This is a genomic window from Methylobacterium mesophilicum, from assembly GCF_022179445.1.
Classification (GTDB): Bacteria; Pseudomonadota; Alphaproteobacteria; order Rhizobiales; family Beijerinckiaceae; genus Methylobacterium; species Methylobacterium mesophilicum.
Window position 1 is genome coordinate 56,221 of record NZ_BPQU01000013.1, and the last position, 93,389, is coordinate 149,609.

The 93,389-nt window shown below is 70.3% G+C and carries 88 protein-coding genes, 1 other RNA gene and 1 pseudogene (1 of these 90 running past the window's edge); 45 read left to right on the forward strand and 45 right to left on the reverse strand.

Annotated features, from left to right (window positions below; genetic code table 11):
- The 5 genes in view from MFF40_RS14710 to MFF40_RS14730 are tightly spaced (each overlapping or abutting the next) and all read left to right on the forward strand, a layout consistent with a single transcriptional unit that may run on beyond the window.
- Positions 1 to 17, forward strand: partial view of a polysaccharide biosynthesis/export family protein gene (locus tag MFF40_RS14710; RefSeq protein ID WP_238261027.1) — the 3' portion only. It extends 1,021 nt beyond the left edge of the window; the window shows 17 of its 1,038 coding nt (coding positions 1,022-1,038); its start codon lies off the left edge, out of view; it ends in the stop codon at positions 15 to 17.
- Entirely contained in the window at positions 14 to 1,588 is a 1,575-nt protein-coding gene (locus MFF40_RS14715) for a Wzz/FepE/Etk N-terminal domain-containing protein (protein WP_238261029.1), read from the forward strand. Before MFF40_RS14710 ends, MFF40_RS14715 begins: the two co-directional genes overlap by 4 nt.
- On the forward strand, positions 1,585 to 2,223 hold the full coding sequence (locus MFF40_RS14720; protein WP_147896651.1) for a CpsD/CapB family tyrosine-protein kinase: 639 nt from the start codon (positions 1,585 to 1,587) through the stop codon (positions 2,221 to 2,223). The genes MFF40_RS14715 and MFF40_RS14720 overlap by 4 nt, the downstream gene beginning before the upstream one ends.
- Positions 2,220 to 3,833 carry an O-antigen ligase family protein gene (locus MFF40_RS14725; RefSeq protein ID WP_238261031.1) on the forward strand — a complete coding sequence of 538 codons (1,614 nt, stop codon included), beginning with the start codon at positions 2,220 to 2,222 and terminating at the stop codon, positions 3,831 to 3,833. Before MFF40_RS14720 ends, MFF40_RS14725 begins: the two co-directional genes overlap by 4 nt.
- The gene (locus MFF40_RS14730; RefSeq protein WP_147856694.1) at positions 3,830 to 4,762 is read left to right on the forward strand and encodes a glycosyltransferase family 2 protein; all 933 of its coding nucleotides are present in this window, start codon (positions 3,830 to 3,832) and stop codon (positions 4,760 to 4,762) included. Before MFF40_RS14725 ends, MFF40_RS14730 begins: the two co-directional genes overlap by 4 nt.
- A 12-nt stretch (positions 4,763 to 4,774) precedes the next feature.
- Here MFF40_RS14730 and MFF40_RS14735 read toward each other — a convergent pair whose 3' ends face one another.
- Positions 4,775 to 5,512, reverse strand: a complete 738-nt coding sequence (locus MFF40_RS14735) for a class I SAM-dependent methyltransferase (protein ID WP_147856695.1) — start codon at positions 5,510 to 5,512, stop codon at positions 4,775 to 4,777.
- 36 nt (positions 5,513 to 5,548) lie between these two features.
- On the opposite strand from MFF40_RS14735, the gene MFF40_RS14740 reads away from it, so the two are divergent.
- Complete coding sequence (locus MFF40_RS14740) at positions 5,549 to 6,730, forward strand: DUF1972 domain-containing protein (protein WP_238261033.1); 1,182 nt, start codon at positions 5,549 to 5,551, stop codon at positions 6,728 to 6,730.
- A 28-nt stretch (positions 6,731 to 6,758) separates the two neighbouring features.
- On the opposite strand, the gene MFF40_RS14745 is transcribed toward MFF40_RS14740, so the two are convergent.
- Entirely contained in the window at positions 6,759 to 7,376 is a 618-nt protein-coding gene (locus MFF40_RS14745; RefSeq protein ID WP_238261035.1) for a serine O-acetyltransferase, read from the reverse strand.
- The gene (locus MFF40_RS14750) at positions 7,373 to 7,894 is read right to left on the reverse strand and encodes a serine O-acetyltransferase (RefSeq protein WP_238261037.1); all 522 of its coding nucleotides are present in this window, start codon (positions 7,892 to 7,894) and stop codon (positions 7,373 to 7,375) included. Before MFF40_RS14750 ends, MFF40_RS14745 begins: the two co-directional genes overlap by 4 nt.
- 320 nt (positions 7,895 to 8,214) lie before the next feature.
- Between MFF40_RS14750 and MFF40_RS14755 the strand changes: the two genes are divergently transcribed.
- From MFF40_RS14755 to MFF40_RS14770, 4 genes are read left to right on the forward strand one after another with little or no spacing between them, the layout of a single operon-like run.
- The gene (locus MFF40_RS14755; RefSeq protein ID WP_238261039.1) at positions 8,215 to 9,609 is read left to right on the forward strand and encodes a lipopolysaccharide biosynthesis protein; all 1,395 of its coding nucleotides are present in this window, start codon (positions 8,215 to 8,217) and stop codon (positions 9,607 to 9,609) included.
- Entirely contained in the window at positions 9,606 to 10,547 is a 942-nt protein-coding gene (locus MFF40_RS14760) for a glycosyltransferase family 2 protein (RefSeq protein ID WP_238261041.1), read from the forward strand. Before MFF40_RS14755 ends, MFF40_RS14760 begins: the two co-directional genes overlap by 4 nt.
- Before the next feature lie 11 nt (positions 10,548 to 10,558).
- A complete protein-coding gene (locus MFF40_RS14765; RefSeq protein WP_238261043.1) occupies positions 10,559 to 11,926 on the forward strand; it encodes a right-handed parallel beta-helix repeat-containing protein in 1,368 nt (455 codons plus the stop codon).
- A 1-nt stretch (position 11,927) separates the two neighbouring features.
- On the forward strand, positions 11,928 to 13,055 hold the full coding sequence (locus MFF40_RS14770; RefSeq protein ID WP_238261045.1) for a glycosyltransferase family 4 protein: 1,128 nt from the start codon (positions 11,928 to 11,930) through the stop codon (positions 13,053 to 13,055).
- A gap of 7 nt (positions 13,056 to 13,062) precedes the next feature.
- Here MFF40_RS14770 and MFF40_RS14775 read toward each other — a convergent pair whose 3' ends face one another.
- Positions 13,063 to 14,376, reverse strand: a complete 1,314-nt coding sequence (locus MFF40_RS14775; protein WP_238261047.1) for an MFS transporter — start codon at positions 14,374 to 14,376, stop codon at positions 13,063 to 13,065.
- A 198-nt stretch (positions 14,377 to 14,574) separates the two neighbouring features.
- On the opposite strand from MFF40_RS14775, the gene MFF40_RS14780 reads away from it, so the two are divergent.
- The gene (locus MFF40_RS14780; protein WP_147896644.1) at positions 14,575 to 15,726 is read left to right on the forward strand and encodes a dimethylmenaquinone methyltransferase; all 1,152 of its coding nucleotides are present in this window, start codon (positions 14,575 to 14,577) and stop codon (positions 15,724 to 15,726) included.
- 66 nt (positions 15,727 to 15,792) lie between these two features.
- On the opposite strand, the gene MFF40_RS14785 is transcribed toward MFF40_RS14780, so the two are convergent.
- Positions 15,793 to 15,990 (reverse strand): DUF2283 domain-containing protein, encoded by a 198-nt coding sequence (locus MFF40_RS14785; protein WP_147857254.1) that lies wholly within the window; start codon positions 15,988 to 15,990, stop codon positions 15,793 to 15,795.
- Positions 15,987 to 16,262, reverse strand: a complete 276-nt coding sequence (locus tag MFF40_RS14790; RefSeq protein ID WP_281406535.1) for a DUF4258 domain-containing protein — start codon at positions 16,260 to 16,262, stop codon at positions 15,987 to 15,989. The genes MFF40_RS14785 and MFF40_RS14790 overlap by 4 nt, the downstream gene beginning before the upstream one ends.
- Positions 16,263 to 16,415: 153 nt before the next feature.
- Here MFF40_RS14790 and MFF40_RS14795 point away from each other — a divergent pair, with 153 nt between their 5' ends.
- Both MFF40_RS14795 and MFF40_RS14800 read left to right on the forward strand, forming a co-directional pair.
- Positions 16,416 to 16,586: a hypothetical protein gene (locus MFF40_RS14795; RefSeq protein WP_187277925.1), complete on the forward strand. Its 171-nt coding sequence runs from the start codon at positions 16,416 to 16,418 to the stop codon at positions 16,584 to 16,586.
- A gap of 5 nt (positions 16,587 to 16,591) precedes the next feature.
- Entirely contained in the window at positions 16,592 to 17,467 is an 876-nt protein-coding gene (locus MFF40_RS14800; protein WP_147857255.1) for an MFS transporter, read from the forward strand.
- Here MFF40_RS14800 and lptB read toward each other — a convergent pair.
- From lptB to MFF40_RS14845, 9 genes are all read right to left on the reverse strand, one after another.
- Complete coding sequence (lptB, locus tag MFF40_RS14805) at positions 17,362 to 18,222, reverse strand: LPS export ABC transporter ATP-binding protein (protein WP_147896642.1); 861 nt, start codon at positions 18,220 to 18,222, stop codon at positions 17,362 to 17,364. The two genes, MFF40_RS14800 and lptB, sit on opposite strands and share 106 nt — an antisense overlap.
- On the reverse strand, positions 18,219 to 18,878 hold the full coding sequence (locus tag MFF40_RS14810) for an LptA/OstA family protein (protein WP_147856059.1): 660 nt from the start codon (positions 18,876 to 18,878) through the stop codon (positions 18,219 to 18,221). Before MFF40_RS14810 ends, lptB begins: the two co-directional genes overlap by 4 nt.
- Positions 18,875 to 19,594 (reverse strand): LPS export ABC transporter periplasmic protein LptC, encoded by a 720-nt coding sequence (gene lptC, locus MFF40_RS14815; RefSeq protein WP_147856058.1) that lies wholly within the window; start codon positions 19,592 to 19,594, stop codon positions 18,875 to 18,877. Before lptC ends, MFF40_RS14810 begins: the two co-directional genes overlap by 4 nt.
- Before the next feature lie 301 nt (positions 19,595 to 19,895).
- Positions 19,896 to 21,734: a molecular chaperone HtpG gene (gene htpG, locus MFF40_RS14820; protein WP_147856057.1), complete on the reverse strand. Its 1,839-nt coding sequence runs from the start codon at positions 21,732 to 21,734 to the stop codon at positions 19,896 to 19,898.
- A 99-nt stretch (positions 21,735 to 21,833) separates the two neighbouring features.
- Positions 21,834 to 23,714 (reverse strand): potassium transporter Kup, encoded by a 1,881-nt coding sequence (locus MFF40_RS14825; protein ID WP_238261051.1) that lies wholly within the window; start codon positions 23,712 to 23,714, stop codon positions 21,834 to 21,836.
- Positions 23,715 to 23,993: 279 nt separating this feature from the next.
- Positions 23,994 to 24,866: a carboxylating nicotinate-nucleotide diphosphorylase gene (gene nadC, locus MFF40_RS14830; RefSeq protein WP_147854738.1), complete on the reverse strand. Its 873-nt coding sequence runs from the start codon at positions 24,864 to 24,866 to the stop codon at positions 23,994 to 23,996.
- Positions 24,863 to 26,386 (reverse strand): L-aspartate oxidase, encoded by a 1,524-nt coding sequence (locus MFF40_RS14835; RefSeq protein WP_147896640.1) that lies wholly within the window; start codon positions 26,384 to 26,386, stop codon positions 24,863 to 24,865. The genes nadC and MFF40_RS14835 overlap by 4 nt, the downstream gene beginning before the upstream one ends.
- Before the next feature lie 2 nt (positions 26,387 to 26,388).
- On the reverse strand, positions 26,389 to 27,399 hold the full coding sequence (nadA, locus tag MFF40_RS14840) for a quinolinate synthase NadA (RefSeq protein ID WP_147854433.1): 1,011 nt from the start codon (positions 27,397 to 27,399) through the stop codon (positions 26,389 to 26,391).
- A 139-nt stretch (positions 27,400 to 27,538) separates the two neighbouring features.
- Positions 27,539 to 28,369: an aldo/keto reductase gene (locus MFF40_RS14845; RefSeq protein ID WP_147854432.1), complete on the reverse strand. Its 831-nt coding sequence runs from the start codon at positions 28,367 to 28,369 to the stop codon at positions 27,539 to 27,541.
- Between the two features lie 204 nt (positions 28,370 to 28,573).
- On the opposite strand from MFF40_RS14845, the gene paoA reads away from it, so the two are divergent.
- The 4 genes from paoA (at position 28,574) to MFF40_RS14865 (ending at position 34,094) form a co-directional block, all read left to right on the forward strand.
- Positions 28,574 to 29,227 carry an aldehyde dehydrogenase iron-sulfur subunit PaoA gene (gene paoA, locus MFF40_RS14850; protein ID WP_147896639.1) on the forward strand — a complete coding sequence of 218 codons (654 nt, stop codon included), beginning with the start codon at positions 28,574 to 28,576 and terminating at the stop codon, positions 29,225 to 29,227.
- Between the two features lie 10 nt (positions 29,228 to 29,237).
- Positions 29,238 to 30,212: an FAD binding domain-containing protein gene (locus MFF40_RS14855; RefSeq protein ID WP_147896638.1), complete on the forward strand. Its 975-nt coding sequence runs from the start codon at positions 29,238 to 29,240 to the stop codon at positions 30,210 to 30,212.
- A gap of 23 nt (positions 30,213 to 30,235) precedes the next feature.
- Entirely contained in the window at positions 30,236 to 32,458 is a 2,223-nt protein-coding gene (locus MFF40_RS14860; protein WP_147896637.1) for a xanthine dehydrogenase family protein molybdopterin-binding subunit, read from the forward strand.
- Positions 32,459 to 32,552: 94 nt separating this feature from the next.
- Complete coding sequence (locus MFF40_RS14865; protein WP_238261053.1) at positions 32,553 to 34,094, forward strand: acetate--CoA ligase; 1,542 nt, start codon at positions 32,553 to 32,555, stop codon at positions 34,092 to 34,094.
- A gap of 197 nt (positions 34,095 to 34,291) precedes the next feature.
- Here MFF40_RS14865 and mgtE read toward each other — a convergent pair whose 3' ends face one another.
- Positions 34,292 to 35,662 (reverse strand): magnesium transporter, encoded by a 1,371-nt coding sequence (gene mgtE / locus MFF40_RS14870; RefSeq protein ID WP_147854659.1) that lies wholly within the window; start codon positions 35,660 to 35,662, stop codon positions 34,292 to 34,294.
- A 433-nt stretch (positions 35,663 to 36,095) separates the two neighbouring features.
- On the opposite strand from mgtE, the gene pqqA (MFF40_RS14875) reads away from it, so the two are divergent.
- Positions 36,096 to 36,185, forward strand: coding sequence for a pyrroloquinoline quinone precursor peptide PqqA (gene pqqA / locus MFF40_RS14875; RefSeq protein WP_007559223.1), 90 nt, complete (start codon positions 36,096 to 36,098; stop codon positions 36,183 to 36,185).
- Between the two features lie 80 nt (positions 36,186 to 36,265).
- Complete coding sequence (gene pqqA, locus MFF40_RS14880; protein ID WP_007559223.1) at positions 36,266 to 36,355, forward strand: pyrroloquinoline quinone precursor peptide PqqA; 90 nt, start codon at positions 36,266 to 36,268, stop codon at positions 36,353 to 36,355.
- Positions 36,356 to 36,805: 450 nt separating this feature from the next.
- On the opposite strand, the gene MFF40_RS14885 is transcribed toward pqqA (MFF40_RS14880), so the two are convergent.
- The 4 genes from MFF40_RS14885 to MFF40_RS14900 all read right to left on the reverse strand — a co-directional run bounded on the left by MFF40_RS14885 (position 36,806) and on the right by MFF40_RS14900 (position 38,734).
- On the reverse strand, positions 36,806 to 36,946 hold the full coding sequence (locus tag MFF40_RS14885) for a hypothetical protein (RefSeq protein WP_187277700.1): 141 nt from the start codon (positions 36,944 to 36,946) through the stop codon (positions 36,806 to 36,808).
- 88 nt (positions 36,947 to 37,034) lie between these two features.
- Complete coding sequence (locus tag MFF40_RS14890) at positions 37,035 to 37,325, reverse strand: hypothetical protein (protein ID WP_238261095.1); 291 nt, start codon at positions 37,323 to 37,325, stop codon at positions 37,035 to 37,037.
- 195 nt (positions 37,326 to 37,520) lie between these two features.
- Positions 37,521 to 38,030 (reverse strand): metallophosphoesterase, encoded by a 510-nt coding sequence (locus tag MFF40_RS14895; protein ID WP_238261055.1) that lies wholly within the window; start codon positions 38,028 to 38,030, stop codon positions 37,521 to 37,523.
- A 125-nt stretch (positions 38,031 to 38,155) separates the two neighbouring features.
- Entirely contained in the window at positions 38,156 to 38,734 is a 579-nt protein-coding gene (locus MFF40_RS14900) for a type 1 glutamine amidotransferase domain-containing protein (RefSeq protein ID WP_147896634.1), read from the reverse strand.
- A 144-nt stretch (positions 38,735 to 38,878) separates the two neighbouring features.
- Here MFF40_RS14900 and MFF40_RS14905 point away from each other — a divergent pair, with 144 nt between their 5' ends.
- Positions 38,879 to 39,082 carry a hypothetical protein gene (locus MFF40_RS14905; protein WP_147854656.1) on the forward strand — a complete coding sequence of 68 codons (204 nt, stop codon included), beginning with the start codon at positions 38,879 to 38,881 and terminating at the stop codon, positions 39,080 to 39,082.
- A 30-nt stretch (positions 39,083 to 39,112) separates the two neighbouring features.
- Here the strand turns inward: MFF40_RS14905 and MFF40_RS14910 are convergent, their stop codons facing one another.
- Positions 39,113 to 39,502, reverse strand: coding sequence for a hypothetical protein (locus MFF40_RS14910; protein ID WP_147854655.1), 390 nt, complete (start codon positions 39,500 to 39,502; stop codon positions 39,113 to 39,115).
- Positions 39,503 to 39,819: 317 nt separating this feature from the next.
- Between MFF40_RS14910 and MFF40_RS14915 the strand changes: the two genes are divergently transcribed.
- Both MFF40_RS14915 and MFF40_RS14920 read left to right on the forward strand, forming a co-directional pair.
- Positions 39,820 to 40,029 carry a cold-shock protein gene (locus tag MFF40_RS14915; RefSeq protein ID WP_007565868.1) on the forward strand — a complete coding sequence of 70 codons (210 nt, stop codon included), beginning with the start codon at positions 39,820 to 39,822 and terminating at the stop codon, positions 40,027 to 40,029.
- 157 nt (positions 40,030 to 40,186) lie between these two features.
- Positions 40,187 to 40,423, forward strand: a complete 237-nt coding sequence (locus tag MFF40_RS14920; protein WP_147854654.1) for an AsnC family transcriptional regulator — start codon at positions 40,187 to 40,189, stop codon at positions 40,421 to 40,423.
- Between the two features lie 323 nt (positions 40,424 to 40,746).
- Here MFF40_RS14920 and MFF40_RS14925 read toward each other — a convergent pair whose 3' ends face one another.
- Positions 40,747 to 41,562 (reverse strand): 3'(2'),5'-bisphosphate nucleotidase CysQ, encoded by an 816-nt coding sequence (locus MFF40_RS14925; RefSeq protein ID WP_238261057.1) that lies wholly within the window; start codon positions 41,560 to 41,562, stop codon positions 40,747 to 40,749.
- A gap of 422 nt (positions 41,563 to 41,984) precedes the next feature.
- Between MFF40_RS14925 and MFF40_RS14930 the strand changes: the two genes are divergently transcribed.
- Positions 41,985 to 42,452 (forward strand): DUF6101 family protein, encoded by a 468-nt coding sequence (locus MFF40_RS14930; protein ID WP_147854652.1) that lies wholly within the window; start codon positions 41,985 to 41,987, stop codon positions 42,450 to 42,452.
- A 15-nt stretch (positions 42,453 to 42,467) separates the two neighbouring features.
- Here the strand turns inward: MFF40_RS14930 and ubiA are convergent, their stop codons facing one another.
- Together ubiA and MFF40_RS14940 are read right to left on the reverse strand one after the other, a co-directional pair.
- Entirely contained in the window at positions 42,468 to 43,415 is a 948-nt protein-coding gene (gene ubiA, locus MFF40_RS14935; protein WP_147854651.1) for a 4-hydroxybenzoate octaprenyltransferase, read from the reverse strand.
- A gap of 84 nt (positions 43,416 to 43,499) precedes the next feature.
- Positions 43,500 to 43,970 (reverse strand): hypothetical protein, encoded by a 471-nt coding sequence (locus MFF40_RS14940; RefSeq protein WP_147854650.1) that lies wholly within the window; start codon positions 43,968 to 43,970, stop codon positions 43,500 to 43,502.
- A 230-nt stretch (positions 43,971 to 44,200) separates the two neighbouring features.
- Here MFF40_RS14940 and MFF40_RS14945 point away from each other — a divergent pair, with 230 nt between their 5' ends.
- The 6 genes from MFF40_RS14945 to MFF40_RS14970 all read left to right on the forward strand — a co-directional run bounded on the left by MFF40_RS14945 (position 44,201) and on the right by MFF40_RS14970 (position 48,568).
- Positions 44,201 to 44,953, forward strand: coding sequence for a 16S rRNA (uracil(1498)-N(3))-methyltransferase (locus tag MFF40_RS14945; RefSeq protein ID WP_238261059.1), 753 nt, complete (start codon positions 44,201 to 44,203; stop codon positions 44,951 to 44,953).
- Between the two features lie 290 nt (positions 44,954 to 45,243).
- Entirely contained in the window at positions 45,244 to 46,611 is a 1,368-nt protein-coding gene (locus tag MFF40_RS14950; protein WP_238261061.1) for a glutamate--cysteine ligase, read from the forward strand.
- Between the two features lie 103 nt (positions 46,612 to 46,714).
- A complete protein-coding gene (locus MFF40_RS14955) occupies positions 46,715 to 47,113 on the forward strand; it encodes a hypothetical protein (RefSeq protein WP_147896627.1) in 399 nt (132 codons plus the stop codon).
- A 213-nt stretch (positions 47,114 to 47,326) separates the two neighbouring features.
- Complete coding sequence (locus MFF40_RS14960) at positions 47,327 to 47,659, forward strand: hypothetical protein (protein ID WP_147855940.1); 333 nt, start codon at positions 47,327 to 47,329, stop codon at positions 47,657 to 47,659.
- A 46-nt stretch (positions 47,660 to 47,705) separates the two neighbouring features.
- Complete coding sequence (locus MFF40_RS14965) at positions 47,706 to 47,963, forward strand: sulfurtransferase TusA family protein (RefSeq protein WP_147855939.1); 258 nt, start codon at positions 47,706 to 47,708, stop codon at positions 47,961 to 47,963.
- 38 nt (positions 47,964 to 48,001) lie between these two features.
- Positions 48,002 to 48,568 carry an NUDIX domain-containing protein gene (locus MFF40_RS14970; protein WP_147896626.1) on the forward strand — a complete coding sequence of 189 codons (567 nt, stop codon included), beginning with the start codon at positions 48,002 to 48,004 and terminating at the stop codon, positions 48,566 to 48,568.
- A gap of 136 nt (positions 48,569 to 48,704) precedes the next feature.
- On the opposite strand, the gene MFF40_RS14975 is transcribed toward MFF40_RS14970, so the two are convergent.
- From MFF40_RS14975 to MFF40_RS14995, 5 genes are all read right to left on the reverse strand, one after another.
- Positions 48,705 to 49,529: a WecB/TagA/CpsF family glycosyltransferase gene (locus tag MFF40_RS14975; protein ID WP_147896625.1), complete on the reverse strand. Its 825-nt coding sequence runs from the start codon at positions 49,527 to 49,529 to the stop codon at positions 48,705 to 48,707.
- The gene (locus tag MFF40_RS14980) at positions 49,522 to 50,997 is read right to left on the reverse strand and encodes a GumC family protein (protein WP_147896624.1); all 1,476 of its coding nucleotides are present in this window, start codon (positions 50,995 to 50,997) and stop codon (positions 49,522 to 49,524) included. Before MFF40_RS14980 ends, MFF40_RS14975 begins: the two co-directional genes overlap by 8 nt.
- Before the next feature lie 282 nt (positions 50,998 to 51,279).
- The gene (locus MFF40_RS14985) at positions 51,280 to 52,374 is read right to left on the reverse strand and encodes a glycosyltransferase (protein ID WP_238261064.1); all 1,095 of its coding nucleotides are present in this window, start codon (positions 52,372 to 52,374) and stop codon (positions 51,280 to 51,282) included.
- Complete coding sequence (locus MFF40_RS14990) at positions 52,371 to 54,356, reverse strand: glycosyltransferase (protein WP_238261066.1); 1,986 nt, start codon at positions 54,354 to 54,356, stop codon at positions 52,371 to 52,373. Before MFF40_RS14990 ends, MFF40_RS14985 begins: the two co-directional genes overlap by 4 nt.
- A 194-nt stretch (positions 54,357 to 54,550) precedes the next feature.
- Positions 54,551 to 55,270: a cytochrome c biogenesis CcdA family protein gene (locus tag MFF40_RS14995; RefSeq protein WP_147853521.1), complete on the reverse strand. Its 720-nt coding sequence runs from the start codon at positions 55,268 to 55,270 to the stop codon at positions 54,551 to 54,553.
- Between the two features lie 244 nt (positions 55,271 to 55,514).
- On the opposite strand from MFF40_RS14995, the gene MFF40_RS15000 reads away from it, so the two are divergent.
- Complete coding sequence (locus MFF40_RS15000) at positions 55,515 to 58,202, forward strand: hybrid sensor histidine kinase/response regulator (protein WP_238261069.1); 2,688 nt, start codon at positions 55,515 to 55,517, stop codon at positions 58,200 to 58,202.
- 316 nt (positions 58,203 to 58,518) lie between these two features.
- Positions 58,519 to 59,544 carry a heparan-alpha-glucosaminide N-acetyltransferase domain-containing protein gene (locus MFF40_RS15005; RefSeq protein ID WP_187278044.1) on the forward strand — a complete coding sequence of 342 codons (1,026 nt, stop codon included), beginning with the start codon at positions 58,519 to 58,521 and terminating at the stop codon, positions 59,542 to 59,544.
- Positions 59,545 to 59,548: 4 nt separating this feature from the next.
- Here the strand turns inward: MFF40_RS15005 and MFF40_RS15010 are convergent, their stop codons facing one another.
- Both MFF40_RS15010 and MFF40_RS15015 read right to left on the reverse strand, forming a co-directional pair.
- Complete coding sequence (locus MFF40_RS15010; RefSeq protein WP_147853518.1) at positions 59,549 to 61,207, reverse strand: calcineurin-like phosphoesterase C-terminal domain-containing protein; 1,659 nt, start codon at positions 61,205 to 61,207, stop codon at positions 59,549 to 59,551.
- Positions 61,208 to 61,347: 140 nt separating this feature from the next.
- A complete protein-coding gene (locus MFF40_RS15015; RefSeq protein ID WP_147896619.1) occupies positions 61,348 to 62,646 on the reverse strand; it encodes a L,D-transpeptidase family protein in 1,299 nt (432 codons plus the stop codon).
- A 349-nt stretch (positions 62,647 to 62,995) separates the two neighbouring features.
- On the opposite strand from MFF40_RS15015, the pseudogene MFF40_RS15020 reads away from it, so the two are divergent.
- A pseudogene (locus tag MFF40_RS15020) lies at positions 62,996 to 63,427 on the forward strand (copper chaperone PCu(A)C); the annotation flags it as partial.
- Positions 63,428 to 63,886: 459 nt separating this feature from the next.
- Positions 63,887 to 64,417, forward strand: a complete 531-nt coding sequence (rcdA, locus tag MFF40_RS15025) for a protease adaptor protein RcdA (RefSeq protein ID WP_147853515.1) — start codon at positions 63,887 to 63,889, stop codon at positions 64,415 to 64,417.
- A gap of 46 nt (positions 64,418 to 64,463) precedes the next feature.
- Here the strand turns inward: rcdA and MFF40_RS15030 are convergent, their stop codons facing one another.
- Positions 64,464 to 65,243 (reverse strand): MetQ/NlpA family ABC transporter substrate-binding protein, encoded by a 780-nt coding sequence (locus MFF40_RS15030; RefSeq protein ID WP_147896618.1) that lies wholly within the window; start codon positions 65,241 to 65,243, stop codon positions 64,464 to 64,466.
- Between the two features lie 450 nt (positions 65,244 to 65,693).
- Positions 65,694 to 65,942, reverse strand: a complete 249-nt coding sequence (gene rpmE / locus MFF40_RS15035) for a 50S ribosomal protein L31 (protein WP_007565880.1) — start codon at positions 65,940 to 65,942, stop codon at positions 65,694 to 65,696.
- 242 nt (positions 65,943 to 66,184) lie between these two features.
- Between rpmE and MFF40_RS15040 the strand changes: the two genes are divergently transcribed.
- Positions 66,185 to 68,032: an ABC transporter transmembrane domain-containing protein gene (locus MFF40_RS15040; RefSeq protein WP_238261071.1), complete on the forward strand. Its 1,848-nt coding sequence runs from the start codon at positions 66,185 to 66,187 to the stop codon at positions 68,030 to 68,032.
- Between the two features lie 390 nt (positions 68,033 to 68,422).
- Here MFF40_RS15040 and MFF40_RS15045 read toward each other — a convergent pair whose 3' ends face one another.
- From MFF40_RS15045 to MFF40_RS15075, 7 genes are all read right to left on the reverse strand, one after another.
- Positions 68,423 to 69,436, reverse strand: a complete 1,014-nt coding sequence (locus MFF40_RS15045) for a peptidoglycan -binding protein (protein ID WP_147853513.1) — start codon at positions 69,434 to 69,436, stop codon at positions 68,423 to 68,425.
- A complete protein-coding gene (locus tag MFF40_RS15050) occupies positions 69,436 to 70,416 on the reverse strand; it encodes a MotA/TolQ/ExbB proton channel family protein (RefSeq protein ID WP_238261073.1) in 981 nt (326 codons plus the stop codon). The genes MFF40_RS15045 and MFF40_RS15050 overlap by 1 nt, the downstream gene beginning before the upstream one ends.
- Positions 70,417 to 70,828: 412 nt before the next feature.
- The gene (locus MFF40_RS15055; protein ID WP_147853511.1) at positions 70,829 to 71,647 is read right to left on the reverse strand and encodes a TIGR00282 family metallophosphoesterase; all 819 of its coding nucleotides are present in this window, start codon (positions 71,645 to 71,647) and stop codon (positions 70,829 to 70,831) included.
- Positions 71,648 to 71,650: 3 nt separating this feature from the next.
- Positions 71,651 to 72,268, reverse strand: a complete 618-nt coding sequence (locus tag MFF40_RS15060) for a 5-formyltetrahydrofolate cyclo-ligase (protein WP_147896616.1) — start codon at positions 72,266 to 72,268, stop codon at positions 71,651 to 71,653.
- Positions 72,258 to 72,414, reverse strand: a non-coding RNA gene (ssrS, locus tag MFF40_RS15065) — 6S RNA. Before ssrS ends, MFF40_RS15060 begins: the two co-directional genes overlap by 11 nt.
- A 131-nt stretch (positions 72,415 to 72,545) precedes the next feature.
- Entirely contained in the window at positions 72,546 to 72,764 is a 219-nt protein-coding gene (locus MFF40_RS15070; protein WP_238261075.1) for a hypothetical protein, read from the reverse strand.
- Positions 72,765 to 73,020: 256 nt separating this feature from the next.
- Positions 73,021 to 74,541, reverse strand: a complete 1,521-nt coding sequence (locus MFF40_RS15075; protein WP_238261077.1) for a glucosamine inositolphosphorylceramide transferase family protein — start codon at positions 74,539 to 74,541, stop codon at positions 73,021 to 73,023.
- A 256-nt stretch (positions 74,542 to 74,797) separates the two neighbouring features.
- Between MFF40_RS15075 and MFF40_RS15080 the strand changes: the two genes are divergently transcribed.
- Both MFF40_RS15080 and MFF40_RS15085 read left to right on the forward strand, forming a co-directional pair.
- On the forward strand, positions 74,798 to 76,903 hold the full coding sequence (locus tag MFF40_RS15080; protein ID WP_147853507.1) for a GumC family protein: 2,106 nt from the start codon (positions 74,798 to 74,800) through the stop codon (positions 76,901 to 76,903).
- Positions 76,900 to 78,204 carry a VpsF family polysaccharide biosynthesis protein gene (locus MFF40_RS15085; RefSeq protein ID WP_238261079.1) on the forward strand — a complete coding sequence of 435 codons (1,305 nt, stop codon included), beginning with the start codon at positions 76,900 to 76,902 and terminating at the stop codon, positions 78,202 to 78,204. The genes MFF40_RS15080 and MFF40_RS15085 overlap by 4 nt, the downstream gene beginning before the upstream one ends.
- 7 nt (positions 78,205 to 78,211) lie before the next feature.
- Here the strand turns inward: MFF40_RS15085 and MFF40_RS15090 are convergent, their stop codons facing one another.
- Positions 78,212 to 79,456, reverse strand: a complete 1,245-nt coding sequence (locus tag MFF40_RS15090; protein ID WP_238261081.1) for a glycoside hydrolase family 5 protein — start codon at positions 79,454 to 79,456, stop codon at positions 78,212 to 78,214.
- The gene (locus MFF40_RS15095) at positions 79,453 to 80,634 is read right to left on the reverse strand and encodes a DUF1972 domain-containing protein (RefSeq protein WP_238261083.1); all 1,182 of its coding nucleotides are present in this window, start codon (positions 80,632 to 80,634) and stop codon (positions 79,453 to 79,455) included. The genes MFF40_RS15090 and MFF40_RS15095 overlap by 4 nt, the downstream gene beginning before the upstream one ends.
- 174 nt (positions 80,635 to 80,808) lie before the next feature.
- Here MFF40_RS15095 and MFF40_RS15100 point away from each other — a divergent pair, with 174 nt between their 5' ends.
- The 3 genes from MFF40_RS15100 to MFF40_RS15110 all read left to right on the forward strand — a co-directional run bounded on the left by MFF40_RS15100 (position 80,809) and on the right by MFF40_RS15110 (position 84,484).
- Positions 80,809 to 82,089: a glycosyltransferase family 4 protein gene (locus tag MFF40_RS15100; protein WP_147896611.1), complete on the forward strand. Its 1,281-nt coding sequence runs from the start codon at positions 80,809 to 80,811 to the stop codon at positions 82,087 to 82,089.
- A 278-nt stretch (positions 82,090 to 82,367) separates the two neighbouring features.
- Entirely contained in the window at positions 82,368 to 83,357 is a 990-nt protein-coding gene (locus MFF40_RS15105) for a sterol desaturase family protein (protein ID WP_147896610.1), read from the forward strand.
- A gap of 2 nt (positions 83,358 to 83,359) precedes the next feature.
- Entirely contained in the window at positions 83,360 to 84,484 is a 1,125-nt protein-coding gene (locus MFF40_RS15110) for a GNAT family N-acetyltransferase (protein ID WP_147896609.1), read from the forward strand.
- Between the two features lie 51 nt (positions 84,485 to 84,535).
- On the opposite strand, the gene MFF40_RS15115 is transcribed toward MFF40_RS15110, so the two are convergent.
- Both MFF40_RS15115 and MFF40_RS15120 read right to left on the reverse strand, forming a co-directional pair.
- Entirely contained in the window at positions 84,536 to 85,939 is a 1,404-nt protein-coding gene (locus MFF40_RS15115; protein WP_238261086.1) for a lipopolysaccharide biosynthesis protein, read from the reverse strand.
- A gap of 34 nt (positions 85,940 to 85,973) precedes the next feature.
- On the reverse strand, positions 85,974 to 87,131 hold the full coding sequence (locus MFF40_RS15120; protein ID WP_147896608.1) for an aminotransferase class V-fold PLP-dependent enzyme: 1,158 nt from the start codon (positions 87,129 to 87,131) through the stop codon (positions 85,974 to 85,976).
- A gap of 146 nt (positions 87,132 to 87,277) precedes the next feature.
- Between MFF40_RS15120 and MFF40_RS15125 the strand changes: the two genes are divergently transcribed.
- From MFF40_RS15125 to MFF40_RS15140, 4 genes are all read left to right on the forward strand, one after another.
- Entirely contained in the window at positions 87,278 to 88,516 is a 1,239-nt protein-coding gene (locus tag MFF40_RS15125) for a molybdopterin molybdotransferase MoeA (protein WP_147896607.1), read from the forward strand.
- Between the two features lie 111 nt (positions 88,517 to 88,627).
- Positions 88,628 to 88,840, forward strand: coding sequence for an antitoxin (locus MFF40_RS15130; RefSeq protein WP_378994836.1), 213 nt, complete (start codon positions 88,628 to 88,630; stop codon positions 88,838 to 88,840).
- Complete coding sequence (locus tag MFF40_RS15135; RefSeq protein WP_147855773.1) at positions 88,837 to 89,277, forward strand: type II toxin-antitoxin system VapC family toxin; 441 nt, start codon at positions 88,837 to 88,839, stop codon at positions 89,275 to 89,277. Before MFF40_RS15130 ends, MFF40_RS15135 begins: the two co-directional genes overlap by 4 nt.
- 127 nt (positions 89,278 to 89,404) lie before the next feature.
- Positions 89,405 to 90,280, forward strand: coding sequence for a 4-(cytidine 5'-diphospho)-2-C-methyl-D-erythritol kinase (locus MFF40_RS15140; RefSeq protein WP_147855774.1), 876 nt, complete (start codon positions 89,405 to 89,407; stop codon positions 90,278 to 90,280).
- Positions 90,281 to 90,321: 41 nt separating this feature from the next.
- On the opposite strand, the gene MFF40_RS15145 is transcribed toward MFF40_RS15140, so the two are convergent.
- The gene (locus MFF40_RS15145) at positions 90,322 to 92,136 is read right to left on the reverse strand and encodes a chloride channel protein (RefSeq protein ID WP_147899574.1); all 1,815 of its coding nucleotides are present in this window, start codon (positions 92,134 to 92,136) and stop codon (positions 90,322 to 90,324) included.
- A gap of 151 nt (positions 92,137 to 92,287) precedes the next feature.
- On the opposite strand from MFF40_RS15145, the gene MFF40_RS15150 reads away from it, so the two are divergent.
- Positions 92,288 to 92,716 (forward strand): MarR family winged helix-turn-helix transcriptional regulator, encoded by a 429-nt coding sequence (locus MFF40_RS15150; protein ID WP_147855776.1) that lies wholly within the window; start codon positions 92,288 to 92,290, stop codon positions 92,714 to 92,716.
- Between the two features lie 46 nt (positions 92,717 to 92,762).
- Positions 92,763 to 93,368, forward strand: coding sequence for a protein-L-isoaspartate O-methyltransferase family protein (locus MFF40_RS15155; protein ID WP_238261088.1), 606 nt, complete (start codon positions 92,763 to 92,765; stop codon positions 93,366 to 93,368).
- Positions 93,369 to 93,389: the final 21 nt, after the last annotated feature.

Sequence of the window (93,389 nt, forward strand, 5' to 3'; positions counted from 1 at the left end):
TGAGGTCCGGGACGTGACGAAGTCCGACATGTCCCGGCCCGACCGGGCCGCCCCCGAGGACGTCGAAGGCCCCGCCTTCGATCTCCGCGACGCCCTGGCGGCCCTGTTCCGGCACATCCGGCCGGCCCTGCTGATCCTGGCCGCCGCGATCCTGGGCGCCGGCATCTACCTGCTGCTGACGCCCGCCGAGTACACCGCCGACGCCAAGCTGATCATCCGCCTCGGTCGCGAGAAGTCGGCCGCCCCGGTCCAGGGCGGCGCCAACCAGAACTACATGTTCTCCGAGCGCGCGCAGAACGTGAACAACGAGGTCGAGATCCTGCGCGACCCGAGCATCGTGCGCGACGAGTTCGCGGCGCTGAAGGCGATCACCCCGACCGGCGACCTCGGCCCGCCCCCCGCGGACTGGATGGATTGGCTGATCTACCAGGGCCGGGTCGCCATGCGCGGGGCCAAGGCGGTCAAGAACTGGGTCGTGGACACGGCCCGCATCCCGTTCGAGACGCTGGGCCTGCTGCGCCACCTCAGCCCCGACGAGAAGCTCTACGAGGCCTATCTGGCCTCCTTCAAGGTCGTGTTCGTCAAGGAGACGGACGTGATCCTGACCGGCTTCACCTGGACAGACCCGAACTTCGCCGCCCAGGCGCTGAACCGGCTGCTCGATGCCTATAAGCGCCGTCACGTCGAGGTCTACGCCGACGAGACGCCCGCCACCTTCTACCAGGGCAAGCTGGAGCGGGCGCGCGCCGACCTCGCCGCCATCGACGCGCAGCTGGCGACCTCCCTGAAGGGCAACAACACCGCCAGCTTCGAGATCGAGCAGCAGAACGATCTCGGTACGCTGTCGGACCTCGCCCGGCAGAAGTCGGCCGCCCAGATCGAGCGCGAAGGCGTCGAGTCCCGGCTCAAGCGAACCCGCGAGACCGGGCCCGACCGCTGGCAGCCGACGCCGCCCGACGCCGACCCGACGGTGGCGGCCTTCGACACGCGCTGGGCCGATCTCAGGACCAAGCGGGCGGAGATCGCCGTCCGATTCAGGCCGACCGCCCCCGAATTCATCAGCCTCGACCGGGACCTCATCGCCCTGACGCGGCAGAAGTACCAGGCGCTGATCGCCGCCGACACGGCGCGGCTCGCGGTGCTCGCGGAGAAGATCCAGACCATCACGGGGATCGAAGCGAGCCGCCGCAAGGCCGCCATCGGCCAGAGCGACGCGGCCCTGGCCTACGGCCGGCTCACGCAGCAGAAATCCCTGCTCAGCGACGAGATCAACGACACCCAGAAGCGCATCGATGCGTTGCGCACCGGCACCGGGCTGGACGCGCAATCCGTGACCTCCTCCGCCCTGGTGGCGCGCGCCGTGCCGCCGCGGCTGCCCTCCGGCCCGAACCGGCCGCTGATCCTCGGCCTCGCGGCCGGGCTCGGGCTGCTCGCCGCCCTGGCCTACGTCGCCCTGGCGGAGATCCTCGCCCAGACCTACCGCAGCGCCGCCGAGGTCGCCCGCTCCCTGCGCGTGCCTGTCCTTGCCGCCGTTCCGCTGCGCTCCGGCGCCGAGCGGCGGCCGCGCTTCGGAGGAGCCGCCGCATGATCGCCGCCAACGCCCCGATGATCGACCCGGCCGTGCTCGAGCCGGCCCTTGTCCAGCTCAGCCGTTACGAGACCCGGCTGCGACGGGTCGGGATCACCGCGGTCCAACCCGGTGAGGGGGTGAGCACGCTCGCGCGCGAACTCGCCGGCGCCTATGCCCGCCGCGGCCGCACCGCTGCGCTGATCGAGACCAACTGGTCCCGGCCGTCCCTGGCCGCGGCCTACGGGCTGGAGGGCCGGCCGGGCTTCGCCGACATCGTCGCCGGGGACGTGGCGCCGAGCCTCGGGGTCCACCCGGTCGCCGACGGCCTGAGCGTCGTGCCGGCGGGGAGCGCCGCGGCGATCCGGAAGGCGACCCTGGACGACGGCCGCGTCGAGGACTTCCTGGCGCTGGTCGACGACCGCTTCGACCTCGCCATCCTGGATTGCGAACCGATCACCGAGATCGGCGACGCGGCGGCGCTTTCGCCCTTCGTGGACGGGTTCGTCGTGGTGATCGGCGCCGAGCGCACGCGCCGGGCCGTGGCGCAGCGGGCGCTGGCCGACCTCAAGGCCGCGGGCGGCGCGCCGCTCGGCATCGTCCTCAACGGGACCCGGCGGCCGATCCCGAAATGGCTGTACCGGTGGCTCGGATGAGCGGCGCCCCGGTTCGCGCACTCCGCGCCCTGCCGGTGGCCGGCCTCGGCCTCGCGGCGGCGGCCGGTGCCGTGGCGCTGAGCGCCGCGCCCCTGAAATTCGCCGTGGTCGGGTTGGCCGCGGCCTTCGGCGGGGTCGGCGCCCTGATCGCCGGGCAGCGCTACCGCCTGACGCCCCTGCTGCTGGTCGCCCTCGCGGTCGGGCTGACCGTGAAGCTCGATGTCAGCTTCTTCCAGCATTTCGAGGCCGTCGGCCAATACCTGCCGAGCATCGGCGGCGGCGCCGGACTGACCGTCAGCGTGGCGCTCCTGGTGGCGCTGACGCTGATCCTGTCCAAGCTGACCGGCATCGGCGAGCGGGTCTCGGGGCTGCGCCTCGACCGGCCGCTCGTGCTCACGCAGCTGGGCTTCCTGACCGCCGGCCTGCTCTCGCTGGCCAACGCCCCCGACACCGCCTACCTGTGGTTCGATGCCTGGCGGTTCCTCGGGCTGCTCCTCGTCTCGGTCGCCGTCTCGAACCTGTCCGGCGCCGATATCCGCACCCTGGCGCTGGCGATCTGCGCGCTGTGCCTGGTGCAGACCGCGGTGGCGGGGCTGCAATACGTCTCCGGCTCCGAACTCGGCCTCTCCGTGCTCGGCGAGGAGCAGATCGTCGAGGAGAACATCAACTTCTCCGCCCAGCGCCGCGCCGGAGGCCTGAAGGTCCACCCGAATATTCTCGGGTACTATTACGAGTTCGTTTGGCCGCTGGCACTGGCGCTAGCCCTCTCTCGGGGCCCGAAACTCCTGCGCCTGATCGGCGCCGCCGGGGCCGGTTCGGCCGTCGTCGGCGTGGTGCTGACCCTGTCGCGCGCCTCCTGGCTGACCTATCCGCTCTCGGCGACCCTGGTGATCCTGCTGGTCTACAGGGACCGGCTGTTCTCTCGGGCGAGCCTGATGGTGTTCGCCCTGCTGGTCGTCGTGGCCGGGATCGGGGCGATCTATGCCGGGCCGCTGGTCTGGGAGCGCCTGACCGCGGATGACGGCGGCTCGGCGGCGCAGCGTGGGCCGCTCAACGCAGCCGCCCTGGCGCTGTTCGCGCAGTTCCCGTTCTTCGGCGTCGGGCTGAACAATTTCGGCAACCAGTTCGCGGTGCTCGATCAGACCGGCCTGTCCCGCCTCGCCGGATTGTTCGACCGCTCGAACCACGTCGTGCACAACCTGCACATCCTGATCCTCACCGAGGTCGGGATCGTCGGCTACACCGCCTTCGCGCTGGTCTTTTCGGTCGGGATCTACCGCGGCTTCCGGGCGGCTTGGCGCGCACCGGTGGGCGATCCGCTGGCGGCCATCGCGGCCGCCTGCGCGGTCGGACTCATCGCCCACCTGCTGCACGGGCTCGTCGATCCGGGTTTCCGCCTGAACCTCGGCATCGCCGAATTGCTCTACACCGGCCTCGGGCTGATCGCGGGCGTGCGGGCCGCGCAGCGCCGTGCCGCCGCGGAGGTCGGCGGCGCGACGCGCGCGCTCTCCGTGCCGGATCATGGATCCGCGACTTCGCCGGGCAACCGTCCGAGGCCGCCCGCGACCCCGAACCGTCCTGCCCTCGGATCGCGGAGAGTTCGACCATGAGCGGCATCGGCCTCAGTGTCCTGATCGTCACCTACAACACCGGCGCCGACATCGAGACCTGCCTGCGCCTCCTCGCGGCCAGCCGGATCGACCGGTCCTACGAGGTGATCGTCGTCGACAACGCCTCGTCGGACGGCACGCCGGAGCGGATCGCCGGCGCCTTCCCGTGGGTGCGGCTGATCGCCGAGCGGACCAACCACGGCTTCGCGGGGGGCAACGCCGTCGCGCTCGCTGCGGCGCAGGGCGACACGATCCTGCTTCTGAACCCCGACGCGTTCCTGCGCGACCCGGAGGCGCTAGCCGGAGCGCTGGCCCATCTCGACGCGCATCCCGATGTCGGCGCGGTCGGGCCGCGCCTGATCTTCCCGGACGGCCGCCATCAGGTCGGCGATGCCGGCTACGAGCCGCGCCCGCTTTCGACCCTGGTCCACGCTGCCGGGCTGTCCGGGCGCTTCGGCCTGCGCGGCCTCTACCTCGCGAGCCGGCAGGCCCGGGGGCGCGAGGCCCTGGACGTGGACTGGGTCTGCGGCGCGTTCGTCCTGATGCGCCGGAAGGCGGTCGAGGCGATCGGTGGCCTGGAAAGCACGCTGTTCCTCTACGGCGAGGACGTCGATTGGGGCTGTCGCCTGCGCGATGCCGGCTGGCGGGTCGCCTACCTGCCGGGGATCGCGGTCGTCCATCTCCAGGGCGGCTCGGCCGGCACGCGCTCGGCCCGCTGGCTCGACGGGCTGGCGGGGATCTACCGCCTGCGCAACGCCGGCCGGCTCCTGTCCTCGCCGGCCTTCTTCGTAGCCCCGCTGCGCCTCGGCTTCACCCTGCGGGCGCTGGCCTACAGCCTCGCCGGCCGCCTCGGACGGCAGCCGGAACTCGCCCGCAAGGCCGAGGACATGCGCAGGTTTTCCAACCATCTGCGCAGTCTTCGAGGCTGATCGGCCCGATCCTCACGCCTTCTTCCGGATGAAAACCATGTGGTAGCCTTTCAACGGACCCGGCGTGAGCCGGAACAGCAGCTCCCAGAACTTGCCCAGGACGATGTTCTCGCCATGATAGAACGGCTGCCCGTCAAAACTGTAGGTGAAGTGCTCGAACCGATCAGTTGGGAAAAGCCGCTTCCGCGCCGCCTCCGTGTTCATCGTGTAGAGCGGCACGAACGAGTCGATCTCGACCCGCCGCGGCTCGACCCAGCGCAGGACCTGCGCGTGCAGCCGCTTCGGGATCAGCCGCGCGCCGACCCCGACATAGCCCCAGCGGTTGGGCGTCCAGGCGCAGAGCCACCCCCCCGGGGCGAGGACCCGGCCGAGCTCGGCCGCGGTGACCTCGGCATGCTCGATATGTTCGAGGACCGAGAACGCCGAGATCAGGTCGAAGCTTCCGTCCGGGAATGGAAGGACCCCGTCGTGGCCGATCAGACGGACCTCGTCGGCCGACTTGTTCTCGAGGACCGCCTCGTCCACGTCGCAGGCCATGACGTGGGCGCAGCGTCCGCGGAAGTCGCCGAGGTGCCGGCGCAGTGGAACCGGGTCATCGGTCCACTTGCCGCGCCCGGCCCCGAACTCCATCACCCGCATATCCGGCCGGAGCAGCGCGTTGACACGCACGATGTACTCCATCCGGTGGTCCTGCCGGGAGTAACCCCCGGCCCCCATCTCCCGGAACAGGCGCTGTTCGACGGTGACCATACTTCAGGCTCCCTTGAGGACGCGACGCGCGCCGGAGTGGTGAATCGGGACGGGCCGGACGGGCGCCCGGCGGTGGCGATCCTCGGCACCCGCGGGGTGCCGGCCGCGCATGGGGGCTTCGAGACCCTGGCCGAGCGCCTGGCGCTGGATCTCGTCGAGCGGGGCTGGCGGGTCGAGGTCTATTGCCAGGTCAGCACGCCGACCCCGCCGAGCGTCTGGCGCGGCGTGGCGCTGATCCCGGTCGCGGTGCGGGGCGACGGCGCCTTCGCGACGATCGTGTTCGACCTCAAATGCACCCTGCGGGCGGCGTTCCGGCCGGCCCTGCCGCTGGTGCTCGGCTACAACACGGCCCTGTTCTCGATCTTGTACCGCCTCACCGGCAAGCGCAGCGTCATGAACATGGACGGGATCGAGTGGAAGCGCGACCGGTGGTCGAAGCTCGCCAAGGCATGGTTCTGGCTGAACGAGCGTCTCGGCAGCCTGTTCTCGACGCATCTGGTCGCGGACCATCCGGAGATCGCCCGCCACCTCGCCCGCAACACCGCGGCGAAGCGGATCACCACGATCGCGTACGGCGCCGACCCGGTGCTGGAGGCGCCGACGACGCCGCTGTCTGCGTTCGGCGTGCGCCCCCGCGATTACGGGCTGCTGATCGCCCGGGTCGTGCCCGAGAACCTCGTGCTCCAGATCGTCCGCGCCTGGAGCGAGATCCGCCCCGGCCTGCCCCTCGTCGTGCTCGGCAAGCTGATGGACTCGGATTCCTACCACCGCGCCGTGAAGGCCGCGGGCGGCCCGGACGTGATCTTCGCGGGCGCGATCTACGAGGCCGACCGGGTGTCGGCCCTCCGGCTCCATGCCCGCTTCCACATCCACGGCCACACGGTCGGCGGCACCAATCCGTCCCTGGTCGAGGCCCTCGGCGCCGGCTCGCCGATCCTGGCCCACGACAATCCGTTCAACCGCTGGGTGGCGGGCGACGGCGCCGTGTTCTTCGGCGACGAGACCGAGCTGCGCCGGGGCATCCTGAACCTCGTGCGCGCCGCGCCGAGCCGGCTCGACGCGATGTCGGCGGCCTCCCGCGACCGGCATGCGGACGCGTTCGGCTGGCGTGGCATCGTCGATGCCTACGAAGGCGTGCTCCGCCGCCAGCTCCCGTCCCGGCGCGCCGCCCGCGGAGGCCGGGAAGCCATCCGCCGCCACGAGCACGGGCCGGCCTGACCGGCGGGCCGACGTTGCAGGGTTGGTCCTAAACTGCATCGCCGCCCTCCGGAACATCGCAGCGGCTGCGGATCTGCCGCTGCGCGACCATCGTCACGGTGCCGGCGGGCACGTCCCGCAGGCTGCACACGCCGATCCCGATCGTCGCCCCGGCCCCGACCGTGACGGCACCCTGGACGGCCGCGTGGGCGCCGACCACGGCATTGTCGCCGAGGCGCGGCGCGTCCGCGGGGAACGGCGCGCCGGGGAAGACCCAATCCCGCGGCCCCACGAGCGTCCCGGGAAGCAGCACCAGATCGATCCCCGCGCTGCCGCAGAACACGATGCGGGCCGGGTGGGGCACGAACAGGCCGGGCCCGATCGGCGAGCCTGGGTGCAGGCTCGCGCCGGTCAGCCGCAACGACAGGTCCGAGACGGCGGCCGCGCATCGCCGCCAGCCGTGTCCGTGGATCAGATGCGCCACGCGGTGGAAGATCGCCACCTGCATGGCGGGCAGCGTCAGGTGCATCAGGCGTCGCAGCCGGGAGGTCGGCTTGCCGCCCGTGGTCTGGCGCAGGACGCGGGCGAAGTCGGCCGACAGCAGCCGGCGCACCTCCGCGTAGCCGGTCGGACCGCGCTGATCGGCGTTCACGAGGGCGCCGGTCATGCCGCGGCTCCGCGGCCCGGCAAGGCCCGCCAGGGCTGGGGCATCACCGTCTCCCCGGGTTCGACGTCCTTGAGGATGGTCGTGCGGGGGCCGAGCCGGGCCCGATCGCCGATCCGCACCGCGCCGAGCACGATCGCGCCGGCCTCCAGCACCACGCCGTCACCCAGCACCGGCAAGCCGGGGCCGCCGCCGATATCCTGATCGGGCTCCTTCAACAGGCCGCCGATCGAGGCCTGCACGCCGAAGGCGGCGTCACGCCCGACGGCGCCCGCGATGACCGCGCCGAACGGATACGGGAGGAACAATCCCCCGGCGATCCGGCTCGAGGGCGGGATATCGGAGCCGGTCCACCAGCCGTTGACCAGCCACAGCAGCCAGGCCGCCATGCGCCAGCCGCGCTCGTGGCTATAGCGGGAGAGCCGGTAGAGCCAGACCGCGTGATAGCCCCTGTACAGTCGCGCCGAACCGTGGCCCCGGCGGTGCCAGTGGGCGCGGTCGGCCGCGAGCGCCGTACGCATCTGCACCCAGCGTTGTCGCCGCCCCTCTGCAGATTTCGTCGCGCCCGCGAGGGGGATCCCTCGGGCGGCGTCAGTCTCGGCGCGCTCGGACATACGCAGTCCTCCGGTTTCCTCAGACGCTTTATCTCTGCAACCATAAATTGAAGATACGGTTGCAAGCCATACGCACCCTGCCACGATGCAATCGTAGGTCGCGGTTTTCAGTAAGGCTCCACCGAGAGATGGTCCGCTTGGTAAATCGATTGCGCGGACGTGGCCGCCCGGGCGGCATGCGGTACGGCGCGAATCTGCTTGGACAGGCCGCGGGCCGCGGGGTTTACTTGGCCGCCGGCTTCGCCGCCTTCGTGATGGTCGGCCACGGCGTCGGCCCGGCGGCGCTCGGCCGCTACGGCCTGGCCCTCGCGGTGCTGGCGGTGGCGCTTATTGCGGCCGATTTCGGCACCACGCTGACGTTCGGGGCGCGCCTCGGCGCCGGCGCGCCGGAGATGCGGGCGGCGGAGTTCGGTCGCATGATCTCGGCGCGGCTGCTCCTCGGCGGCGCCACCGGATTGCTGCTGCTCTGCGCCCTGCCGCTGCTGCCCGAGGAGATCCGGCCGGCGCTGGCCCTCGCCGCTCTGCTGATGCCGCTCGCGGCGGCGCGCTTCCAGGATTCCCTGTTCCAGGTCTGCGGGAAGCCGGGCTGGTCGGTCTGGCCGTCGCTGGCCAACGCCGTGACCTTGGTCGGCGGAACGGCACTCGCGCTCTGGTTGCAGCTCCCCGAGGCGGCCCTGAGCGTCGTCGCGGTGGCCTCGGGCATCGTCTACGGCGTGGTCGGGTTGCTCCTGGCCGCGAGGCTTCTCCCCTTGCGCCCCGCCTCCCTGGCGCATGGCTGGGCGACGATCCGGGCCGCGGCCGGCGTGGGGATCTCGAACGCCCTCGGCTCGCTCAACGGCCGCATCAGCTTGATCATGCTGGCGGCGCTGGCGGGAGCGGCCGAACTCGGCCAGTTCACCGCGGGCTTCCGGTTCTTCGAGCTCGGCGCCGCGGTGGCGATCACCCTGTGCGCGCCACTCGTGCCGGTCTTCGGCCGGGCCGTCGGCGCCCTCAATGCCGGCCGCACGCGATCCGGCACCGACCGCCTGCGCGCCAGCGTGCGCCCGGCGCTGATCGTGATCCTGGCGGCCGCGGGGGCCGGAACCGTGGCGGCCTGCGCGGTCGCCGACCCCCTGGTGCGGTTGATCTTCGGGCCGGATTTCGCTGCGGCGGCGCCGGTCCTGCGGATCGCAGCCGCGATGAGCGCCCTGTTGATCACCGCCACAGTGCTGTTCGCCGGCCTCGTTCCCCTCGGCCGGACCGGCTTCGCGGTGCGCGGCAGCGCGGCCGCCTGCGCCACGAACCTGGCCGCGTGCGCGGTGCTGATTCCCCTCGATCCGCTGCTCGGCGCGGCCTGGGCCGCCCTGCTGGCCGAGGTCGCGATGCTGGCGGTCGTCGCCCACGCCTTCTGGCGGGAGGCCGGCGCACCGCTGGCGCCCGGCGATGCACCGACCGTGCTGGGCCCCGGCCTCGTCAGCGCCCTCGTCTGGGCCGCCGGCCCGGCAACGCTCGCGCCGATCACGGTGCCGGCCGCCGCCGGCCTCTCCGCCGCGGTGGCGGCCTGGCTATGCCTGCGCCGCCGCTCCCCCGCCGCCCCGCCCACCGATCCCCTTGCCCTCTCGATCCCGGAAGCTTCGTCATGAGCGACGTCCCCGTGCTCTCGGTCATCATCCCGACCTACAACCGCGCCGACACGCTGCGCCTGTGCCTGCGGGCCTTCGACCGGCAGACCACCGATCGGCCGTTCGAGATCGTCGTCTGCGACGACGGCTCCGCCGACGCCACCGGCACGGTGATCAGCCACGCGGTCGCCACCGGGCGCATCCCGGTCGTGCACCTGCGCCAGGAGAATGCCGGCGCCAACGCGGCCCGGAACCGGGCGATCGCGTCGGCCCGGGGCGAGCGCCTCTTGATCGTCAACGACGACACGATCCCGGCTCCCAGCCTCGTCGACGCGCATCTCGCAGCCCATGCCAGGCGGGGCGGACGCGAGACCGCGATCCTCGGGCGCATGACCATCGACCCGGCCCTGCCGTTCTCGCCGTTCTCCGCCCTGCACCACGACGCGTCGTACGACGCGCTCGCGGGCCGGGTGGAAGTCGGCTGGGACGCCTTCCTGACCTGCAACGTCAGCGTCGACCGACGGCTGCTCGAAGAGGCGGGAGGCTTCGATCCGCGCCTGACCTGGCACGAGGACATCGAACTCGGCGAGCGGCTGGCCCGGCGCGGCATGCACCTGTTCTACGAGCCGGAGGCGCTGGCCTATCACCACCATCTCCTGGACGAGACCGCCTACCTGCGCATCGCCGAGCGCGAGGGGGCGGCCCTGGTGCTGTGGTACCGCAAGCGCCCGGACCTCGCGCCCGACCTCACCCGGCTCGGCCTCGTCGGCCCGCCGCCGCTGGCCGCCGCCCCGCGCCACCGCGTCGCCGACCTGGCGATGCCGACGGCGCTGCTGCCCGGCTGGCAGATGGCGGCACGCGTCCTCACCCGGATCAACCCCGAGGCCGGCCGCACGATCTGGCGCCGCCTGTTCCAGCGCCAGAAGCGCCTCGCCATCGCCCGGGCGCTGGCGGCGTGAGCGGGTCCCGGATGCACGCGCAACACCTCTTCGTCGCCCTGTTGCTGCCGGCGCTCGCCGCCTGCGGCGCGGCCGATGCGCAATCACAGCAGAACATCCTGGTGGATCCCGCGGGTGGCGCGATGGACAACTACCGCACGGTGGCCCGCCTCGCCGACGTGCCGTTCGCGAGTCTCGGCCCCGGATCGCGCGTGCTGGTCCGCGGCGGGAACTACGGCGACGTGGCGGTGATCGGCGCCCGCGGCAGCGCCGAGGCGCCGGTCACCGTGGCGGCCGTCGCCGGGACCAAGCCTGTCCTGTCGAACTCGGTGGTGTTCGAGAACGCCGCCTACGTCACGGTCTCCGGCCTGACCGTGCAGGGCGCGGTCAATTCCGGCTTCATCATCCGCCGCGGCTCGCACCACGTGACGGTGGCGGACTCCACGGTGTCGAAATCCGGTCTCGGCATCTGGATCGGCGACGGCGCCGGGGCCGGCCACCGCATCACCGGCAACACGCTCTCCGACAACAAGACCCACGGGGTCGCCGTCGACGTGATCAACGTGCCGCCGGAGGATCCGAGCTACATCCTGGCCAACACGGTGACCGGCAACGGCATCCACGGGATGGAGATCAACGGGTCGGGCTACGTGGTCGAGGGCAACCGGGTCTCGGGCAACGGCGTCGGGATGTCGGGCACCTCCGGCATCCACGTCTACGCCAAGGACGCCGCCCAGGACGCGGGCGACCGCAACACCATCCGGTACAACATCGTCACCGGCCAGAAGGAAACCACCGGCCAGGACGGCAACGGCATCCAGATCGACCAATGGTGCGACGGCAACACCGTCGCGTTCAACGTCGCCACCGACAACGACGGCGCCGGCCTCAACCTGTTCGACGCCGGCTCGAACACGGTGGTGAACAACACCGTCACCGGAAACATGCGCGATTCCGGCGGCAAGCACGTCTACCGCGGCGAGATCGTGCTGGCCTCGGACTACACCAAGTCGATCGATCGCACCGCGGGCAACCGGGTGCTGAACAACATCGCCTTCGCCACCCGGCCCGGCATCGCGGCCATCGCGGTCGAGGCGACCACCGCCGACAACGGCAACGCGATCGGGCCGAACTTCATCGGCAGCAGCGTCGGGGCCCCGCTCTATCGCTGGGCCGTCACGGCCACCAGCGACGGGGCGAGCCTGCCTCTGAACGGGCAAGGCCCCGATCTCGCCGGCACACCCGCCTTCCGCGACCGCGCGGCCCCGTTCGCGGACGGCCTCGCGCTGACCAAGCCCCCCGCCCGCGCCGGCATCCCGCTCGGCGCGACCCGCGACCTCGCCGGCCACGCCTACGCGGCCGGCGAAGCCCCGACCTTCGGCGCCTACAGGAGCCCGTAACATGTTACGCATCGGCATCGACGCGCACGTGCTCACCGGCAAGCCCCAGGGCAGCCGCACCTGGCTCGTGAACATCATCGGCCGGGCCGCCGCCCGCCATCCGGACGCGACCTACGTGGTCTATTCCGGCGACCCGGAGGCCTGCGCCCGCCTCGTCTCGGGCGCCAACATCGAGCACCAGAGGCTGCCGCGGGTGCCGGCGAGCCTGCGCCTGCTCGCGATCTGGCCGTGGCTGGTCTTCCGCGACCGCCTCGACACCCTGCTGACCACCTACATCGCCCCGCCGCTGGTGCCGGGCAACCGCCAGGTGGTGGTAGTCCACGACATCCTGTTCGAGACCCATCCCGAGTTCTTCACGTGGCGGATGCGCTGGCGGAACCGGATCCTCACGCGGCTCTCCGCCCGGCGCGCCAAGCTGGTCCTGACCATCTCCGATTACAGCCGCGACTCCATCGCGAAGGTCTACGGGATCGACCGCAGCCGGATCGCAGAGGTGCGCTGCGGCTCGACCCCGCCGCGGGCTTCGGCCGAGCGGCATCCGCTCGCGGACGGGCGCCCGTACCTGCTGATGGTCGGCCGCCTGGAGCCGCGCAAGAACCTCGGCCTGGTGCTCGACGCGTTCGCGCGCCTGCCCCAGGGCGCGGCCCGGCTGATCGTGGTCGGCAAGGGCGACGGCGAGCAACCCGAGACCCTCGACCGCCTGACCCGGACCCCGGACGCGGTCCACATCGCCGGCATCGACGACAACGGCCTGTTCGATCTCTACGGCCGGGCCGCCGCGCTCGTCTTCCCGAGCCGCGGCGAGGGCTGGGGCATCCCGGTGCTCGACAGCCTCGCCCGGGGCACGCCGGTGATCGCCTCGAGCCTCACCGCGATCCCGGAGGCGGGGGGCAGCGCGGCGAGCTACTTCGATCCGGACGCCCCGGACCGGGTCGAGCGGCTGGCGGAGCTGATGGGCGCCGCGATCGACGGGCGGCTGCCGTTCGACGCGATCGCCGCCCGGGCGCACGCCGCCCGGCACGACTGGGACGGGCCCGCCGCGACCTTCGTCGACCTGATGCGCCGGAATTTTCCCGCCCGGACGCCGGCGCGCGATCTCCACGCGCCGGTGCCGCACCTGCGCGGCTGACCTGGGCCTAAGCGGCGGGCTTGAGCCCGCCCACGAAGGTCTCCGCGGGCTCCTCGGCGGCGATCGGGTCCTGGATCAGCGTCCAGTATCCCAGCGCCGCCACGACGGCGATCACCGCGCCGGTGATGAAGGCCATGGAGAACTGGCCGGTCCCGCCCACGATGAAGCCGGTGATCATCGGGGCCAGGGCGCCGCCGATGTAGCCGCCGAAATTCTGCATCGCACCGAGCGAAGCGTTGGCGTTGGCCGGCGCCGCCACGGAGGCCATCGCCCAGGCGGCCGACGAACTCACGTATACCAGGAACAGCGACGCCGAGATGCACGCGATGGCGAGCGTGTCGCTCGGCGTCAGCGCCGCCACCACGGTGCAGGCCGCGGTCGCCAGCAGACCCACCACCATCGGGACCTTGCGGCTCCGGATCGGATCGACCCCGCGCCGGATCAGGATGTCGACGATCCGGCCGCCGAGGATGCCGCCCAGCACTCCAAACGCGAACGGGATCGCCCCGACGATCCCGGTCTTCTGCAGGGTGAAGTGGCGCTCGATCTCGAGGTAGCTCGGCAGCCAGGCCGTGTAGAGCCAGGTCATGTAGATGCAGCCGAAATACCCCATGATCATGCCCCAGCTGGTCCGGTAGCGGAACAGCCGCTTCCACGAGCTCCAGGTGACGCGCCGGTCGGTGTTGGGCGCGTCGCCCTCCTCCAGGAAGGCGCGCTCGGCCGGGGTGAGGTTCACCTCGGGAGGATTGCGGAACACGAGGTAGACGATTCCGGCGAGCACCAGCCCGACCGCGCCCATGATGATGAACATCGCCCGCCAGCCGAAGCTCACCATCAGGAAGGTCAGCAGCGGCAGGGCCAGGAAGGTGCCGAGCGAGGACGCGCAGTTCCAGATCCCGGTGGCGGTGCCGCGCTCGCGGATGTTGAACCAGTCGCGCGAGACCCGGGCGCAGGTCGGGAAATGCGGCGCCTCGCCGAGGCCGAGGACGATGCGCGCGCCGACGAACTGCCAGAACGAGGTCACGGCCCCACCGAGCATCTGGCCGAGCGACCAGCAGCTCAAGCCGATGGTCAGCGTCAGCCGCGGACCCAGCCGGTCGGCCAGGGCGCCGGCCGGAAGCTGCGCGAAGGCGTAGGCCCACAGGAATGCAGAGAGCAGCAATCCCATGTCGGGGATCGACAGGCCGAGATCCTGCCGGATCAACGGGTTGGCCACGGCCAGCGTGGCGCGGTCGACGTAGTTGACCACCCCGGCCGTCACCAGCAGGGCGAGCGAGATCCTCTGGATGCGCTTCACGCGCGGCGTTGCGACTGGAACCACTGACTTCCCCCCTTTGGCTGACGCGCACTCTTCAGGGTGCTTCGGGTGCGATCGCTGGTCCGCGACTCACGGCGTCCGGCCGATATTCTGCACCGAATGCCGGCAAGGGGAAGCTGCCGGCTAACAGTGTGGCCCCTCGCGTCGCGGCGCCGGGCGTCGTAGACCGCTCGCACCCGTCACCGACCGAGACCGCCCCGCGTGCGCCTGATCCAGATCACCCACCACGACCTCGACGGCTACGGCGCCGCCACGGTCGCCGCCGCCTGCACGGCGGTCGAGCGCGTCGTCCACGTGCCCCGCTACAGCGATGTCGGCCCGGTCTTCGAGGACGAGACCAAACGCCTGGCCCGGGCGGGCGAGGGCGAGATCCTGCTCATGACCGACCTCGGCCTGGAGGAGCAGACCATCGCGGGGCTGAAGAAGTTCGCAGCCATGAACCGCCGCCGCGAGGACGGCCGGAAGCACAGGCTCGTGGTCCTCGACCACCACGCCTCCTCGCTGGACCAGCTGCGTCGCCAGGGACTGGAGCCCGCAGCCGATCCCGAGCGGCCGGGCCTCAACCGGATCGACCTCGGCGATCCGGACTGCACCCTGCTGATCGACGAAAACGTCTGCGCCACCCGGATGACCTTCGATCACCGGGCCCTGTTCGCGACCCACGAGCCCGCGACCGACCTCTCCGCCCTGGTGGCGGCGATCGACGCGGTGGACCTCTGGCGCAAGGACAGCCCGGCCTTCACGGGGGGCCTGGCGCTGGACGAGCTGTTCTGGGAGAGCGTGTCGAGCTTCGTGCCGGTCGGCCATCCCTGGCATGAGGCCTTCATGTCCGGCCTGCTGCTGGCCGCCGCCGTCGCGCTGCGGGAGGGCGCGAGCCCGGCCGATCTGGAGCGGCGCGCCCTGGCGTTCCGCTCCGGGGTGACCGAGACCCTCCTGCGCGACGCACCCGACGACGACCGGGCGCTGACCACGCGCATGCGCCTCGCCCGGGCGCTCGCCCGCTCGGACGCGCTGTTCCGCCCGCTGAAGGACGGCACGCTCCTGTCCTTCGCCCTGGATTCGGGCACGTTCCAGCGGGTCTCGGACCTGATCATGGATGCCGGCCGGGCCAAGCGCGTCGTCAACGTGCAGCGGATGGGCACCATGTCGTTCCGCTCCAACGACGGCACGGCCCTCGACGGCGCCCGCCTGTTCCGCGGCGGCGGCCATCGCGATGCCGCCGGCGGCCGGCTCCAGAGCGGATCCGTCTTCTCGATGGCGGACGCCGTCGCGCAGGTCGAGCCGGTGCTGAACCCGGACAAGCCCCCGGATGCCGACAGCCCGTTCGCGGCGCTGAAGAACTGGAAGGGGTGAGGCGGGGCGGCGTTCAGCACCCGCTGGACTGTATGCGCATATCCCCGTCGTGAGAGCGGTTCCGCTTTACGCCGCGCGCGGGCGATCGAGTTCGCCCCCGGGAGCGACATGCTTGCTGGCATCCAGGATTTCGACGCCGACGATCCGCCCTTCGGAGTCCAGATCGACGATGAAGCCCGGGCGAAGCTCCTCACTCTCGACGACGCGCGCGTCGGCGAGACGGATGTAGAGGGCGTCGACTGTCGGATCGTACTCGGACGTCATCCGGTTTGTCTCCTCTTGCGGGTGCGGCCCCGATCAAGGAGAGCCGTCACAACCACGATCTCGTCGCCTTCCAAGGGTTCATATACCACGCGCATGATCCGCGCGTCGCGCTCCGGCACGGCAGCAAACACCCGAACCCGGCCAGGTCGAGCAGGATCGGGTTCGATCACCTCCGGCCTGCGGATCGTCCGCTCGACCCAAGCCGGCTCGATGTTGCGCATCCGCATGCGCTCAAGGACATGATCGCTCCATCTGATTCGGGGTGTGCTCACGTCGGCATTCTGTTGTAGCGATTCAGCATTGCAAGGCGCCCCTGCGGGGCTCGGTATGGACGGCCGTTGCGTGATCGATGACGTTCCAGCGTAACCGAAGCCGGCCGGTCGATTCGGCCAAGTCGTTCACGGCCGCGAGGAACATCTTCTCCTATGCACTCGGAACGCGCGCCCCTCGGCGTCCTGATCGCCGTGGCCGCCGCGCAGATCGACGTCTGGGGCAGCGTCAGTTTCACATCCATCGTCGCCACGCGGATCGCCACCGGCCATCCTGATGACCGAACTCGTGCGCGGGGGCGCTGGCCGGGCCGTTTGGGGCGCTGATACTCATGACCGGCCTGTCCAGCAGCCTGTTCTGGCCCACGACGGCGTTCCTGAGCGATCAGGTCGGTTGGCGGGGAACCTGCGCCCTCTACGGCGGTGCGATGTGGCTCGTTTGCGTGCCGCTCTACCGGTACGGCGTACCGCTCCAAGTTCTGGGGAACACCGCGCAGCCGCTGCAGGACGCGGCACCAATCGAGCCGGCGTCGGGTCGCGGGCTCCTCGGATTGATCGCCGGCGCCACCGCGCTCATCGCCTTTGTCGGCTTCGGCCTCAGCAACATCCCGGTCGAATGGCTGGTCGCCGAAGGTCTGAGCCGATCGGAGGCGATCGGCTACGGCGCGGCTCTCGGGGTGATCCAGATCGGCGCCCGGGCGGTGGATTTCCTCGGCGGCGGCCGTTGGGACGGACTGAGCACCGGCTTGATCGCGGCGCTCGCCGTCCTCGCAGCTCTATCGCTGCTGGCAGCCGCCGACGGCGGCCCCACCGCGGCCGGCGCGTTCGTTCATCCTGCTCTACGGCCTCGGGAGCGGTGCGCTCGCGGTGGCGCGGGTGACCATCCCGCTCGTGTTCTACGAGCGGGCGAGCTACGCCCAGGCTGCGTCGCGAATCGCATCGCCGCTCAACCTAGCTTCGGCCCTGTCGCCGCCGACCTTCGCGGCGGTACTGACCCGGTTCGGTGGATCCGCGGCTCTTCTGCTGGCTGCAGGATGCATGGCTGCGGCCACGCTCGCGCTGCTGGCTCTCAGGCGCAGACGACCACGCCGAGAGGTGGCCGTCACAGCCTGAAATCCTCGCCGAGATACAGCCGCCGCGCGTCGGGGTTCGCCACGATCTCCTCCGGGGTCCCCTCCGTGAGGATGCGGCCGGAATGGGCGATGTAGGCGCGGTCGATCAGGCCCAGGGTCTCGCGGACGTTGTGGTCGGTGATCAGCACGCCGATGCCGCGCTGCTTGAGGTGCTTCACCAGATCCTGGATGTCGCCCACCGCGATCGGGTCGATGCCGGCAAACGGCTCGTCGAGCAGCATGAAGGTCGGCGACGAGGCGAGCGCCCGGGCGATCTCGCAGCGCCGCCGCTCGCCGCCCGATAGCGCGATCGAGGGCGACTTGCGCAGCCGCGCGATATCGAACTCCTCGAGCAGGGAATCGAGCTTGCGCGCGCGGGCCTTGCGGTCGGGCTCGGCCACTTCGAGCACCGCGCGGATGTTGTCCTCGACGGTCAGCCCGCGGAAGATCGAGGCTTCCTGCGGCAGGTAGCCGATGCCGAGCCGCGCCCGCTGGTACATGGGCAGGTGGGTGATCGGCAGGCCGTCCAGGGTGATATGGCCGCGATCGGCCACCACCAGCCCAGTGATCATGTAGAAGATCGTGGTCTTGCCGGCGCCGTTCGGCCCGAGCAGCCCGACCGCCTCGCCGGTGCGGACCGTCAGCCCGGCCTCGTGCACCACGGTGCGGGCGCCGTAGCTCTTGCGCAGGCCGCGGACGCTGAGGATGCCGGGGCCGCCCACTTCCGCGGCGGCGACTTCGTCGGCATCCGCGACGGGCGGGCTCGCGCGCCGGCCGAACAGACGGCCGAGCAGCGTAGGGCGGGCCGCCGCGTCCTGCGGCTCCGCCCGGAACGCGACCGCGCCGCTCAATTGACCTGCGCCCGCGGCTTGACCGGCGGCTGCGCGCAGCCCTTCGCCTTGCCATCCTTGGCGTCGGCCTTCTCGCCGGGCACGAACAGGGCCGAGACGCGTCCGCCGGCCACCGGGTCCATGTTCGCGCGCCCGGTGCCCATGTCGTAGACCAGCCGCTGACCGCGGGTGACGTTCTGGCACTGGCTCAGTACGACGTTGCCGGTGAGCACGATGCGCTTGGCGTCCTGGTCGAACACCGCATGATCGCCGGTGGCGACCTGATCCTTCTGGACCACCGTGACCGGGCCGGCGCAATCCACCTTCTGGATGCCGTTCTCGGCCGGATTTTTGGGTGCCGGGGCCTCGGAACCCGCATCCGCCGCCTTCGCGTCGGCCTTGTCGGAGGAATCCTTGCCGCGCTTGTAGTAGACCGTCATGGTCGAGCAGCGGATCGTGCTCTCCCCCTGCACGGCCACGACGTTGCCGACGAACACCGCCCGGTTCTCCCGGTCGAACACGTCGAGGCGGTCGGCGTCGATCTTGATCGGATCCTTGCCGCCGCCGCCGATATTGCCGAAGGGCGAGTCCTTCTTGGCCGGCTTCTCGGCCAGCGCGGGGCCGGCGAGTGCCAGGCAAGCGGCCAGGGCCGCGCAGAGGGTTGCGCGCGCGCTCATCGGCCGGTTTCCGCGGGCTCGGCGTTCGAGGTCAGGATGCGCGAGGGCGCCTTGTCGGCCGGGTCGTCGTTCACGATCACGACGTGGACGCTCCCGACGAACGAGATGCGCTTGCCGTTCTCGACCACGTCGAGGGCATTGGCGTTCACGGTGGCGCGCGGGGTCGAGACGGTGACCGGCTCCTGGGAGCTCACCGCGCCGGTCTTGAACACCACCGCGGCCGAGCGCAGGCGGGCTTCCTCGCCCCGGTCGGTCCAGATGCGGATGTCGTCCTTGAGATCGAGCGCCTCGCGGGCGGTGTCGAACAGGCCGGAGGCCGCCGAGAGCCGGGCGACCCCGCCCTGGTCGTCGGTGGCGAGGTGGCCGCGCATCCGCTCCAGTTCGATCAGGCTCGGCTTGCGCACGTCCTGCAGGGCGGCATCGGCCGTCACCTCGTACCCGCGGTTGCCCTGGCGGAAGCCCGCGAGCCGGGGATTCTCCATGCGGACCTTGGAGCCGGCCACCGTCACGGGGCCGACCGAGACCCCCGGCAGGCTCGTCCCGAACGGATTGAACAGGTAGGCGAGCAACAGCGCCACCGAGCCACCCGCCGCAACCGGGATGAGACGGCGCATCGTGCGCACGCGGCCGCTGTGGCGGTACGCCCGGGCGTGAGCCCGCGTGCGTGCCGCCGCGACCGCCTGTCCGTTGCCGGCTTGAGCCTCGACCGGGTTCATGCAGCGTCCGTGAGGCGCGCAGGCCGCGCGCGAGTGAGGAATCGGCTCAGACGCCTGCGGCCCCCACCGCGCCCGCGCCTCCGGTCGGGACATGGTCCCGACCAGTGGCGAAGTTATGGCTCGCCCGTTTCGGAATGATCAACCGAACTTAGAAACTTTCGACGCCGATGTGCGTGAGCACACACGCATAGTCGCCAGCATCGGGCCCGCGAAGAGCTCGGCCTTGCAGCCAGCGCCGACGTCGCGTCGCAGCCGGCCCCGAACGATTCGGGACCGGCTGCGACGCGTCGGCGCCGGAACGTCAGCGCGAAGCACTCCGAGCCGCGGCCAACGCCGCCGCGACGGTGCGGGCGAAGGCGGCCGGATCACGGGGGCTGTCGCCGTCCTGGATCCGGGCGAGGTCGAGCAACGTGCCGGCTTCCTGGGAGATCTCCGATTCGGGTGCGGTCGCCAGGGCCCGGATCAGCGGATGGCGCGGGTTGATCTCCAGCACCGGCTGCCCGGCACCGCCGCGGCCGGCGCGGCGCATCAGCCGCTGCATCTGCAGGTCGGGGCCGGCGGTACCGGCCGAGAGCACCACGGCCGAATCGACCAGCCGGTCGGTGGTGCGCACGTCCGAGACCTCACCGGCCAGCGCCGCCTTCACAGCCGCCACGAAGGCGTCGATGCCTTCCGGCGTCTCCGGCTGGTCACCCTCGGGTGCGAACTTCGACAGGTCGAGGCCGCCCTTGGTGATCGACTTGAGCGGCTTCTCCTCGAAGTTGCCGAGTTGGTCCGGCCAGAAGGCATCGACGTGGTCGGAGAGCAGCAGCACCTCCAGGCCCCGGGCCCTGAAGCCTTCGAGCTGCGGGGACGATTTCAGCGCCTCCGCGTCGTCGGCCACGAGATAGTAGATCGCGTCCTGGCCGTCCTTCATGCGGGCCACGTAGTCCGGCAGCGAGGTCCAGCCGTCCACGGCAGAGGAGCGGAAGCGCAGCAGGGGCGCGATCTCGCCCCGGCGCTCGAAATCCTCGTAGATGCCCTCCTTGAGCACCGCGCCGAAGTTCTCCCAGAAGGTCTGGTAGCTCTCGGCATCCTTGGCGCGGGTGGTCAGCTCGGACACGACGCGGCCGGTGACGGCCCGGCGGATCCGGGCGAGCGCCGGGGTCGATTGCAGCATCTCGCGGGAGACGTTGAGCGGAAGATCCTCGGTGTCGACGACGCCCTGGACGAAGCGCAGCCACGACGGCAGCAACTCGGCCTCGTCGGTGATGAACATCCGGCGGACGTGGAGGCGGACCTTGCTCTGCCGGTCGTTCTCCAGCGCCTGGAACGGCTTCGCGCCGGGCACGAACAGCAGCGCGGAGAATTCCAGCTGGCCCTCGGCGCGCCAGTGCAGGGTCGCCCACGGCTTGTCGAAGTTCATCCCGAGGGCGTGGTAGAACTCATCGTACTGCTCCTCGCTCACCTCGGATTTCGACTTGCGCCAGAGCGCGGTGCCCTGGTTGGCCGATTCGTCCTTGCCGTCCCGCGCGATGGCGATCGGCACGGTGATGAAGTCGGCCCATTTCCGCACGAGGTGATCGAGGCGGTAGGGTTCGAGGTACTCGTCGGCGTCCGCCTTGAGGTGCAGTACGATGTCGGTGCCGGGCTCAGGCCGGGTCGCGGGCTCCAGGGTGTAGCTGCCCTGGCCCTCCGACGCCCAAGTCCAGGCCTCGTCGCTGCCGGCGCGGCGCGACGTGACCGTGACCCGGTCAGCGACCATGAAGGCCGAGTAGAAGCCGACGCCAAACTGGCCGATCAGGCTCGGACGATCCTCGGCCTTGGCCGCATCCAGCGTCTGCGAGAAGGCCCGCGTCCCGGAGCGGGCGATGGTGCCGAGGTTGGACGCCAGATCCTCCTTGGTCATGCCGATGCCGGCATCCGAGACGGTCAGCGTGCGCGCCTCCTTGTCGGGTACGATCCGGACCTTGGCGTCCGGCGGCAGCGCGCTCGCCGCCGAGGTCAGCGCCTCGAACCGGCGCCGGTCCATGGCGTCGGCGGCGTTGGCGACGAGTTCGCGCAGGAAAATCTCGCGGTCGGAATAGAGCGCGTGCACGACGAGGTCGAGGAGCCGACCCACCTCCGCCCCGAACTCGTGCCGCTCAATCGTCTCGCTCACGGGTAATGCCTCCGCATAGGGGAAAATGCGGTGGCGATATGCCCGCCCGCCCGGCCGTTTTCAATGAGGCGGCGACGGGATCGGCGGGACGTGAGCGGCTCAGATCTCGATTTCTGTTCCAACCTCCACGATCTGCCGGGTCGGCAAGCAGAAATGGGCGCCGGTGCGCTCGGCGTTGCGCTTCAGGAAGGCGAACAGCCCCTGGCGCCATAAGGCCATGCCGGGTTTCTTCGACGGGATGACCACCTCGTGGCCGACGAAGTAGGTCAGATCCTCCAGGTATTCCGGCGGGAGCAGCCCGCTCCTCACGGCGCATTGTAGGCCTTCGGGAATCGAGGCGGTCTGCATGAAGCCGTAGCGCAGCACGACGCGCTCCATCCCGGGGGTGTATTTCGAGATCGCCTTGCGGATACCTTGAGCGACCAGGGTAACCTGCGCCCGCTCCTCAGCGGGGATCACCGGCGCCTCCTCGTAGATCACGGTGATCAGCAGGATGCGCTCATGCAGGCATCGGCTGCGCTCGACCAGCCGGCCCAGGGCCATGGGAATGCCCTCGGTGGCTGCGGTGAGGAAGGCTGCGGTTCCAGGCAGCGTCACCGGCGGGTGCGAGGCGAGGCGGGCCAAGAACGTCGCCTCGGGCTGGCGCATGGTCTCGCGCACCGCCTCGAGGACGTGGTTGCCCTTCATCCAGGTCAGCATCAGGAACGCGACCGCCGCGGCCAGCACCAGGGGAAACCAGCCGCCCTCGAACAGCTTCACGCTGTTGGCGGCGAAGAACAGAGCGTCGATGGCGAGGAAAAAACCGTTGACCGCCACGACCAGGATCGGGTTGTAGCCCCAACGGAGCGCGATCAGCGCGGCGAGCAGGGTGGTGATGCCCATCAGCGCCGAGACCGCGATCCCGTAGGCGCCGGCCAGCGCGTCGGAGGAGCCGAACACCACCACGGCAGTGAGGGTCCCCGCGGCGAGCAGCCAGTTCACCGCCGGCACGTAGATCTGGCCGCGCTCGTCCTGGTCGGTATGGACCACCCGCATCATTGGCATGAAGCCGAGCTGGATCGATTGCTGGGTCAGCGAATACACCCCCGAGATCACAGCCTGCGAGGCGATGACGGTGGCCATCGTGGCCAGCGCCACCAGCGGGTAATGCGCCCAGTCGGGGGCCAGCAGGTAGAACGGGTTCTCGATTGCGCCCGGGTCGGCGATCAGCAGGGCGCCCTGGCCGCAATAGTGGATCAGCAGGGCCGGCAGCACGAGGCCGAACCAAGCCGCGCGAATCGCCGGGGCGCCGAAATGGCCGAGATCGGCGTACATCGCCTCGCCGCCGGTAACCGCCAGGAAGGCCGCGCCCAGCATCATGAAACTCACGTGCCAGCCGGCATGGGCCAGGAAGTCTACGGCCCGCCACGGATTGACCGCCCCCAGGATCTCCGGCGCCCGCAGGATGCTGGGGATCGCCAGGAGGACCAGTACCGTGAACCAGACGAGCATCACTGGACCGAACACCCGGCCGATCACCGCCACGCCCTTGTGCTGGACGGCGAACAGCGCGACCAGGATCACCAGGGTGATCGGCACCACGAACGGTGTCAGCACCGGCGCGTCGACCTTCAGCCCCTCGATGGCCGAGAGCACCGAGATCGCCGGAGTGATCGCACCGTCTCCGTAGAGCAAAGCCGCGCCGACGAGGCCGACCACCAGGAGCACGGCCTTCCACGTGCCGGGCTGCGCCTGCCGGGCGCCCAGCAGCGCCAGCATGGCGACGATGCCGCCCTCGCCCCGATTGTCCGCGCGCAGGATCAGCACCGCGTATTTCAGCGACACGATCAGGATCAGCGACCACAGGATCAGCGACACGGCCCCGAGCGCCGCGGCCGGCACCGCGGCGCCCCCGGCGGTGGCCGCCTTCACGGCCTCCTTGAAGGCGTAGAGCGGGCTGGTGCCGATATCCCCATAGACGACGCCGAGCGCCCCCATCATCAGCGCGGGCCCGGGCCCATGCCGAACGGCACCCGGCTTTCGCGCCACCGGCGCGGCAGGCAGAGGGACCGCAGGACCAGCCGCGGGACTGAAGGCTTGGCGCACGGGCGTATCCAGTCGAGGGCGGCACTGACGTGCGCGACCTTAGCAAGCCGGATGCGTCGCGAAAGACTGGATCCGTCTCCGCCACGACCGCGGCGAAGACTTGTCACCCGAACGTGATGACGGTCGAATGAAGCGCGTTGCTCCCTCCCGCTGGCGGCGAGGGAGCAAGATCTCTCAGGCGGCGTCCAGCCCCAGGTCGATGATCGCCGCCGAGTGGGTGATCCAGCCGCAGGAGATCAGGTCCACGCCCGAGGCCGCGACGGCGCCCACGGTCTCGCGGGTGATGCGGCCGGAGGCTTCCGAGAGGGCGCGGCCGTCGATCATCGCCACGGCGCGGGTCAGCAGGTCGGGGCCCATATTGTCGAGGAGGACCGCATCCACGCCGACCGAGAGGGCTTCCTCGAGCTGCTCCAGGCTGTCGACCTCGCACTCGATCTTCACCAGGTGGCCGGCCCGTGCCCGGGCCCGCTGGATCGCCGGCACGATGCCACCGGCCACCGCCACGTGGTTGTCCTTGATCAGCACGGCATCGTCGAGGCCGAAGCGGTGGTTCGAGCCGCCGCCGGCCCGCACCGCGTGCTTCTCGAGGGCGCGCAGGCCCGGCGTCGTCTTGCGGGTGCAGACGATCGAGGCCTTGCCGTGCGGGCGCGCCGCCTCGACGAGGCCGTTCGTCGCCGTCGCGACCCCCGACATCCGACAGAGCAGGTTCAGGGCGACGCGCTCGGCCGTCAGGATCGCCCGGGCCGGCCCGTCGAGCCGCAACACCACGTCGCCGGGCGCGACCCGGGCCCCGTCGCCGCGCTCGACCGTCACGGTCACGGCCGGGTCGATGAGCGCGAACGCGATCGCGGCGGCGTCGGTGCCGGAGATCACCCCGTCCTGGCGGGACGCGATGACGCCGCGCATCCGCTCGCCGGGCGGCACGATCGCGTCGGTGGTGATGTCGCCGGCCCGGCCGAGATCCTCGACCAGGGCGGCCCGCACCACCGGCTCGACCAGAAGACGCGGCAGGGGCAGGATCTCTTCCGTCAGGACCGATCGCGTCATGATGTCAGCTCCGTCGCGGCGGCCGTGGTCTCGCGGCGCTCGGCGTTCGGCGTAGCGAGCGTCGTATCCGTGTGGGCTGCCGGGGCGATATGCGGGAAATCGCTGCGCCAGTGGGCGCCGCGGCTCTCCCGGCGGGTGAGCGCGCCGCGGGCGATCATCAGCGCCACCAGGGCGGCGTCGCAGGTTTCACTGCGGGGTTCGAGCATGGCGACCGCCTGCTCGAGGCCGGCGGCATCGCGGACCACGCCGACCTGCGCCTCCATCAGCCTGCGGATCGACAACAGATCCGCGACCGAACGGGGGCCCACAGTCTCGGGTATGATCGCGCCGGGAAGCGGCGCATCGAGGGCCTCGGCGATGAAGCCGGCATAGGCGAGCCCTTCCAGCAGGGAATTGCTGGCGAGCCGGTTCGCACCGTGGAGGCCCGTGGACGAGACCTCGCCGCAGGCAAAGAGGCCCGGCACCGACGTGGCGCCGTGCGCGTCCACCTTCACGCCGCCCATGTGGTAGTGGGCTGCCGGGCGGACCGGGATCGGCTGCACGGCCGGGTCGATGCCGGCGGCGGCGCAGAGACCCGCCACCGTCGGGAACCGCTTCGGCATCGCCGCCCCGAGGGCGCCGCGCGCGTCGAGATAGACAATGCGGCCGCGTTGCAGCGCCTGGAAGATGCCCCGGGCGACCACGTCGCGCGGGGCGAGGTCGCCCCCGGTGATCCCGGCCATGACGGCTTCGCCGGTCTCGTCGATCAGCCGGGCCCCCTCCCCGCGCAACGCCTCGGTGGCCAGCGGCATCGGGTCGGCCCCGGCCGCGATCGCGGTCGGGTGGAACTGCACGAACTCCATGTCGAGCATCACCGCCCCGGCCCGGGCGGCCAGCGCGAGACCGCCGCCGAGGGCGCCGGGCGGGTTCGTGGTCGCCGCGTAGAGGGCGCCGACGCCGCCGGTGGCCAGCACCACGGCGCGGGCCGGGATTCGGAAGCGGGCGCCGTCGCGCTCGGCCACGATCCCGGCCACCGCGCCACGCGTATCCCGCAGCAGGTCGCAGGCGCGAGCCTCGACGACTTCGATGGAGGGCGCGGACAGGACCGCCCGCACCAGCCCTTCGAGGACCCGGGCGCCGGTGGCGTCGCCGCCGGAGCGGACGATGCGGCGGCGCCCGTGCGCCGCCTCCAGGCCGAGCGCCAGGGCGCCGTCTTCGGTGCGGTCGAACGGGACGCCGATCCGCACCAGCCAATCGATCAGCCCGGGGCCCGCCCGGGCGACCCGGAGCGCCACATCGGGCTCGGTCAGCCCGGCGCCGGCAGCCTCGGTGTCGGCCGCGTGGAGCGACGGCGCGTCGTCGGCGCCGACCGAGGCGGCGATACCGCCTTGGGCCCAGCCGGTGGCGGTGCCGAGGCCCAGGGCCGCGGCGGTGATCAGAGTCACCGGACGCGGCGCGAGCCGCAGCGCGACGCTGAGGCCGGCGACGCCGCCGCCGACCACGACGACGCGGTCGGCCATGTTGGGAGAGACGGCGTTCATCGTCAGCGCACCAGCAGCATGCGCTCGACCGCCGCCCGGGCGCGGTCGGCCAAGGCGGGATCGACCGTGACCTCGTGGGTCAGCGTCTCCAGCGCGCGGCGGATGTTCTTCAGGCTCATCCGCTTCATGTGCGGGCACATGTTGCAGGGCTTGATGAACTCGATGTCCGGGTTCGCCGCCGCGATGTTGTCGGCCATGGAGCACTCGGTCACCAACACGACCTGGCTCGGGCGCTTCTGCAGCACGAAGTCCATCATCATCGCGGTGGAACCGGAGAAGTCCGATTCGGCCACGACGTCCGGCGGGCATTCCGGGTGCGCGATCACCGTGACGCCGGGATAGCTGTCCCGCACGTCGCGGATGTCGGCGGGCGTGAAGCGCTCGTGCACCTCGCAATGGCCGGCCCAGGTCAGGATCTCGACCTCGGGAACCTCGGCCTGGACGTTCTGGGCCAGGAACTCGTCCGGGATCATCAGGACCCGGGGCGCGTTCAGCGACCGCACCACGGCGACGGCGTTGCCGCTCGTGCAGCACAGGTCCGACTCGGCCTTCACGGCGGCCGAGGTGTTCACGTAGGTCACGATCGGCACGCCCGGGTACTTCGCCCGCAGGCCGCGCACGTCGGCGGCCGTGATCGAATCGGCCAGCGAGCAGCCCGCGCCCATGTCCGGGATCAGTACGGTCTTGCTCGGGTTCAGGAGCTTGGCGGTCTCGGCCATGAAGTGGACGCCCGCCAGCACGATCACTTGCGCCTCGACGTTCACCGCCTCGCGCGCCAGCGCCAAGCTGTCGCCGACGATGTCGGCCACCGTGTGGAAGATCTCCGGCGCCTGGTAATTGTGGGCCAGGATCACGGCGTTGCGCTCGCGCTTCAGCCGCAGGATCGCCTCGATATCGGGGGCGAGCGCCGGCCATTCGATCGCGGGAACGTGGCGGCTGACACGGGCGTAGAGATCCGGCAGCGGCAGGCCCGGAACCGACGTACGGGAGACGGGTGACACGGTCGCCGTCATGGCGTCCTCCATTATGCTCAGTTTGAGCATTGTGCCGTCTAACTTATGGGCGCCGGACCCGTCTGTCTAGATATGCTAGCCTTGAGCATAAATCTTTTGCGGCGCAGTGTCATGCCGCGCCGCACAAGGGCTGGTGCGCTCAGCAGAAGGTGGCGGGATCGGGCCCGATCCGCCCGTCGGGCCGGTCGAGGCCGGCGATCTGGGTCATCTCCTGATCGCTGAGCGCGAAATCGAAGACCGAGACATTCTCGACGATACGCTCGGGTCGGGCGGTCTTCGGGATCGCGACACAGCCGATCTGCACCTGCCAGCGCAGCACCACCTGGGCCGGGCTCCTACCGTGCGCCTGGGCGATGGCGACGATGACCGGGTCGTTCAGCTCCTTGCCCCGGCCGAGCGGGCTCCACGACTCGGTGACGATCGTGTGCCGGGCATCGTCGGCACGGGGCTCCTTCCGCTGGAAATGCGGGTGGAGTTCGATCTGGTTGACGGCTGGCGCGACGCCGGTCTCGCCGATCAACGTGGCGATGTGCTCCGGGGTGAAGTTCGAGACGCCGATCGATTTCGCGCGACCTTCGTCGCGCAGCTGGATCATGGACCGCCAGCTTTCCACGAACAGGCGCCGCTGCGGACAGGGCCAGTGGATCAGGTAGAGGTCGACATGATCCTGGCCCAGGCGCTTGAGGCTCTCGTCGAAGGCCTGCCGCGTCGCATCCCGGCCCTGGCGATCGTTCCAGAGTTTGGTGGTGAGGAACACCTCCTCACGCGGGACCGACGATTCGCGGATACCGCGGCCGACGCCTTCCTCATTGCCGTAGGCGGCGGCGGTGTCGATCAGGCGATACCCCGCGCTGAGTGCGTGGCCGACGAGATCGGGAGCCTGGGACTCCGACAATTGCCAGCATCCGAAGCCGATCTGCGGGATGCGGCGCCCATCGTTGAGGGGCAAGGTCGGGACAGTGACGGCCATACTGAGCACTCCGGACGATGTGTTCCGCCCGTTTCACCTGGATCGGACCAAGGGATCGACCAGGGCAGAGATCATACGCCACGGGGAATGGCCGCGGTGAAGGGGCGCAGTCTGGATCGGATCTAATCCACGGGCGCTGACGTTGGGACATTGAATTCCAGGCTGCGCCTCGCCGTGAGCGTCGCGCATGGGCGGGATAGCAGCATGACAGACGACACTCCGACGAAGCCGTTCGCTCTCACGCGTCGCGCTGTCGTGGAAGGCTGCGCCGCAGCCGGGGCATTCGGCGCCCTCGGGCTCCGGCCGGCGTCCGCCGCGGCCGCGGCACCGGGTGATCCAGCCCCGCAGACGATGCCGGTGCGCCTCACGATCAACGGCCAGGCACGCGACTTGGCCCTGGACACGCGCACGACCCTGCTCGACGCCCTGCGGGAGCACCTTGCCCTCACCGGCACCAAGAAGGGCTGTGACCACGGCCAGTGTGGTGCCTGCACGGTTCTGGTGGATGGCCGGCGGATCAATTCCTGCCTGACGCTGGCAGTGATGCACGACGGCGACGCGATCACGACGATCGAGGGCCTGGCGACCGGAGACACGCTCCACCCGATGCAGGCCGCCTTCATCGAGCATGACGGCTTCCAGTGCGGCTACTGCACGCCCGGCCAGATCTGCTCCTCCGTCGGCATGCTGAGCGAGGCCAAGGCGGGATGGCCCAGCCACGTCACCGAGGATATCGCGTCCACCCCGAGCCTTAGCGACGACGAGATCCGCGAGCGGATGAGCGGCAACATCTGCCGCTGCAGTGCCTACCCGAACATCGTCGCGGCGATCCGCGATACCGCCGCCAGCAACCTCTGAGGGGGCGGACATGAAGGCTTTCACCTACGAGCGTCCGGCCACCGTGCAGGACGCAGCCAAGCTCGCGGCCGAGCGGCCGAATGCGAAGTTCATCGCCGGCGGCACCAACCTGCTCGACCTGATGAAGCTCCAGATCGAGACCCCGGCGACGCTGATCGACGTCAACCGGCTGCCCCTCGACAAGGTCGAAGCGACGCCGGAGGGCGGCCTGCGCATCGGGGCACTGGTGCGCAACTCCGACCTCGCTGCGGACGCGCGGGTGCGCAAGGATTACGCGGTTCTGGCGAAGGCCCTGCTCGCCGGCGCCTCGGGCCAGCTGCGCAACAAGGCGACCACCGCCGGCAACCTGCTCCAGCGGACGCGCTGCTACTACTTCTATGACACCGCGATGCCCTGCAACAAGCGCGAGCCCGGCTCCGGCTGTTCCGCGATCGGCGGCTTCAACCGGATCATGGCGGTGCTCGGGACGAGCGAGGCCTGCATCGCCACCAACCCGTCCGACATGAACGTCGCGATGCGGGCGCTCGACGCCACCGTCGAGACCATGGATCCGGCCGGGCAGGCGCGGACCATTCCGATCGCCGAGTTCCACCGGCTTCCGGGCGACACGCCACAGATCGAGACCGACCTGCGCAAGGGCGAGATCATCACCGCGGTGACCCTGCCGAAGCCGGTGGCCGGCCAGCACATCTACCGCAAGGTCCGCGACCGGGCGTCCTACGCCTTCGCGACCGTGTCGGTGGCCGCAATCATCGCGAATGCCGAGGGGGGCAAGCCGACCATGGCGCGGCTCGCTTTCGGCGGCCTGGCGCACAAGCCCTGGCGCGTGGCCGAGGCCGAGGAGGCGCTGGTGCGGACCGGCTCCGCCGATGCCGCCGCCGACGCGGTGCTGAAGGGCGCCCGCGGCTACGGCGCCAACGACTTCAAGATCCCGCTGACGCGGCGGACCCTGCGCGCCGTCATGGCGCAGGCGACCCGCGCGTAAAGAACCCGGCAAGGACAAGTCCCATGGAGATGAACCAGCCGATCGGCCGGACGCCCCTCGACGACCGTCCCGACGGCCTCGTCGGGAAGCCGCTGGACCGGGTCGACGGGCCGCTGAAGGTCACCGGGCACGCGCCCTACGCCTACGAGACCAAGGCGCTCAAGAACCCGGCCTACGGGTACATCGTCCCGGCGACCATCGCGGCCGGCACGATCCGGGCGATCGACGCGGAGGCCGCGCGCCGGGCCCCGGGGACGATCCTGGTCCTGACCCACGAGAACGTGCCGGAGCAGGGTGAGAAGAAGGAGCAGGTCTGGCCGCAGCTCCAGGGCACCGAGATCAAGTTCTACGGGCAGCCCGTGGCGTTCGTGGTCGCCGAGACCTTCGAGCAGGCCCGGGCCGCCGCCATGCTGGTGAAGGTCCGCTACGACGCGGCCAAGCCCAAGGGCTTGCTCAAGGACAACATGGCGGCAGCCTACGAGCCGAAGCCCGTGAACTCGCCACCGGACTCGAAGCTCGGCGACTTCGATACAGCCTTCGCGGCGGCTCCGGTGAAGCTCGACGTCGAATATACGACGCCGCCGCAGATCCACGCCCAGATGGAGCCGCACGCGACCATCGCGTCCTGGGAGGTCGACGGCGTGGTGCTGCACACCGCCAACCAGATGCCGAACCGCGGCCAGAAGGCGCTGGGCTCGGTGCTCAAGCTGCCCCCTGAGAAGGTGAGGATCGTCAGCCCCTATATCGGCGGCGGCTTCGGCGCGAAGCTGCAGGTGCAGCCGGAGGCGACGCTGGCGATCCTGGCCTCCAAGGTGATCCGGCGTCCCGTGAAGGTCGCGATGACCCGGCAACAGGAATTCCACGTCGCGACCCACCGCACCGACACGATCCAGCGCATTCGCCTGGGGGCCGACAAGGACGGGCGTCTCTCGGCGATCGGGCACGAATCCTGGTCCGACACGGCCGAGGGCGACGGCTTCTTCGAGACGTCCGCCAACGTCACCCGCTCGCTCTACGCGGCGCAGAACCGGGTGACACGCCACCGGCTCGTCAACCTGAACATGCCGATCGCCTCGGCGATGCGCGCGCCGGGCGAGGCCGTGGGGCAGCTCGCCTTCGAGTGCGCCATGGACGAGCTGGCCGAGCGCCTGAAGATCGACCCCGTCGAACTGCGGGTGCGCAACGAGCCCGCCGAGGACCCCGAGAAGAAGGTGCCGTTCTCCACGCGCCAGCTCGTGCCCTGCATGCGCGAGGGCGCACGGCTGTTCGGCTGGGACAAGCGCCAGGCGGCGGGCAGCCGGCGCGAGGGCAACTGGCTCGTCGGCATGGGCATGTCGGCCGCCGCCCGGCTCAACCCGCTGATGCCGTCCTCCGCCAAGGTGCGGCTCGGGCCCGACGGGGTGCTGGTCGTGCGCATGGCCATGACCGATCCCGGCACCGGCACCTACACGATCCTGACCCAGATCGCCGGCGAGATGCTGGGGCTTCCGGTTGAGCGGGTCCGGGTTGAGATGGGCGATACCGACTTCCCCTTCGCGGCCGGATCCGGAGGCTCCTTCGGGGCCGGATCGGCGGGCTCCGCGCTCTACGTCGCCTGCGACAACCTCCGGCAGGCGCTGCTGAAGGCGGGCGACCTGAACCCGGAGGGCGCGACTTTCCGGGACGGCGCCGTGACGTCGGGCAACCGCACGGAATCGCTGAAAGACCTCGCCGGCACCGGTCTGGAAGCCGCCGGAGAGATCAAGCCTGGGGAGATGAAGCAGAAATTCTCGCAGTACTCCTACGGCGCACACTTCGCGGAAGTCGGCGTCGATGCCGATACCGGGGAGATCAGGCTTCGTAGAATGCTGGGTGTCTTCACCGGCGGCCGCATCCTCAACGCGAAGACTGCGCGGAGCCAGGCGATCGGCGGCATGACCTTCGGCGTCGGCGCGGCCTTGATGGAGGATGCGGTGGTCGATCCCCGCTACAGCTTCTTCGTCAACCACGACATGGCCGAGTACCACGTGCCGGTCCATGCCGACGTGCCGGTGATCGACGCGGTGTTCCTGCCCGAGCTCGACGACAAGACGAATCCGCTGAAGAGCAAGGGGCTCGGCGAGCTCGGCATCTGCGGTGCCGGGGCCGCCCTGGCCAACGCGATCCACAACGCCACCGGCATCCGGATCCGCGAATACCCCATGACCCTCGACAAGGTGCTCAAGGGCTTCGAGGAGCAGGAGGGCCAGGCCCAGCGCCGGACCTGACGCGGTCCGCATCGGCGTTCGCCTCACCCACGGTTGACGGGTGGCGCGCCGATGCGGGACACCCGGGCAAAACCCAAGACGCGGGGAACGCCCTTTGTCCGACGCCCTCCGGCCCCATGAGCGCCACCCCCCGGCCCGCTTCAACGCGGCCCGGTACTGTCTGGCCGAGAACGCGCGGCTGCGCCCGGACAAGACCGCGCTGGTGCTGGTCGGCGACGGCACCGTGAGCCGGCTCAGCTTCGGCGAGGTCGACCGGGCGGTGCGCAGCATCGCGGCGGGGCTGCTCGGGCTCGGGTTGACGCCCGGCGACCGGGTGATGATCCGGATGGGCAACGAGGCCGATTACGTCCTGGTCTATTTCGGCGCCCTGGCCGCGGGCTTGGTGGCCCTGCCGTCCTCGCCCCAGCTGACCGAGGGCGAGGCCGCCTTCCTGATGGAGAATTCCGGCGCCCGGGCGGTCGTGGTCGGCGGCGGGTGCACGGTGCCGCCCGAGGCCCTGGGGGGCCGCATCCTGCTCGACGCCGCCGCAATCACCGCCCTGAAGGGCACCGCCCCGCTGCCGGACTACGCCGACACCGCCGCCGACGACCCGGCGATGCTGATCTACACCTCCGGCACGACCAGCCGGCCCAAGGGGGTGCTCCATGCCCACCGGGCGGCCTACGGCCGCTGGCCCATGGTCGCGCACTGGATCGGGCTCGGCGAGTCCGACGTGATGCTGCATGCCGGCACCATGAACTGGACCTACACGCTGGGCGTCGGCCTGAGCGATCCGTGGTCGGTGGGTGCCACCGCGGTGCTCTACAACGGCCCCCGCGACCCGTCGGTCTGGCCGCGCCTGATCGCGGCGTACAGCGCCACCCTGTTCGCCGCGGTCCCGACCCTCTACCGTCAGATCCTGAAGTACGGCGCCCTCGAAAGCCACGACCTGTCGAGCCTGCGCCACGGCTGCACCGCGGGCGAGCCGCTGTCGATCGAGCTGCTCGAGGCCTGGACCCGCGCCACCGGCAAGCCGCTCTACGAGGCGCTCGGGATGAGCGAGATCTCGACCTACATCTCCAGCGGCCCCACCATACCGGTGCGCCCGGGCTCCCCGGGCCGGCCGCAGCCCGGCCGGCGCGTGGCGATCCTGCCGGTGGAGGGGGAGCCCGTGCCGCTGCCGGCCGGTGAGACCGGCCTCCTGGCGGTGCACCGCTCCGAGCCCGCGCTGATGCTCGGGTACTGGAACCGCCCCGACGAGGAGGCCGAGGTGATGCGCGGCGACTGGTTCGTCGGCGGCGACCTCGCCCGGCTCGATGCCGACGGCTACGTCTGGTTCGAGGGCCGCAACAACGACCTGATGAAGGCCGTGGGCTACCGGGTCTCGCCGAACGAGGTCGAAGTCGTGCTCTCGGCTCATCCGTCCGTGGCGGAGGTCGGGGTGGCCGAGCTGCCGGTGCGCGCCGACGTCTCGGTGATCTGCGGCTTCGTGGTGCTCCAGCCCGGCGCCGAGTCCGACGCCGAGGCCCTGCTCGCCTGGTGCGAGGCGCGGCTCGCCGCCTACAAGCGCCCGCGGGAGATCCGCTTTCTCGACGCCCTGCCCCGAACCGCCAACGGCAAGGTGCAGCGCAAGCGGCTGGTTGAGGCGGTGGGGTGAGGTGGCATCCTCCAGCCCCTCTGCAAAATGAGCGATTACTAATCGGACTCGAGGACTTTCAAGACGCGGGTCGTTACTTGCGGCACGCAAACATCCACCCTGTCATCCCGGGGCCGCGAAGCGGAGCCCGGAATGACAGGGCGGCTTATTCTGTCGGATCCGCAGTTGTGGGCCCGCGGGCTTCCGCAATCGCACCCCTACAACAGTGTCCCCCGCAGGATCAGCAGCGCCACGGAGAAATAAATCACCAGCCCGGTCACATCGACCAGCGTGGCCACGAACGGGGCCGAGGCGGTGGCGGGGTCGAAGCCGATCCGTTGCAGGATGAACGGCAGCATCGAGCCGGCGAGCGAACCGAACATCACGATCCCGATCAGCGCCGAACCCACGGTGGCGGCCACCAGCGGCCAATGCTCGCCGTAATCGTACAGGCCGAGCTTCTGCCAGGCCACGATCCGGATCACCGCGATGACCCCCAGGATGCTGCCCAGAACGATCCCGGTGGGCAATTCGCGTAGCGCCACCCGCCACCAGTCGCCGAGGCGGATCTGGTGCAGGGCGAGCGCGCGGATCAGCAGGGAGGTCGCCTGCGAGCCGGAATTGCCGCCCGAACTCATGATCAGCGGGATGAACAGGGTCAGGACGATCGCCTTCTCCAATTCACCCTCAAAACCCTGCATCGCCGAGGCGGTGAGCATCTCGGAGAGGAACAGCGCGCAGAGCCAGCCGGCGCGCTTCCGGATCATCGTGAAGAAGCCGATATCCATGTAGGGCTCGGGCAGCGCCTCCATGCCGCCGAAGCGCTGCACGTCCTGGGTCTGCTTCTCGACCATGGCGTCGATCATGTCGTCCACCGTGACGATGCCGATCAGGTGCCCGACGGCGTCGACCACGGGCAGCGCCAGCAGGTCGTATTTCGAGATCAGCCGGGCCGCCTCCTCGCGGCTCGCCGTCGGCGAGACGGCGAGCGGCCGTCGCCCCGGGGCGACGCTGAGCACGTTGTCGCTCGGGTCGCCCGAGATCAGCCGGCGCAGGGGCACCGCCTTGGTCAGCGCCCGGGTGCGCGGGTCGAGCACGAAGATCGCGTAGATGGTCTCGCGGGTCTTCTCGACGTGGCGGATGTGCTCCAGCGTCTGGCCCACCGTCCAGGTGCCCGGCACCGTGACGAACTCGGTGGTCATCAGCGAGCCGACCGTCTCCTCGCCGTAGGCCGACAGCCGGTCGACGGCGCCGCGGGTCTCGGCGTCGAGGCGGGCGCGCAGGTCGGAGCGCCCGGGCTCCTCGATCTCTCGGAACACGTCCGTGACCCGGTCGGCCGACATGCCCGAGAGGTAGGCCGCCACCCGGTCGCGCGGCAGCATCTCGATGATGTCGGCGGCCATATCGAGTTCGGGCTGGTCCAGCACCTCGATCGCCCGATCCATCGGCAGGCCGAGGATGATCGCCGCGGCGACCTCGGGGGCCTCCTCGTTCAGGGCCTCGACGATGTCGGGGGCGCGCTCGTCCGACAGGCGTGCGGCCAGCACGGACGGGTCGACGCGCGCGTCGATGGGGGCGATCTCGTTCATGGCCTCGCCTCGCGGATGACGAGACGGCGCGCCGCCGGTCTTGCTGGTTGAGGGCCGCGACCGGCGGCCCACGCCGCTCACCCCGCGGCCGGGCCTCTCAGCGGCTCAGGCGGGATGACGGCGCGTCGCCGGACACGGCAGGCACGATCGGTCTGGCACGTCGCTTCGCTGTCGATGCTGAAAGGGAGCGCGGGCCACCCGCATGGCGTCCCGACGCGGCTGCCTCGTGCCCCTACGGGAATAGTCCGTCAAGCCGAAACCAGCGTGTGTTCCCCGTTCGCCGCTTCGATCCCGACGGTGCGTGGCCGGGAAGTCGCGACGGCCCGCGCGCCCTACGCCCTAGCTCCCTATGAGAAATATAAGTGTTGTGCTCGCTTGTATTGCGCCCAAGATATTGCCTATATGGTCCTCAGCAACACCGAGGAGAAACGCCATGGCTTGGTCCGCCCCCATCGTGTCCGAGATCTGCGTCGGCATGGAAGTCACCAGCTACGAGTCGGCTGAGATCGACACCTTCAACTGAGCTGACCCTTCGCCGGGTCTGTTTACGACCCGGTGACTCAGGTCTTCTTCGTCCCAACATTCCTAATCTTGGAGAACATCATGGCTTGGTCCGCCCCCATCGTTTCCGAAATCTGCGTCGGCATGGAAGTCACCAGCTACGAGTCGGCTGAGATCGACACCTTCAACTAAGCCGTCGACCTTCTGAATACAGAAAGGCGCCGCTTCGCAGGAAGCGGCGCCTTTTTCGTGCGCGTCTGAGAGTGAGGAAGCTGGGTATCTGCCTGCCGAGCGTCAGGCGGCGTGATCTTCAGCTTGCCAGGAAACCATACAGACAGGAGCCGGCCTCCGGTGCGGCGGCGAGGCCCTCAGCATGCAAATCAGGCTGGTCCGCGCAGTCCGAATCGCGGACTGGTGCCGCAAATCCTGTCGCTGCCTGAAGCGGTCACACGCAGAGAAACAGGACAGTCGCAGGTCCAGCACGCAGGCCCGGATTGAGGCGCTTGACGGTATACCCTGCCACGTCGATGGATTCGGCGACCGGCCCCGGTGATTTGAGGGGTTTTCCGAACCAGCCCCAAACCCGTCCGCGAAGCCGATGGAGCCGCGTCGTGATGCGGATGCGGCGTACGCCGCCGGGGCTCAGAGCGTTCCGATCAGGACCAGCAGCATCGTCGTGGCGACGGTCGTGCTGATAAAGCCGCAGAGCGCGGCCGCGAAGGACGGGCCGGTGCGGTCGGCGGTGGGCGCCTGGAGGTCGGACGACAGCAGGGCGGTGGTCATCGGCGCATAACCTTGTCGGCGACGTGCGTCGCTCGTGTCGGGATGATGATGCAGGGCCTGAACGTATGCGGTGCGCGGACGCACCCGGTCAGTCGCAGCGGTTGATTTTCTTGGCGATGCGGAGACCGCGCAGCTCGCTGCGCAGATCGATGGCCACCACGCCCTCGCCGCAGCGCTCGAAAGCGTCACGGGCGTCGTCGTAGCGGTCGCCGACCTCGTCCAGCGTGTCGCAGACGAGGTCGTGGTTCCCCAGCCGCGCCTCCTGGCGCGCCTGGAAGCGGAGGGCGCTGGCCTCGTCCACCTTGCGCTGTGCATCGAGGCATGCCGGCAGGGCCAGCGCCGCGTTGCTCAGAGCGAAGAGAGACAGGGCCCCGACCAACGCCGACTTGGCGAGGGCGGATTGGGTGGAGAAGCCGGTCTTGGGAGAGGCCGAACGGATACGCACGGGATCACTCACGGAACGGTCAATCTGGCGATCCCGCAGGCGGGGCGCCGGGGTTTCTCGGGAGCGGATCGAGACCGCCCCCTCTCTGTCCGCTGAAACGGTGAAGCTGCCGTGAAGGTTCCGGCCGGACTACGCCTTCCGATGGAGCCGCGAGGTGAGGATTGCGGAGAGCCCAACCGGGGCCGGACCCATCGGGTCGACGCCGACATCGTACTGCTTCGGCATCGGCTTGAGCTTGCCATGGCTGTGGCCGTGCAGGTTGAGGGCGCCCCGGCCCATCCCGTTCCAGGTCCGGAACGCATAGTGGCACAGCACCACCATCCGGTCGTCGACCACGCGTTCCGCGTAGTGGCGCACCGAGGCCCAGCCGGGGGCCTCAAGGGTGTCGGGACCGTCGTTGTTGCCCACGATCAGGTGCTTCTCGCCGTTGAGCCCGTCGAGGATCTCGCGGATCCGCGCCCCGCTCGGGCCGAGGGCGAAATCCCCGAGGTGCCAGACCGTGTCGCCGGGGGCCACGGCGGCGTTCCAGGCTGCGATCAGGCCGGCATCGTGGGCTTCGAGATCCGGGTAAGGCCTGTGGTCGAAGCGCAGCGCGCGCAGGTCGCCGAAATGGGTATCGCCCGTGAAGAAGGTGGCCACCTGTGCGATTCCTCAAGCGTTCGTCCCGACGTCCATACGACCGACCATGGCGATGGCCACCGGAAACCGCAGAGGGCAGCGCCGATCCCGCGGCTTGACCGCGGGATCGGCGCTTTGCGAAATCCTCAGGCCGCCAACTGCCGGGTGCCGTGGCCGCCTTCCTGGATCTCCTCGACGATCTTCGCGCAGAAGGCGTCGAGGTCGCCCGGGTTGCGGCTGGTGATGACGCCCTGGTCGGTCACCACCTCCCGGTCGTGCCAGCGGCCACCGGCGTTGATCACGTCGGTGCGGATCGACGCGAAAGAGGTCATGTCGCGGCCCTTGGCCGCGCCCGCCTCGATCAACAGCCACGGGGCGTGGCAGATCGCGGCCACGACCTTGCCGGAGGTGAAGAAGCTCCGGATCACCTCCAGGGCCTTGGGCTCGAGCCGGAGCTTGTCCGGATTGATCTGGCCGCCCGGAAGCACCAGGGCGTCGTAGTCGGCGGGATCGACGCGCTCGAGATCGATGTCGACCGCGACCTCCTTGCCCCAATCGGTCTTGTCCCAGCCCCGGATCGTACCCTTGCTCTCGCGGGATTGCGGCGCCGACACCGCGACGGAGGCGCCGGCTTCGGCCAGCCTGGCTTGCGGAACGGTCAGTTCGCTTTCCTCGAAGCCGTCTGTGGCGAGGATCAGGATCTTGGCCTGGCGGATATCGGGCATGGCGAGCCTCCTTCTGGGGGTTTGCCCGGACAACCGAGGTCGATAGGCCGTGTTCCGATGGCGGCGGATCGCGAGGCCGTCGCCTGGAACCCCCGGAGGAGCGGCCCGTTGGTCCGGCATCTCGAAAACCAACAGGAGACCGCCATGGCCAACCCAGGCCTTCCCGAGCCTACGCCCGGCGATCTGCCGCCTCCGCCGCCCACGCCCGACGAGGAGCCGGATATCGGACCGACCGGACCGCGCTCGCCCTATCCCGTGAACGATCCCGGCATCGGCGAGCCGGGCGGGCCGGGCTCGGAGCCCGATGTCTTCCCGGGGGCGCCCACCGACCCGGGCACCCGGATGTGATCCGACCGGATGTGATCCGACCGGATGTGATCAATGGCCGCCGTGCGAGGTGCGTACGTCGCGCGGCGCGCTGAGGATCTCGGAGAGGCTCGTCACCACGTGGCGGGCCTCTTCGTCCGTCAGGCGCAACTGGAACGGCGGCAGCGCGCCCGCCTGAAGTGCGACGACGGCCTGCCCCTCCTCGTCGGTGCCGATCTCGATCGCCGAGGACGTCACGTCCAGCATGGCGATTTCTTCGTCGCCCAGGCCGTCGCCCAGGTCCGGCTCGTCCGTGTCGTCGATGGCCGTGAGGAGTTGGCCGACGGCGCGCACCAGCGCGCGCGCGGCGCGGGCATCCATCACCACCGCCGTCGCCTGATCGTCCTTCTGAAAGGACAGCTGGATGTTCGCACCGTCCAGCGAGACCGAAATGCCTGCCATGTATCGCCCGGGAGCCTCGCGCCTTAACTGCCTGTCCGCGTTCCGTATATGCATCGGGACCGGCGGAAATCCCAGGGGGCGTCACGCCGCCGCGGTGGTCGCGTCGCGGCCCGCGACGCAGAAGTTGTGCCCGAAACGCCTTGTTGCCGCCGCAGCCAGCGCCTAAATGATGCGTCGGGGGGCTTACCCACCGAGACCGGCGCTTTTCAACGCCCAGCGTCTCGCGCCCTGCCACACTGGCCAACCCAGCAAGACCGTGGTGCATCGCGCGGCTTTTTCGCCGTGCGCATGGCCTATGGACGAACGAGGTACCCTACGTGAATACCGGCACTGTGAAGTGGTATAACGAGACCAAGGGCTACGGCTTCATTCAGCCCGACGATGGCGGCAAGGACGTTTTCGTTCACATCTCCGCCGTAGAGCGGGCTGGGATGCGCAACTTGGTCGAGGGCCAGCGGCTCTCGTACGAGATCCTGACGGACAAGCGCAGCGGCAAGGACGCCGCCGGCAACCTTCAGGCGGCCTGAACCCCAGCGGGTTCTTACCGGCCGCGCGGCGGCTCCCCCTTCCGACGCTTCCATCCGGGCGAGACCGTCCGGACGAGGGGGCGTCGGAGGCAACCAGCAGAAACGACGCCGGGCGCGCACAGACGTCCGGTCCAGAAAAGAAAAGACACACACGATAATGATGTTCGAATACACGCGGCGCCGCGGCGTCCGCTCCCCCGTCACCGACGCATCGACCTTCCGGGTCGGTCGGCTGGCCCGGGCCAATTCCGCGACCGAGGCCAAGACCGATCTGAGCAACCTGATCGATCGGTCCTACAATTATCACTCCCCGCGGGAACTGCGTTGGCATCTGGCCGAGCGTCTGGGGCTGGCCCCCAACGCCGTGGTCATCCGCGAGGCGGCGGCGGCCTGAGGGCCGCCGTTCCTTCTGGGATATTCCAGCCGCTCGTGACGTATGGAGCCGTGTTCGATCTCGGATCGAGCGCGGCTCTTGCGCGTCGTCGATCTGGCGTATGGCGCGTATTCCCGCCGCTCCTTTCCCGGGCACATGCAGCGCCAGCGGAATGCGACCCGGGACCCGGCACATAACACCGCGCAGCGGCATCGTCGGCTCTCAGGCCGTGCCGCTGCGCGGCGCTTCCCCCGCTCGGTCCCGGATCATCTTCCACTCGCGTCCCAGGTGTCCCGCCAGCTGTCCGGCAAAGGGGGCGCGTGCGCCTCTTGCGCGGCGGTGCGCTACCGGTCCCAGGCCGCCAACACCCGATCGCGCAGCGCGACTGGCGTCGCCAGCAATTCGCCGTGGACGGGGTCCGGCCGATTGTAGGTGGTCGCCTCGCCCTTGAGGTCGCAGACCGTTCCGCCCGCCTCGCGCAGGATCAGGTCGGCCGCCGCGATGTCCCAGTCCCGGGCATTGCCGGAAATCAGCCCGACATCGACCGAGCCTTCCGCGACCCGGGCGAGCCGCAGGGCAAGCGACGGGATACGGTCGATCCGCTCGAAATCGACGCCGGCGCCGGCCCCGCGCGACAGGCGGTCGAGCATCGGCTTGGGGCCGGTGATGCGCGCCCCCGGAAGCGCCTCCTTCGAATCGACCCGGATCGGCTCGCCGTTGCGGGTCGCGCCGCGTCCGAGCACGGCCTCGTAATCAGCGTTGCCTACCGGGGCGTGGACGAAGCCAATCCGCGGCTGTCCACCCGCCAGCAGGGCGACCGCGATCGACCAGTCGGGATGGCCGGACAGGAACGCCCGGGTGCCGTCGATCGGATCGACGATCCACACCAGGTCGTGGCCGAGCCGCGCCGGATCGTCCGCGGTCTCCTCCGACAGCCACGCCGCCGCGGGCACCAGCGCGCTCAGGCGGATCTTCAGGAAGGTGTCGACCGCGACATCCGCCTCCGTCACCGGAGACCCGCCCGCCTTCGACCAGATCCGTGCGGAGGTCTGTCCGCCCAGCTTGAAGTACGGGCGGGCGATGTCGGCGGCCTCGCGCATGACCGCGCGCAGGTCCGGCATCAGGGCGGAGACGGCCGCGTCGGTGATGGGCTCGGGCATCGCGCTCCGCAGGGCATGCGTCAGGCCCGGGATCGGGCCACGTCTGGGCCTCCGCCCGGCAGGTCGGATGAAGTGAGCCGGCTCGGCAGGCGGTGCTGGGTACCGGAGGGCCGTGCCGCCCGGTTCCGTGCGTTGTAGGGCGCTGCCGGCACGGCCACAAGGATCCGCACTCTGCCCCCGGGATCGATCGAGACCGATCGATCTTCGCAAGGATCTGTTGAGCATTCAAGGAAGCATTGAGCATTCCTCAAATGACATCCCCGTCCAGAATCGCTTAACGACGGTGATTAAGCTGTGCGGAGGAGTTCGGGTGCGATTTTGCTTGGCATAACCGACGGCCCCGAGCGGGCCGCCACTTGCTCCAGGGACCCGGAAAGATGAACACTTCCTCGTTCACGGACGAACGCCGCGAAGGACTTTCGATGGATGCCCGTGGGGCCGCTGCTCTGGCCGATTTCGCTATCGCCGCATCGCCGCTTCCGGTGATCGGCCGCGTCTCCGGCGCCCGCAAGGCCGCCGGAATCGCCCTGGCCTACGCCACCGAGGACGCCGAGATCTGCGGCGCCGACCGGTTCAGCCTGATCCTGGTCGATGCCGAGGGCGAGGAGCTGGATCGCCTCGGCTGCTTCGACGAGGACGACGTGGTCGCCGTCTGGCGCGACATCGCCGCCCGGGCCGGGCTGGTCCGCATGATCGTCCGGGAGGATGGTGTCCTGGTGCCGGTCTCCGAGCAGATCGGCCGGCTGATCCTCGGGCGCGTGCGCATCCGCCGCCGGCATGCCGGGCTCGGCGCCCGCCGTCCGCGCTTCCTCGCCCGCCGCAAGACCGGCCGTCTTCCGGCCCGGCCGCAGATCTTTCGTGGTGAGAACGAGATCATCGCCCGCACCTGAGACCCCGGACGAACCTCAGGACAGGCTGCGCACCACCGCGTCCGCCGCGAGGCCCACGAACAGGATCAGGCCGGCGTCCCGGTTCGAGCGGAACAGCGTGAGCGCCCCGCGCCCGTCACGTTCCCGGAACGACAGGACCTGCCAGGCCAGATGCCCGGCGAAGGCCGCGACCCCGATCCACCCGACCAGTCCCGCCCCCGCATCCCTGGCCGCCAGCGCCACGAAGCCCGCCGCGAGCGCGTAGCACAGGCCTACGGCGCCCCTGACGTGCCGGCCGAACAGCCGGGCCGAGGAGTGGATCCCGGCAATCTCGTCGTCCTCGATGTCCTGGACCGCGTAGATCGTGTCATAGCCCACCACCCAGCAGATCGTGCCCGCGTAGAGCAGCAGCGCCGGGGCATCGAGCCGGGCGAACAGGGCCGCCCAGCCCATCAGCGCGCCCCACGCGAAGGCCAGCCCCAGCACCGCCTGCGGCATCGGCATCACCCGCTTCATGAACGGATAGATCGCCACCGGCAGAAGGGAGCAGAGCCCGACGATCACGGCCTGCTCATTGAACTGGAGCAGCACCGCCAGCCCGACCAGCGCCTGAGCCAGCAGGAACAGGGCCGCGTGGCGCGGCCGGATCTGTCCGGAGGGAAGCGGGCGTTGCCGGGTTCGTTCGACCTGCGCGTCGAGGTCGCGGTCGGCGATGTCGTTGTAGGTCGAGCCCGCCCCGCGCATCGCCACCGCGCCCACCAGGAACAGCAGGCAGTGCCAGGGATCGGGGAAGGACAGGTCCGCCTTGATCGCCGCCAGCGCGGAGGACCACCAGCACGGCAGCAGGAGAAGCCACCACCCGATCGGCCGGTCGATCCGCGCCAGGCGCAGATAGGGCCGCCAGGACCGAGGCGCCGCGCGCTCGACCCAGTGTCCGGTGACCGCGTCGGCCGGACGTCCGTCCCCCGCTGCCGTCCCGCTCATCGGTCGGATCTCCGGTCGTCCCACGTACGCATCCCCCCGTCTCGGAGGGGGGCCGCGCCGGACCCGCAATCCTCTCGGACGGCCTTACAGCGCGCCTTGCGGCAGCTTGAAGCTGCCGGTCAAGCCCGGGCCGCCGAGCAGGCCGCTGCTGGCGCCGTTCTGCGCCTGGGCGCGGGCCTGGGCCTCCATCTTGGTGGCTTGGGCCGCGACGCTGCAGATCTTGGTGCGGATGCCGCTGACCTTCAGGTGATCGGCCTTGAAGCCCTCGGCGAACGAATCCGGGATCGAGCACCATTCCTTGTTGGCGGTGATCCACTTGATGCCTTCGGCGCCGTTGGACTGCAGCTTGCCGAACAGCGCGCAGGCCTCCTGCGGGGTCATCTTCTTCTTGCTGTTCGAGGCCGCGTTCGCGCGGGAGACCAGCGCCTTGCGCTCGGCCAGGGTCTTCTGGATCGTACCGCATTCCGGCGCGGCACCCTGCGCGAAGGCCGCCGTTCCGAACAGCAGACCGCCGACGAGCGCCGCCGCCCCCAGACTCAAGCTCCCGTGTGCCATCCCGCGACTCCCTCGACGCCTGCCGGAACCCGCGTGACGCCGGCTCCACTCCGTTCCCTTGGGTTCGCCATAGGAATGTGGCGTCAATCGAGCGGCAAACCGGCGAGGCGTTGCGCGTGTGGGAGAAGCGCCAAAAAGTCGCCCTCGTAACCTTTCGGCAACATGTCGCTGGTTGCGGGTTGCCGAGGCGGCGCGTTGACAGCCCGGCCGGGCCGCGCGACCACCCGGCCATGCCGGCCTACGACTTCACCGCCCCCCGTCTCCACGTCGAACCGGACCTCGCCGCCGGAACCGTGCTGCCGCTCGACCGCGCCCAGGCGAATTACCTGCTCAACGTCCTGCGCCGGGGGCCGGACGACCCCGTGCTGGTGTTCAACGGGCGGGACGGCGAGTGGCGCGCGCATCTGGTCCAGACCGGCCGGAAGGGTGCGGACCTCCACGTCGCCGCGCGCACCCGCGCGCAGACGCCGCGCCCAGACCTGCACTACCTGTTCGCGCCCCTGAAGAGCGCGCGCCTGGATTACCTGGCCCAGAAGGCGGTGGAGATGGGCGCCGGGACGATCCGCCCGGTCATCACCCGCTACACACAGGGCGAGCGGATCAACATGGACCGCCTGCGCGCCAACGCCGTCGAGGCGGCCGAGCAATGCGGCATCCTGGCGATCCCGGATTGTCCCGATCCGGACAAGCTCGGCCCCGTGCTCGCGGGCCTGGCGCCCGAGCGGCTGGTGGTGTTCTGCGACGAGGACGCCCCGGTGAGCGACCCGGTGCGGGCGCTCCGGGAGGCCGCCGACCCCGCCGCACCGCCGCCGCTGGCCGTCCTGGTCGGGCCGGAGGGCGGTTTCTCCGAGGAGGAGCGGACGGCGATCCGGGCCCGGCCCAACACCGTCGCGCTCTCCCTTGGGCCGCGCATCCTGCGGGCCGACACCGCTGCGGTGGCGGTGCTGACCCTTGTCCAGGCGGTGCTGGGCGACGCGCGCTGATCGGTGAGCCGATTGGAATCATGTGTGCCTGCGCACATCAGGGTGGCAGGCCGCGGGATTGTTCCGCCGAAGCGGGGTGAACCGGGCTCCCGGTTCACGGCGCCGCGTTGTCGGTTCCCGAAGCCTCGATTATGTCCCAGGACGGACGCCAGCCGCGCCGCGCTCTCGGAGCCGGCGCGGATGTCCGTCCGGTCTCCGCTCGCGGGACGGGGTTGAACCGGACGGACACGCTGGAGCAGTCCGGTGCGCTCCCATCCCAGGCATAGTTCACAGGCACGGGCAGGCAGCGCATGGCGCGCGACAGCAACGACAACACGCCGCTCACCACGCGCGCCGAACTGATCGAGTGGTTCGCCGCCGGCGAGAAGCCGCCCGCGCGCTTCGCCATCGGCACGGAGCACGAGAAGATCCCGTTCTACCGGGAGAGCCGCGAGCCAGTGCCGTATGACGGCGAGCGGGGCATCCGCGCCCTGCTGGAAGGGCTCGCCCGCGAGACCGGCTGGGAGCCGATCCTCGACCTCGGCAACATCATCGGCCTGTCGGCCGAGGAGGGCGGGGCGATCTCGATCGAACCGGGCGGGCAGTTCGAGCTGTCCGGCGCGGCGCTACCGGACGTGCACGGCACCGCGGCCGAACTCGCCACGCATCTCGCAGCCACGAAGCGCGCGGCCGACCCCCTCGATATCGGCTTCCTGACGCTGGGCATGAGCCCGCGCTGGCGCCGGGACGAGACGCCGGTCATGCCCAAGAGCCGCTACAAGATCATGGCCGGCTACATGCCGAAGGTCGGCTCGCTCGGCCTCGACATGATGCTGCGCACCGCCACCGTGCAGGTGAATCTCGACTTCGCCTCCGAGGCCGACATGGTGCGCAAGATGCGCGCCTCCCTGGCGCTCCAGCCGGTGGCCACCGCCTTGTTCGCCAACTCACCGTTCACCGACGGGCGGCCCAACGGCTTCCTGTCGCGCCGCTCGGAGATCTGGCGCGACACCGACCCGCACCGCACCGGCATGCTGCCCTTCGCGTTCGAATCCGGCTTCGGATACGAAGCCTATGTCGACTGGCTGCTCGACATGCCGATGTACTTCGTCAAGCGCGGCGACATCTACCACGACGTGTCGGGCGCCTCCTTCCGCGACCTGATGGCCGGCAAGCTGGCGCAGCTCCCGGGCGAGTACGCCACGGTGGCAGACTGGGCGAACCACGCCTCCACGGCCTTCCCGGAAGTCCGGCTCAAGCGCTTCCTGGAGATGCGTGGCGCCGATGTCGGCGATCCTGGCATGATCGCCGCCCAGGCCGCGTTCTGGGCCGGGCTACTCTACGACGAATCGGCCCTCGACGCGGCCCTCGACCTGGTGAAGGGCTGGAGCCCGGCCAACCGGGAGGCCGCGCGAGCGACGGCGCCGCGCCTGGGGCTCGCCACGCCGGTCGCCAACACCACGCTCGGAGCCGTCGCCGCCGAGGCGCTGGCCATCGCGCGCGCGGGTCTTCGCGCACGGGCCCGGCGCGACGCCGAGGGCCGCGACGAGACCGTCTACCTTCAGCCCCTGGAGGCGATCGTCACGGCGGGGCGCACCCGGGCCGACGACCTGCTCGCCGATTACGAGGGCCGCTGGGGTGCCTGCGTGCGCCCGGCCTTCTCGGAATGCGTGTTCTGAACCGCGCGCCATCGAGACCGTGCGGCCGCACACCGTGGCGCGGAACGAAGTGCGATACCTGACGGTTCTCACGCCGATGGTTCAGCGCGTGGAGGAAGTGTCCATGTCCCGCATCACCACATCTCTCGTCGCCGGCGCATCGGCGCTGGCCATGATCGCCGGTTCATTCACCGCCGCCGAGGCGGCCCCTCTGCCGGCGCAAAGTGCCGTGCAGGTCGGCGGCCCCAGCACCCATATCGACACCGTCGGGTGGCGCCGGGGCTATTATGGCGGCGGCTACGGATACCGCCGCGGCTATGGCGGCCGCGTCGCCGGCGCCGTCGCGGCCGGTGCCGCCCTCGGCATCATCGGCGGGGCGCTGGCCGCCAGTGCGGCTCCCCGCTACGGCTATTACGGCGGCTACGGCTACCCGGCCTATGGCTACGGCTACGCGCCGGTCCGCAGCTACGCCTATCCCGCTTATGGCTACCCGGCTTACGGCTACGACGATTACGGCTGGTAAGTCCGTATTCCAATCTGCTCCAACATTCCCGGTCTCATCGAGGCCGGGATTTTTTGTCACCTGTCAGACACGCTGTCCTGGGCCGAGTCCCCGATCCGAATCACCTTCAACGGGAGCCGCAAGCTTCAGCCAAGGCCCGCGAGGCTAGTCTGCCGCAGGCCATGTGATCGGATCCCTCCGAGGCCGAATCGTCCTCGTCAGGAGACCGACGCCATGACTCGCCACACCGTCGCGCTTGCGGCCGGCGTCTTATCCGCCGTGACGGCCGGCGGCGTTTGCTTCGCCGCGGATCTGGGGCCGTATCGCGCCCAACGCGCCGTCCCGGTCGCACGCCCGCCCGTGGGTGCGGGACTCGTCGCAGAGGCACGGGTCCGTCCGGAATACAGCTATTACGGCGAGTACGGCTATCCGGTGCCGTTCGGTTACGGATACGGATACGCGCCGACCCCTGGTCGCAACATGGAATACGGCTATTACGGCCCGACCTACTATGTGTTCGCGCCGGACACGTATCGCGGTCCGGTCTTCGGCTATCACGAGTGGTAGTCGGCCGTCGCGAGCGCGGGTATCGGTGCGGGATGAGGCCGACCCCGTGCAGGACGACGAACCGGATCGTGTCGAACTCGACTTGACCGGGTTGAAATGCCCGCTCCCGGTCCTGCGCACCCGCAAGGCCCTGCGCGCGCTGGGCGCCGGGCGGGTCCTGGTGGTCACCTGCACGGATCCGATGGCGATGATCGACATCCCGAACCTCGTGCGCGAGGAGGGTGCCCGGCTCGATTCGGCCGAGCGGGACGGCGATCGCCTGCGTTTCCGCATGACGGCCTCCGCGAAGCCGCCGCATTCCTGAGCGATCCGTCCGGTTCCCAGGGATATGGCGGAGACGGCATGGCACCACGGATCGGGGGCGTGCGCCTCGTGCACGAGGGATGGGCCCGCTACCTCGTGGCCGAGGTGATGCAGGACGACGGCACGCGCATCACGCGCGAAATGGAGGATCACGGCCGCGCCGTCGCGGTGCTGCCGTACGATCCGGTCCGGCGGGTGGCGACGCTGGTCTCGCAGTTCCGGGCGCCGGTGCTCTATTCCGGCGGTCCGCCGAGCCATGTCGAGGTCCCGGCGGGGCTGCTCGATGACGGCGCGCCGGAGGACGAGGTCCGGCGCGAGGCCGCCGAGGAGACCGGGCTGCGCCTCGGCACCCTCGACCTCGTGGCCAGCGCCTGGACGATGCCGGGCATCTCGACCGAGCGGATGGACCTGTTCCTGGCGGCCTACGGGGAATCCGACCGCACCGGCGCCGGCGGCGGCCTGGCCGCGGAGGGTGAGGCGGTGGCCGTGCATGAGATCCCGCTGCCGGAACTCCTGGCCATGACCCGCCGCGGCGCCCTCACCGACATGAAGTCGCTGCTGCTGCTCTTTGCTCTCCAATTGCGCCGGCCGGAGTTGTTTGCGTAGCCGACTGAAGCTCGCCCGCGACACGTTGGAATGACAGACGACGGTGGGGCGAAGCCGGACGAACGACTGTCCAATCACGCTGACGATCAGGGCGTGGATGGGATGGGGCTTGCGCACCCGGCGCCGGCCCGCCCCCTCAATCCCGCCGCCCCGAAACCCGGTCGCGCACGGCGATGCCGATGAAGCGCCAGGATTCGATGAAGTAGCGGCGGAAGAGACGGCGCGGGGCGCATAGGAAGCGGAACACCCATTCGAGGCCGAGCCGTTGCATCAGCCACGGAGCGCGGGGGAGGCAGCCGGCCGCGACCGAGAGGGCGTCGCCGACGCAGAACACCACCGGGTTGCCCAGCGCCCGACCCTGGCGATCGACCCAGACTTCCGATTTCGGTGCGCCGACGCCCATCACCAGAAGGGTGGTGCCGTGGGCGCGGATCCGCGCGGCCAGGGCGCTGCCGTAAGACGCGTCGTCCTCGAAGCCGAAGGGCGGCACCGCGCTCGCCACCGCGCCGTCCGGCAGGCCGGCGGCCTGGAGGCGCGTGGTCAGCATGTCGGCGACGTCCTGGCGGGCGGCGACGAAGAACACCCGGCGGGCGTAGGGCGGCGGGTCGGCCAGGATGCAGGCCAGGAGGTCGTGGCCGGTGATCCGCTCCGCCGGCCGGCCGCTCGCCACCCGGGCGAGCCAGACCAGCGGCATGCCGTCGAGGGTCCGGGCGGCGGCGCGCGCGTAGGCGCCCCGGAAATCCGCGTCCTCGGCGAGTTGGACGACGTGGTCGACGTTGGCGGTGACGATCGTCCGGGGCCCGTCCGAGCGCCGTGCCGCCACCGCGGTCACAATCGCGGACGCGGTGCCGACGTGGAAGCCGTAGCCGAACAGCGTGACGGTCGTGGGCGGCTCCGGAGCAGCCCGGTCCTGCGACGCCGCCTCCGAGTCTGCCGGGCTCGGAGCCTCGACATCACGCATCGGCGGCCCGGAAGCTGGTCCCGGGGCGTGCGACGGCCCGGCGGAACCGCCGACGATCGCTGTCGGCGCCGAGCGCCAACGCGATGGCGCCGCCGAGCAGCAGGCCGAGCACGAGGGCCACCGGCAGCACGATCTTCGGCGAGGGCGGGAAGGTCCGCTGGCGGGCCGGCGTCGCCACTGAGATGATCCGGACGTTGGTGGTGTTGAGGCGCTCCTGCTCGCTCGCCTCGCGGGCGCGCTTCAGATAGGCCTCGTAGACTCCCCGGCGGGCCTCCAGCGTCCGCTCCAGCTCGCGTAAGCCCACATAGGCGCGGTCGCTGCTCACGGTCTCGGTCTTCACCCGGTCGAGATTGGTCCGGATCGCCGCCTCGCTGGCGGCGGCCCGGTCGTAATCCTTCTGGGTCGTGTCGATGATCCGCTCCTTCTCGCGCTGGATCAGGCGCTGGAGGTCACGCTGCTGGGCGTATTGCTCGGCCATGGCCGGGTGGCGCTCGCCGAGCCGGGTCGCGAGCTCGGCGGTGTTGCGCGAGAGCGTGGCGTATTGCTGCCGCAGCGCCTGCATCTCCAGGGATTGCAGCATCTCCGGCAGGGCGGTGCTCGGGTCCGAGGTGCGCATCTTGCGGGCTTGGTCCAACCGCGACTTCGCCTCAGCGGTCTTGATCGACGCGGTGACGAGCTGCTGGTTGAGGTCGCCGAGCTGCTGGTCGGTCAGCAGGCGGCCACTCGAGGCCACGAGCTTGTGGGCCTCGCGGTAGCGCACCACCTCGCCCTCGGCCTGCTCGACGTCGCGCTTCAGGCTGCCCAGCCGTCCGGTGAGCGCGTCGAAGGCGCGCCGCGCCGTATCGGTGCGGGCGGCGGCCTCCTCGGCGAAGTAGGCGTCGCCGATGGCGTTGGCGATCCGGGCGGCCTTCTCCGGATCGCGCGATTGCACCGAGGCGTCGATCACGAAGGTCCGCTCGGCCCGGCGGACGCTGAGCTTGGTCTGGAGCGTGTCGAGGGCGATGTTGACCGGGTCGCGGCTCGCGGCCGGAGGCAGCATGCCGAGCGCACCCTTGATCCAGGCGATCGTCGGGTTGTTGCCGTCGGGGAGCACGAACTCGTCGTCCTGGTCGAGATGCAGCTTGGCGATCACCCGGCGCAGGACGTTGTCGGACTGGATCACCCGCACCTGGCTCTCGGCGATGGAGACGCCGCTATCGGCCTGGGGCTGGCGGGCGTTCACGTCGTTCTCGACCACCCGTAGGTCGCTGGGATCGACCAGGACCTGAATGGAGGAAGTGTAGCGCGGCGGGATCAGGCCGAGCAGCGCCACGGCGGCCGCCACCATGAACAGGGCGCCCAGCACGATGAAGCCGCTGCCCCGCCACAGGCGGCGCAGGATCACCCGCGCCTCCGGCCGGGATTCGACCTGGGGCAGCACCATGCGGACGGGCTGCTCACCGCTCATGCGTGTCGAGAAGTCGAACATGCGCCTCGCTCCTGACCTGTCGGACGACGACCGGTGCCGTCTTCCACCGCCATCCTGCTCCCGTCCCCTTTCCGGTCACCACCGTGCCGATCCGGGACAGAACCTCCACCGAGGCGGTGTCTTCCTCGACACTCCAGCAACCAGCATACCGAACCAGTACTCTCGCCTTGATGCACACCCTGCAGCAGCAACCGTATAGATATCGCCGCTAGAACGAGAACGGTCTGTCACGATTTTGTGGCCCGATCAGGCCTTTAAATGTTGGGGACTACGTAAACGGACTCATCCGATGCGGGTGGTGCCCGGTTCCGCGTATGCGTCCGGATCCCCCGCCAGGAAGCGCCCGAAGCGCTCCTTGTCCTCGGACGCAGCCGCGTTCCACCGCGCCACGTTCCCACGGCTTTCCGCCGCCGACCGGGTGAGGCCGCCTTCGCCGACCCAGGCGGCGAGCGCTGCCGCAGCGGCCTCTGGATCCTCGGGGCGGATCAGCAGGGCGGAGGCGTCCAGCACCTCGCGGAACACCGGCGCGTCCGGTGCCACCACCGGCAGGCCGCCATGCTGCACCTCCAGCAGGGGCAAGCCGAGCCCCTCGGCTTTCGATGTCGAGAGCAGCAGGTGGCAGGAGCCGGCCAGCGCCCGCAGCTCCGCATCGGCGAGATACCCGTACCGGTGGAGGTAAGGCGGCGGGTCGTCCAGGAAGGCGTGGCGGCCCCAGCCGACCCGGCCGACCAGGTGCAGTTCCGCCGGCATTCCGGCCCGGTTGAGCGCGGCGACCAGCGCCAGGGAGGCCGCATAGTCCTTGCGCGGCTCGATCGTGCCGATCGCCAGCAGGCGCAACGGCATGCCCGGACCATAGGACGCCGGCCCCGGCAGGTCGGCGAGGCCGAAGGCGTCCCGCACGGACGGCCTCAGCAGGGCGACCCGTGCGTGCGGCGGGCTGACGGCCCGGACGGCGTGTCCGGTGGTGCGGCTGTTCACAAACAGGTTCGGGCACCAGCGCAGCGCCCGGGCGAAGCTCGGGCTCATGTAGAGCCGGCTCTTCAGGCTCAGATCCTCCGGCCGGTCGAGCAGGAAGGTGTCGTGGACGTAGAACAGGCAGCGTTCGGCCGCGACGGCACAGAGCGGCCCCGGCGGGAAGCCCGGGAACAGGAAGAGCGCGTCGCGGTCGGCCAGCGTCCGCAGCGGCAGGCCGAACTGTTGCTGCGCGATCATTCCGGGCAGCGAGCCGCTGGTGACCGGCCGGACATCGTGCGGTGCGAGCCGGTCCGGGGCGAACAGGTCGAGGGTGATCCGCTCGATCCCGGTGACGTGGCCGCGCAGATGGGTCCGGTCGAGATAGATCCGCCGGGCGCCCTGCCGTTCGGGAGCCGACCTCACGGAACGCTCCGCCGCAGGGTGCCGGCGAGGTACAGGCAGCGGCGCACGAACAACGGCATGCGCCGGCCGAGCACCATCTGCTTGGCCCGGCGCAGCCGGCGCACCAGGGGCCGGGAGGGCGCCGGCACCGTGCCGGACGCACCCCGCTGCCGGTCCGCCGCGAACGGGAAATGGCCGAGCAGAGCGGGCGTGAAGGTGGGCCGCCCGGAGCCGGTCAGCAGCCCGCGCGCACGGACGATGCGGTCGAGCGACAGGGCGGCGGCCGCCGGGCTATGGCGGCTCTCCAAAGCGATGCGCGCGAAGGCCCCGAGCCGCGCCCGCGCCCCGGCATCGTCCACCAGCTCGGCCAGGGCCTGGGACAGGGCGCCGGGCTCGAGCGGGACGAGGCGGCCGGACACGCCGTCGATCACCGACGAGGTCAGGCCGGAGGTGCGGTAGGCCAGCGTCGGCACCCCACACAGGCCGGCCTCGATCGGCGTCTGTCCCAAGGTCTCGTGGCGGCTCGCGGTGACGTGGAGGTCGCAGGCCCCGTACCAGGCGGCCAGGATCTCCTCGTCCGCGATCAGCCCCGGCGCGAACAGGTTCGGCACGCCGAGCCGGGCCGGATCGTCGAGCCGGCCGATCGCCACGACGCCGACGCCCAGCCGCGCCACGGCCTGGAGCGCGGCGCGCAGATCGGAAAAACCCTTGTCGGGTCCGTCGACGATCACCGCCGAGACCAGGATCAGCACATCGTCCGCGGGCAGGCCGAGCCGGCGGCGCAGGGCCGCGCGGTCGCCGGGCCGGAACGCGGCGGTCGGGAAGGCCAGCCGGATCCGTTCGGCCACGGTGCCGGGCGGTGCCAGGTCCAGCGCGCGCGCCAAGGTCCAGTCGGAATTGGCCAGCAGCCAAGGCCCGGCGACACCGGACAGGACGGCACGCTTGCGCGCGTGCATGCCGGCGATCCGGTTCGGAGCGAGCTGCGGGTACTCGTCCGGGCCGGGACAGGTCGCGTCGCAGCCGGTGACGGCGCGGGTGCAGGCGCGCGGATGGCAGCAGCGGCCGGTGAGCGGGAACAGGTCGTGCAGCACCAGCGCCACCGGGCCGCGCCGGGCGAGGCGCCCGACCACGTCGAGGCTGCGGGTCGCCCCATGCAGGTTGCCGGCGAGGATCAGATCGGGAACGGCATCCGCGACCAGGGCCTCGGCCTTCGGGAAGGTGTCGGTCCATTCGGCGGCTTCGGGCCGGTCGCTCAGGGCGACGTGCGTCACCCGGTGACCCGCGAGCGCCAGCGCCTCGGCGAGCCGTCGCTGAGCCACACCGGCACCGCCCTGGGTACCGGTGCCGGTGAGGGAAACGATCGACAGGGCGTCGGGGGCCTCGGCCGACGCCCTGTCCGCCCGCTGCAGCAGCACCGGGCGGCCGATGGTCCCGCGGGCGGCGTCCGTCAATGCCGACCACGCGGCAGCGGCGTTCAGGCGGCCGTCCGCGTCGAGCATCGTCTGCCCGCCCAGGGCACCGCGCATCCACAGCACCTCGCCGCCGGTGAACGGCACGCCGCCCGGCGCGTCCGAAGCCGCCGTCCCGGGCGTGTCGAGCGCCAGCACCCTGTCGGCGAACAGGACGCGCAGGCCCGCCACCGCGAGCGCGCCGGTCAGCGCGGCCTCCAGAGCCAGCGCGGTGAGCGCCCCGGGGGCGAGCAGTTCGCCGGGGCTAAGCCAGAGCACGGCGTCGCAGGCGGCATCGGCCAACAGCGCCTCGACATGGGCGCGCCCGAGGTGCGCCGGGACGAGGTCGTGCCGCAGCTCCGGATAATCCTGGCGCAGCACCGAGGCGGCGGTGTCGCGCAGGTCCACCCCGGCGGCGGCGACCGTGACGACCCGGATCCGCGGCCACGGGCGTCCATCCGGCAGGGTGGCCGGTCGGCGGATCCCGGGCGCGGCGGCCCCGAACGGCCAGCCGGCGACCCCGTGAGCGGGCGGTGATGCGGGGGCGTCGGTCAAGGTCGGTTCGTGGGTCCGAGGGGGCGTGCACCATGACCCCGAAGGATGAAGATTGCCTCTCGGGCCGGACCATCCAGCGGCCTTCGACGCGGACCCCAGCGGCGCCGGCCGCCATGGGCAAGGCCGACCGGACGGGAGGGTGCGTCGGTCATCACGGGGCTCCGTCTCGGCCGAGGCCGCCGGTGCAGCGCGTGTCAGTAGCGCGTTGTCACCGCGTTCAGCCAATCCGGCGAGGCCGCTACCGCCGCGGCCTCGACGCGCTTGTCGGTGCCGGTCAAGACGAGCAGGCCGAGCACAACCATCACGACCCCCAGGGCTGCCTTGACGCCCTTGCCGGCCGCCGCGAGCCCGCCCCGCCAGCGCATCAGCGCCTCGCGCGAGACGAAGCCCAGCAGCATCAGCGGCGCGGCGGCGCCGATCCCGAAGGCCAGCATGGTGAGGGCGACGCTCCCGAGATGCTCGCCCCTTGCCGCCAGCAGCGACGCGGCGCCCAGAGTCGGCCCGACGCAGGGGCTCCAGGCCGCCCCCAGCAGCAGACCCACACCGAACTGACCGGACAGCCCCCCGGACCCGAACCCGCCGAAGCGTTCTTCCGCCCAGGCGCCGACCGGCCCCGCCGCCGTCGCGACCCGCGCCTGCAGACGCGGCAGCATCAGGACCGCGCCGAGGATGACGAGCAACACGGCGCCGGCGCTGCGGAACACGTCGCCGTCGAGCCCGATCGAGAAGCCGATCGTGGCGACGAACAGCCCGATGGCTGTGAAAGACAGGGCCAGGCCGAGCGCCAGCGCCACGGGCCCCAGACGGTGCTCCGACGCGGCAGTGCCGAGCACGATCGGCACCAGCGGCAGGACGCAGGGCGACAGCACCGACAGCAACCCCGCCAGGAACGCGAACCCCACCGTCCCCAGCATCGTCCCGATCCTCCCACGGCGGTCACCCGTCGCGTCGGCTTCGCGCCGGGCGGGGACGGCGTCAACGGGGATGCCGATCACGGTCCGGTTGATCGCCCCGCGGATGTCCGTCGGACCCGTCGCGCCGGGTACCGGCATGAACATCAATATAGGTTAGGCAAGGTGCCGAGCGGAGCGGTTTATAATGGATGTCGGAGCCTCGGAGCCGACCTAACTTTTGCCGCGGAAGCCGCTAAACGGGGCTATGCCTGAACGCAGCCATCTTCAGCACGTCATCGAGAGCGCGATCGATTTCGCGATCGTCGTCACCGATCTGGATGGCATCGTCACCGACTGGAACGCCGGCGCGGAGAACATCTTCGGCTGGCGAAGCGGCGAGATCCTCGGCGCGTCGAGCGACTGCATCTTCACCGCGCGGGACCGGGCGGCCGGGCGCCCCAGCGAGGAGAGGCGCGTCGCCCTCGCCGAGGGCCGCGCCGCCGACGAGCGGTGGCACGTGCGCAAGGACGGCTCCGAGTTCTGGGCCTCCGGTGAGCTGATGCCTCTGCGCCGCGAGGACGGCACGCGGCACGGCTACGTCAAGATCCTGCGCGACCGCACCGGCCCGCGCGAAGCCGGCGAGCGCCTGCGCAAGACGGAGGATCTGTTCAGGACGCTGCTGGACACGGTGGAGACGGCCTTCGCCATCGTCGAGGTGAAGTTCGATGGCGACCGCCCGGTGAATTACCGCTTCCTCGAGGCCAACCCAGCCTTCGAGCGTCAGGCCGGTGTCAACCTGCGCGGGAAATGGGTCACGGAGTTCGCGCCCGATCTGGAGCGGTTCTGGTTCGAGACCTACGGCCGCGTCGCCTGGACGGGCGAGCCGGCCAACTTCGAGAGCTACGCCAACAATTTCGAGCGCTGGTTCGACGTGCGCGCCATCCGGGTCGGCGAGCCCGCGGACCGGCACATCGCGATCTTCTTCAACGACGTGACCGCGCGCAAGGTCGCCGAGGCGGAGCTCCGGACGCTCAACGACACGCTCGAGCAGCAGGTGCAGGAACGGACCCTGGAGCTGAACACCCTCTGGGACACGTCGCCCGACCTCCTGCTGGTCATCGATTTCGCGGGGGTCTTCCGGCGGGTCAATCCCGCCTGGACGAAGATGCTCGGCTACACACCCGAGGAACTCCTGGGCCGCCACGTCAACGCGTTCGTGGTCCCGGACGACCATGCCGAAACCATCGGCGCCTACACCGCGGCGGCGGAAGGCGCCCAACCGCGGATCGTCAACCGCTACCGGCACAAGGACGGATCGCTGCGCTGGATCTCCTGGGTCGCGGTCCCGGCGGGAGACATGCTCTACGCCACCGGCCGGGACGTCACCGCCGAGAAGGAGCGCGACGCCCTCTTGCGCGACGCCCAGGACTTCGCGCGCCTCGCCCTGTCGGCGGTCGGCGGGGTCGGCGTCTGGACCTACGAGCTGGACAGCGACCGGTTCTTCTACGACGCCGCCATCGCCAAGCTCTACGCGATCGATCCGGAACGGGGATCGGAGGGCATCCCGCGCCCGGACTTCCTCGCCAACGTCCACCCCGACGACCGCCCGGCGCTCAAGACGACGATGGCGGGCGGATTGGCGAATGCCGGCGACCTCGAACTCGAGTATCGCCTGTGCCACCCGGACGGCACCGTCCACTGGGTCCTGTCCCGCGGCCATACCTATCACGATGCCGCGGGGCGGCCGCTCCGGCGCACGGGCGTCGGCATCGACACGACCAGCCAGCGTCAGACCGAAGAGGCTCTGCGCCAGTCGCAGAAGATGGAGGCCGTCGGCCAGCTCACCGGCGGCCTGGCCCACGACTTCAACAACCTGCTGGCCGGCATCTCCGGCGCGCTGGAGCTGATGCAGACCCGGATCAGCCAGGGCCGGTTCGCCGAGCTGGACCGCTACATGACGGTGGCCCAGGGAGCGGCCAAGCGCGCGGCGGCCTTGACCCACCGCCTGCTCGCCTTCTCGCGCCGCCAGACGCTGACCCCCAAGCCGACCAACGTGAACCAGCTCATCCTCGGCATGGAGGAGCTGATCCGGCGCACCATCGGGCCGGAGGTCGGCCTGGATGTGATCGGGGCTCCCGCGCTGTGGCCGGCGCTGATCGATCCGGGCCAGCTCGAGAACGCGCTCCTGAACCTGTGCATCAACGCCCGCGACGCCATGCCGGCGGGCGGGCGCATCACCATCGAGACCGCCAACACCCACCTGGATCGGGCCGCGGCCCTCCGGCACGACCTCCCCGAAGGCCCGTATCTCGTGCTGCGCGTGACCGACACCGGCACCGGCATGCCCCCGGAGGTGATCGCCCGGGTGTTCGAGCCGTTCTTCACCACGAAGCCGATCGGCCAGGGTACCGGCCTCGGGCTCTCGATGATCCACGGCTTCGCGCAGCAATCGGGGGGCCAGGTGCAGATCGAATCGGAGGTCGGCCGGGGCACGACCGTGTGCCTGTACATGCCGCGTCATCGCGGTGAGGCCGAAGGGGGCGATGTCGCCCTTCAGCTCTCCGGCGTGGCGCGGGCCGGCCGTGACGAGACCGTGCTGATCGTGGACGACGAGCCGTCCGTGCGGATGCTGGTCACCGAGGTGCTGGAGGATCTCGGCTACACCGCGATCGAGGCGGCCGACAGCACCGCGGGGCTCAAGGTCCTGCAGTCGGACGTGCATATCGATCTGCTCGTCACCGATGTCGGCCTACCCGGGGGGATGAACGGCCGGCAGATGGCGGATGCCGGCCGCGAGCGGCGGCCCGACCTCAAGGTGCTGTTCATCACCGGCTACGCCGAGACCGCGGTGCTGGGGCACGGCCACCTGGAGCCCGGCATGCAGGTGCTGACCAAGCCCTTCCCGATGGACGCCCTCGCCGCACGGATCAAGGATCTGATCGCCGCCCGCTGATGGTTGTGGCGAGCATGCCAACGTCGCGGAACGCCAAGGCGTCTGGAGCGCCGGATCCACGGCGTTCAGGCGTTCCCGATTGCGACGCAACGATACGCGCCAGCGCGCCTTCAGTGGGCTCAAGTGCAGTCGGCCACGCCGGCTTAGGCCGGCCATGGGGGCATCCTACCGTCTCCCTTATTCTTAAGGTCTTGCGCAGCAGCCTCGAGGGAACTCTGCAGGGATCGCGCGGCTGGCCGGCAGCATGGGATCTTTACCCTTCCCGGCGACCTTCGGGCTGGCGCACCGTATCGATGCCGCAGACCGAGGCCTCGTCTTGTCCACCCGGAACGCCAACCTGGGACGGTGCGTCGAACTCGATGTCTTCAAGACGTTCCTCGTGGTCGGCATGGTGTTCGCCCACGTCGTCCAGATCGTCCAGGCCCCGATCGACGGGTTCACGGCGGGCCTGTCGAACGTCATCAATCTCGTGAGCTTCCCGGGATTCCTGTTCGCATTCGGCTGGGGCACGGCCCTGTCCGCCCGGTCTGGCCGGGTTAGGCCGGTGTGGGAGCGGCTGCAGGGGCCGGCCAAGATCCTGCTGGCCTTCTACCTGTCGGGGATCGGGGCCGTGATCCTGACCGACGGCAACGGGTGGTCGGCGGCGCGGATCCTCGGCGTGGTGACGCTGACGGACCTGCCGGGCCACAGCGAATTCCTCGCCTCGTTCTTCGTCCTGAGCCTCGCGATGGTTTGGCTGGGCCGAGGGCTCGGGCACGTCGTCCGCAGGCCGGCCTGTCTGGTGGCCTGCCTGGCGGCCTCGGCCTCGTTCGGATGCATCCCGTTCGACGGTCCCGATCTGCCGTGGCTGGCGATCGTCCTCCCCGCGCCCGGCAACACGTATTTCCCCCTCGCCCCGTACGCGATGTGGCTGTTCCTGGGGGCCTCTTACGCCGACCGGACGGAGCCTTTCGGCCGCATCGATCTCTGCCTCGCCGCGTCGGCGACCTACACGCTCCTGGCCGTCGCGTTGATCACCGGGAGCCTGCCCTCGCGGTTCCCGCCATCGACCTTGTGGGTGATCGGGCCGGCGCTGTTCTTGCTGCTCTACCGGGCGGCCAGCATGGCGATCGTGCGGCGCATCGCGGTCCCGCGCCTCTGGACCGGTCCCGGGCGGCACGTCCTGGTCCATCTGGTCGCATCGAACCTGAGCCTGTTCGCCATCCAAAGTGTCTGCGGTCCGATCGTTCGAAACCCGTGGGAGGCCGCGGCGCTGACCATCGTCCTGATCGCCGCGATCACGGGCTTTCGCGCGGCGCTGACGCGCGCGATGCAGGCCGCGTTCACGCTCGCGCCGACGTGACCTTCTAACCGCGCGCGCCGTCGCCCGTGACTTCGAGCACGACGCAGGCGCGGATCGGCCGGCCGTACTCGTCTGTGCCCGCGACCGTGACCCGGTGGGCGCCCGGCGCGAGGTCGTCGGGCAGGCCCGCGGTCCAGATGTGGGTCGAGGGCGTCGCCTGCACCCAACTCTTCTTGGTCTCGGGATAGCGGGCGTAGAGTTCGGTCACGAACGGATCGAGCCGGCGCGTCCGCGCCATCGGCGCCGGCGCCCGGTCGCCGATCCGAATCGTGAGGTTCGTGCGCGGGCCGCCGTCGAACACGTTGACCACGAGATTGGTCGCCGACAGCGCGTCCTGCGGGACCGGCGGGCGCAGCCCCTGCATCGGGTGGCTCGCCCGGACGATCTCGGGGGCGGCCGGGCGCAATTCGCTCTCGAAGGCGATCCGCATCGCCGCGTCCGGCTCGCCCTGGGCGGGGACGAAGCGAGTGGTGTAGTCGGTGCCGCGGATCGAGAGCACGTGGAAGCCGTTCGGCGTGCCGTCGCGGCTGTCGGCGGACGGGATGCCGGTGCGGGTGTCGGGGCCGCTCCACCACGAGCCGGACACGGCGGTCATCACGTGGTGGTGGTGCCGCTCCGCAAGGTAATGGTGCTCGGTGGTGTGGGTGTGGCCGGCGAGGCTCAGCACCGTCCGGCCGGCCAACAGGTCGAGGAGCGCGGCCCGGTCGATCGTCGCGCTGCGCGGGTCGTCGCCGGTATCGGTCACCAGCGGGATATGGGTCGCCAGCACGATCAAATCGTCCGGCGGGATCTCGGCCAGAAGGTTCTTCAGGAAGGTGAGCGAGCGCTCTCCGACATGGCCCCGGTAGGTGTTGGCCCCCACGGGGACCGGCGGCCCCATCCACTCGACGTTGTCGATCATCACGAACAGCGCCCGCCCGTGACGGAACGCGTAGGTCGGCGCCCCGAACACGCGCTTCCAGGTCTCGCGGCTGTAGCGGGCGTCCGGCGCCTGCATGTTGAGGTCGTGGTTGCCGGGCAGGCTGTACCACGGCAGGCCGATCCGCCCGACGATGCGGTTGGAGCGGCCGTAGAGCGAAAGGTCGTCGAACAGCACGTCGCCGGTGGTGAGGCCGAAGGCCGCCGGGATCGCCATCGCCCGGGCGACTGCGGTGTCGCGCACGTGGTCGAGCTCGAACCGGCTCTCGGGCTGCGGATCGGTGAACAGGATCACGTCGAAATCCGCCGGCTCGTCGGCCTTCGTCAGGGTGAAGTCGATCGCGGCCGGGAGCGGACCGGTGGGCGCGAGGCCCCTGTAGCGCAGGCCGAGGCCCGCGGGCGTCCCGCCGGGCTGGTGGATATAGGAGTGGCGGGGCACGTTGTCGGCGTCCCGCGGCAGGGCATAGCCCGGCGGCTTGATCACGAACACCGCGCCGTCGCCCGGCATCGGAAGGCGGTAGCGGCCGTCCCTGTCCGTCCGCACCACTTCCCGGCCGTTGGAGACCAGCACGCCCGAAAGCGGCGCGCGCTCGGAACCGGTCGCCTGGATGGCGTAGACGATGCCCGTGGCCTCACCGGATTCCTGCGCGCCCGCGCGGCCGGCCAGGAGCGAGAGGGCGGCGGCGCCTGCCACGGTCTCCCGGCGGGTGAGGCGTCCGGCGGCTGAGATCGAATCGCGCGACATCGGGGGCTCCTGCTCGGCGGCAAAGGCCAAGCAGAGGCGTTTGACCGCCGGATGACAGAGCGGCCCCGAACGCGCGAGGCCCGCACCCCGGGTCGGGGTGCGGGCCTCGGATGAGCCCGTCGGGTCGAAGCGCGGAGCGCTTACTCCTCGTCGCCAGGCTCGAAAGTCTGGGGCAGCGGTTCGGCGCTGGCGACCGGGGTCGGCGCCCCGATGGTCGAGGGCACGTTCACGCCGTCGCGCTTGTAGATGTCGTCACGGAACTGCACGAGGCCGTCCGGGGTCGCCCAGGCGGTGATGTAGGTCCAGTAGACCGGCACGGGCTGAGCGATGTTGGCGTCGACGCGCTTGCCGCTCTCGATCGCCTGCTCGACCTGCTCGCGGCCCCAGCCGGGCGTGTCCTTCAGGAGCCACGTGATGTACTCGCGCACGTTCTGCACGCGCACGCAGCCCGACGAGATGAAGCGGAAATCGTCGCCGAACACGCCCTTGGTGTTCGTGTCGTGCATGAACACGCCGTAGGGGTTCGGGATGTTGATGCGCACGATGCCCATCGAGTTGAAGTCGGCGCCCGATTCCTGCCGGTAGGTGTAGCGCGTGCCCTCGTCCGAGTTCCAGTTGATCGAACGCGGCGAGACCTCGCCGTTGCCCGACAGGATGTGGATCTTGTTGTCGGTGAGGTAGTTCGGATCCTTCTGCATCTTCGGAATCAGGTCCTTCTTCACGATGGAAGCCGGGACCGTCCAGGTCGGGTTGAAGTTGATCTGGGTCGCCTTGGTGTTCATGATCGGCGACTGGCGGTCGATCTTGCCGACGCCGGCGGCGTGCAGCGTGACGACCTGGCCGTTCTCCACGGTCTCCACCAGGGCGGCCGGGATGTTCATGATCACGAAGCGCCGGCCGAGATCGCCCGAATAGGAGCGCAGGCGGACGACGTTGGTCTCGAGCTGGTGCAGCCGCACGTCGGCGGGCACGTTCATCGCCTGCTGGGTGGCGAGGCTCATGGCGCCGGTCTGGCTAAGGCCGTGACGGGCCTGGAACCGCTTCACGCCGGCCGAGACGTAGGAATCGTACACGCCGGAGCCGCCGGCGGCCGGATCGAGGTCGCCGGTGACGATCAGGCGCTGGCGCACCGCGGCCACCGCCGGGCCCTTGGCGCCGACGCGCAGGCGGTCGGCACCGGAGACCGGGCGCCAGCCGCCGCGGTTGACGATGTCCCGATAGCGCTCGACCATCTGCTCGGTGGCCGACACGGTCTGGGGCGACAGGATCGGCACGGTCTCGCGCTGCACCTGCATGCCGGCGGGCGAGGCGTAGTCCTGCGCCCATTCGGCCTGGGCGTAGTTGCCCTGGTCGCGGGCCTCGGCGGCACCGAGGCCGAGCGTGCCGAGCGCGGCGACGCCCAGGATGGCGGTGAACCGGTTTGTTGCCTTGATGCGCATCAGTCGCTGGCTCTTGTCCGGAGTTCGTCAGTTCATGGCGAGAGCGGGTCTACTCGGTCGCCACGGTGTCGGGATGACCTTAAGACTCCCTATCGAAGGGGCCGGATTGTGGCGTCGGCGTGCGCCAGCGCACGTGGCGACTGGATGCGGCACGGCGACAACAGTCCCGGGTCGATCAGTGTGGCAGAGATGTCACCGCACCGCCGGCCAGCGCGGGATTCCGCCTTCCTCGGAAGGACCGGCCGCGCGGCCCCGACGTGTCGTCTCGGTCGATCATCATCCTCAGGACGGAAGCATGCCGATGAAGATCTTTTGCGCGGCCCTCCTCGGCCTCAGCCTGTTCACGGGGGCGGCCCAGGCCGATCCGATCAAGGCCGGCGACCTCACGATAGACACGCCCTGGCTGCGTGCCACGCCGAACGGCGCCAAGGTCGCGGGCGGCTACGTGACGATCCGCAACACCGGCAGCGTCCCGGACACGCTGACGGGCGCCGCGGTGCCGTTCGCGCGCTCGGGCGAGATCCACTCCATGTCGATGGAGGGCGGCGTGATGAAGATGGCCCCGGTCTCCGGCGGCCTGACGGTCAAGCCGGGCGAGACCGTGGAGCTGAAGCCCGGCGGCTATCACCTGATGTTCGAGGGCCTCTCGGGCGCCCCGAAGGCCGGCGACAGCGTATCCGGGACACTCACGTTCCAGCGGGCCGGCACCGTGCCGGTCACCTTCTCGGTCGCACCGATCGGCGCGAGCGCGCCTGGTGGCGGCCACCAGCATCAGCATTAAAGCGTCCACCGCCGGAGTGGATACCGGCTCGGCGCAAGCCAACGTGCCGATCCAAGGCCTTGGAGCCGTTCACGATTGCGCGGCGGTCGGGAACGGCTCGGGCGTCCGACTCTGCCGAGCCCGGACGGCGACACACCTTCCGGGTGTTTCAAGAAGAGTCGTGCAACTGTTCCTCGCGAGGCCCACGCTCCGCTGTTCAAGGCTGCGCGGCCGCGGGGAGCCCGATTTCAAGACCGGTCCAAGGCACCGTATATTCGGCGGTGTCCAGGTCACCTTTTGAATGCTTGCAGCCGGCGGCGTGTGCCATATCTTAACCATCGGCCGGCTCATTAAGGTTAAGAAAGATCTAACCCTGATGCTGCCGCGGTTCGGCGCTAGGATTGCGGCGTCGCCCGAGAGCCATGGCCGGAATGTCCCGGTCCGGGACGGCTTGGCCCGTCGGCGGCACAGGAGAGGCACATGAACGGCTTCGATGTCACGTTCCGGGACGATCGGGACTGGGTCGATTTCGGCAAGACCTACGTCAATTCCGAGGCGTTCAAGACGCTGTTCCGCGACGGCATGCTGCTCGTGGAGGAGACGGCGGCCTACCTCGACGGCCAGGGCCGGGACGAGTCGCGCCTGGTTTCCCGGGATGCCACGCTGAGTTACGCGGCCGAGAGCATGCGCCTCACGACGCTACTCATGCAGATCGCGTCGTGGCTGCTCGTGCAGCGCGCGGTGTCGGAGGGCGAGATGACCCCGGCTGAGGCGCTGCTGGAGAAGCATCGGGTCAAGCTCGGCAAGTCCGACCCGCCGAAGCAGTCGGACTTCACCCTGCTGCCGATGCGCCTCCAGCAGTTGATCCAGCGGGCTCGCCGGCTGCACGCCCGCATCCTGCACCTGGATTCACTGATCACCGACGACCGCCCGACGCCGATGCCGGTCGAGAGCCCGGTGGCGGCGCAGCAGGGCCTGCTGCGCATGGCGTTCCGCCTCGGCGAGGGCTGAGGATTGTGGCGCGGCCGGACCGGCTGGTTCCGACCGCGCGCCAATCTCAGAAGGCCGGCACTTCCCCCGGCCGCTTGTCCGTGATGTAGGCCCGGATCGTATCGTTCTGATAGGCGTGGACCAGCTTGGGCACCCAGGGGGCGTTCTTGTCCGTCTCCCGAACCGCGATGAAGTTGCTATAGGGATTGTCGACCGACGACTCGATCGCGATCGAGTCCTTGCCCGGCTTCAGGCCTGCCTCGACCGCGTAATTGGTGTTGATCACCGCAGCGTCGAGATCGTCGAGGCTGCGCGACAACTGGGCCGCGTCGATCTCACGGAACTGAAGCGTCTTCGGATTGTCGGTCACGTCGAGCACCGTGGGCAGGATGCCGACGCCGTCCTTCAGCTTGATCAACTTCTGCGCCTGAAGCAGCAACAGGGCACGCCCGCCGTTCGACGGGTCGTTCGGGATGCCGATCTTGGCGCCGGCCTTCAGGTCGCCGACCGCCTTCACCCTCCGGGAATAGAGCCCGATCGGCGAGACGATCGTGGCCCCGACCGGCACGATCTTGTAGCCCTTGGCGGTGATCTGGTTCTCCAGGAAGGGCTTGTGCTGGAAGGCGTTGGCCTGAAGGTCCCCGGCATCCAGGGCGGCATTCGGCAGCAGGTAGTCCGAGAACACGACCAGATCGAGATCGAGCCCATCCTTGGCGGCGATCGCCTTGACCTTCGCCCAGACGTCCTCGGAATCGCTCATGATGCCGACCTTGATCTTCCCGCCCGCCAAGGCTGGGGCGGCGAAGGTCAACAGGACTGCGACGACAAAAAACAGCCAGCGTTTCATGAACAAAGACCTCGAAAACGTCACTCGCAATGTTCGAGCGCGCCATAAGATGTATTGAGTTTGTTTTACAAAATACTCACACACCGCACGACAAACACATCGGAACAGACATCTGCCATCGGACCTGGACGAGATCGCGACAACCGAAGATCGTGACCGGGCGGAACATCGACGGCACCGGACATTACGACGGCTCGGCTTGGCTGGAAAAGAGGCCGCACCGATCGGGTTGACCGGGTGGAGCGCCCGGACAGCGCCGTGACAGAAGAACATTTTCTCCATGCGGCGTCGGAGAAGATCGAACGCGTCGGAAGGCTGGAAAATTCGCCAGACCATTCCGCCAGAAAAATTCCCGCCCTGCTCTGCGACAGCGCCGGACAGACACGAAAAAACGGGCGGCTCCGCTAGGGACCGCCCGTCCTGATTCGTTTCGGCGCGATCCGTCCGGGATCAGCGCTTGCCGAGGTTGCCGAACCGCGAGTTGAAGCGCGAGACGCGGCCCGCGCGGTCGAGCATCTTCTGCTCGCCACCGGTCCAGGCCGGATGGGTGAGCGGGTCGATGTCGAGGTTGAGGGTGTCACCCTCCTTGCCGTAGGTCGAACGGGTCCGGTACTCGGTGCCGTCCGTCATCACGACCTTGATGAAGTGGTAGTCGGGGTGCTCGGTCCCCTTGGCCTTTGCGGCCGCGTCCTTCGCCATGACCTGTCGTTCCTGTTCTGGCATGCCGGCGGGGAGCGCAGGAGGCGCCGCCCGGCCCGGGATGCGGAAGGTGTCAGCGGTTGCACCGAACCGTAGGTTCGTGGCAACGGCACGTCCAAGCCGACCGTGGTGGCGGCCCGCGGCCATTGAACACGCGCAATCGGATGAGGGGCGGCGTATATCGCAGGCTCTCTCCGGGAACAAGCGCCGTGGACCGGGTGGGAAGAGACGCGTGAGGCGTGATGGCCCGTAAGACCAAAGCGGCCGCTTCCGGCCGGCCGAAGGCCCCTTTGAGCGCACTGCGGCCGCTCCTGCCCTTCGCCCTGCGGTATCGCGGGCGGATCGCCGCCGGAATCCTCGCCCTGATCTGCGCCTCGGGCTCGACCCTGGTGGTGCCGATCGCCATGCGGCGGGTCATCGACCACGGCTTCACGGCCGACGGCGCGAACGTGATCGACGCCTACTTCCTCGCGCTGCTCGGGGTGGTCGCGGCTTTCGCGCTGTCGAGCGCGGCCCGGGTCTACACCGTGGTCACGCTGGGCGAGCGCGTGGTCGCGGATCTGCGCAGTGCCGTCTTCGCCCGGCTGACGATCCTCGACCCAGCCTTCTTCGACCGCTCGCAATCGGGTGAGATCGTCTCCCGGCTCACCGCGGACGCGACGCAGATCAAGGCGGCCTTCGGCGTCTCCGTCTCGATCCTGCTGCGCAACCTGTTCCTGTTCGTGGGCGCGACCACCATGATGGTGATCACCAGCCCGCGCCTGTCCGTGATGGTGCTGGCCGCCATCCCGGTGATCGTGTTCCCGTTGATCGTCTCGGGCCGCGGCGTGCGGCGGCGCTCCCGGGCCGCGCAGGACCGGCTGGCGGACGCCTCGGCCTACGCCGCGGAGGCGGTCGGGGCAGTGCGGACCATGCAGGCCTTCGGGCGCTCGGGTACGGCCGCGGCCCGGTTCGCGGCGGCCTCCGAGGACGCCTACAGGGCCGCCCGGGATTCGATCCGGGCGCGGGCACTGCTCACCGGCGTGGCAATTTTCCTGATCTCGGCCTCGGTAGTCGGGGTGATGTGGTACGGCGCCCAGGGCGTTCTCAACCACACGATGACCGGCGGTGAGCTGTCGCAATTCGTACTCTACGCGGTGTTCGGAGCGGGCGCGCTGGGCCAGCTCTCGGAGGTCTACGGCGACCTCGCCATGTCGGCCGGCGCAGCCGAGCGGCTCACGGAGATCCTCGCGGCCGAGCCCGCGATCCGTGCGCCCTCCCCGGCCCTGCCCCTGCCCAAGCCGGCCGCTGGCGCCGTGAATTTCGAGGCCGTGCACTTCGCCTATCCGACGCGGCTCGGTCACGCCGCCCTGGACGGGCTGACCTTCGCGGCGGCCCCCGGCGAACGCATCGCCATCGTGGGACCGTCCGGTGCCGGGAAGTCGACGGTGCTGCAGCTGCTCCTGCGCTTCTACGATCCGCAGGGTGGCCGCGTGCTGGTCGACGGCACCGACATCACGAAGGTCGATCCGGAGGCGCTGCGCGCCCGCATCGCCCTGGTCCCGCAAGATCCGGTGGTGTTCTCCGGGACCGTGTCCGAGAACATCCGCTACGGACGTCCCGAGGCCGGCGAGGCCGAGGTGAGGCGCGCCGCCGAACTCGCCAACGCGCACGGCTTCATCGCGGCCCTGCCGCAGGGCTACGACACGCAGGTCGGCGAGCGCGGCGTGACCCTCTCCGGCGGACAGCGCCAGCGCGTCGCCATCGCCCGGGCGATCCTAAAGGATTCGCCGATCCTGCTGCTCGACGAGGCGACCTCGGCGCTCGACGCGGAATCCGAGCGCGCGGTCCAGGCCGCCCTCGACACGCTGATGCGCGGGCGCACGACCCTGGTGATCGCCCACCGGCTGGCCACGATCCGCGCCGCCGACCGGATCCTGGTGCTGGACGACGGCCGCATCGTCGAGACCGGCACCCACGAGAGCCTGCTCGCCCAGGGCGCGCTCTACGCCCAGCTCGCCAGCCTGCAATTCACCGACGCCCTGGACGAGACCGTCCGCGGCAAGGGTCTTCGGACCCGCGAAGGCGAACGCATCCCCGCCGCCGAGTGATTTGGGACTTGGCTGCGTCGGGTTCGGCGACGGAAGGGGTCTATCCGTCGCCCGGATCCGGGACAGTGATCGCGCTTTAACGGGCGGCCGCGTTGAAGGTCGAGTTCCCGAGCCTAAGGGTTTCCGTCCGTGGAGGGGCCCGACCGGCTGCCGGGCTACGCCAATACCGCCTCCGGGATCCTCGCGCAGGCCGACGCCACGGGTCTCGATCCGATGCTCACCGCGACGGCCGGGCCCAGGCCGAGGTGCTGGGGAAGGCCAACGCTGCCCTGGCTGTGGTTGGCGCCGGGCGATGCGTGTGCCCCCGAGGGCATCACCGCCAGTGTACGCCATCGCGGGCCGGACTATCAAAACGCTTCGTTCGGTCCGGCATATCGGAAGGGTGAGCCCCTACCGTTCCGTCAGCTTCATCTCGATCCGACGATTGCGGGCGTAGGCATCCTCGGTCGTGCCGGCGTCCAGCGGCTGGAACTCGCCGAAGGCTCCGGCCAGGAGATGTTGCGGCGGGATGCCCTTGCCGGCCAGGTACTGCACCACCGCGATGGCCCGGGCAGCCGAAAGCGCCCAGTTCGACGGGAACTGCGCGGTGGTGATCGGCCGCGCATCGGTGTGACCGTCGACCCGCAGGACCCAGGGTAGGTCCGCCGGGATCTGCCGGGCGAGGTCGGCGATGGCCCCGGCGATCCGGTCGAGTTCGGGGCCGGCCTCCGGCTTCAACGTCGCCGAGCCGCCGGGGAACAGCACCTCGGATTGCAGCACGAAACGGTCGCCGACCACCCGAATGTCCGGCCGGTTGCCGAGGATCTGGCGCAGGCGCCCGAAGAAGTCCGAGCGGTAGCGCGCCAGCTCCTGGACCTTCTGGGCCAGGGCTACGTTCAGCCGGCTGCCGAGTTCGGCGATCCGTACCTGCGATTCCCGGTCGCGGGTCTCGGAGGCCGCCAGCGCATCCTCGAGGGCCGCGAGCTGGCGGCGCATGGCGCTGATCTGCTCGTTCAGGAGATCGACCTGGGACAGGGCCCGCCTGGTCGCGCCGCGCTCGGTCTCCAGCTGCTTGTCGAGGGCGCCGGCGGCCCCCTGGCTCACGGTGGCGGCCTCCGCCTGGGACTTCGCTTGGTCGCGCTCGGCCTCGACGCCGGCGAGCGTGGTGCGGAGATTGCGGACCTCGTCCTCCTGGCCGCGGCGGTTCGAGCGCTCCAGCGCCAGGAGATCGGTGAGATCGGCGATCTGGCGGTTGAGCTTGACCAGCGTGGCGTCCCGCCCAGTCAATTCCTGCGACAGGAAGAACTGGCCGACCACGAACACCGTGAGCAGGAACACCACCGCCAGCAGCAGCGTCGCCAGCGCGTCGACGTAGCCGGGCCAGACATTGAGGGGGCGCCGGGCGCGCGCTGCGGTCGAGGCCACTACACCCGCTCCCGGCCGAGCCGGTCGAGGACTTGCTTCAGCTCGCGCTCGCGGCTCGCCTGAGCCTCGACCCAGTCGCGGATCATCTGCTGCTCGGCGCGCATGTGCTGGACGAGGCCCTGGATGCCCTCGGCGAGGTTGGTCATGGCCAGCGTGGCGGCCCGGCCGCCCCCGCCCTCGGACACGATCGCGGTCAGGCGCTCGACCGCCTCCTTGAGATCCTGCGCACCGGCGGCGGCGACAGGCCGGACAGCGCCCGCCACCACCGGCTCGGAAGCGGTTCCGGACAGCAGCCAATCCTGCAATTCGTTGTGGAACCGAGCATGGGCCTGGCCGGCCTGCAGCTCCAGGAAGCCGGTGATCAGCGACGAGGCGAGGCCGAACAGCGAGGCCGAGAAGGCGAGGCCGATGCCCGAGAGCGGCACGGCGAGCCCGGACTTGAGTTCGTCGAACATCACGCCGGCATCGCCTCCGCCGCGCATGCCCTTGATCACCCCGCCCACCGCCGAGAGCGTGTCGATCAGGCCCCAGAAGGTGCCGAGCAGGCCCAGGAGAATCAGGATGCCGGCGATGTAGCGCAGCATCTCGCGGCCCTCGTCGAGGCGCGCCGCGATCGTATCGAGATAACCGGTCGTCCCCGGCAGCAGCGCCCCGGTCTTCCGGGCCGCGATCATCGGCACCATCGGGGCGAGCAGCGCCGGCGGCTTTTTGGCCTGAGCGCCGGTCGCCACCGCGTTGACGTAGCCGACCTCGCGGAACAACCGGACGACCTGCCCGAAGGCGATCAGCACCGCGATCAGCAGAACCCCGAGGATCAGCCCGTTGAGCCCGGGATTGGCCAGGAAGGCCGGGGTGATCTGCTTGAACAGGATGAAGGCCAGGAAGCCCACAAGGATCAGGAAGATCACCATACGCCCGAGATAAATCCCGGGTCGCGCCAGCGGTGGACTGTTATTCTCGCTGTTGTCGCGGGCGGCCATCGGTCGCTCTAGCCTGATCTCAACATGGGGTCGCCCAGAAGCGGGGTCCGTCACGACCACTGTGGGGGCAGCCCCGCATGCGATCAAGTCTCGCCACGGACACGCTTGTGTGGCGTCGGACCGGCCGAGACCGAACCCACCCGTCGCATGACGTAGGCATGGGCCGTACACAAGCGGCCCATTCGACTTAAGCGGGGTTCGATCTCAGGGAGTCGGGCGCGCGTTGACCGAGCCGGTCCGATCGCGGGCTTCAGCGGTGCTGGTACCAGTCCCAGACCAGGTACGCCGGAAACGGAAGCATGATGGCGAAGAAAATCCAGTCGAACATCTGAGGCATGCGGAGCTCCCTGGTTCCGAGGGTCTCTGCAATCTACGGGTGCGGGCGGCCGAAGTTCCTGGGTCGGCGAGCGCCCTAATCCCAGAACCGAGGCCAGCTCTCCTCGAGATGCGGGCCGAGGCGGACCGCCGCGACCCGGGTCGCCAGGCCATCGGCCTGCGTCTCCACGGCGAAACCGCACAACGTCGCCTCGCCGCCTGCGACCTCCCAGCGGGAGCCCGGCGTCTTCTGGATCATCCGGCGAATCGGCTCGTCCTTCTGCATGCCGATGACCGAATCGTAGTCGCCGCACATGCCGGCATCCGACAGGTAGGCGGTGCCGCCTGGCAGGATCCGGTGATCGGCCGTCGGCGTGTGGGTGTGGGTCCCGACCACGAGGCTGGCGCGGCCGTCGAGGTAATGGCCCAACGCCTGCTTCTCGCTGGTCGCCTCCGCGTGCACGTCCACCACGACGGCGTCGGCGGCGGCTCCCAGCGGGCAGGCGGAGATCTCGCGCTCCACCGCGGTGAAGGGGTCGTCCATGGCGTCCATGAAGACCCGGCCCATCACGTTGACCACGAGCACCCGGGCGCCGCCCTGCGTCTCCACCACGGTGGCGCCGCGACCCGGTGTACCCGGGGGATAGTTCGCCGGCCGCACCAGGCGGGGCTGCCGGGCGATGAACACCAGCGCCTCGCGCTGGTCGAAGCTGTGGTTGCCGAGCGTCACCGCATCGGCGCCGGCCTGGATCAGCTCGTCGCAGATCGTCTCGGAGATGCCGAAGCCGCCGGCGGAGTTCTCGCCGTTGATCACGACGCAGTCGAGCCGCCAGCGCTCCCGCAGCTTGGGCAGGCGCTCGCACACGACGGTACGGCCCGGGCGACCGATCACGTCGCCGAGAAAGAGCAGCCGCATGGATCAGGATGTCCTGTCGAACCGGATCACGCCCGTCTCGGTGATCACGAACTGGAGCGGCCGGTCGTGCGGCTCGGCCGGCACGCGCTCGACCGCCTGGACGGAGAAGCCGACCCCGACAGTGAGGACAGGCCGCCGAACGGACAGGCGCGCGATCGCGCCGTCATAGTAACCACGACCGTATCCGATGCGCTGGCCGTCGCGGTCGAAGGCGGCGAGCGGCACGATCAGGGCGTCCGGCTCCACGGGCGGGAGCGACGGGTCCGGCTCGCTCAGGCCGAAGCGGCCGGCGACCAGCGCGTCCCCAGCCCGCCACTCCCGGAAAACCAGCCCCTCGGGGGTGACGTGGGGCAGCGCGACCGCCTGGCCGCGGGCGAGCAGCGCCTCGGCGGCAGGACGCGGATCGACCTCGCTGCGGATGGGCCAGTAGGCTCCGACGAGCCGAACCTCGGCCAGTTCAGGCAGAGCCAGCAGCGCGCGGACGATCCGGGCGGAGGCGTCCAGCCGTGCGGCCGGATCCAGCGCGTCCCGGGCGGCCAGCGCCGAGCTGCGCAGCGCGGCCTTGAGGGCCGCATCCGGGCTGGAAGATCCGGTATCTGAAGACGATGAGTGCGGAGCCACGTGAGCCGTTGGAGGATCGATCCCGGGAAACCTACAGAGTAGGTGGGCGCCGTGTTGGCCAAGTCCAGGGACGAGGCCAGGGACAGCTCCCGAGGGAGTCGATAAGGCCCCGGGGAAAGTGCTCCTGACGAACTCTGCAGCCCCGCCGTCGCAATGTAGCGATCTCGTGGGGCTCCCGCCAGGGCCGAAGGCACGGAAATATCGGTTGGTCGGGGATCGGTACGATCCGGCATCGGGCGCGTCGGGTCAGATCCGTATCTCGGCGTCCGAGCGTTCCTCAGCGGGGATTGTCGCTCGCCCCGGCGACGACCGCGCGGGTGCCGGCCAGGATCTCGGCCCGCGCGGTCTCCGTCCCGGCCGCGTCCCAGAGCCGGATCAGCTCGATCAGCCCGCCATGGGTCGCCGACGCGGATTCGGTGAAGAACGCCTCGACCGGGATGCCGGCAACGGCGGCGATCCGCGAGAGCCTGACATTCAGGGCGTTGCGCGCGGGCATGTCGCTTCCGATCGTCGCGCTTGCACTCATGAAACAGTCACTCCGATTGATCAGGCGTTCGGGATATCAGACATCCTCAAACCAAAATACAATCTATGCAATTAGTCCATGCGGATTAGGGCACGTACAAGTTGCGTTATCCACCATGGAGGTACGCAACAATCGCTTGGACAACGTTTTGACGTCCGAAGCCCGGTCGCAACAGGCTGAACCCGGGTGTTTGCGGGCTACCGGAGACGGCTACGCTCCGAAGCGGTCAGGAACGGCCCGGCATCCGGATCCGGGGAGCTCGGGCCGAGCCGTCGATACACTCGATGCCGCCGCCCGAATTGACGGTGTGGAGCCGGCTCCCGGCCCAGGCCGGGCCGGGCTCGACGCGGCCGATCAGGGTCTGGGCGAACCCGTCCGGGTCCAAGCGGTCGATCCGCGCCAGCCCCAGGGCGCGGCCGTAGCCCGTGGCGCAATCCTGGACCGGGCGGATCAGCTGCCCGCCGCGCTCGACGATGCGCCCGGCCGGCCGGGCGGTCGCGGGATCGATCAGGACCGGGTTGGCCGGATGCGGCGTGTAGGGACCCCGGAAATCGGGGGCCGACCAGAGGCACAGCGCGTCGTGGTAGGATCCGGAGCCGGCGGGCGCCTCGGTGGCGGCATCGCGCAGTGTCGCGAACAGCCACCACCGGCCGTTCTGTTCGAGAAGCGTCGCATCGCTGGCGACCACGTCGGAGAGCAGCGTCGCCTCCTTCACCCAACCCCCGGGATAGCGGGTCGCCCGATAGAGATCGACCCGGCCGGCCGCGGAACTCTCCGGCACCATCCAGACCGCCCCGTCACGCTCGAACACGAACGGGTAGGAGAGGTGATGGGGCTCCTCCAGCACCGGCACGGGCGTGCCCTCGGGGCCGTTCGGGCCGAACCGGACGGCCGAGATGATCGCCTTGCCGGTCGCGTGCGGAAATTCCTCGACGAAGACGTGCGTGCTCCCGGCGTGGGCGAGCGGGAACGGGTCGGCATAGAAGCGGTGGCCGTCATCCGGCAGGTCGGTCCATCCGGTCTGGGGGTGACGACCGAGGTCGATCAGGTCCGGCCCGTCGAGGCGCCGCCAGCCGCAGCGCCAGTGCGGGGCGCGGTAGCAGAGGTGGTAGAGGCGGCGGATCACCGCGCCGGCCAGCATCCGCGCCGCGCGCGAACCGAGTTCGGTGCCCGACAACGTCCGCTCGGGCCCCGGGGACGGCTCGGACACGGCCGCGGGCGGATCGCTGCGTCCGGCGGCGCGGCGGCCGATCGCTGCGGCGATCAGGGTCACCGTCCGCGCCAGCGCGTCGTCGACGCCGGCCAACAGGATGCCGGGCCGGTCGGTGCCGAGCCGACCTTCGGCCTCGATGCGCCCATCCGCGATCAGCGTGGCCCGCGGGACCGCGCCGGCCAGAAGGCTCGCCAACAGGGCGTCGTCACCGCGCCGGCCGTCAAAGGCCAGATGCCAGATGCTGGGCCCGGCGGGTAAGTCGCCGCACAGGTCGATCGTCAGATCGGCCCTGGCGTCCTGCCGCCGCCATGGATCGAGGGCGGTCGGCGGCAGGCGCTCCGAGCCGATCCGCGGCAGACCGTGAATCAGCGCCTCCAGTCGGAACAGCAGCTCGACCGTGTCGGGCCACCCGTTCGGAACCGGCGCGGCGTCGACGCCGACGGTGCGGATCCCGGCCATCGCGGCGATTCGCTCCAACAGGGCGATCTGCCAGCGGCGCGGTTCGGCGCCGTCCAGGCGAACTCTCACATGCATGATGAGCGCCCTCGCGCAGCGCAGCGGTCCGACACGTCATGGCCGCGGATACGATCTAATTCCCAAACCCTAACGGGACCGATAAACCTGGCGGCAGCAAACTTCGGTGCAGGGCGTTTACCAGACGCCGAGTAATCGGTGCGTGCGCACACGACCCTCGGCAGTCTTGAGGGATTGTCAGCAGTCTGCGCGACTCTTGCAGTAGGAGATGGGGCCCGCGAGGGACCGACCGAGTTCGAGACGATGGTGACCGATCGTGGCACAGATCGACCGTAACATTGCCGTGGCGAGCTGGCTCCCGCCGGTCCATCCGGCACAACCGGAGCGGACGGGCCCGACCCGGCCCGACACCACCGCCGAGTTCGGCGACCTGTGGCGCATCCTGTGGCGGCGCAAGCGCACGGTGCTGGGGACCGCCCTGGTGCTCGGGCTGCTGGTCCTGGCCTATGCCCTGATCACACCGTCCCTCTACACCGCGACCGCGCAGATCCTGATCGACCCCCGCGACCGGCAGGTGGTGCTGAACGACGTCAATCCCGCCGCCCTGTCGCCGGACGGCGGCATCGCCCAGGTCGAGAGCCAGGTGAAGGTGATCGAATCCGACGCGGTCCTGGGCCGGGCCGTGACGCAGGCACGTTTGGAGAGCGAGCCCGGGTTCGGCGCGGCTCAGGACGGCCTAATATCCCGCAGTGTCGCGTCGCTGCGCGAGATGGTTCTCGGTCCCAAGGCGGAGCGGCCCGTCGATGCGCGCGGCCGGGCGCTCGACCAGCTACGGCGCAAGCTCGCCGTCAAGCGCGCCGACAAGGTGTTCGTGATCGACGTGGTCGTCACCACGGTGGATCCGGACCTGTCGGCCCGGATCGTCAACGCCATCGCGAACGCCTACCTGGTCGATCAGACCGAGGCGCGCTCCGACGCGGCCAAGCGCGCCTCGGGCGACCTGCGCGGGCGGCTCGACGAATTGCGCAACGCGGTCAACGCCGCCGACAAGAAGCTCGAGGACTACAAGGCCCGCAACGGCCTGATCGCGTCGAGCGGCCGGCTGGTGAACGAGCAGCAGCTCACCGATTCCAACGCCCGTCTGGTGGCGGCGCGGGCCCGGACCGCCGAGGCGAAGGCGCGCCTGCAGGGTATCAAGGATGCGCGCGGCCAGGCGATCGGCTCCGGGGCGATGCCGGAGGCCGTCCAGTCCTCGGCGGTCGACCGGCTGCGCGGCCAGTACGCCGAACTTGCCGCCAAGGAAGCGGACCTGCGCACCAACCTCGGCGAGCGCCATCCCTACATCGCCGCCGTACGCACGCAGATGCAGGATGTCCGCCGCCTGATCGACGCCGAATTGAACCGCATCGCCGGAGCCGCCGAGACCGAGTACCAGCGCGCCCAGGCCAACGAGAAGTCGCTCGCGGCCGACCTGGAGCGGCTGCAGCGGCAGTCGGCGGTGACCGCGCAATCCTCGGTCCAGCTGCGCGAGATGGAGCGGGAGGTCGAGGCGGCCCGCACCGTGTACAACACCTTCCTGGTACGCACCCGCGAGATCAAGGAACAGTCGGGCATCGACAGCTCGAATGCCCGCATCATCACGTCGGCCCGGCCGCCGCAGGACGCGAGCTGGCCGCCGCGGCTGATCCTGGTCGCCGCTGCGCTGGCGGGCGGCCTCGGCCTCGGAGCCGGCCTCGCGCTGACCCGGGAATACCTGGAGCCGACGGTGCTGTCGTCGCGTCAGCTGGAGCGGCTGTCGAACGCCCCCGTCGTCGCGGTGATCCCGAGCGTCCAACCGGGCGGCGCCAGCACGGCGGCCGCGAGCTTCACCCTGGACCACCTCGCCACCACGGCGGGCACGCGCGGCCGATCGCTGGCGCTGCTGGTGACGTCGGGCCAGGCCGAGGCGAACGAGCGCAGGGCGGTGATCGCGCTGCTCGCCTCGGTGGCCGTGGCGCGCGGCGACCGCGTGCTGCTGATCGATGCCGATCTCCGCACCGACAGCGCTGGCACCCCCGGCCTCCTCGACGTGCTGCGCGGTGAGCAGAGCCTCAACGCTGTCACGCAGGTCGATGCGAAGACCGGCGCCCGGCGGATCGGGCTCGGCGATACCCAGAAGCCGATCCGCGACGCGCTGGTCCCGACCAACATCGAGCGCTTTCTGGCCGGCGTGAAGGGCCGCTTCGAACTGGTGCTCGTCGATGGCGGCGTTCTCTCCGAGAACCTGCGTCTCGGCCCGATCGCGGCGGCGGCGGACCGGCTGCTGCTGGTCGTCTGCAACGGCGCCACCCGCCAGCGCGACCTGATCGACCTGGTCGACACCTCGGAAGCCCTGGGCCGGCCCGTCTCCGGCTCCCTGCTGCTCGACCGGCGCAGCGCGTGAGCACGGCGCGGCCCGCGGGCTTCGCGCACCGGCAGGCGGCGCGTTCGCGGCCGGAGACGCGCCTGCGCGGCCTGGACCGGCTCGAGGCGATGGCGTTCGTGCTGCTGACCGTGGTTCTGGTCGGCGTATCGGGCGGCTTGCTCTGGGCGCTCGGCCTCAACTACGACGGCATCAGCGGTTCGGCTCCCGCGAAGATCCATCCCGCGACCTACATGGTCGTCGCCTTGGTCGGCTGGACGATGCTGCGCGCGGGCAATCCGGTGATCCCGGTGGCGCAGGCCCTCAACCGCCGGCCGGCCTGCGTGCTGCTGGCTTTCTGCGGCGTGCTGCTGCTCGGACTGATCGCGGCCCGCGGCGGCACGGGCCTGGCCGGCTCGATCGACACCTTCGTGCTGGCCGGGCTTGTCCCGATCCTGCTGATGGACCGGGACGAAGCGACGCTTCGGCGGATCGAGACCGTCTTCCACCTGATGATGCTGGCCAACGCGCTGCTCGGCCTGTTCGAGTTCGCCAGCGGCCAGCGGTTCTTCCCGTTCCGGTTCGACGGCATGGCGTTCGAGACCGACACGCGCTCGGCCGCGCTCCAGGGTCACCCGCTCGTCAACGCGACGCTCACCGCCTGCTATATCCTGGCGCTCGCCAACGGCGGCGGCCGGCTGAACCCGGCGCTCCGGGCCGGGGTGATCGCCCTGCAGCTCGTGGCACTGGTGACCTTCGGCGGCCGGTCGGCCACGGTGACGACCCTGGCACTCGGCGGGGCGGTCGGCCTCTTCGCTCTTAATCGGACGCTGCGGAGCAACCGCATCCCCCTGATCGGGGCGGCCTGCGCATGTTTCGTGCTGACGGCGCTGCCGGTGATGGTCGCGGTGCTGGCGGCGGTGGGGTTCTTCGACACGCTGCTCAGCCGTTTCGTCTCGGACGGCGGCAGCGCCCAGGCCCGGGTCGACATGCTGGCGATCTTCGATGCCGTCCCGTTCCGGCAGCTGCTGCTGGCGCCCGACCTCCTGCAGGTGAGCACCCTGCGGCGGATCTACGGCCTGGAATGGGGCATCGAGAACTCGATCGTCTCCGACGTGCTCTACCACGGCATCCTGGTGACGACGCTGCTGGTCGTGGCGGTGGGCCTCTACCTCACGGAGATCGCGCGCAACTGCCGACGCGGCGTCTGGCTGCCGATCCTCACCTTCGTGATCCTGGTCAACACCTTCGAGGGCTTGGCCGGCAAGACCACCATGCTGGCGAAGTTCGCCCTGATGCTGATCGTGCTGTTTCCGCTCAATTCCCTGCGCACGCGGGCCTGAGGGCCGCTCACGGCCGCGCCGTCAGACCCAGTGCGGAGACCAGGGCGGGATCGACGACGTGCGCGTCGTCCATCAGGCCGAGGCCGTCGAACAGGTTCCAGAACGACCAGCCGAACCCCGCCTGCTCCGCCGCCCGCCGCACGTCGCCGAGATAGGCCGCGCGGTCGGGCGCCCGGGATGCGGTGTAGCGGGCGTCGGTGCGCACGGCCCCGAACTCGCCCATCAGGATCAGCCGGGCCGGGATCCCGTAGAGGTCGGCCCAGGCCGAGACCGGGGCCAACTCCTTCGCCAGATAAGCCGGTCCCGGCTCGGCCGCGAAGTAATCGCGCAGCTTCGCCTCGATCACCGTGCGGTCCCGGGCCTTCTCGGCTTCCGGGACCGCGCGGTCGGCAGCCATGCGGGCCCGGACCGCCGCCAGGGTTTCGGGCTGGCGCCCCGGAGCCCCGGGCCAGGGCACGGCGTTCAGCCAGCGATAGAACGGCTCTTCGGTGAGCCAGGTCGCGCCCTGGTGGGAGAACAGGTACGGCTCGTAGAAGTGGAAGGTGTAGAGCAGCGGCGCGAACCGGGCGAGGGATTCCGGGTCGAGGACCGACAGCCCGGAGACGAGGCTGCCGCAGGCGCCGGTCGCCACAAGGGTGAGCCCCGGCGCGGCGCCCCGGGCTGCGGTGAGGAGCGCGGCCTGGACCCGGTTCCAGGCCTCGGCCCCACAGCCTTGCGGCGGCTCGTTAACCGGCTCCAGGGCTACCCGCCCGATACCCTTCCGGACGCAGAGTCGGGCGAGGTCCACGATCAGCTCGCGATAGGCGGGGAACAGCGGCGCCCGGTCCGATCCGTAGAACGCGTCGGGCGTGTAATGATGCGTGGCGGCATTCGCCTGCACGTTGACGAGGACGCGCATCCCGGCAGCCAGCACGTCGTCGATCGCGGCCGAGAGCATGGCCATGAGGTCGGCTCGGCGCCCGCCCGTGAACGCCACGAACGGTCCGGGATCCAGGGGAAGCCGCGCGAAATCGAAGCCCAGCCCGGCCAGCCGGCGCAGGTCGTCGCGGGTCGGGGTCGGGCGGTCGGCCTGGAACGGCGGCCACGCGTAATCGATGCGCGGCGCCGGGAACTCCGTGGTCAGCGAGAACCAGGGCCACAGGGCGATGCCACGGCGCAGCGGAAGCGGCTCGGCTACGGCGGCGGCCGGGAGCGCACCGGCGCCGGCCACCGCGAGGCCGCCGGCCAGCACCGAACGCCGGTTCGCGCTCACATGTCGGTCCCGGCCGTGACGCGGGCGGGGCTCGCGTGGGTCCGGATGGGCGATGCGGCGAGTGCCGGGTAGCCGCCGACCCGCCGCAGCTCGCCTTCGTAGGCTGCCAACACGTCGTCCCAGCGGAAGCTTTCGGCACGCGCCCGCGCCGCCGCACCGGCCGCCGCGACCGCATCGTCGTCGGCGATCACGCGCTCGATCGCAGCGGCGCAGCTGTTGCCGTCCGTGAAGTAGAATTGGCCGTCGCCCGCAGTGTGGCGGTTGAACGGATTGTCGTGGGCGATCACCGCGTTGCCGGCCCAGAGCGCCTCGACCAGCGATGGGTTGGTGCCGCCGACCGTGTGGCCGTGAAGGTAGGCGCGGGCGTGGACCCGGAGGCTCTGGACCAGCTCCGGCTCATAGATCGCTCCCGGCATCAGCACCTCCAGTCCCGCGGCGTCCTCGACCGCACGGTGATAGGCGTTGCCGACCTTCAACGTTCCGAGCACCACCAGCCGCATGCCCCGCGGCTTGCGTGAGAACGCCTCGACGAGCGTCAGGATGTTGTTGTCGGGCTCGATGCGGGCGATCGACACGAGATAGCGGCCCGCCGTGAGACCGAGCGGGGGTGGGCCGAGATCCGCCGGCGGCGGGTCGCCTCCGTAAGGAATCGTCGCGATGGCGCGTCGCGGGCGGCGCCGGGCGAGATGGTCCGCAATCGCCGGATGGTCGGCCACGAGCCGCTGCGATGACCAGGCCGCGATCCACTCGCTCAGGTAGAAGAACGTCCGGACCGGCAGCGACCATTTCGGCCTGCGCCACTCGATCCCGTCCATGTTGGTGAGGATCCGGCCGCCGCGCGCCCAGAGGTAAGGCAGGAACGCCGCGCCGTTGTAGCCGAGCACGAGGCAGACGCCGCCCCGCGTCGCCGCGTCCTTCACGCAGACCGCATCGAAGGCGAGCGTCGCGGCCGGGCCGCGCAAGGCGACCTCCACGGTGATGAGTTCGATGCCGTTCCAGGTTCGGGTCGCGATTCGCTCCCGCACCCGGTCGACCTCCGCTTGGCAATACACGGCCACCCGCCAGCCGCGACCCGCCAGATAGAACGCGAGACGTTCCGCGAAAGTCTCGAAGCCGCCATGGGCGGCCGGAATGCCGCGTGTCCCAAGAATAAGTAGTGTGGGCACATCGACGGGCACGGCTCTTCCTTTCTTGTCAGCGACTCATATTGTACGGAGATAGGAATAACGGTCGCCTAAACAGGCGATACAACTCACAGTTGTTATAGACTGACAAGTATTCATCTTATGGTAGACAGTTCGATACTCACGACATCGTCTAGCCCAGTTGGCGCCCACAGCGCATCGCGTCCGTTGGCTTTTGGGCTGGAGACCCTGCAGCGTGGTGGGTTCGCCGCCGAGCCGGGCGCCGCCGGGACGACGGGCCGGTTCACCTTCGGCCGGGCCCGTGGCGATGTGCCGGTCACGCGCATCACCTGTGTCCACCAGGGTTTCGAACTCTACGGGTCCGATCGCTGCTTCATCGAGACGGTGCGGACCATCCGGGCCGCCCATCCGACCGCGCGGATCGACGTGGTTCTGCCCCGTCGCGGCCCGATCGTCGCGGCGCTCGAGCCCTATGCCAGCGCCATCGTGATCGAGCCCCTGTGGATCCTGCGACGCAAGAACCTCGCCCGGCTCGCGACGCTGGGGATGATGGCGCTGCCCTTCGCGGTGGCCCGGGCGCTCCGGCGCATCCGCGACAGCGACCTCGTCTACGTCAACACGACCGTGGTGGCCGACTATCTGCTGGCTGCCCGCCTGCTGCCGGGGCGCAGCATCGTGCACGTGCACGAGATCCCGGAAGGCGCCGTGTTGAAGGTCCTGCGCGGGCTGATCCGCTGGAGCGGGGCCAACGTGGTGTTCAATTCGCGCGCCACCGAGCGCGCCTACGCGCTGCCCCCGGAGGCCACGGCCCGGGTCGTCTATAACGGCATCGCGGGCCCGACCGAGCCGAACGACCGGGATTACGACGGCACGCGCCCGCTGCGGGTGCTGATGCTCGGCCGGATCAGCCGGATCAAGGGGCAGGACGTCCTGGTCGAGGCGCTGGCCTCCCTGCCGGAATCCGTCCGCAGCCGGATCGAATTACGGATCGTCGGCAGCGCCTTCGAGGATGCCGCGCGCGAGGAAGCCCTCGCCGCCCGGATCGCCGAGACCGGTCTGTCGAAGCAGGTCACGCTCCAGCCGTTCGTCGACGATCCGTCCGCGCTGTACCGCTGGGCCGACGTGGTGACGATGCCGTCGCAGCGGCCGGAATCCCTGGGCCGGGTCGCGATCGAGGCGATGTCCTACGGGGTGCCGCCGCTGGTGACCGACATCGGCGGACTCCCCGAGGTGGTAGCCGACGGCAAGACCGGGTGGATCGTCCCGCCGGGCGGCCCACAGCCGATCGCCGACGTGCTGGGCCGCATCGCCACCGATCCGGCCAGCTGGCGCGGCTTCGGCGCCGCGGCGCGGGTGCGCTACGAGACCCTGTTCTCGGAAGCCTCGGCGGCCGATGGGATCAACGGCATGGTCCGGGCGACCCTGCGGGGCGCGTTCAGCGCCGAGAAGGCGGTGACGGCGGAACAGACCGCGCGCCCGACGGTGTGATCGGAAGCCGCGGGCTCAAGCGCTCGGCGGCGGATACCCGGGCCGGACCAGCGATCATCAGTCGCGACCGATCTCCGGTGGACAATCGACGCGACAGTCAGATTCGGTAAGTACCAGTCGTCGATAATGGTCGACGGGCAGAACGTACGCGTTTTGGCGAAGCTCGAAGCGTCGGATCGGGAGCGGCCATCCGCATCGTCCGGGCGTCGGACATCGCAAGGTAGAGTCGGCGGTCCCCGTCGGCGAGCAAACCGGACCGGCGGAGGGAACGCCTCGTCATGGATGTCGTCGGCTTCATCACGCAGATCGTCGACAGGGTCTCCGCAGAGAACCTCGTCGCCGCGGGCCTGCTGTTCGCGACCGCGTTCGGCTGCGCGCTGATCGCCTACCTGCGGACGGCCGAACGCTATTCGTTCGCCGAGTTCTTCGAATTCGTGCTGCCGCACGAAGTGATGACTCATCCTTCGGCCCGGGCCGACCTGCTGTTCTACATCACCCGCAAGGCGATCATGCCGTTCCTGCTGATCCCGGCCGGGGTGACCTTCGTGGTGGCGGTGGGCTACGCGACCAACCGGGTGCTGGGCACCGTCTTCGGGATCGACCAGCCGGTCTTCGGCGATCCCGGGCCGGTGACCGTGGTGCTGTTCACCCTCACGATGCTGCTGGCCTACGACTTGTCCTACTACCTCTACCACACGGCCCAGCACCGCTACCCGTTCCTGTGGGAGCTTCATAAGGTCCACCACTCCGCCGAGGTGATGGTCGGCATCACCAAGGACCGGGTCCACCCGCTCGACGAGCTGATGAACCGCGCCTGGGACGGGGTGATCCCCGGGATCTGCTTCGGGATCTGGAGCCTGCTCGCGCTCAACCCGGTCGAGCTGACGGTGTTCGGGATCAACGTCTACATCATGCGCAACATCCTGATGATGGACTTCGTACGGCACACGCATTTCAAGATCTCGTTCGGCCGGCTCAACGCGGTCATCCTCTGCCCGCACTGGCACCAGCTCCACCACTCGACCGCGCCCCAGCATTACGACAAGAATTTCGGGTTGCTGTTCTCGTTCTGGGACCGTCTGTTCGGGACCCTTCACGTCCCGGATCCGAACGAGGATTTCACCTTCGGCCTCGTCGATCGGGATGTCGCCGACTATCAATCCCTGTCGGGGCTCTACGTGCTGCCGTTGAAAAAGATGGGCCGGCGGATCGTGCGGCAGGTGCGGCGCCTGCGCGGAATTCCGGCTCAGCCTCGCTCGGGCGCTTGACCATGTCTCCTGAACGTTTCGAGATCGTCCGCACCACCGACCGCCTCGCGGCCGTCGGACCGGCCTGGACCGACCTGTGGACCCGCAGCAATGCCCTGGTGTTCCAGAGCCATGCCTGGATCTCGGCCTGGTGGGCGAGCGCCCCCGACCGCGATCGCCGGGCGCTGGCGATCGTGCTGGCGTGGCGGGGCGAGACCCTGGTCGGCGTGCTTCCGCTCGCCACGGTGCGGCGGAAAGGGTTTCGCGTGCTCGAATGGGCCGCCAAGGATTGCTCCGACTTCGGCGACGCCGTGCTGGCCGACCGCACGAATGCTGGGCTGGTGTGCCGGATGTGGCGGCAGGCCAGCCGCGAGGGCGGCTTCGATCTGGCCTATCTCAACCGCCTCCTGCCCGACGCCGCCGCGCGGGCGCTGCTCGCCCCCGCCACAGGCGGCGTCCGGCTGCGGCTGAACCACCGCGACGAGGCGAACTGGCGGGTGCGCGGCCCCTGGCCGACCGGGCAAGCCTGGTTCGACGCACAGTCGAAGAAGACCCGCCAGAACTACCGCCGCGGCCAGAAGAGCATGGGCGAGCACGGGCCGCTGACGTTCCGGCTGCTCGGCCCCGAGGAGCCGCTCGGGCCGGTTCTCGACAGGCTGACCCAGTTCAAGCGGGCTTGGCTGGCGACTCACGACCTGCCGTCCACGGCGTTCTACGACGAGGGCTCGCAGGCCTTGCCCGCGATGGTCCAGGTGCTGGCCGCGACCGGGCTGCTGCACGCCTTCGTGCTTGAATGCGGCGGCGCCGTCGTCGCCGTCTCGATCAACTTCGTCCAGGCCGGGACGATGATGGCGTTCGTCACCACCTACGATCCGGCCTTCGAGCGCGGCTCGCCCGGCATGGTCCTGATGATGGACTACATCATGTGGTCGATCGACCGTGGGCTGCACACGGTCGACTTCCTGTGCGGCGACGAGGGCTTCAAGGGCCGTTTCGGCACCCAATCCCTGACCCTGGCCTCGATGATGGGCGGGCGCACCCCCCAGGGCGCGGCCGCGCATCTCGTCGACCGCACCCGCCACGCATTGCAGCAGCGCTTCGGCAAGGACGGCGCCGCGGAAGCGCCGCCGACCGAGGCCGCGGCGTGACGCGCTGAGGATCTCCGGACATCGCGCGCTCGGCGCGGGCGCGCGGTCGAATCATCCCTTGGCCGCCGCACCCCGTGGTCCCCGCGACAGGCCCCGGAACGCAGCCACCGACCAGGCCAGCGTCGCGATCTCCGAGGCCAGGAGCCCGACGAGCGCGGTGGCAGGGGGCAACAGGAGCAGGAGCGGCACCATGAGGGCGAAGCCGAGGGCGGCGCTCGCTACGGCCCCGGCCGTGATCATTCGGAAGGCCGCGGAGGCTTCGAGATAGGCGCGTGGAATCGCGTAGAGCAGCGACATCGTCACGACAGCCCAGACGCCGAGGCCGATCCAGCCCATGGGCTCGCCCGCGAAGCGCCCCTTGAACAGCACCCGCTCGATCAGCGGCAGGGTCGCGGCCATCAGCAACCCATAGACTAGGCAGGCGAAGGCGATCAGCAGGACGTAGCGCGTCACGAGCCGCCGGGCGGCCTGGATCTGCCCTACGGCCAGCAGGCTGCTTATCTCCGGCAGGACCATGTTCATCAGCGCGGACGTGGGAATGCGCAGCGGCGCGTACAGCACGAGCGTCGCGGCGATGGGCGCGTAGGCGGCGGGGCCGGCCAGCAGGGCGAACAGGAGCGTCAGGCCCTGGCCCTGGACGGTGAGGCTGGTGACGCCGGCCAGCGACCAGGCCAGGGTCCGCCAGATCGCCCGGTATCGCGCCCGCGCCCGGGCGTGGAGCGAAAGTCTGAGCCGCTCGCGCAGCGCCCCGTATGCCACCGCGATCGCGATGGCATGCGCCAGAGCGATGGCCAGGAGGGCGCGGTCCAGCAGCGCCTCGCCCTCGCCGCTCAGCCCTTGCCAGAGGAAGGCGGCGCCGCAGACCGCGTAGACGAGGTCGCTCAAGCCCGCGATCCGCGGCCGTCCGCGGGCGAGCAGCACGATCCGCAGATAGCTGCGGAAGCCGTAGAGGCCCACGAACGCCCCTGCACCCAGTGCGCCCAGACCGATCACGGGAAGAAGCGCCACGCCGGTGGCGAACGCCATCAGCACGGAGACCAGGGCCGCGCCGGAGCCGAACATCACGTCGTAGCCCAGCGCCGCCGGTCGGCCGAGACTCCGGGCGAGGTGGAGCGTCGCCGGCACCGTCACCAGGGCGCGGATATAGGTGATGCCGACTGCGCCGACCGTGAACACGATCGCGAACAGCCCGTAATCGTGGGCGTCGAGTTCGCGGACCAGCAGGATGTTCAGCGCGAAGTGGAACAGGCTCTGGATCAGCTCGCCGGACAGGATCACGGCGAACCGTCCCGACAGGGCTGCGCGCACGGAGGCGGTCAGGCGTAGGCTGCGGGCCGGCATGGGACGGGTCTCACCGGGGCGCGGCATGGGTCTCGACAGGAGGGTGTGGGCGGCCTCGTCCAAGGGGGACAATTGCCACGCCTCGACCCCGGGAACGTGGGTGGCGGTCCGCACGGGCATCCGCACGCACGCGACGGAGGCACGAAATCTAGCGGCCGGTCCAGTCCGTATCGTTCCGGGTCCTGGACCCCAGCACATCTCGGAGTGCGGCGAGACAGCGCGCGACGTCGTCCGGGTCGGCCCAGACATGCGGGCTGAGGCGCAGAGCGCCCGAGCGCTCGCTCGCGAAGACCCGTGCCGCCTGCAGGCGATCCATGAGCCCATCGGGCAGGCCGCCGGGCGCATGAACGCCGAGGATGTGGTCCGCGCGCAGATGCGGTGGCGCCACGGTGAGGCCGAGCGCCGTCACGCCCTCGGCGAGGCGATCGGTCAGATCCCGAAGCCGCGCGGCGATGGACGGGACGCCCCACGCGGCGATGAGGTCAAGCCCGCTCGCGGCCATGGACAGGGCCACGGGATCGTTCAACTCACCCCGGTCGTAGCGCCGGGCTCCGGCCGCCGGCGTGCGGTTTCCGATGTTGTCCTCGATCGGCAGGCCGTCCTGCCGATGGGGGGCGGCGTACAGGAACGCGACGCCGTAGGGGCCGAGCGCCCATTTGTAGGTCGGAAAGGCGAGGAAATCCGGCCGCCAGCGGGCCACATCCACGGGCATCGCCCCCACCGCCTGCGTCGCGTCGATCACCAGGGCCGCACCTGCCGCATGCACCGCCGGTGTGAGGCGGTCGAGGTCGATCAGGCTTCCGTCTGTCCAATGCAGGGGTGTCAGGGTGGCGATCGCGAGCGGCTTGTCCGACGGCTTGTGGATCGCCGCCAGCAGGGCGGCGGTCCAGTCGCCGTCCGGCGGCCGGGGAACTTCCTCGACGGCCAGGTCGTGCGCGGCCGCCAGCCGGTCGTAGGCGTAGCGCAGGGAGGGGAACTCGTCGGCGACTCGCAGCAGGCGCCCGCCCCGCGCGGGAGCGAGGTTACACGCGGCGGTCGCCATGGCGTGGCTCACCGAGCCGACGATCGCCACATCGTCCGCGCCCGCACCGATCAGGCGCGCCGCAGCTTCGCGGGTCCGCTCGGCGAGGGCCGGGAACGCCGTCCTGGGATGGTCCCAGGGTCGGCTCTTGGTCAGGATGCCGGCCTCGCCTGCAGCCCGGACGACGCGCGGCAGCGGCGACCAGGCTGCGGCATCCAGGTAGCTGACGTCCGCCGGCACCTCGAACAGGTGGCGCTGACTGGGAATCGCTTCGATACGCGGCATGATAGAGGCGAGCGTAGAGGATCGGACGGGCAGCCGCCATCGTCCGGGCTTGATCGCCCAGCCCCGATGCCGCAAGCCGGCGGACCACAGCCCCGCGAGGCACCCGTGCCGACCCGCTTCCTGCCAACGACCGACATCGCGTCACGATGGGACGCCTGAGCCGCGACTGCTTCGACGTTGCCCCCGCGCCCATGCGGGTCGCCGACGCGGTGACTCTGTTGCGCGCACGGCTGCCGATCCTGTCAGCCATCGAAACGGTCCCTGTCGACCGGTCCGATGGGCGCGTCCTCGCCGAGGATTTGATCGCTCCGATCGATCTGCCGCCGTTCGATAACGCGGCCGTCGACGGCTACGCCGTGCGCGCCGGTGACGTCGCGAATGCGGGCGAGACACGCCTGCCCCTGGGGGGCCGCGTCCCGGCCGGGCATGCGCCGGTCGATCCCGGGCCGGGCTTCGCGGTGCGGATCTTCACCGGAGCGCCGATGCCGCCGGGGACCGACGCGGTGGCGATGCAGGAGGATGTGCGGATCGACGGCGAGGCTGTGATCCTGCCGGCGGGCCTCGCCTCGGGGTCCAATCGCCGCCGGGCCGGAGAGGATATTGCGCGCGGCAGCCGCGCGATCCCGGCGGGCACCCGGCTGGGTCCGCGCCACCTCGCGCTGGCCGCCGCGCTCGGCCTGCCCGCCCTGCGCCTGCGCGTGCCGCTCAAAGTGGCGTTGTTCTCCACCGGCGACGAGTTGACCCCGCCCGGCCGGCCTCTCCCGGCCGCCGGCATCCACGACGCCAACCGGCCGATGCTCGCCGCCCTCTTGCGCAGGCTCGGGGCCGAACCCGCCGATCTCGGCATCCTGCGCGACGCGCCCGGCCCGTTGCGGCAGCGCCTCGAAGCCGCAGCCGCCGACCACGACCTGATCCTCACCACCGGCGGCGTCTCGGTCGGCGAGGAGGATCACGTCCGTGCCGCCGTCGAGGCGTCGGGCGGGCTGACCTTCTGGCGGCTGGCCATCAAGCCGGGCCGGCCCGTGGCGCTCGGCACCGTGGCGGGCACGCCGTTCGCAGGTCTCCCCGGCAACCCCGCCGCCGCCTACGTGACCGCCCTGGCGGTCCTCCGCCCCCTCGTCCTGCACCTGTCGGGCGCGCACGACGAGACGCCGACGCTGACCGTGCGAAGCGGCTTCGCCCAGGAGAAGCGCGTGGGCCGGCGCGAGTACCTGCGCGTCCAGATCCGCGTCGGCGCCGACGGCGTCGCGGAGGCGGTGCCGTCGACGGGGGGCGCCTTGTCCGGCCTGTCGGCCAGCGACGGGCTGGTGGAACTCGGCGAGGATCTGAGCGCGATCCGTGTGGGTGATCCGTTGCCATACCGGGCGCACGGGGATCTGGGGTGAGTCTTGGGGATGGGTCTTGGGCATGCGTCGGGTGACGACGCTCTCAACAATTGGCGGCGCGCGTATATACTCGCACGTATATACGCGGAGGCTTGTATGAGGCGGACTCGGGTGTTTCAGTCGGGCAACAGTCAGGCGGTGCGACTGCCCGCCGGCTTCCGCCTTCAAGGCCCGGAGATCGAGATTCTCCGCAGGGGCGATGAAATCGTGCTGCGTGAGATCCGGACGCACGACCTAACGGCCGCCTTTGCGCTCCTGACCGAGCTTCCGATCGACGAACTCGTCCGTGAGGACGCGCCGCCGCAGGATCGCGACGGCTTATGAAGCCGCGCTACATGCTCGATACCAACATCTGCATCTACATCCGCCGCGCACGGCCGCCACAGGTACTCGAACGGTTCCGCGACCTGCGACCGGGCGAGGTGGTGATATCGCCGATCACCCATGGCGAGTTGCAGTTCGGTTTGGAGAAGATCCGGGATACACCCGGATTCGATGCGGCCTTGCGGGCCTTTGCCAGGCTGACGGAGATGATCCCGGTCGTCACCCCGGGCGAAGCGACTGCAGCGCATTACGCGGCGTTTCGCGCCAAGCTTCAGAGGGCCGGCTTGATCATCGGCAACAACGACCTCTGGATCGCGGCGCACGCGAAGGCGCTCGATGTCATTCTCGTGACCAACAACACGCGGGAGTTCGATCGCCTGAAACCTGCCCTCACAATTGAGAACTGGGCCGCGCGGGGGAGCGTATCCGGCGCTTAGTCGGATCCCCCCTCGTCACGCCCAGGACAGCACTTCACGGCCCACCGCCCCCGATATCCGGCGGGACACCGCGCCCACCAGCCTGTAGAGCGTCAAATCCGTCCCTGCCCGACCCGTTCGAGATCCCGTGCCCCTGCTCGCAGACCGCGCCCCCGCCAAAGTCAACCTCACGCTCCACGTGCTCGGGCGCCGGGCCGGAGACGGCTACCACGAGTTGGAGAGCCTGGTGGCCTTCGCGGGGACCGCCGACCGCCTGACCCTCCACCCCGGCGCCGCGCTCGGCCTCACCGTCAGCGGTCCGACCGCCGGTCCGGCCGGTCCGACGGACGACAACCTCGTCCTGCGCGCCGCCCGCGGGCTGGCGGCACGGGTGCCGAACCTGCGATTGGGGGCGTTCCATCTGGTCAAGCGCCTGCCGGTTGCGGCCGGCATCGGCGGCGGTTCGTCGGATGCCGCCGCGGCCCTGCGGTTGCTGGCGTGTCTCAACGACCTGCCGCTCAATCATGCAGCCCTGATCGCCGCCGCGCGCGAGACCGGGGCCGACGTGCCGGTCTGCCTCGACCCGCGGGCCCGCATGATGCGTGGCGCCGGGGAGGAGATCGGCCCCGTGCTGGGGCTCGCGCCGCTGCCGGCCGTGCTGGTCAATCCCGGCGTGCCGGTGCCGACCGCTCCGGTGTTCAAGGCCTTGGGCCTCGCGGTCGGGCAGACGCGCGACGGCGCGGCCCATCCCGAGATCGCCGAGGGGCTCAGCGCCGACGCCCTGGTGGCGTCCCTCGCCCCGGCCCGGAACGACCTGGAGGCGCCAGCGCTCACGGTCGCCCCGGTGATCGGCGAGGCCCTGGCGGCCCTGCGCGCGCGGGACGGATGCCGCCTGGCACGGATGTCCGGCTCGGGTGCGACGGTGTTCGCGCTGTTTGCTGACCGCCGCGCGGCGGTGCGGGCTGCCGCCGCCTTGCGGACCGCGCATCCGAATTGGTGGGTGGCGCCGACCTTCCTGCGCTGAACGGCGCGTCGCACCTGCCCTCAGCCCCCTGCCCCCTGCCCTCAGCCCCCGCTTGCCTCCGCGCGGATGCGATTCCGGCGGAAATACGCCCGGCGCTCGGCCTCGGCGCGGACCGTCGCGGCGCGCACCTGCAACAGGTCCTTGCGGGTGAGCAGCCCGACCAACTCACCGCTCTCCGGGTCGGTGACCGTCAGGCGGCCTTGGCCGGCCGACAGCATCACGTCGAGGGCGTGCGATACCACATCGCCCGGATGGACCGATGCCAAGCCAGCATCCGAGACGCGCTCGGCGAGGGTCTCGTCGGCCGCGTCATCCTCCCGCGTCTCCATCGTCCAGCGGAGCGCGTCGTCGCGCGTGACCAGGCCTACCGGCCGACGGCCGCCGTCGAGTACCGGATAGGCGTGGTGGGGACCGGCGGTGATCGCCGCCACAGCCTCGGCCACCGGCAGATCCCCCGCGAGGGTGGCGACCTTGCGGGTCATCACCGCCTCGACCCGGGCCAAGTCGTAGGGATCGATGCCGTATTCCCGGGTCACGTGCTGTCCCCGCCGGGCGATCTTCTCGGTGAGGATCGAGCGCTTGAGCAGCAGCACGGTCACCGCGTAGGCCGCCATGGTGGCGGCGAGCAGGGGTGCCAGGGCGGCGACGTCGCCGGTCACCTCGACGGCGAACACCACTCCGGTCAGTGGCGCCGGCAGGGTCCCACCGAGCATCGCCGCCATGCCGAGCAGCGCCCAGAACCCATGCGCACCGGGGAGGACGAGGCCGATCAGCCAGCCGATCGCGCCACCCAGGATCAGCAACGGTGCGAGCACGCCCCCGGACGTGCCCGACGACAGCGCGGCGAGCCAGATCACCGCTTTCACGACGAGGATCATCAGCACCGCTCCGGCCAGCATGTGCCCGGACAGCAGATCGCGGATCACATCGTAGCCGACACCGAGCGCCCGGGGCTCCACCAAGCCGCCGAGGCCGACCACGAGGGCGCCCAAAGCCGGCCACCACATCCAGTGGATCGGCAGCCGGCCGAACCCGTCCTCGAGGGCGTAGAGCGCGCGCGTGAGCACACCGGAGATCAGCCCGCAGGCCAGCCCGAGCGCTGCACAGGCGGGCAATCCCCACCACGGCAGCGCCGGATTGTCGGTGAAGGGGAAGAGCGGGCCGGCCTCGAACAGGGCGGGCCGCCAGCAGGCCGCCGTCACCGCACCGACCGTGACCGGCACGAGGCTGCGCGGGCGCCACTCGAACAGCAGCACCTCGACGGCGAGCAGCACGGCCGCCACGGGCGTACCGAAGATCGCCGTCATGCCGGCCGCGGCGCCGGCCACCAGCAGGGTCTTCCGTTCGGATGCGCTCAGATGGAAGAACTGCGCGAACAGCGAGCCCACCGCGCCGCCCGTGACGATGATCGGTCCCTCGGCGCCGAACGGCCCGCCCGTGCCGATCGCCACCGCCGAGGAGAGCGGCTTCAAGACAGCCACCTTGGGCGACATCCGGCTGCCGCCGATCAGGATCGCCTCCATGGCCTCCGGGATGCCGTGGCCACGGATCTTCTCCGAGCCGTAACGCGCCATCGCACCCACGATCAGCGCGCCGATGACCGGAATCGCGATCATCCACGGCCCCGGCGTCGCGCCGGCGAGTGACGTCAGAGCGGTGTCGAAGCGGCCGTACCAGGCGAGATTGGTCACCAGGCCGATCAGCGTGAGCAGGATCCAGGCGGTGGCGGTCGCAGCCGTCCCGGTGATCGCCGCGAGCGCGGCCAGCGCCAGAACCCGCCGATCCGCGCTGAAATCGCCGAGCACCCGCCGCAATGGCCTGCCAGCGCCGTGCGCGATGTCCTGTCCGCCGTCCATACAGCCCTCCGTCCTTCACGGCCCAATTATATCGTAGCACGATATATTCAATGACGTCCGGACCGGAACGGGGTGCTACGGGCCCGGGAAGCCCTTATGGATCCGGACGCTATAAGGCCGAACGTCCAGAACCGGCACCAGGGAGATTACCGTGGCTTGCGAGGATCCTCAGACCGCGCCGCTGTCCCAGGAGCAGTACGCCGCTCTGGCGGAATTCCGATACCGACTGCGGCGCTTCCTGGCCTTCAGCGAGGCGGCGGCAGGCCGGGCCGGCATCCCACCTCAGCAGCATCAGGCACTCCTGGCCTTGGCCGGCCATGCCGGGCGCGCGCCGCCGACGGTGGGGCTGCTGGCCGAGCAACTTCTGATCGCTCCGCATACCGCGGCCGAACTCGTCGCCCGGATGGTCGTTGGCGGCCTGCTTACGAAGGGACGCGCCGCCGAGGATCGACGCCGGAGCGAATTGGCGCTCACGCCCCGGGCCGAAACCCTGCTGCGCGATCTGACCGCTGCGCACCTGGAGGAGTTGCGCGGCCTGGTGCCAGCGCTCTCGGGCGCGCTCCATCCCGCGGCGACTTGACGCATAGGGGGTTGGATGGTCTTTTTCCGTAGGGGGGGGAGCGGAGATGGCGGATCCTGACAGGTCGGCGGCGCACCGCGCCAAGCTCCGCGGGTTCTACACGTCGCTGGTGGCCAACCCGAATGCGGCCGACCCGCGCGTCGCGGCGGCCTTCGCGGCAGTTCCTCGGGAGCCGTTCGCCGGCCCGGGGCCCTGGTCGATCCTGGCCGCACATGTCTGGCGATCTCAGGATCGCGGCCCGCTCTACGTGACCACCCCGGACGACGACCCCGCCTTCCTGTATCAGGACGTGCTGGTCGCCCTCGACGCAGCAAGCGGCATCAATATCGGACAGCCCAGCCTGCACGCCCTCTGCCTCGATGCGCTCGCGCCCCGGCCCGGGGAGACCGTGGTCCAGGTCGGGACAGGCAGCGGGTATTATACGGCGCTCCTCGCCCATCTCGTCGGGCCGGACGGCCATGTGTGCGGCTTCGAGATCGACTCCGGCCTCGCGGAGCGGGCGGCGCGCAATCTCATCCCCTGGCCGTGGGCCCGGGTCGATGCGCGCTCCGGCGTAGACGGGAGCCTCCCCGAGGCCGACGCGATCTACGTCAATGCCGGGGCACCGCGCCCTCAGGACGATCGCTTGAAGGGGATCAGGCGGTCTGAGTGACGATGGCTCTGAGGTAGTCGT

Bases quoted from the DNA above. Each gene is read 5' to 3' on its own strand.
- MFF40_RS14720 (WP_147896651.1), top strand. From the start codon at position 1,585: ATGATCGCCGCCAACGCCCCGATGATCGACCCGGCCGTGCTCGAGCCG.
- MFF40_RS14725 (WP_238261031.1), top strand. From the start codon at position 2,220: ATGAGCGGCGCCCCGGTTCGCGCACTCCGCGCCCTGCCGGTGGCCGGC.
- MFF40_RS14730 (WP_147856694.1), top strand. From the start codon at position 3,830: ATGAGCGGCATCGGCCTCAGTGTCCTGATCGTCACCTACAACACCGGC.
- MFF40_RS14735 (WP_147856695.1), bottom strand. From the start codon at position 5,512: ATGGTCACCGTCGAACAGCGCCTGTTCCGGGAGATGGGGGCCGGGGGT.
- MFF40_RS14745 (WP_238261035.1), bottom strand. From the start codon at position 7,376: ATGACCGGCGCCCTCGTGAACGCCGATCAGCGCGGTCCGACCGGCTAC.
- MFF40_RS14750 (WP_238261037.1), bottom strand. From the start codon at position 7,894: ATGCGTACGGCGCTCGCGGCCGACCGCGCCCACTGGCACCGCCGGGGC.
- MFF40_RS14760 (WP_238261041.1), top strand. From the start codon at position 9,606: ATGAGCGACGTCCCCGTGCTCTCGGTCATCATCCCGACCTACAACCGC.
- MFF40_RS14765 (WP_238261043.1), top strand. From the start codon at position 10,559: ATGCACGCGCAACACCTCTTCGTCGCCCTGTTGCTGCCGGCGCTCGCC.
- MFF40_RS14770 (WP_238261045.1), top strand. From the start codon at position 11,928: ATGTTACGCATCGGCATCGACGCGCACGTGCTCACCGGCAAGCCCCAG.
- MFF40_RS14785 (WP_147857254.1), bottom strand. From the start codon at position 15,990: ATGACGTCCGAGTACGATCCGACAGTCGACGCCCTCTACATCCGTCTC.
- MFF40_RS14795 (WP_187277925.1), top strand. From the start codon at position 16,416: ATGCACTCGGAACGCGCGCCCCTCGGCGTCCTGATCGCCGTGGCCGCC.
- MFF40_RS14800 (WP_147857255.1), top strand. From the start codon at position 16,592: ATGACCGGCCTGTCCAGCAGCCTGTTCTGGCCCACGACGGCGTTCCTG.
- MFF40_RS14810 (WP_147856059.1), bottom strand. From the start codon at position 18,878: ATGAGCGCGCGCGCAACCCTCTGCGCGGCCCTGGCCGCTTGCCTGGCA.
- lptC (WP_147856058.1), bottom strand. From the start codon at position 19,594: ATGAACCCGGTCGAGGCTCAAGCCGGCAACGGACAGGCGGTCGCGGCG.
- MFF40_RS14825 (WP_238261051.1), bottom strand. From the start codon at position 23,714: ATGATGGGGGCGCTCGGCGTCGTCTATGGGGATATCGGCACCAGCCCG.
- nadC (WP_147854738.1), bottom strand. From the start codon at position 24,866: ATGACGCGATCGGTCCTGACGGAAGAGATCCTGCCCCTGCCGCGTCTT.
- MFF40_RS14835 (WP_147896640.1), bottom strand. From the start codon at position 26,386: ATGAACGCCGTCTCTCCCAACATGGCCGACCGCGTCGTCGTGGTCGGC.
- nadA (WP_147854433.1), bottom strand. From the start codon at position 27,399: ATGACGGCGACCGTGTCACCCGTCTCCCGTACGTCGGTTCCGGGCCTG.
- MFF40_RS14845 (WP_147854432.1), bottom strand. From the start codon at position 28,369: ATGGCCGTCACTGTCCCGACCTTGCCCCTCAACGATGGGCGCCGCATC.
- paoA (WP_147896639.1), top strand. From the start codon at position 28,574: ATGACAGACGACACTCCGACGAAGCCGTTCGCTCTCACGCGTCGCGCT.
- MFF40_RS14855 (WP_147896638.1), top strand. From the start codon at position 29,238: ATGAAGGCTTTCACCTACGAGCGTCCGGCCACCGTGCAGGACGCAGCC.
- MFF40_RS14860 (WP_147896637.1), top strand. From the start codon at position 30,236: ATGGAGATGAACCAGCCGATCGGCCGGACGCCCCTCGACGACCGTCCC.
- mgtE (WP_147854659.1), bottom strand. From the start codon at position 35,662: ATGAACGAGATCGCCCCCATCGACGCGCGCGTCGACCCGTCCGTGCTG.
- pqqA (WP_007559223.1), top strand. From the start codon at position 36,096: ATGGCTTGGTCCGCCCCCATCGTGTCCGAGATCTGCGTCGGCATGGAA.
- pqqA (WP_007559223.1), top strand. From the start codon at position 36,266: ATGGCTTGGTCCGCCCCCATCGTTTCCGAAATCTGCGTCGGCATGGAA.
- MFF40_RS14885 (WP_187277700.1), bottom strand. From the start codon at position 36,946: ATGACCACCGCCCTGCTGTCGTCCGACCTCCAGGCGCCCACCGCCGAC.
- MFF40_RS14900 (WP_147896634.1), bottom strand. From the start codon at position 38,734: ATGCCCGATATCCGCCAGGCCAAGATCCTGATCCTCGCCACAGACGGC.
- MFF40_RS14905 (WP_147854656.1), top strand. From the start codon at position 38,879: ATGGCCAACCCAGGCCTTCCCGAGCCTACGCCCGGCGATCTGCCGCCT.
- MFF40_RS14910 (WP_147854655.1), bottom strand. From the start codon at position 39,502: ATGGCAGGCATTTCGGTCTCGCTGGACGGTGCGAACATCCAGCTGTCC.
- MFF40_RS14920 (WP_147854654.1), top strand. From the start codon at position 40,187: ATGATGTTCGAATACACGCGGCGCCGCGGCGTCCGCTCCCCCGTCACC.
- MFF40_RS14925 (WP_238261057.1), bottom strand. From the start codon at position 41,562: ATGCCCGAGCCCATCACCGACGCGGCCGTCTCCGCCCTGATGCCGGAC.
- MFF40_RS14930 (WP_147854652.1), top strand. From the start codon at position 41,985: ATGGATGCCCGTGGGGCCGCTGCTCTGGCCGATTTCGCTATCGCCGCA.
- ubiA (WP_147854651.1), bottom strand. From the start codon at position 43,415: ATGAGCGGGACGGCAGCGGGGGACGGACGTCCGGCCGACGCGGTCACC.
- MFF40_RS14940 (WP_147854650.1), bottom strand. From the start codon at position 43,970: ATGGCACACGGGAGCTTGAGTCTGGGGGCGGCGGCGCTCGTCGGCGGT.
- MFF40_RS14945 (WP_238261059.1), top strand. From the start codon at position 44,201: ATGCCGGCCTACGACTTCACCGCCCCCCGTCTCCACGTCGAACCGGAC.
- MFF40_RS14950 (WP_238261061.1), top strand. From the start codon at position 45,244: ATGGCGCGCGACAGCAACGACAACACGCCGCTCACCACGCGCGCCGAA.
- MFF40_RS14955 (WP_147896627.1), top strand. From the start codon at position 46,715: ATGTCCCGCATCACCACATCTCTCGTCGCCGGCGCATCGGCGCTGGCC.
- MFF40_RS14960 (WP_147855940.1), top strand. From the start codon at position 47,327: ATGACTCGCCACACCGTCGCGCTTGCGGCCGGCGTCTTATCCGCCGTG.
- MFF40_RS14970 (WP_147896626.1), top strand. From the start codon at position 48,002: ATGGCACCACGGATCGGGGGCGTGCGCCTCGTGCACGAGGGATGGGCC.
- MFF40_RS14975 (WP_147896625.1), bottom strand. From the start codon at position 49,529: ATGCGTGATGTCGAGGCTCCGAGCCCGGCAGACTCGGAGGCGGCGTCG.
- MFF40_RS14980 (WP_147896624.1), bottom strand. From the start codon at position 50,997: ATGTTCGACTTCTCGACACGCATGAGCGGTGAGCAGCCCGTCCGCATG.
- MFF40_RS14995 (WP_147853521.1), bottom strand. From the start codon at position 55,270: ATGCTGGGGACGGTGGGGTTCGCGTTCCTGGCGGGGTTGCTGTCGGTG.
- MFF40_RS15000 (WP_238261069.1), top strand. From the start codon at position 55,515: ATGCCTGAACGCAGCCATCTTCAGCACGTCATCGAGAGCGCGATCGAT.
- MFF40_RS15010 (WP_147853518.1), bottom strand. From the start codon at position 61,207: ATGTCGCGCGATTCGATCTCAGCCGCCGGACGCCTCACCCGCCGGGAG.
- MFF40_RS15015 (WP_147896619.1), bottom strand. From the start codon at position 62,646: ATGCGCATCAAGGCAACAAACCGGTTCACCGCCATCCTGGGCGTCGCC.
- rcdA (WP_147853515.1), top strand. From the start codon at position 63,887: ATGAACGGCTTCGATGTCACGTTCCGGGACGATCGGGACTGGGTCGAT.
- MFF40_RS15030 (WP_147896618.1), bottom strand. From the start codon at position 65,243: ATGAAACGCTGGCTGTTTTTTGTCGTCGCAGTCCTGTTGACCTTCGCC.
- rpmE (WP_007565880.1), bottom strand. From the start codon at position 65,942: ATGGCGAAGGACGCGGCCGCAAAGGCCAAGGGGACCGAGCACCCCGAC.
- MFF40_RS15040 (WP_238261071.1), top strand. From the start codon at position 66,185: ATGGCCCGTAAGACCAAAGCGGCCGCTTCCGGCCGGCCGAAGGCCCCT.
- MFF40_RS15050 (WP_238261073.1), bottom strand. From the start codon at position 70,416: ATGGCCGCCCGCGACAACAGCGAGAATAACAGTCCACCGCTGGCGCGA.
- MFF40_RS15055 (WP_147853511.1), bottom strand. From the start codon at position 71,647: ATGCGGCTGCTCTTTCTCGGCGACGTGATCGGTCGCCCGGGCCGTACC.
- MFF40_RS15070 (WP_238261075.1), bottom strand. From the start codon at position 72,764: ATGCCCGCGCGCAACGCCCTGAATGTCAGGCTCTCGCGGATCGCCGCC.
- MFF40_RS15075 (WP_238261077.1), bottom strand. From the start codon at position 74,541: ATGCATGTGAGAGTTCGCCTGGACGGCGCCGAACCGCGCCGCTGGCAG.
- MFF40_RS15105 (WP_147896610.1), top strand. From the start codon at position 82,368: ATGGATGTCGTCGGCTTCATCACGCAGATCGTCGACAGGGTCTCCGCA.
- MFF40_RS15110 (WP_147896609.1), top strand. From the start codon at position 83,360: ATGTCTCCTGAACGTTTCGAGATCGTCCGCACCACCGACCGCCTCGCG.
- MFF40_RS15120 (WP_147896608.1), bottom strand. From the start codon at position 87,131: ATGCCGCGTATCGAAGCGATTCCCAGTCAGCGCCACCTGTTCGAGGTG.
- MFF40_RS15125 (WP_147896607.1), top strand. From the start codon at position 87,278: ATGGGACGCCTGAGCCGCGACTGCTTCGACGTTGCCCCCGCGCCCATG.
- MFF40_RS15135 (WP_147855773.1), top strand. From the start codon at position 88,837: ATGAAGCCGCGCTACATGCTCGATACCAACATCTGCATCTACATCCGC.
- MFF40_RS15145 (WP_147899574.1), bottom strand. From the start codon at position 92,136: ATGGACGGCGGACAGGACATCGCGCACGGCGCTGGCAGGCCATTGCGG.
- MFF40_RS15155 (WP_238261088.1), top strand. From the start codon at position 92,763: ATGGCGGATCCTGACAGGTCGGCGGCGCACCGCGCCAAGCTCCGCGGG.